64 protein-coding genes and 3 pseudogenes are annotated in these 83,140 nt (G+C 59.9%); 27 read left to right on the top strand and 40 right to left on the bottom strand.

All coding sequences use genetic code 11. The features are described 5' to 3' along the window. Positions 1-151: 151 nt before the first annotated feature. Positions 152-1,009: pseudogene (locus DYI20_RS07205) on the bottom strand (enolase C-terminal domain-like protein); the annotation flags it as partial. Between the two features lie 105 nt (positions 1,010-1,114). Here DYI20_RS07205 and DYI20_RS07200 point away from each other — a divergent pair. Beyond that, on the top strand, positions 1,115-1,843 hold the full coding sequence (locus DYI20_RS07200; protein WP_110101515.1) for an IclR family transcriptional regulator: 729 nt from the start codon (positions 1,115-1,117) through the stop codon (positions 1,841-1,843). Here DYI20_RS07200 and DYI20_RS07195 read toward each other — a convergent pair. Genes DYI20_RS07195 through DYI20_RS07185 form a run of 3 tightly spaced genes read right to left on the bottom strand, consistent with a single transcriptional unit; the run spans position 1,840 to position 4,783 of the window. Beyond that, on the bottom strand, positions 1,840-2,805 hold the full coding sequence (locus DYI20_RS07195) for an ArsA family ATPase (RefSeq protein ID WP_166769834.1): 966 nt from the start codon (positions 2,803-2,805) through the stop codon (positions 1,840-1,842). The two genes, DYI20_RS07200 and DYI20_RS07195, sit on opposite strands and share 4 nt — an antisense overlap. Continuing rightward, positions 2,796-3,077 carry a cory-CC-star protein gene (locus tag DYI20_RS07190; protein ID WP_122549204.1) on the bottom strand — a complete coding sequence of 94 codons (282 nt, stop codon included), beginning with the start codon at positions 3,075-3,077 and terminating at the stop codon, positions 2,796-2,798. The genes DYI20_RS07195 and DYI20_RS07190 overlap by 10 nt, the downstream gene beginning before the upstream one ends. Further along, positions 3,077-4,783: a carbon starvation CstA family protein gene (locus tag DYI20_RS07185; protein ID WP_122549203.1), complete on the bottom strand. Its 1,707-nt coding sequence runs from the start codon at positions 4,781-4,783 to the stop codon at positions 3,077-3,079. Before DYI20_RS07185 ends, DYI20_RS07190 begins: the two co-directional genes overlap by 1 nt. 102 nt (positions 4,784-4,885) lie before the next feature. Between DYI20_RS07185 and DYI20_RS07180 the strand changes: the two genes are divergently transcribed. Further along, positions 4,886-6,109, top strand: coding sequence for a methyltransferase domain-containing protein (locus DYI20_RS07180; RefSeq protein WP_341771011.1), 1,224 nt, complete (start codon positions 4,886-4,888; stop codon positions 6,107-6,109). Here DYI20_RS07180 and DYI20_RS07175 read toward each other — a convergent pair. The 4 genes from DYI20_RS07175 to DYI20_RS07160 all read right to left on the bottom strand — a co-directional run bounded on the left by DYI20_RS07175 (position 6,106) and on the right by DYI20_RS07160 (position 10,869). Continuing rightward, positions 6,106-6,939: a phosphosulfolactate synthase gene (locus DYI20_RS07175; protein WP_110099825.1), complete on the bottom strand. Its 834-nt coding sequence runs from the start codon at positions 6,937-6,939 to the stop codon at positions 6,106-6,108. The genes DYI20_RS07180 and DYI20_RS07175 overlap by 4 nt on opposite strands. An 18-nt stretch (positions 6,940-6,957) precedes the next feature. Next, positions 6,958-8,322, bottom strand: coding sequence for an MmgE/PrpD family protein (locus DYI20_RS07170; RefSeq protein WP_110101511.1), 1,365 nt, complete (start codon positions 8,320-8,322; stop codon positions 6,958-6,960). A gap of 91 nt (positions 8,323-8,413) precedes the next feature. Continuing rightward, positions 8,414-9,190: a carbon-nitrogen hydrolase family protein gene (locus tag DYI20_RS07165; RefSeq protein ID WP_122549202.1), complete on the bottom strand. Its 777-nt coding sequence runs from the start codon at positions 9,188-9,190 to the stop codon at positions 8,414-8,416. Further along, a complete protein-coding gene (locus DYI20_RS07160) occupies positions 9,187-10,869 on the bottom strand; it encodes a flavin monoamine oxidase family protein (protein WP_122549201.1) in 1,683 nt (560 codons plus the stop codon). Before DYI20_RS07160 ends, DYI20_RS07165 begins: the two co-directional genes overlap by 4 nt. A 67-nt stretch (positions 10,870-10,936) precedes the next feature. Between DYI20_RS07160 and DYI20_RS07155 the strand changes: the two genes are divergently transcribed. Continuing rightward, on the top strand, positions 10,937-11,656 hold the full coding sequence (locus DYI20_RS07155; protein ID WP_110123452.1) for an alpha/beta fold hydrolase: 720 nt from the start codon (positions 10,937-10,939) through the stop codon (positions 11,654-11,656). Here DYI20_RS07155 and DYI20_RS07150 read toward each other — a convergent pair. From DYI20_RS07150 to DYI20_RS07140, 3 genes are read right to left on the bottom strand one after another with little or no spacing between them, the layout of a single operon-like run. Next, positions 11,649-12,248, bottom strand: coding sequence for a GntR family transcriptional regulator (locus tag DYI20_RS07150; RefSeq protein ID WP_110110719.1), 600 nt, complete (start codon positions 12,246-12,248; stop codon positions 11,649-11,651). The genes DYI20_RS07155 and DYI20_RS07150 overlap by 8 nt on opposite strands. Next, complete coding sequence (locus DYI20_RS07145; protein WP_110110718.1) at positions 12,248-13,222, bottom strand: hydroxymethylglutaryl-CoA lyase-like TIM-barrel protein; 975 nt, start codon at positions 13,220-13,222, stop codon at positions 12,248-12,250. The genes DYI20_RS07150 and DYI20_RS07145 overlap by 1 nt, the downstream gene beginning before the upstream one ends. Beyond that, positions 13,222-14,448, bottom strand: coding sequence for a CaiB/BaiF CoA transferase family protein (locus tag DYI20_RS07140; protein WP_110123451.1), 1,227 nt, complete (start codon positions 14,446-14,448; stop codon positions 13,222-13,224). Before DYI20_RS07140 ends, DYI20_RS07145 begins: the two co-directional genes overlap by 1 nt. A gap of 249 nt (positions 14,449-14,697) precedes the next feature. On the opposite strand from DYI20_RS07140, the gene DYI20_RS07130 reads away from it, so the two are divergent. From DYI20_RS07130 to DYI20_RS12605, 4 genes and pseudogenes are all read left to right on the top strand, one after another. Next, entirely contained in the window at positions 14,698-15,699 is a 1,002-nt protein-coding gene (locus DYI20_RS07130; RefSeq protein WP_122549198.1) for an IS481 family transposase, read from the top strand. A 225-nt stretch (positions 15,700-15,924) separates the two neighbouring features. Continuing rightward, the gene (locus tag DYI20_RS07125; protein ID WP_110111061.1) at positions 15,925-16,272 is read left to right on the top strand and encodes a hypothetical protein; all 348 of its coding nucleotides are present in this window, start codon (positions 15,925-15,927) and stop codon (positions 16,270-16,272) included. An 88-nt stretch (positions 16,273-16,360) separates the two neighbouring features. Beyond that, positions 16,361-17,526, top strand: a protein-coding gene (locus DYI20_RS07120) for an IS3 family transposase (protein WP_122549200.1) whose coding sequence is annotated in 2 segments (ribosomal slippage) — positions 16,361-16,645 and positions 16,648-17,526 — 1,164 coding nt in all. Because the reading frame shifts where the segments join, the coding sequence is not laid out codon by codon here. A gap of 242 nt (positions 17,527-17,768) precedes the next feature. Further along, positions 17,769-17,969 (top strand): annotated as a pseudogene (locus DYI20_RS12605) (IS30 family transposase); the annotation flags it as partial. Between the two features lie 227 nt (positions 17,970-18,196). Here the strand turns inward: DYI20_RS12605 and DYI20_RS07110 are convergent. Then, positions 18,197-19,417, bottom strand: coding sequence for a chymotrypsin family serine protease (locus DYI20_RS07110; protein ID WP_122549199.1), 1,221 nt, complete (start codon positions 19,415-19,417; stop codon positions 18,197-18,199). 233 nt (positions 19,418-19,650) lie between these two features. Here DYI20_RS07110 and DYI20_RS07105 point away from each other — a divergent pair, with 233 nt between their 5' ends. Both DYI20_RS07105 and DYI20_RS07100 read left to right on the top strand, forming a co-directional pair. Then, positions 19,651-20,037 carry a hypothetical protein gene (locus DYI20_RS07105; RefSeq protein WP_110111057.1) on the top strand — a complete coding sequence of 129 codons (387 nt, stop codon included), beginning with the start codon at positions 19,651-19,653 and terminating at the stop codon, positions 20,035-20,037. A 1-nt stretch (position 20,038) separates the two neighbouring features. Continuing rightward, positions 20,039-20,329: a hypothetical protein gene (locus DYI20_RS07100; protein ID WP_110111056.1), complete on the top strand. Its 291-nt coding sequence runs from the start codon at positions 20,039-20,041 to the stop codon at positions 20,327-20,329. Between the two features lie 96 nt (positions 20,330-20,425). Here DYI20_RS07100 and DYI20_RS07095 read toward each other — a convergent pair whose 3' ends face one another. Both DYI20_RS07095 and DYI20_RS07090 read right to left on the bottom strand, forming a co-directional pair. Next, complete coding sequence (locus DYI20_RS07095) at positions 20,426-20,629, bottom strand: hypothetical protein (protein WP_136090268.1); 204 nt, start codon at positions 20,627-20,629, stop codon at positions 20,426-20,428. A gap of 146 nt (positions 20,630-20,775) precedes the next feature. After that, entirely contained in the window at positions 20,776-21,162 is a 387-nt protein-coding gene (locus DYI20_RS07090; RefSeq protein ID WP_110111054.1) for a helix-turn-helix domain-containing protein, read from the bottom strand. 190 nt (positions 21,163-21,352) lie between these two features. Between DYI20_RS07090 and DYI20_RS07080 the strand changes: the two genes are divergently transcribed. From DYI20_RS07080 to DYI20_RS07070, 3 genes are read left to right on the top strand one after another with little or no spacing between them, the layout of a single operon-like run. Beyond that, entirely contained in the window at positions 21,353-22,354 is a 1,002-nt protein-coding gene (locus DYI20_RS07080) for an IS481 family transposase (protein WP_122549198.1), read from the top strand. A 33-nt stretch (positions 22,355-22,387) separates the two neighbouring features. After that, the gene (locus DYI20_RS07075; protein WP_122549197.1) at positions 22,388-23,437 is read left to right on the top strand and encodes a baeRF3 domain-containing protein; all 1,050 of its coding nucleotides are present in this window, start codon (positions 22,388-22,390) and stop codon (positions 23,435-23,437) included. 2 nt (positions 23,438-23,439) lie between these two features. Next, positions 23,440-24,456 (top strand): alpha/beta hydrolase, encoded by a 1,017-nt coding sequence (locus DYI20_RS07070; protein ID WP_110110414.1) that lies wholly within the window; start codon positions 23,440-23,442, stop codon positions 24,454-24,456. A 48-nt stretch (positions 24,457-24,504) separates the two neighbouring features. Here the strand turns inward: DYI20_RS07070 and DYI20_RS07065 are convergent, their stop codons facing one another. From DYI20_RS07065 to DYI20_RS07050, 4 genes are all read right to left on the bottom strand, one after another. Continuing rightward, positions 24,505-26,682 (bottom strand): malate synthase G, encoded by a 2,178-nt coding sequence (locus tag DYI20_RS07065; protein ID WP_122549196.1) that lies wholly within the window; start codon positions 26,680-26,682, stop codon positions 24,505-24,507. A 2-nt stretch (positions 26,683-26,684) separates the two neighbouring features. Then, positions 26,685-28,073 (bottom strand): FAD-binding oxidoreductase, encoded by a 1,389-nt coding sequence (locus DYI20_RS07060; protein ID WP_122549195.1) that lies wholly within the window; start codon positions 28,071-28,073, stop codon positions 26,685-26,687. Positions 28,074-28,168: 95 nt separating this feature from the next. Then, positions 28,169-28,915, bottom strand: a complete 747-nt coding sequence (locus tag DYI20_RS07055) for an IclR family transcriptional regulator (RefSeq protein ID WP_122549194.1) — start codon at positions 28,913-28,915, stop codon at positions 28,169-28,171. 91 nt (positions 28,916-29,006) lie between these two features. After that, a complete protein-coding gene (locus DYI20_RS07050; RefSeq protein WP_122549193.1) occupies positions 29,007-30,083 on the bottom strand; it encodes a 2,3-butanediol dehydrogenase in 1,077 nt (358 codons plus the stop codon). 761 nt (positions 30,084-30,844) lie between these two features. Between DYI20_RS07050 and DYI20_RS07045 the strand changes: the two genes are divergently transcribed. Both DYI20_RS07045 and DYI20_RS07040 read left to right on the top strand, forming a co-directional pair. Further along, positions 30,845-32,347 (top strand): GntP family permease, encoded by a 1,503-nt coding sequence (locus DYI20_RS07045; protein ID WP_122549192.1) that lies wholly within the window; start codon positions 30,845-30,847, stop codon positions 32,345-32,347. Positions 32,348-32,391: 44 nt separating this feature from the next. Further along, positions 32,392-33,885 (top strand): CoA-acylating methylmalonate-semialdehyde dehydrogenase, encoded by a 1,494-nt coding sequence (locus tag DYI20_RS07040; protein WP_122549191.1) that lies wholly within the window; start codon positions 32,392-32,394, stop codon positions 33,883-33,885. Between the two features lie 32 nt (positions 33,886-33,917). On the opposite strand, the gene DYI20_RS07035 is transcribed toward DYI20_RS07040, so the two are convergent. Beyond that, positions 33,918-34,817: a LysR family transcriptional regulator gene (locus tag DYI20_RS07035; RefSeq protein WP_122549190.1), complete on the bottom strand. Its 900-nt coding sequence runs from the start codon at positions 34,815-34,817 to the stop codon at positions 33,918-33,920. A 167-nt stretch (positions 34,818-34,984) separates the two neighbouring features. Between DYI20_RS07035 and DYI20_RS07030 the strand changes: the two genes are divergently transcribed. From DYI20_RS07030 to DYI20_RS07020, 3 genes are all read left to right on the top strand, one after another. Beyond that, positions 34,985-35,896 carry an NAD(P)-dependent oxidoreductase gene (locus tag DYI20_RS07030; protein ID WP_122549189.1) on the top strand — a complete coding sequence of 304 codons (912 nt, stop codon included), beginning with the start codon at positions 34,985-34,987 and terminating at the stop codon, positions 35,894-35,896. Positions 35,897-35,923: 27 nt separating this feature from the next. After that, complete coding sequence (locus DYI20_RS07025) at positions 35,924-37,066, top strand: zinc-binding dehydrogenase (protein ID WP_122549188.1); 1,143 nt, start codon at positions 35,924-35,926, stop codon at positions 37,064-37,066. 92 nt (positions 37,067-37,158) lie between these two features. Further along, positions 37,159-38,487 (top strand): hypothetical protein, encoded by a 1,329-nt coding sequence (locus tag DYI20_RS07020; protein WP_110098972.1) that lies wholly within the window; start codon positions 37,159-37,161, stop codon positions 38,485-38,487. Here DYI20_RS07020 and DYI20_RS07015 read toward each other — a convergent pair. The 4 genes from DYI20_RS07015 to DYI20_RS07000 all read right to left on the bottom strand — a co-directional run bounded on the left by DYI20_RS07015 (position 38,484) and on the right by DYI20_RS07000 (position 49,806). Next, the gene (locus tag DYI20_RS07015; RefSeq protein ID WP_166769952.1) at positions 38,484-41,987 is read right to left on the bottom strand and encodes a lamin tail domain-containing protein; all 3,504 of its coding nucleotides are present in this window, start codon (positions 41,985-41,987) and stop codon (positions 38,484-38,486) included. The two genes, DYI20_RS07020 and DYI20_RS07015, sit on opposite strands and share 4 nt — an antisense overlap. 172 nt (positions 41,988-42,159) lie before the next feature. Continuing rightward, positions 42,160-45,054, bottom strand: coding sequence for an immunoglobulin-like domain-containing protein (locus tag DYI20_RS12800; protein WP_122549186.1), 2,895 nt, complete (start codon positions 45,052-45,054; stop codon positions 42,160-42,162). Positions 45,055-45,423: 369 nt separating this feature from the next. Further along, positions 45,424-48,549 carry an isopeptide-forming domain-containing fimbrial protein gene (locus DYI20_RS12340; RefSeq protein WP_183145608.1) on the bottom strand — a complete coding sequence of 1,042 codons (3,126 nt, stop codon included), beginning with the start codon at positions 48,547-48,549 and terminating at the stop codon, positions 45,424-45,426. Positions 48,550-48,696: 147 nt separating this feature from the next. Next, on the bottom strand, positions 48,697-49,806 hold the full coding sequence (locus DYI20_RS07000) for an alcohol dehydrogenase catalytic domain-containing protein (RefSeq protein WP_110098975.1): 1,110 nt from the start codon (positions 49,804-49,806) through the stop codon (positions 48,697-48,699). Between the two features lie 113 nt (positions 49,807-49,919). Between DYI20_RS07000 and DYI20_RS06995 the strand changes: the two genes are divergently transcribed. Further along, on the top strand, positions 49,920-50,765 hold the full coding sequence (locus DYI20_RS06995) for a CoA transferase (protein WP_110098976.1): 846 nt from the start codon (positions 49,920-49,922) through the stop codon (positions 50,763-50,765). 73 nt (positions 50,766-50,838) lie between these two features. Here the strand turns inward: DYI20_RS06995 and DYI20_RS06990 are convergent, their stop codons facing one another. Together DYI20_RS06990 and DYI20_RS06985 are read right to left on the bottom strand one after the other, a co-directional pair. Further along, complete coding sequence (locus DYI20_RS06990; protein ID WP_122549185.1) at positions 50,839-52,659, bottom strand: alkaline phosphatase; 1,821 nt, start codon at positions 52,657-52,659, stop codon at positions 50,839-50,841. Positions 52,660-52,807: 148 nt separating this feature from the next. After that, positions 52,808-54,223 carry an aldehyde dehydrogenase family protein gene (locus DYI20_RS06985; protein WP_122549207.1) on the bottom strand — a complete coding sequence of 472 codons (1,416 nt, stop codon included), beginning with the start codon at positions 54,221-54,223 and terminating at the stop codon, positions 52,808-52,810. A gap of 175 nt (positions 54,224-54,398) precedes the next feature. On the opposite strand from DYI20_RS06985, the gene DYI20_RS06980 reads away from it, so the two are divergent. Then, positions 54,399-55,868 carry an APC family permease gene (locus tag DYI20_RS06980; RefSeq protein ID WP_122549184.1) on the top strand — a complete coding sequence of 490 codons (1,470 nt, stop codon included), beginning with the start codon at positions 54,399-54,401 and terminating at the stop codon, positions 55,866-55,868. Further along, positions 55,861-57,195 carry a flavin monoamine oxidase family protein gene (locus DYI20_RS06975; RefSeq protein ID WP_122549183.1) on the top strand — a complete coding sequence of 445 codons (1,335 nt, stop codon included), beginning with the start codon at positions 55,861-55,863 and terminating at the stop codon, positions 57,193-57,195. The genes DYI20_RS06980 and DYI20_RS06975 overlap by 8 nt, the downstream gene beginning before the upstream one ends. Here DYI20_RS06975 and DYI20_RS06970 read toward each other — a convergent pair. The 13 genes from DYI20_RS06970 to DYI20_RS06910 form a co-directional block, all read right to left on the bottom strand. Then, positions 57,176-58,153 (bottom strand): AraC-like ligand-binding domain-containing protein, encoded by a 978-nt coding sequence (locus DYI20_RS06970; protein WP_244924669.1) that lies wholly within the window; start codon positions 58,151-58,153, stop codon positions 57,176-57,178. The genes DYI20_RS06975 and DYI20_RS06970 overlap by 20 nt on opposite strands. Beyond that, entirely contained in the window at positions 58,150-59,007 is an 858-nt protein-coding gene (locus DYI20_RS06965) for an HpcH/HpaI aldolase family protein (protein ID WP_122549182.1), read from the bottom strand. The genes DYI20_RS06970 and DYI20_RS06965 overlap by 4 nt, the downstream gene beginning before the upstream one ends. Next, on the bottom strand, positions 58,992-59,777 hold the full coding sequence (locus tag DYI20_RS06960; protein WP_122549181.1) for an FAA hydrolase family protein: 786 nt from the start codon (positions 59,775-59,777) through the stop codon (positions 58,992-58,994). The genes DYI20_RS06965 and DYI20_RS06960 overlap by 16 nt, the downstream gene beginning before the upstream one ends. Positions 59,778-59,786: 9 nt before the next feature. Continuing rightward, positions 59,787-61,196 carry an FAD-binding oxidoreductase gene (locus DYI20_RS06955; RefSeq protein ID WP_122549180.1) on the bottom strand — a complete coding sequence of 470 codons (1,410 nt, stop codon included), beginning with the start codon at positions 61,194-61,196 and terminating at the stop codon, positions 59,787-59,789. Between the two features lie 39 nt (positions 61,197-61,235). Next, complete coding sequence (hpaD, locus tag DYI20_RS06950) at positions 61,236-62,396, bottom strand: 3,4-dihydroxyphenylacetate 2,3-dioxygenase (protein WP_122549179.1); 1,161 nt, start codon at positions 62,394-62,396, stop codon at positions 61,236-61,238. A gap of 49 nt (positions 62,397-62,445) precedes the next feature. Further along, complete coding sequence (gene hpaE, locus DYI20_RS06945; protein WP_122549178.1) at positions 62,446-63,954, bottom strand: 5-carboxymethyl-2-hydroxymuconate semialdehyde dehydrogenase; 1,509 nt, start codon at positions 63,952-63,954, stop codon at positions 62,446-62,448. A 2-nt stretch (positions 63,955-63,956) separates the two neighbouring features. After that, on the bottom strand, positions 63,957-64,655 hold the full coding sequence (locus DYI20_RS06940) for a GntR family transcriptional regulator (protein WP_110123123.1): 699 nt from the start codon (positions 64,653-64,655) through the stop codon (positions 63,957-63,959). Further along, positions 64,655-66,148, bottom strand: a complete 1,494-nt coding sequence (locus DYI20_RS06935; RefSeq protein ID WP_122549177.1) for a fumarylacetoacetate hydrolase family protein — start codon at positions 66,146-66,148, stop codon at positions 64,655-64,657. Before DYI20_RS06935 ends, DYI20_RS06940 begins: the two co-directional genes overlap by 1 nt. Before the next feature lie 77 nt (positions 66,149-66,225). Further along, entirely contained in the window at positions 66,226-67,410 is a 1,185-nt protein-coding gene (locus DYI20_RS06930) for a TRAP transporter substrate-binding protein (protein ID WP_110123121.1), read from the bottom strand. A gap of 36 nt (positions 67,411-67,446) precedes the next feature. Next, the gene (locus tag DYI20_RS06925) at positions 67,447-68,820 is read right to left on the bottom strand and encodes a TRAP transporter large permease (protein ID WP_110123120.1); all 1,374 of its coding nucleotides are present in this window, start codon (positions 68,818-68,820) and stop codon (positions 67,447-67,449) included. Continuing rightward, entirely contained in the window at positions 68,817-69,404 is a 588-nt protein-coding gene (locus DYI20_RS06920) for a TRAP transporter small permease (protein WP_110098989.1), read from the bottom strand. Before DYI20_RS06920 ends, DYI20_RS06925 begins: the two co-directional genes overlap by 4 nt. Positions 69,405-69,569: 165 nt before the next feature. Further along, a complete protein-coding gene (locus tag DYI20_RS06915) occupies positions 69,570-71,216 on the bottom strand; it encodes a thiamine pyrophosphate-binding protein (protein ID WP_122549176.1) in 1,647 nt (548 codons plus the stop codon). Between the two features lie 140 nt (positions 71,217-71,356). After that, positions 71,357-72,082, bottom strand: a complete 726-nt coding sequence (locus DYI20_RS06910) for an IclR family transcriptional regulator (protein ID WP_166769950.1) — start codon at positions 72,080-72,082, stop codon at positions 71,357-71,359. A gap of 139 nt (positions 72,083-72,221) precedes the next feature. Between DYI20_RS06910 and DYI20_RS06905 the strand changes: the two genes are divergently transcribed. The 5 genes from DYI20_RS06905 (at position 72,222) to DYI20_RS06890 (ending at position 78,614) form a co-directional block, all read left to right on the top strand. After that, positions 72,222-74,111: an FAD-binding monooxygenase gene (locus tag DYI20_RS06905; protein ID WP_122549174.1), complete on the top strand. Its 1,890-nt coding sequence runs from the start codon at positions 72,222-72,224 to the stop codon at positions 74,109-74,111. Positions 74,112-74,249: 138 nt separating this feature from the next. Continuing rightward, complete coding sequence (locus DYI20_RS12335) at positions 74,250-74,411, top strand: hypothetical protein (RefSeq protein ID WP_183145607.1); 162 nt, start codon at positions 74,250-74,252, stop codon at positions 74,409-74,411. A 121-nt stretch (positions 74,412-74,532) separates the two neighbouring features. Next, positions 74,533-76,152: an AbgT family transporter gene (locus DYI20_RS06900; protein WP_122549173.1), complete on the top strand. Its 1,620-nt coding sequence runs from the start codon at positions 74,533-74,535 to the stop codon at positions 76,150-76,152. 218 nt (positions 76,153-76,370) lie between these two features. Beyond that, positions 76,371-77,180, top strand: coding sequence for an alpha/beta fold hydrolase (locus tag DYI20_RS06895; protein ID WP_110098994.1), 810 nt, complete (start codon positions 76,371-76,373; stop codon positions 77,178-77,180). Between the two features lie 177 nt (positions 77,181-77,357). Continuing rightward, on the top strand, positions 77,358-78,614 hold the full coding sequence (locus tag DYI20_RS06890) for a DUF418 domain-containing protein (protein ID WP_110098995.1): 1,257 nt from the start codon (positions 77,358-77,360) through the stop codon (positions 78,612-78,614). A 37-nt stretch (positions 78,615-78,651) separates the two neighbouring features. On the opposite strand, the gene DYI20_RS06885 is transcribed toward DYI20_RS06890, so the two are convergent. Further along, positions 78,652-80,565 (bottom strand): heavy metal translocating P-type ATPase, encoded by a 1,914-nt coding sequence (locus DYI20_RS06885; RefSeq protein ID WP_122549172.1) that lies wholly within the window; start codon positions 80,563-80,565, stop codon positions 78,652-78,654. A 191-nt stretch (positions 80,566-80,756) separates the two neighbouring features. Here DYI20_RS06885 and panD point away from each other — a divergent pair, with 191 nt between their 5' ends. Together panD and DYI20_RS06870 are read left to right on the top strand one after the other, a co-directional pair. Next, positions 80,757-81,167 carry an aspartate 1-decarboxylase gene (panD, locus tag DYI20_RS06880; RefSeq protein WP_110098997.1) on the top strand — a complete coding sequence of 137 codons (411 nt, stop codon included), beginning with the start codon at positions 80,757-80,759 and terminating at the stop codon, positions 81,165-81,167. Between the two features lie 316 nt (positions 81,168-81,483). Then, positions 81,484-82,977, top strand: a complete 1,494-nt coding sequence (locus tag DYI20_RS06870) for a restriction endonuclease (RefSeq protein WP_122549170.1) — start codon at positions 81,484-81,486, stop codon at positions 82,975-82,977. Here DYI20_RS06870 and DYI20_RS06865 read toward each other — a convergent pair. Continuing rightward, positions 82,947-83,140: pseudogene (locus DYI20_RS06865) on the bottom strand (IS256 family transposase); the annotation flags it as partial. The gene DYI20_RS06870 and the pseudogene DYI20_RS06865 sit on opposite strands and share 31 nt — an antisense overlap.

Below are 83,140 nucleotides of genomic sequence, written 5' to 3'. Positions count from 1 at the left end.
CGATCCGAGCGAAAAGCTCGTCCAAGGCGCCACTGGCCTTCAACTGCGCAACAACATCAGCCCCACCAGGCTGATCAACACGATCATCTGTCATGGTCATCATCATGTCCTCTCATCGATGACTCTGTACACAAACAATCTGACACCCTCTCGCACGATGCCCGAGAATATCGTCCGGGCTGGTCGGCTCTTCTACCCATGCTAAATCGTAATCTTGAAGCTGGTTGATCCACTCAATTGCTTCGGGAACATCCCAAACTTGGTTGGCATCGACCGCTAGTTTCACGTCCGGCCCCACAGCCTCACGAGCGAGAGCAAGTCGTCGCCAGTCATCTTCCACGCTGCCACCGACTTTGAGCTTAATCTGACCGAAACCGTGGTCCTTAACGGCCTCTTGACACAAGCCCACCATCTTCTCGTCTGAGTAGCCCAACCACCCCGGAGCTGTCGAGTATCCCGGGTAACCATTGGCTAAGAGGTCAGCTTTGCGCTCGGCACGAGTGGGCTCAGCACATCGCAGTATGTCGAGAGCTTCATTGCGAGTGATGGCATCTGATAAATAACGAAAGTCCACCAGATCGACGAGTTGCTCTGGTGTCATGTCCGCAAGCAATTCCCAGAGCGGTTTCTTCTCTCGCTTGGCTTTAAGGTCCCAGAGGGCGGTGAGCATCGCTCCAATGGCCATGTGCTCCACGCCTTTTTCCGGACCAAGCCAGCGGAGCTGAGAATCGTTTATAAACATTTGAGATGTCGCACCCATATCTGCCAGTAGCGCGTCCACCTCGGAGCCGACAACATAGTGTTTCAGCGAATCAATCGCTGCGACAACCACGTCGTTTCCGCGACCAATAGTGAACACAAACCCATGGCCGGTCTCCCCGGCGTCAGTTTCGACAGTGAGATAGGCCACCGAGTAATCCGGATCGGGGTTCATCGCGTCAGAACCATCGAGAAAATCGGAGGTTGGAAAACGCACGTCACTTGTGCGCGCTTGGGTAATCAGGCTCATGTCATACTCCCCATTGAGTTCCATCAGATGAAACTAAGTTTCATATTTTGTTTTGTACTATTGAGCCTAGTTTCACCGATCTCCCAGCACAAGGATTTGTCTCCTATGGAGCCTGTGACCGCCACCGACAAAACTCTGATGGTGCTACGTTCTGCTATCACTCATCGACGTTTCACCGATATCGTTGAAGATACTGGTCTAGCGAAAGCCACCGTGCATCGGATCCTGCAGAAACTACTGAGCTACGGTTTCTTAACCTTCGACGAGCAATATTTTCCAGGGCCAGCAATGTTATCGATGGCATCCGAAGCTTTTGACGCGATCGATATTTCCGCAGTAGCCACACCGGTTATCCATCGTCTAGCGCACGAGACCGGGTTTACGGTACATGTGGGAGCTCGTAACGATAATGAGGCCATATATGTGGCTATCGACAACGGTCGAATGCCCTACAGACTCCCTTCCCATGTTGGTGATCGCCTGTCGCTACATTCCACCTCGATCGGCAAGGTGCTACTGGCAACCTCCAGCCCAGAATATGTGGCTGATTACGCCGACCACCCAGGTCTAAACGCCAAGACTCCCCGGACAATTACAAACTTGACGGCGTTAACCAAAGAGCTGGATCGGGTGCGCGAACAGGGGTACGCCCTCGACGATGAAGAGAATGTGCCGGGCATTCGTTGCGTCGGGGCACCCGTGACCAACTACTTGGGACAAGTTTCTCATGCGGTTTCGGTGACCACCTTGGCCATGGAAAACGTCAACATGCATGGACTTGCCGATGAAGTCGTTAGGGCTGCGACAGAGATTTCCTATCGGCTTGGATCTTAGCCAGCATCGGTGGAGGCCAAGATCTGCTCCAGGTCGCCGTCGGTATAGAGCGGAACCTGGAAAACCGGGGAGAATGTCTCGGTGACGCGCTGAGCCCATACTGCTTCACGCTCCCGGCGCTCGGCAAAAACTCCCTCGGATCCGGCCGGCGTTCGGCGATTAATCATCACCGCGACGACAGGGATGCGACTGGATCGCAGTTGATCGGTCAGCTCCAGCGTTTCCTGAACCGGAAGTCGCTCAGCGGCGGTGACCGGGATGAAACCACACCGGGCAGAATCAGTCAGCAATCGATGAAAGTTCTCCAGCAATTCCTTGCGACGGTACAGCGCGGTACGGATTCTGGCATTGCGTTCATCGGTGGGCGTGGTGCCTTCGGGTTGGTCAGGACCGGGCAATGCATTTAGGGCCGCGACGTAGTTCTCGGATTTCCGGCGCCGCGACAGCATGGCTTCAGCCCAGGTCGTCATCGTCTCGGGCAGTTCCAGCAGCCGGAGCGTATGACCGGTCGGGGCGGTATCAAAAATCATCAGATCCCAGTCCGGGCTCAAGCTCAGCTGCGCCATATGCTCCAACAGCGCCGCCTCGTGAGCGCCCGGCGAGGCGGTGGCGGCCCGGAAATACCGGGTGACCTCGCCGTGCAAATGCGCGGGCATCATGCCTCGGACCGTCTCAGCCACGGTATCAAAATGCTCAGCGGCAACCCGCTGCGGATCAGCTTCGAGTACCCAAAGGTTGTCGTGTAACCGTTCGGGCTGATCCGAAAATTGCCGCTCAAACAGGTGCCCGAGGTTATGTGCAGGGTCGGTCGAGACCAACAGAAGACGCGCGTCAGGGCGAGCACGAGCCACGGCCAGGGCGGCGGTGGCAGACAACGTGGTTTTACCGACTCCACCTTTCCCACCAAAGAGCACGACGGATCGGTTGCCGATCACCTGGGTGAGGAACTGGTTTAGCAGCACCGTAGTCCTTCCACCGGTGAGCGTTCCATTCCCATGCGTCGGTGCCAGTCGTGGAAGTTCTCGTACAGCACGGGCATTAGCTCAGCCGTGTAGTAAGTGGCCGGATTGGGAATACCTAATGCTTCGGAGAAAACCATCATCATCAGCAGGTCATCCTCGTCGCGGGCGGAACGTGCAAAAGTCTGCCGGTAGGGTCCGGCGTAGAACTCATGGAGTCCTGCGGCGAGTGCGACAAATTTGTCCCGGACCCACCGCCAGCGTGCCGTAGCCATTAGACCTTGGCCTGCGCGTTGGCATCGAGATCATCATGCTCGGTATCAAGATCCAGCGGTTCGTTGCGGGTGGTGATGTAGGCCCGCACCGCGGTGATGATCACCAACAGCGAGGCGACCAGGATGATGATATCCAGCACCAGGAGCAACCAATTTTCCTCTCGGTAGAACTGGCCCAGCTGAATGATCAGCGCGTAGACCGAGACCACCAGCACAAAGACCAATGGGATCACCACCGGCCAGATGGGACGCTTCAGGCGTGCCAGGATGATGGTCAAGACCGACAGGGTGAGGGCAGCCATCAGCTGGTTGGTGGTACCGAACAGTGGCCAGATGATCATGCCACCTTCGCCATCCGCACCAGCCGAGAAAGCCAGCCCCATGGTCACCAGCATCACGATCAAGGTGGCCACGAGAGGATTGAGCTTCAGGCCCATAGTCTGACCAATTTCAGCAACCACGAAACGTTGCAACCGGACGCCGGTATCCATGGTGGTGGCTGCAAAAAGCACGGCCATGGTGGCCAGGATCGTGGCCGACAGCGACGGTGGGATGCCCAATCCCATGTTCAGAATGTTGCCACCGGCTTCCACAAAGGCTGGGGCACCACCGGCATTGAACTCCGAGTAGACCTCTTTCCAATCCGCCAAGGCTTGGAAACCTGAGGTGGTCGCGATGATGGTACCCAGGGCGAGCAAGCCTTCGCCCACCGCACCGAAGTAGCCCACGAACCGCGCATCGGATTCCTTATCGAGCTGTTTGGACGAGGTCCCCGAGGAGACGATGCCGTGGAAACCAGAGATCGCCCCACAGGCAATCGTGACGAACAACAACGGGAAGATTCCCGGAGTACCCTCGGGGAGGTCTTGGTTCACCGCGGGAGCAACCACGGTGGGGTTCGAGATCAAGATAGCGCCGTAGAGTAGGGCCAGACCGACGAAGAGCTGCAGGCCGTTGATGTAGTCACGTGGCTGCAACAGCATCCACACAGGAAGCACCGAGGCGATCCCGGCGTAGATGAACAGCACCACAATCCAGAACGCACTAGCGGACAGGCCCATGATGGTCTCGGGCAGTTCAACGGGGTACCGGTCGCCAAGGATCATCAAGCCGTAGAGGACGACCACACCGATCACCGATACGAGCGGCAGGTTCCACTTCCACTTATAGATGGCCTGACCGATCAGCAGCGCTACCACGATCGCACCCCAGGTGGGGATCACGGCGGTTGGGGTGGAGACCAGCAGTCCGGAGATCACCACGGCGAAAGCGGCGTTGACCATCAGCAACAGCAGGAAAATGACCACCAGGAAAAGATTTCGCCCGTGGGTGCCGATGTAACGGCCGGACAGGGTTCCGATGGAACGGCCTTTGTGCCGGCTGGAGGCCCACAGGGCGCCCAGGTCGTGCATGCCGGCGAAGAAGATGGTGCCGAGGGTCACCCAAAGGAAAGCCGGGGCCCAACCCCAGATCACCGCCACCGCGGGACCAACGATCGGGGCCGCACCGGCCACCGAGGTGAAGTGGTGGCCCCACAGCACATATTTATTGGTGGGAACGAAGTCCACCCCGTCACGGAACTGGTGAGCCGGCGTGAGGTAGGTGGAGGAAAGCTTGTAGACCTTTTGCGAGAGGAATTTCGAATAGAGAAAGTAGCCCAACAGGATCATGGCGACCCCGACCACGGCAAGGATGAGTGAGTTCATGATGTCCTCAGGTGTGAGATGGAATACTGCCGAAAGCGTACTACATCACAGCAGATTTTTACTTCTGAAGGCTAGTAGATGACGCCTGTGATCAACCGCTGTATGACACTGTTTAAAATTGAGGACATGCGCTGTGACTACTTCGACAAGGGGCTGTGCCGGTCGTGCACCTGGATGAATATCCCGTATACCGTGCAGTTGTCCGAAAAGGTCTCCACAGTGCGCTCCTACCTTGACCCGATCCTGGCCAGTCGGGATAGCAACCTCGACGACTTCTGGACGGCGCCGGTGTGCTCACCGGAGGAAGGGTTCCGCAATAAGGCCAAGATGGTCGTGACCGGATCTGCCCACGAACCGAATCTCGGAATTCTGGATCCGGATCAGCATCCGAAGCATCACGATGGCACCGGGGTAGATCTGTCCGAGTGCCCGCTATACGAGCCAGCGATCATAGCGAGTTTTGAGCCGATCCGCCGACTGATCATAGCCGCCGGGATCGAGCCGTATCAGATGCCCACGCGTCGCGGCGAGCTCAAGCACGTGATCATCACGGTTTCACCGCAACAACAGCTGATGATCCGGTTCGTGTTGCGCTCCACCGATCAACTCGCCCCGCTACGCGAGCATCTGCCAGCACTCCAAGACGAGCTGGCACGGCGCCAGGCCCCGGCCCGGGTGATCACCGCCAATATTTTGCCCCAGCATCAAGCGTTGCTGGAAGGCGACGAGGAGATCCACCTGGCCGGGGATCAGACGCTGACGATGTTGCTCAATGGGGTACCGTTGCGGTTACGCCCGCAAGGGTTTTTCCAAACCAACACCGTCATTGCTGCCGAGCTATATCACCGCGCGGCCACATGGATCGCTGAGTTGCCGGAGATCCGTGTGGTGTGGGATCTCTATGCCGGAGTGGGCGGTTTTGGGTTAACCCTGGCCGACACAGCGCGTCGGGCCGGCACCCCGTTGCGGGTGTGGGGCATGGAGAGCTCACCGCAAGCGATCACCGCTGGCAATCAGACGGTGGCCGATCTGGGGCTGGCGGACACCGTGCAGTTCCGGGCCGGGGATGCCACCAGACTGGCAACGGCGGAGGAACGGCCAGATCTGGTGGTGGTCAATCCGCCCCGACGCGGGATCGGAGCCGAGCTTGCCAGCTGGTTAAACACCCACACCGATCACGTGCTCTACTCCAGTTGTCACCCCAAGACCTTGGCGGCCGATCTGGAGTATCTGCCGGACTTCACGCCGGTACGGGGCACCGTGCTCGATATGTTCCCCCAAACCGCCCACTGCGAAACGCTGGTGTTACTGAGTCGTTGCGGTTAGCTCGGGTTGATGATGCGACCCCAGGAGCCCTTATTGCCCCAAATGTTCTGTCGCATTCCTTCCAGTTGCAGAATCTGGGAGTGGTCGACGAATAGGTTGACCTCGTTGCCGTAATTCTTCAGGTACCACTCGAACACCAGCGGGTCGGCGGCCTCGAACATCACGTTCTCCTGACCGAGACCGTTCATGATGGAAGCGGCCACCCCGGTATTCCATTCGGCGACGTTCTCGGTGATCCCTTCGGATTCGATCATGATGATCTCGGCGCCAGCCTCGAGGGCGGCCTTGCCGCGATCAATCAGGTCACCGACGTCTTTGGCACCTTCAGCAGCGAGTTCGGATTCGGCGGAGTCACCACCGGAACCGATCTGAATGCCCAGTTCGGGCTTGGGTTTCAGCCCAGCGTTCGCCACGCGTTCCACCAGTCGCTGCAACCCCGAGGTGGGGAGCATAATGAAGCCGGTGGAAATCTCGATGACGTCCATGCCGAGGTCCTTGGCCCGTTTCAGGTATTCGTCCACGGCCTCGTCGCCGTAACGCAAGACGGTCTCGATCCAGCCTCCCGAGGAGACGTAGGCGTCACCGTGGTGGGCGATCTCGTTGATGGCCTTGACTTGTTCGTCGGGAATCAGCGCGAAAGAACCACCGGCCCACTTAATGCCGTCAATCCACTGCCCGGCCACGTCGAAGACATCCTGCATATGCCGGGTGCCGTAGGTCGAGTAGTGTGGCGCTCGAATCTCGGTCATACCGATGGTGCGCGGCTTGGCGGGACGGTGAGCGCGCGGGACAAAGTTCATCGAGACATCGAAAGGAATCTCGTTCGACATCTGAACCTCTCTTTCTTCTTAGCGGTTCACCTGAGCCAGAAGCTCAGTCAGGTCTGCAATCGGGCGGTTGTCGAGATCGTAAATGACTTCCACCATGTGGTCGCGCCAGTCTTCGGTGGTGAAGGGGCTAACGAGCGCGTCGAACTTGGCGCGTTCGTCTTGCCAGTTCATCGGATCATCGTGAAAGCCCGGGTAAGACCGTTTTTCGGCGTTGAGCACCGTGCCGTCCTGTAGCGTGACGGTCAGCTCAGCGGGCATATGCTGTGGGAACTGCGCGGAGAACTCGGGATCTTCGGCAATCTCGACCTTGGTCATCAGCGATTGCACATCGTCAGCCACGATGCGCTCGGGGCTGTATTGTGCCGGAGTGAGCTCTCCATCGAGGAGCACGCAAGCCAGCATCCACGGCAGGGAGTGATCGGCTTCTTCCTTGGTGCGGATGGTGCGTTTATCGCCTTCTTCACCCCCACCGATAATGTTCCAGGCGACGTCGAAGGTCTTCAGCTTCACGCTGGCGATCGCTGTGGGGTCGAAATCGTGCTGGGCGCGCATATCTTGAGCGGCTTCCAGGGCCGACTGCGAGTGGATCTCGGCATTGTGTTTTTTGATGATGGTCTCTGTGACCTTCTCGAGATCTTCGGCGGACCAGGAGATCTGGAAATCTCCAGCGATGGAGTCCTTGAAGCCCTTATTGCCCTCAAAGACCTCGGCGGGTCCGGTAATGCCACGTTGGGCCAGCAAGGCCGCCCAGGTCGCTGCCTGTGCCACGTGGGCGTAGGCCAGGCCTTTCCAGTGCGATAAATCCCCGGTGCGGGTCACGCGCAATGCATTATTCGCAGTGCCGGCAATGGCCATCGCATGGGCGGCTTGATCGGCGGTGAGTCCCAAGGCCTTCGCGACGCCAGCGGCTGCGGCATAGCTACCCTGGGTGGTGTGGTCGAAGCCGCGATCGCGCACCGGAGCGACGTCGGAGAGTCGCGTGTGGACCTGAATCGCCACCGCGAAAGCGTCCAGGAAGGTTTTGCCACTGGCCCCGGCCAGTTCGGCGGCTGCCAGCACAGCCCCCATGTTGTCACTGGGGTGGTTGGTTTCCTTCGGCGCTAAGTAGGCATCCATGAAGTCCAAGTAGCGTGAGAGTGCCGAGTTGTAAAAGGCGGCTTTCTCGGCGGTGGTACGTCCGCCACCGATCAGCGTGGCCTGTTCGGAGCCACCCTGCTCGTCCACCAGCTCGCGGATCGCCACGAGGGGCTCGGCGTTCAAGGCACCAATAGCAACGGCAATGGTGTCCATGACACGAATCTTGAGTTGTTTCACAGCGTGTTCGGACATCGTGGCTGAATCGGCCGCGACCACAAATTCAGCCAAATCCTGAATCTCGGTCATGATGTCCCTCCTCTCCAAAACCGTTGACACTTTGGAGTGTAGGGCACGCCCACTAATTACGCAACACCTATGTGCGGTAATTGACATCAGTTTACCTAAGAGTAATGTCGAAACGTCGGTCGACCAGATACGAATGGCGCTGTCGACAGGCGGTCAGTCGGTCACGATCGATCTCCACCACCAGGATGGTGGGGTCCCGCGTTGCGGTGGCGACAACCTCCCCGGTTGGCGCCAGCACGCGGGACAGTCCGCCATACTCGTGCTGGGTATCGGACCCGCAATAGTTGGCGTAGGCCAGATACACCTGATTTTCCAGAGCGCGGGCCGGCAACAGCAGGTGTTGCACCTGGTCGTAGTCGATCATGTTCGCGGTGGGCACCACGATCAGATCCGCCCCGGCCACCGCGAGCGCGCGGGCAGTTTCGGGGAATTCGATGTCATAACAGATCGCCACCCCGATCTGCCAGCCCCGCCAGGAGACCACCTGAGGCGGCCGCCTGGGCGGAGGGTCGAACTGGTCGGCGTCGAGCTGGCCGAAGTAGTGGATCTTGCGCTGATCGAGCAACCGCGTCCCAGCCTGATCGAGAACCCCGACCGTGTTGAACACGGTCGCCCCGTTGCGTTCGGGGTAACCGTAAGCGATGGCCAGGTGGTAGCGGGTCGCCATCTCGGCGACCTCACGGTGATAGGACCCGGCCAGCTCGAGGATGCGCTGCCGGCCAATCACGTAGCCGGTGAGAAACATTTCGGGCAACACCAACAGCTCAGCTGAGCAGTCATGCGCCCGGCGAGCGAGCTGGTCCAGCCGGCGCAGATTGGCAGGCGGGTCCCCGTCGAGCGGTGGCACTTGGGCGATGGCGAGTCTCATGGCGCCAGCTCAAGGGGTCCGAATTGCTCGTACAGGTCACCGGGTCCGGGATTGGCCGGATCGGTGGTACCGCCGAAGTGGTGAAGTACACCCCAGACCGCGTTCAGCCCGGTCTGTACCGCGCCTTCGGCCCACGCGGGCGTAAAGGACACGCTGTCTCCGGCGAGGAAGATCCCGCGCTGACTAGCGGGCAGATCGTCCTGGACGAAGTGACCGTACATGCGGTGGTTGTACCGGTAGTGGCCCGGTAACGCCCCTTTGAACGCGCCCAAGAAGTAGGGGTTGGCTTCCCAGGAGACGGTCACCGGCTCGCCGATAATGTGACTGCGGATATCGACGGTGGGATAGATCTTCTCCAGGGCTCCTAGCGCCAGCTCGGCACGCTTCTCTGGGTCGTAGGGTAGCATTTTCAGCGCATCCGACATCCACGAGTAGGTCAAACAGATCACCCCGGGCTGATCGTCGCCGTGATCGAACAGGTAAGTCCCACGGGTGATGCGGTCGGTGAGCGTCATGCTCATCACATCCTGGCCGGTGGCGGGGTCCTGGTCTTTCCAGAAGGGGCGATCGACGGGCACGAAAGTTTTCGAGGACTGCATATACCGAGTCCGATCCAAGGCCATCCACATCTCTTGGGAGAACAGGTCTTCAGCGCAGTCGATCTCAGTGGTCAGGAGCCAGGATTGGCAGGTCACCACCACCGCGTCGTAATGCTGAGCGCTCCCGGTGGCTTCGGTGACCACAATCTGCTCGCCATCGCGGTAAAGCCCCGACACCGCACCCCGTGGCTGGCGGTTGTCGTGGAGCGCGGCCAGACTGGTGCCCTGAGACCAGTGCACCGGGTCGATCAGACCGCGTTCCCACAGACGCCGAGGCAGTTGTTCGGAGCCGCCGATCACCAGATGCTGATGTGAGTCGCATTCGGTGAGCACCACGCGCAGAATTTCGAGCATGGAGTTGGCGAAGTCCGAGTCCCAGCCCCCGGTCCCGAAGCCAACTTGACCGAAGACTTCTCGGTGCCGGTAGGACAGGCGGGAAAATTCCTCGGATTCGGTCACGAACTCGTAGAAGCTCTTATCGTCCCAGGCGGCCACGATCTGGTTCCACGCCGCTTTCAGCCCGGTGGCGTCTTGGCGCTTGATGGCCTCCTGCAGGCTCTTGAGCCCGAATTCTCGCTCCAGGGCGGCATCCCAGGCTTCGGCTACTTCGGCGAAGAACGGGGGGAGATCCTCCAGACTGCGCGCGTACCAGGTGTCACCACCCAAATCGATCACGGTACTACCGGCGGCCTCGGTGAGCGGGTTGGGGAAGGGCTTGGTCTCCAATCCGACCAGATTCAGATAGTGAAACAGCGTGGTGGAAGAGACCGGGAAGCGCATGCCACCCAGCTCGGCAATGATGGCGGAATGATCGCGCCCGGCGTGTTCTGCCGTGAAGGTGAAGGGCTCGGAACGTAGCCGTCCGCCGAGACGTTCGGCCTCGTAGACCACGGGTTTCAGTCCCAGTCGCATCAGCTCATAGGCGGCCACGAGCCCGGAGATGCCGGCGCCAATGACCGCAACCTCGGTGCCAAGTGCGTGATCGGGAAGGCGACCGATGTGTTGGCCTGCGGTGAGCCAGTGCCGGTAGTCGAAGGGGAAATCGGGGCCGAAGATGGTAACAGCGTGGGTGTGCGCCATTGATACTCCTTGAATAGCAACCAGTGTGACTCACCTTACATGAGCTTTCAGGCGCTACAGTAGAGGCATGGAACATGAGACAGTTTTCGTCCACGGACTAGGCCAATCGGCGACAAGTTGGGAGCCCGTGGTCGAGCACGTCACCGGCGCGGTGGCCTACGATGTGCGTGGCTTTGGACAGGCCCCTTTGGGTGAGGCCGAGGGAACCCTGGAGCAGTTGGGTCAAGACCTGGTGGAGGTCATGGAGCGCACCGAGGCCCGCACCGCGGTGGGCTTTTCACTCGGTGGGATGATTGTGTTGTGGGCGGCCGCCCATCGACCGGAGCTCTTTGATCGAATTGTGGTGATGGCGACCTCTTCGGTGGTGGGAGCCCGAGCCGCTGACTACTACCTGAAGCGGGCCGAACTTGTGGATCATCCCACACAGTTCTTCGAGATGCTCACGCAAGATACTCGGGATATGGTGTGTCACGACACCGTCGACGTGGAGAGCCTCACCGCCCAGCGAGTGGAGGACATCGGGCAGGGCGCAGGTTTTGCCAATGCTGCCCGGGCGCTGGCCGGGGTCAAGGACTCCCCGTTCCATCAGGATCTCGCCCAGATCACTGCCCAGGTGCATGTGATCAGTGCGGAGAACGATCAGCTCTGTTCCCCCAAAGCCACCCAGATCCTGCTGGAGGCGTTGCCGGAGGCTCATCACACCGTGGTCCACGATGCCGGCCACCTGATGTTGATCGACCAGCCCGAGGCCACGTTAGCCGCGATTGACCACGCCCTGTTCAGCTAGCGTGCTGTCGGTATTGGTTGAGCCCGAAGAGGATGTGGGTGCGCATCGCTGATTCCGCCCAGGCCCGGTCCCGGTGTTCCAAGGCGTCAATGATCTCCTCGTGTTGGCACATGCTCCGCTCGATGGCCGCAGGCCCATAGCTCGCCATGACTTGGTGCAGGAGCAAGGGGATCACCAGATTCTGGGCTGCCCCAACGAGGGGGTGGTCGGCGCGCACCGCAAGAATCGCCCGGTGAAACAGACCGTTCAGCCGAGCCCGCTCACCATCCTCGGCCACCCGCATCTGGTCGGAAAGCTCCCGGAGCTGCTCCAGCCGGGGTGGGTCGATGACCTCGGCGACCAGACCGGTGACGAAGGATTCGACCAGGGCCCGAGACTCGTAGATCTCGACCACGTCGTCAACGGTGTAGTGGCGGACTTGGGCCCCACGATTCGGGTGGAAGACCACCACCCCGGTACTGGCCAGTTTGGCGATGGCGTTACGTACCGGGGTGCGGGAAACTCCCAGCCGGGTGGCCAGATCGGTCTCACGCAACCACTCCCCCGGTCGGATTTCTCCGTCCAGGATCAGTTGCAGGATCTTCTCCTCCATCACTGCCACCTGGCTCCGGCAAGATCCTCCCGGGTGCCACCGCGGAGCACGAAAGAGCTGGACGGGAAACCGGTGAAGTCCACCAGGTCCGCGGCGATGGAGCGGATCTCAGTCAGGTTGATGCCGGTGGCAATGCCCATCGTCTCCAACAGGTGGATGAGGTCCTCGGTGGCCATATTGCCCAGAACCGCAGGATCACCGGGGAACCACAGATCTCCGCCAAGGGCAGCCACGCTGGTTTCCAGCCAACCGGCCCCGGCGGCCAAGGCCGCGAGCGCATTGGCGGTGGCAGCGCCATTGCGGTTGTGCACATGGGTTCCGAAGCTGACGTGGGGGTAGTGGGCCCGGGCCTGGGCTAGCCCGGAATAGACTTCGCCGGGGTGTTCTACTCCGGTGGTATTGGCCAGATAGATCTTGTCTACCCCGAGATCGACGGCGGCCTGGATGACACGATCGCGCATCGGCGCGGAGACCTCCCCGTAGCAGGGGGAGAAGTAGGCGCAGGCGACCGCTACGATGATCCGCTTGCCGGCCTGTTGGACCACGCGCACCATCTCGGGTAGGTGGTCGAGTAGCTGCTCGGTGGTGGCGGATTGGTTCTTCAGCGCCATCCCATCTTCGGCAGGAATCACCACCGCGATCTCGTCCAGCGAGGTCTCGACCGCCCGGCGGGCTCCGGTGAGGTTCGGCGCTAAGCCACGCAGCGTGACGGCATCACGCCAGGGTAGCCGGTCCAGTTCGGCCACGATTTCGGCGGCATCTGCCAGTTGGGGAAGCACTTTCGGATGGGCGAACGAGCAGACCTCCAGCTCGGTGCATCCGGCCGCCACCAGTCGATCAGCAATCTCAACTTTGCGAGAGGTGTCCAACGGTTCGGCCACCGCTTGCAACCCATCGCGGAGCCCCACGTCGACCACGGTGGTACTCGAGGGCAGGTTCCAGGCTTGGGCCAGGGAGGGCGCCGGTTCGGTCATCAGCGGATCACTCCTTCGGCGCGGAGTTGGTCCTGGCGTGTTGCATCATATCCGAGGTCCTCCAGCACCGCGCGGGTGTGTTGACCCAGGACGGGTCCCGACCACCGCACCCGGGTATCGGTGCGCGATAACCGGGGGAAGGCATTCTGCATGTGCACGGTGCCGTGCTGTTGCGAGTCCACGGTAATAATGGAGTCTCGTGCCAGGAACTGCGGGTCGGCGATCATGTCTTGGGGGCGGAAAATCTTCCCGACCGGCACCGAATGGGCGTTTAGGAGCTCGGTGAGTTCTGTCGAGGTTTTGGTCATCGAAAACTCCGCGATCAGCTCGTCGAGTTCGGCCTGGTGTTCTCCGCGGGCCTGGTGGTTGACATACCGTGGATCGTCGGCCAGTTCGGGCCGGCCCATGGCGGTAGCCAGTCGGGCGAAGATGGTGTCTTGGTTGGCGGCAATGATCATCCACTCCCCGGAGCCGGTGGGGTAGACATTGCTGGGAGCAATTTTGGGCAAAATGGATCCGGTGCGTTCACGCTGGACTCCGCCTTCGGTCCAGTCGGGGATGAGCGATTCCATCACACCCAGCACCGACTCGTAGATCGAGGCATCCACCACTTGGCCGCGTCCGGAGTTCTTGACCTCCAGTAGCGCCGCCAGCGTTCCGAGGGTAGCGAAGATCGCGGCCAAAGAGTCCCCGATAGAAATGCCCACCCGAGAAGGAGGAGTCGTAGGATCACCGACGATGTAGCGCAATCCGCCCATGGCTTCACCGATCGAGCCGTACCCGGGGTGTTTGGCTGACGGTCCGGTTTGCCCGTAGCCGGAAACTCGTGTCATCACCAGCTCCGGGTTTCGGGCGGAGAGAGTCTCGTAGTCCAGGTGCCATTTCTCCATCGAGCCGGGGCGGAAATTCTCGATCACCACATCGGCCGAGCCAATCAGCTCGCGAGCAATGTTCTGGCCAGCTTTTTCGCGCAGGTTCAGGGTCACGGACTTTTTATTCCGAGCCAGCACGGACCACCACAGCGAGTCGCCGGCCACCCGAGCCTGGCCCCACTGGCGCAAGGGGTCACCACGGACCGGGTCTTCAATCTTGATGACCTCGGCCCCTAAGTCCCCGAGTAGCTGGCCGCAAAACGGGCCGGCAATGAGCTGGCCCATCTCGATCACCCTGACCCCGGTCAGTGGGCCCCGAACAGATTCGTCAGTGTGTGAATGTCGTTCTGCCATTCAGTGTCCTTACCGCGTGCGTCGATAGTTCTATCCTATATTGTGTACGATATCTGGCTCTAATACCCCATAATAGAGATAGAAGCCCACCTGTTGTATCCAATAACGGTCGGCGTCACGGGCCGTCTCCATCATTGTCCGCAACACCTAGATGTAGTTCCTCGGGAGGTTGTGAACGGGATTTGAGGTCAGAGACGACCCCCGGTATCGAGGTGGGTAACGACACGCACCCTGACCCGGAGGTCTTCCATGACACACCGTAACGCCCCGATGACCATTGAGGGTAGGCGCCGGCTCGTCTCTCTTGTTGTCGATCACGGCTGGCCCCAGCGACGCGTTGCTGAACGCTTCCAGGTGTCCCCGGCAACGGTGTCTCGCTGGGTGAGCCGGCACCGGGCAGGGACCGGTTTGGCTGACCGCTCGAGCCGTCCGCACCACAGCCCGAACAGGCTCAGCGCACGTACCGAGCGACGCATCATCGCGCTGCGGTTCAACCGCCGATGGGGGCCGCACCGGATCGGCTACCACCTGCGCGTGCCACGCTCGACCGTCGGGCAGGTCCTGGCCCGCTACCGGATGCCTAACCTGGAATGCATCGATCAGGCCACCGGCCTGCCGGTCCGCCGGCCCGCACCCTGTCGCTACGAAGCCGAGCAGCCCGGCCAGCTGGTCCACGTTGATGTCAAGAAGCTTGGCCGCATCCCTAACGGTGGCGGATGGCGGGCTCATGGCCGCGGATCGGGCCAGGACCGGAAGGTCCAGTCCTCACGGGGCAAAGCCGCGCGTGCCGGGCAGCCTTCGTCGCGGGGGTATCGGTACCTGCATCACGCCGTCGATGACTACTCCCGGCTGGTCTACTCCGAGATCCTCAATGACGAGAAGAAACACACCGCAGCAGGCTTCTGGAAGCGGGCGAACAGGTTCTTCACCAGTATCAGTGTCGCGATCGAAGCAGTCATGACGGACAACGGGGCTTGTTACCGGTCCGCGGACTCCCAGCAAGCCCTCGGAGATGGGGTCAGGCACAAGCGGACGAGGCCTCGCCGTCCGCAGACGAATGGGAAAGTCGAGCGGTTCAACCGGACGCTGATGAACGAATGGGCCTACGCGAGACCGTATGCCAGTGACAGTGCTCGCGAAAACTCGTACGCAGCGTTCTTACATGACTACAATCACCACCGAGCCCACACCGCCATCGGGGGACTCTCACCAGCAGACCGCGTTCACAACCTCACGGGGAAGTACACCTAGGTGCTCACCACAGGGGCAGCGCCACTTCTCGTGGTCGCCCTTGCCCTGCTCAAGGGAGCATCCGAGCTTTTTGGTCCTTTGGCGAGATCGGGGTACTTCTGCGGCTTCGTCACAAAGATAGTTAATCCCCTCTATACAGTCAATGTCTAGGGGGGATAACGGAATCCGCCGAGAATCTCTTCCATCGCGGTAGGTCCAGTACGGCAAGACTTCCGAGGAGGTGTCATGAAGGTCTACCGACCGCTGGAGACCGGTCAGGTTCCGGATTACTCGCATACTGTCCCGGTGGTGATACCGGAAGCGCTAGAGAAGCTGGCTAGTCACCGAGATGGTGTCCTCGCTCTGCCGATCCGCTTGGACTGGACCCCGGCGAACTCGCATGACCTCTCGGATCGGCTTCGGGTACGAACTCTCTACGCCACAATGCTTCGTGAGGCCGCGACGGAGGATGGCTTGCACCGCTACCTCCACGCTCGCCGTGTCGTCCACGAGTGCGCGTGGCACAATGATGAGGTTTCCGGACACTCGCTAGTTGTGATGTCCAGGGACGTTGTTTCGGCGACACAGCCGTGAGGGGCTGAGAGGCGAGGGCGGGTCTGCCGCACCGGTAGGTGATATCTGAGTTGGGTTGCCCGGGAGGGTGCCCTGGAAGGATGTCATTGTGCCGAAGCCTTATCCGAGCGAGTTCCGGGACGACGTCGTGCGCGTTGCGCGGGGCCGTGAGCCTGGTGTGACCATCGAGCAGATCGCGACCGACTTCGGGGTTCACCCGATGACCCTCACGAAGTGGTTGCGGCGTGCCGCGGTCGAGGAGGGCGCGAAGCCGGGCGTGACGCGCTCCGAGGGAGCGGAGCTGCGGGAAGCGCGGAAGCGGATCCGGCTGCTCGAGCAAGAGGTCGAGGTGTTGCGGCGCGCGGCGGCGTATCTGTCGCAGGCGAATCTGCCGGGAAAAGGCTCTACCCGCTCGTGACCGAGCTCGCCGCTGGTGGGGTTCCCGTCGCGGTGACGTGCCGGGTGCTGAAGCTCGCTCGCCAGCCCTACTACCGGTGGCTGGCGGCTCCTATTACCGATGCTGAGCTCGTTGCGGCGTATCGCGCGAACGCGTTGTTCGATGCGCACCGCGACGACCCGGAGTTCGGTTACCGGTTCCTGCTCGACGAGGCCCGCGACGCGGGCGAAGTCATGGCGGAGCGGACGGCGTGGCGGATCTGCCGTGACAACGGATGGTGGTCTGCGTTCGGGAAACGCCGCCGAGGGAAGGGCCGACGCCCCGGCCCGCCCGTTCACGACGATCTCGTGCGTCGGGAGTTCACCGCCGATGCCCCGAACCGGCTCTGGCTCAGCGATATCACGGAACACAAGACCGGTGAGGGCAAGCTCGACCTCTGCGCGATCAAGGACGTGTTCTCGAACCGCATCGTGGGGTACTCGATCAGCGACCGGATGAAGGCTCGTCTCGCCGTCGACGCGGTCAACAGCGCCGTCGCACGGCGCGGGAACGTTGCCGGCTGCGTGGACCACACCGACCGAGGATCCCAATTTCGCGCGCGGAAGATGGTCCGCGCCCTCCACCACCACGGCATGGTCGGATCGATGGGCCGAGTCGGCGCGGCCGGCGATAACGCAGCGATGGAATCGTTCTTCAGCCTGCTGCAGAAGAACGTCCTCAACCGGCGCACCTGGGACACCCGGGACCAACTCCGCATCGCCATCGTCACCTGGATCGAACGCACCTACCACCGACGCCGGCGACAAAAGCGGCTGCACAGTTTGACGCCCATCGAGTACGAAGCAATCATGAACACCGACGTCGCCCTCGCGGCGTGACTACAACCCGTCACCTATCCGTGCGGCAGACCCAGCCATGAAGAAGGGGTAGTCGATGTTGGTGAACTTGGAGTCCATCAGCACATCCTTGGGGACGCCTCCCCAGTGTTGTGTGAGTTCGCTGACTGAATCGCGAACCGTGACGCTGGGAGTGAACCCAAGTGGACACACCAGGGTCTCTACCAGACCCGGGGCGTTTCACCCAGTACGGTTCACTGTTCACTGAGGCCATCAAGACCCCGGTGTACTTCGCTGACGCGAAGAGTCCGTGGCAGCGGGGCAGCAACGAACACCTCAATGGGCTGCGGCGGCAGTACTTCCCGAAAGGCACCGACCTCTCATGGTGGGGTGCCGCGGAGATTGCTGCGATAGCCACCGCGATGAATAATCGGCCTCGCGGGATCCTGGGTTGGAGGACACGTGGCGAAACTTTCGCGAATTAGCTAAGCTCAGCTCAACTGTCAACTGTTGCGACCACCGGTGGAATACGGCTTGCGACCCACGGTCCAAGTGAAGAATGCATCCGGCCACGTTGGCGGCCCCACGGCGGGCCACCGCGTTGTTGGTCCCTTCAAGTCCACCGTTCAGATCACCGTAGACGAGGAGTTCGAGGTCGTTGACACCGGCAACTGCGGACTCTGAGCCAGCCGGGACGTTAACGGCCCAAGTGTTAGTTGGAGCCGGTGTTGACCTCCACTCCGAGTACGTCTTCCGCATCCAAGATGTTGGAGAAGGTCGAGAGGTCCTCAGACTGACCGAAGTGAATGCCTAAGGCAGCGTTGCCGGAATACCACGGCCCTCCGCTGTCGCCCGCTTCAGTCAGTCCGGCCTCAGTCTGCACGGCATTCGACACTCTGACAATCTCCATCGCATCCGGATCGATCGCGTTGAACGAGTGGTTGGCGCTCCGTACCGTCGTGCAGTCAGAGCTCCCGCGCTCCTGTCCGAAGTTGCAGACCAAGGCCCCTTCAGGAGTTCTCGCGCGGGATGTGATCTCTCGAGTGGAGTCGCCCTCAGGGTCTAGGACAATGGCGTTGTCAATGGGGTCAGTTGTGGTGTGCACTCTGACATCTCCTTGTGGGCCGATGTGCCCGTCAACGAACGTGAGTTCTTCACTGCCTCCGGACGGAACGCCGGCGTCAGGTGGGCAGTGGTGAGCTCCGAGCAGCGCGTTCTCCCCGTCCCTGTATGCGGTGAACGCAGAGGTGCAGTGAGTGACCCCAACCCCGCCAAGCACCGCTTCAGGCTCGATTCCCAGGTCTTCTGTGGTTGAAATAGCTACCTCCACGGGCGCATCCCGTTCCACTTCTTCAATCAGAGGCTCGACCTCATCTTCGTCTGAAGGGTCGACCTCCACCTGTATCTCGAGTTCCCCATCTTCAGTAAAATGCCCCGACACAGCGTCGACCTGTGCGGGTGCGTAGAGCTCCGCTAACGCCTCAGACCGCGCTTCCTCCATGTCTTCCTCGCTGACTTCAGCGTCGTAGCGCAGCTCTACCGAGGTAGGAAGCTCTGTAAAAGCCTCCCGCACTTCATCTTCGACGGGCTCTGTAAAAGCCACCCATGCTCCGTACCCCTCATCTTCTTGACGGTCAGGGGTCCAGCCCGCCGAGTAGAACAGGTCGGGATGGGTCTCGTAAGCCAACGTCAAGACTGTGAGGAACTGTTCTTGGCCGGCATAGGAGGCATGAACCTGCTCAGGGTCAGTCTCACTGCGCTCAGCAAGCCTCTCGATGTCATCAGCGAAGTCTTCAGATACTTCTGCTTCCGCTTCGCCTCCGACGATTTCCCGCCCATTGTCTTCCACGCTGTCTGCACTTGCGGCAGACAGCCAGACAACCACCGCGTAGGCAACGCCGAGGACGGTTAGTGGGATTCTCTTCAAATTCATACGACTTCTCCAAGGCGTTCTCATTTACTGATGGCGGCCATCAACCATCGACGAGGCAGCGTTCCGGTCGGACTGTACTCAAGATACTCACACAGGCACTGAGCTTTTGTGTAGTAGGGGTTGACCTCAACCTAAGGAATGTAGTGAGGTGGGACACGCGGGCCAAAAGCGAGTACTTTCTTCGGCCTGTTCCTGTTTCCCCGAACAGAGCGAAGTATGGAGGGTAAGTACTGATGCGAATCATCAAGATGGGAGCTTCCGCCCTGGCGGCTGCGGCGCTGACCGTTGGGTTAGTAGCGCCTGGAGCTAACGCTTCGGAAGTCGAAGAGCAGTCCGTGGACTTGGCAGCTGTTGAATCAGTCAGCGAGGTGAAAACCGCCTACGAGATCACTCTGGACGACGCCGAGGCAGCGTCTGAGGAGTCTCCGCTCTCTGACGAAGAGGCTGAGGAGATTGCTGATGCCGAGATTCCGGCCGCAATCGTCTACGCCGCGCGCCATTGCCTGACTGGCATTGGGCTGAACAGCACTCAGATCACCCGCATGGCTGAGCTGGGCAGCACCACAGACATACTGCAGGCCTTCGGCTTTGCCGCCGTCCGCTGCGTGATGGGGCGATAAGATGTTCGGCTCATACAAGAACCCCAACGAGATTCGCAAGGAACTTCACGAGGTAACACAACAGATCTCCGAGCACCCGCTGGCTGCTGAGCAGCTGAAGCAAGCCCAGGAACTGGTCGAGCGCCGTAAGGCCGAGCAGGTCGATCCGGCGGAGATCAACAGAGAACTGACCGAGCAGGGGTTGCCCTCCCTGGAAGAGCAGGGCAAGGCAACTACTGCTGGGGCGCGGAGCTACTACAAGCTGCACCGTAAGAAGAGGAAGCTCGAGCGGAAGCTTGAAGCCGCGTCCTGACCCCTTTGAGTCAAGAAGGTGGGGTGCGGTGAGCATCGCTCACTCCACCCCACCTTCTTGCTGTACCTGGCGACCCTCATAAGCGAGATGAGGGCCTCAGAGTCCTGTTGAGGTGTCCTCCTCGCCAGAAGAGGGCTCTTCGCCCCTTGCTTGGTAGACCAAGAGAAGTCCCGTCCCCATCGTCACCAACGCCAGAACCCACAGCACCACAGAATGCTCGGCAAGGTTCGCGTTATACGTCAGCGCAACGAACAGCGGTGCAGCCATGACCAGCAACACTCCGAAGTTCAAGCCGCTCATTGCTCTCCTTTGCCTCAGCTCGTAGTCCATCCGTAATATTTCCTCCGGGTGACCGACTCAGCCCTGCCTGATGCCCGTGATGCTAATGACCGCCGGTCGCGTGTCCGCTGCAAAGGGGCTGGGGGCGTTTCAGCGGCTGGGCTGGGTCAGGCCGCGGCCTTTTCCTCGTGCGGGCCAGTGGTGAGCTGGGAGACTCGACCGCGTGAGACTCCCAGGATGGCGGCGATATCAGTCACAGATAGTCCCTGGGAGCGCAGCTCGGCTACGGCGCCTCGGATCTCTGAGGCGGCTCGGGCTTGCGCTTCGGCTGCATCCTGAGAGAGTTTGCGAGCCTGGACGACCTTGCTTCCGAGCTCCCCGAGGTCAGGAGTGACGGTCACTGCCACGGGTGCTTCCCCGGTGAGGGTCTCGATGTAGTCGGCAGCTTGCTGTTCTGCGGCGGCGAGGGTGCGGGCCTGGGTGACACCGAGGTCGGTGACGTGGATTTCCCAACCTCCGGACCAGCGGCGGGCTATGGTGGTGTAGGCGCTCATAGGTTCCATCCTTTCGGCAGGCAAGCCAGCTTCTTCTCGGTGTCGCGTACAACTCCAGGGGAGATTTCGCGGGTCTGGGTGATCACGGCTAGATGTAGTTCCTCGGGAGGTTGTGAACGGGATTTGAGGTCAGAGACGACCCCCGGTATCGAGGTGGGTAACGACACGCACCCTGACCCGGAGGTCTTCCATGACACACCGTAACGCCCCGATGACCATTGAGGGTAGGCGCCGGCTCGTCTCTCTTGTTGTCGATCACGGCTGGCCCCAGCGACGCGTTGCTGAACGCTTCCAGGTGTCCCCGGCAACGGTGTCTCGCTGGGTGAGCCGGCACCGGGCAGGGACCGGTTTGGCTGACCGCTCGAGCCGTCCGCACCACAGCCCGAACAGGCTCAGCGCACGTACCGAGCGACGCATCATCGCGCTGCGGTTCAACCGCCGATGGGGGCCGCACCGGATCGGCTACCACCTGCGCGTGCCACGCTCGACCGTCGGGCAGGTCCTGGCCCGCTACCGGATGCCTAACCTGGAATGCATCGATCAGGCCACCGGCCTGCCGGTCCGCCGGCCCGCACCCTGTCGCTACGAAGCCGAGCAGCCCGGCCAGCTGGTCCACGTTGATGTCAAGAAGCTTGGCCGCATCCCTAACGGTGGCGGATGGCGGGCTCATGGCCGCGGATCGGGCCAGGACCGGAAGGTCCAGTCCTCACGGGGCAAAGCCGCGCGTGCCGGGCAGCCTTCGTCGCGGGGGTATCGGTACCTGCATCACGCCGTCGATGACTACTCCCGGCTGGTCTACTCCGAGATCCTCAATGACGAGAAGAAACACACCGCAGCAGGCTTCTGGAAGCGGGCGAACAGGTTCTTCACCAGTATCAGTGTCGCGATCGAAGCAGTCATGACGGACAACGGGGCTTGTTACCGGTCCGCGGACTCCCAGCAAGCCCTCGGAGATGGGGTCAGGCACAAGCGGACGAGGCCTCGCCGTCCGCAGACGAATGGGAAAGTCGAGCGGTTCAACCGGACGCTGATGAACGAATGGGCCTACGCGAGACCGTATGCCAGTGACAGTGCTCGCGAAAACTCGTACGCAGCGTTCTTACATGACTACAATCACCACCGAGCCCACACCGCCATCGGGGGACTCTCACCAGCAGACCGCGTTCACAACCTCACGGGGAAGTACACCTAGACGTGACTTCGGTCTCCTCGGTAGTGTGAACTCATGGGACTACACGGACAGTTTGATCAGATCACCGCAGAAGACCTGAAAGCCATGGCTACCGCCGAGGGGTTGAAGGTCTCGATATTCCTTCCCACCAATCCGATCCACCACAGCTCCTCGGAGACGGCGACCCGGATTAAATCCGCGCTGAATGAGGCGAAAAAGCAGGCTTCCGACCCCGACGCCATTAACCAGATCGTGGCGCCGCTGGAGGAGCTAGTCTCCGACCCGGGTTTTGTGCGTGACCAGTCTGAGACCCTGGCACTCTTTGCTGCCGATGGTTTTTGGCGGGCCTACCGGCTCGGTGTTCCGGTCACCGAATACGTTCACGTCAATCAGCACTTCGTGTTGCGACCGATTGCCGAGGCCCTCACCGAGTCCTCAGCGTTTTACATTCTGGCTCTGGCTCAAAATAAAGTGCGGCTTTTTGATGCCACCAAAGATACCGTCACCGAGCTGGAGCTCAACCACGTTCCGGAATCCCGTGAAGAATGGGAGTCGGATGATCGTAGTTCCGGTTATACCCCGGGCGTGCGCGGCAATGGGAACAGCAATTTCGAAGTCGAACAGCAAAAGTTCTTACACGATGTGGGGGCCTCGCTGGGTGATGAACTCGGCCGGGCGCGCTCGCAGCCACTGGTGGTAGCCTCCGTGTCCGAACTCGTCCCAGAGGTCCGAGGCTATTCGTCGTATCCGGTAGTGACCGAGGAATTCTTGGCCGGTAACCCGGAGACTAAATCCGGTGCTGAGTTGCGCGATGAGGTCTGGGAGCAGATCATCCGCCCGCGATTCGCTGCCGCCGATGATGCCGAGTATGAGCGCTTCGCCAATGTGGCTGGCACCGGCTTGGGCGAGACCCAACCCGATGTGATCCGCGATGGAGCGGTCGAAGGCCGGGTGGACCGACTCTTTATCAACCCCGCACTGTCCGCCTCAGATGGCACCGGTCAGGTGAACACCGCCATTCTGCATACGCTGTTGAACTCTGGTCGGGTCATCATCATTTCCGATGGTCGCGTCGAGAATGTTGCTGCCTTGATGCGGTATTAACCATGTCTAGCCTCACGCTGGCGGCTCGAGCCCTCGACCGGATCCCTGATACTGTACTGGACCGAGTTGTCCCTGCTCTGACGAATCGCTCGGGGGACCGGATGGACTCCGATGTTCGTCTTTCTCTGGCAGTTCTCAACCTCGCCACGAAAGACTTCTCCGATCTCCCGGTAGATCAGGCCCGCAGCGAGATCGAGAAGGAAGCGGCCGCCGGCAACCCAGGAAGTCCGGCCGTTTTAGCTGTCACCACCCAGTATGTGGGCGGAGTACTCGCGCGGGTCTACTATCCGATTGGAGCTCAGATCCCTCGTCCCGCTGTGCTCTACGCTCATGGGGGTGGCTGGACCCTGGGATCGACGCGCAGTCACGATTCGACCGCCCGGTTCTTGTGCCATCGTGCCGAGGTCATCGTGATTAGCCTGGAGTACCCGCTCGCCCCGGAACACCCTCATCCGACGGCGCTGTTGGCCGTGAACGACGCCCTGGATGCCGTCCTGGAAGGCCAGGTTCCCGGGGTGGATCCGCATAAGGTGATCATTGCCGGCGATTCGGCCGGTGGGCACCTAAGTGCGGCGGTATCTTTGCTCAGAGCGGATTCAGGTAGCTCACAGCCAGTGGCACAGATGCTCTTTGTGCCGGTAACTAACCTGAGCCGGCTGGATACGGTCTCATACGACGAATTCGCACGCGGGTACTTCCTCACGCGCAAGCACATGCGATGGTATCGCAACCACTATCTGGGTTCTGAACTGGAGTTGGCCACCGACTGGCGCGTTTCTCCATTGTTGGCGCCACCTGAGTTGCTGGCACGCACCGCACCGGCCTACGTGTCAGTGGCCGGATTTGATCCACTGCGCGACGAAGGTCTCGCCTATGCTCAGGCTCTACGTGAGGCCGGAGTGGAGACCACACTGCGGGTGAATTCCGGACTCTTGCACCCCTTCGTCAATTCCTTGGGCGTCTGGCGTGGCGCACGTGAGGCAATGCACCACGCCGTCAGGTTCATGCGCGACCTTTAACGCCTCGGCACCGTCCCGATTCAGAACGGTGCCGATTGCGTGTGAGAATTAGCCGCGCTGTTCCTGCTTCTTGGCCCGACGGTAGCGGTGCAACAACGGTTCGGTGTAGCCGTTGGGCTGGGCGGCCCCCTCAACGATCAGCGCACGAGCGGCCTGGAAGGCGATTCCGCCCTGACCGTTGGGCATCAACACCTCGTAGTTCGGGTCGCCAGCGTTTTGTTCATCGACCACAGCAGACAGGCGAGCCAGAGATTCATCCACCTTCTCCTGAGTGATGACGCCGTGTTCGAGCCAGTTGGCCAGTAGCTGAGAGGAAATCCGCAGGGTGGCGCGGTCTTCCATCAGAGCCACGTCGTGAATATCGGGTACCTTCGAGCAACCCACGCCCTGGTCGATCCAGCGCACCACATAGCCCAAGATGGATTGGACGTTTTCGTCCACCTCGGCCAGGCGCTGCTCATCGCTGAGCTTCTCGGGCTCACCCAGTGGGGGCTGGAGCAACGGCTCGAGGGACTGGGCCTGACGCTGAGCGATCTCGGACTGGACCTGGAAGGCATCTTCCAGATGGTAGTGCAGGGCATGTAATGTGGCCGCGGTCGGTGAGGGCACCCAGGCGGCGGTGGCCCCGGAGCGGACGTGACCGATCTTCTCCTCGAGCATATCGGCCATCAAATCCGGCTTGGCCCACATGCCCTTACCAATTTGGGCAGTACCGCGGAAGCCGGCCGCCAAGCCAATGTCGACGTTGGAGTTTTCGTAGGCCTTCAGGAAGGGCTGAGCCTTCATATCTGCCTTGCGCACCACGGCACCGGCGTGCATCGAGGTGTGGATTTCATCTCCGGTGCGGTCCAGGAATCCGGTGTTGATGAAGAATACCCGATCGCTGGCTTCGTTGATCGCGGCAGCCAGGTTGACCGAAGTGCGACGCTCCTCGTCCATAATGCCGATCTTCAGGCTGGTTGCGGGCAATCCGAGCAGCTGCTCGACCCGGCCCAGGGTCTCCACGGCGAAAGCAACTTCGGTCGGACCGTGCATCTTCGGTTTGACGATATATAACGATCCGGTCGAAGAGTTCCCTTTCCCGGAGCGCAGGTTCGGCACGGCCACCAGCGAGGTGATAATCGCGTCCAAAATACCCTCGGGCACCTCATTGCCCTCGGCATCCAGCACCGCATCGGTGGTCATCAGATGGCCCACGTTGCGCACCAACAAGAGCGATCGGCCCTTCAGCGAGATGGTATCGGTGCCATTGGCGGCGGTGTAGTGGCGGTCATCTGCCAGCACGCGAGTGAAGGTCCTGCCGTTTTTGGTCACCTCTTCACTCAGCGTGCCGTTGACCAGCCCGGACCAGTTGGAGTAGCACAGGGTTTTATCTTCGGCGTCTACCGCAGCCACCGAGTCTTCCAGGTCGATGATCGAGGTCACGGCCGATTCCAGCATGATGTCCTGGATCCCGGCACCATCGGTGGAGCCAATGGTGCCCGAGGTGTCAAAGTCGATCTCCAGGTGCAGGCCGTTATGGCGCAACAACACCGTCTCGGGCTGTTCGGGGGATCCGGTGTAGCCGATGAAGCCCTCTGGATCAGCCAGCTCAGTCTCGGTCCCGTTCGACAACGTGACCTTCAGGGCGCCCTCAACCACCCGGTAGCCGGTGGAGTCAGCGTGAGAGCCAGCGGTCAACGGGGCTGCGAGATCCAGCAGTTCGCGACCCTTAGCGATCACCGCAGCACCGCGAACCGGGTTGTAGTCTCCCACCGGTTCTTTCCCATCGGACTGATCGATCGCATCGGTGCCGTAGTAGGCATCGTAGAGCGAACCCCACCGGGCATTGGCGGCGTTGATGGCAAAGCGGGCGTTGCTCACCGGGACCACCAACTGCGGGCCGGCCTGGTGGGTGATCTCCACATCCAGGTTGGTCGTGGTGGCCTTGACCTCCTCGGGGGCCGGCAACAGGTAGCCGATCTCTTCCAAAAATGCGCGATACCTCGCAGCGTCGCCGACGCCGTTGTGCTCGCGGTAGTAGGTGTCCAGCTGCTGCTGTAGCTCATCACGGGTGGCTAACAGCGCCTGGTTCTTCGGGGTCAAATCGGCGAAGATCTCAGCCACCCCGGACCAGAAGCTCTCGGCATCCTGCTCAGCAGCCGGTAGCGCGTGGGTTTCCACGAACTCCAGCAACTCATCGGCCACCTGCAGTCCAGCACGTTCGGCGTAGTTCGGTTGAGTCACGGTCAGTTCTCCTTATCTGTCGCGTCAAAGATGGCGCCGGGGTTCATAATGCCCAGCGGGTCCAGGGCGTCCTTAATGCGTTGGTTGAGTTCCATGATGTCCTCGCCAAGATAGTCCTGCAACCAGGGTCGCTTCAGCCGACCCACTCCGTGTTCGCCGGTGATGGTCCCGCCCAAACCGATAGCCAGGTCCATAATCTCTCCGTAGGCCTGGTGCGCTCGGGCCTGTTGCTCCGGATCGGTGGGATCCAAAACCACCAACGGGTGAGTATTGCCGTCCCCGGCGTGAGCCATGGTCGGGATGCTCACCTGGTGCCGGGTCGCGATCTGGTTGATCCCCACCACCAACTCGCTAAGTTTCGGCAGAGGCACGCCGACGTCTTCTAGCAACACCGCACCCATCCGTTCAATAGAGGGGATCGCGACTCGGCGGGCGGTGACAAAAGCCTCGCCTTCCTCAGGATCATCGGTGCAGAAGGCCTCGGTGGCACCCTGCTCGGTACAGATCGCTTCCATCCGCTGGATTTCTTCCACCGCCGAGGCAGTCGATTCATCGGATTGGGCAATCAGCAACGCTGCAGCCTGATCGTCCAGTCCCATGCCGGTGGCGGCGTTGACGGCCTGGATGGTGGCGTGATCCATGAATTCCAGCATTGAGGGGCGCATTGTCCGGGTGATCTGTTGCACCGCCTGGGTCGCCGACTCCAGCGACGGGAAGGTGGCCACCATCGTGGTGGGTTGTTTTTGGCGCGGGATCAGGCGCAGGTGGACTTCGGTGATCACGCCGAGGGTGCCTTCCGACCCCACGAACAGCTTGGTCAACGACAGCCCGGCCACATCTTTGATGCAGGGGCCACCGAGCGTGATGATCTTGCCATCGGCGAGCACCACGGTCATCCCCAACACGTAATCGGTGGTGACCCCGTATTTCACACAGCACAAGCCTCCGGCATTGGTAGCCACATTGCCACCAATGGAGCAGATTTCGAAGGAGGAGGGATCTGGTGGGTACCACAAGCCGTGTTCTGCCGCGGCGACCTTGACCTCGGCATTCAGCGCCCCGGGGCCGGCGGTGACCGAACGTGTCTGCGGGTGAACCTCGATGGAATTCATCCGTTCCAGCGAGAGCACAATACCGTTGTCCACGGCGGTAGAACCACCCGACAGGCTGGTTCCGGCACCCCGGGGTACCAGGGCAATGCGGTACTTGGCGGCGATGGTCACGATCTGTTGGACCTGCTCGGTGCTGGTCGGACGCACCACAACCAGAGGGGTACCGGCCTCAGGGTCATTCGCCCGGTCCCAGCGGTACGACTCGATGGTGGCGGGATTGGTCACCAGCACGTCAGCAGGGAGTTGCTGCTGGAGCTCTTCAAGCGCAAGACGTTCCATCGGTCCCCCTGAGATGGAGTTCACGGGCAGGTGTGACGAAATGTACTCTAGCCCACCTCGCGTATTTGTGAAAGTTCTTTTCCGTATCGTGGATATTAGCCACGCGTTGCGGCGACACGTGCGATGCGCCAGGCGACTCGTTGGAGTAAGGGCACGGCTCGTTCTTTGAACGCAGCATCCACCCGGGTCACCGGACCCGAGACAGAAATGGCCGCCGGGGTCGGCAAGTCCGGGACGGGGACGGCAAAACAGCGCACGCCGAGTTCTTGTTCTTCGTCGTCGGTGGCGTATCCGCGAGCGCGGACGGCGCGAATTTCGTCGAGCAGTTCGGCGACTGTGGCAGGACCCCGTCCGGTGGGCTGGTGGATCCCCGCACGGACGACCAATTGTTCGATCTGCTCGTCTGGTAGCTGAGAGAGCATGGCTTTTCCAACACCGGAGCAATTGGTGTGGACGCGCCGACCGATTTCGGTGAACATGCGCATGCTTTGAGCGGAGGGAACCTGGGCGACATAGGTCGCCATATCGCCGTCCAGCACGGCCATATTGGTGGATTCCTGAACGGCATTGGTGACTTCGGCGAGGTAGGGTCGCGCCCAGGACCCCAACTGTTGTGAAGCGAGGTCACCGAGCCGGATCAGGCGCGGTCCCAGCCCATAGTGCTTATTCGGCAAGTGCCGAACGTAGCCACTGTGGGCCAGGGTCTTCAACAGCCGATGAATCGTCGGCAGCGGGAGTGCGGTCTGCTCGGCTAGCTCGGACAGCGAGATCTCACCGCCGGCACCGGCAATGTGCTCCAGAAGGAGGAAAGCCCGCTCCACCGATTGGACGCCGTTAACCATTCGCGCTCCCTTCCAGTCAGTCCGCGGAACTATAAGTCCATATTGCGGAAACTCTACCGGAAGGGAGCGCGATGTGAGCGAGAACGCAGTCTTACTTGTCCTGAGCGTTGACCTCGACGAGGATCTTCACTTCCTCATCAGCGTGGTCACGCAACTGGTTGAAACCCTTTTCCACGATATCTTCGGGCTTGATCACTGAGGAGATGAACTGCTCGAGGTTCACCTTGCCGGACTTCACGAGCTCAATAGCTTCTTCGTGGTCACCGGCGTATCCGAAAGAAGCACCCACCGAGTGCTCCGAGAGGGTCAGCTTGTTGGTGATATCCAGGTCAACGGCCTTGGTGTGCACAGCGACGACCTCGAGATGGCCGCCTGCGCCCAGGGAGTCCAGCATTTGTTCGAAGACCACCTGAGCACCGGCGCAGTCGAAGGCCACGGCGGCACCGGCGTTGTCGGTCTTGTCCTTGACGTAGTCGACAAGGTCCTCTTCGGTCGGATCGATCACGGCGTCGACGTAGCCGGCCTTCTTGGCGAATTCCTTCCGCTTGGCCGACACCTCGGAGGCGATCACATGTACGCCACGCGCCTTCAGCACGGCGGCGACCAGCTGGCCCACCGGGCCCATACCGCCAACCACCGCGGTCTGACCGGACTCCACGCCGGACTTCTTCACAGCGTGCAACGCTACAGACAGCGGCTCGATCAGCGCAGCCTGGTCCAGGGGCAGGTCACCGACCGGGTGAACCCACTGCTTGTCCACGACGAGCTGTTCAGCCAAGCCACCGCCGTTACCGGAGATACCGTGGCAACCGGCCTTAGTGCACAGGTTGTACTGCCCAGACTGGCAGGGGAAGCATTCGCCACAGACGATGACCGGTTCAACAGCAACGTGATCGCCGGGGCTGATGCCTTCCACATCGTCAGCAACCTCGGTAACGACGCCGGAAAATTCGTGGCCGAAGACGATCGGCAGGGTGTCTCCGGTCAGGGGGTGCTTTTCGTCTGCGGTCGGTGCCGGCGGTACCGGACCGTTGAAGTACAAGCTCAAGTCCGAGCCGCAGATACCGTTGTATGCCGGGGCAATTTTCACGGTACCGGGAACCAGCTCTGGCTCATCGATTTCTTCGTTGCGTAGATCTTCTTTGCCGTAGTACAGTACTGCCTTCATCACTTTGCTCCCTTTGTCGTATTTGTGAGTTGTGACGTGGACTCGCTTTCAGCGTACTGACGCCCGTCCGGTAAGTCATACGGGGGTAACCGCCGGTAACGTGATCTACCTCACTACTGTGTTAAGCTAGGGAAACCCGGTCAGCGCGGGACTTTCCAGAGCCTCTTATAAACATATGCGTAAATGTGCATGTCAGAGCCGAATGGGAAATTCTGCGACTCGGCCACAGCGAGCGAAAACTCCGCAGATTCTCGGTCTGAGGTGCGTTTTGACAGCTCAAACCGACCTCGCGAGTTCCGCTCTTTGCTAAGACTGTTGATTTTTGAGATACCTGCGTGGATCTCGTCATGTTGGTGAAAGATTCAGCTCCAGCACGCACTCCCCCAAACTTCACCAACGAAACACAATAGAAGCGATAGATACTTGCGTGGCCCATAAGGAGTGGCCACATTGCAAGATCCTCAAACCCCGGGAGGGCCTATTCAAAAGGAATCTGCCACCGCTGAAGTCGCAAGAACTCAAGGACGGCTACCCGACCATAGAGAGCGATTGAGGGAAAACACACCTTCTTAAAAAGCGAGCTCAAGAGCCCTCGCCACGGCACCCGTGCACGCACGCACAGCCGGCCCTAAAAATCTTCCACCCCCAGGACATTGAGCCAACACCACGGCCACCGTAATGTGACATGAAACACAATACCGTCGATTCGTGAAGAGCATCGGCTCGTACACCATTGTTCACATTCACACGAAGGGCAAAAAATGGCCATAGGGCTCATTGGCATTATCGCGTCGTTGATCTTACTGATCACGTTAGCTTACCGAGGCGTCCCTGTTATTGTGGCGGCACCTATCTCTGCATTTGTTGCGATGTTGCTCTCGGGAGTCCCGCTACTACCAACTTTCACAGAGATATTCATGCCGGGCGTTGCAGGTTTCATCAGCAACTATTTCCTTATTTTCCTCACAGGGGCCATCTTTGGCGCGCTTATGCTCGCCTCTGGTTACGCAACGGCACTAGCGCAAGTCATCACGAAATGGTTGGGACCCAAGCGCGCAGTCTTCGCCACCGTACTCACGTCAGCGCTGATGACCTACGGCGGTATCAGCGTATTTGTCGCTGCCTTTGTCATGTTTCCTCTCGCTCGCGAACTGTTTAAAGCAGCGAATCTACCGCGTCGCCTGGTACCCAGCACCATCGCTCTAGGGATACTGACATTCACAATGACCGCAATTCCAGGTGCTCCGCAGATCCAGAATATTATTCCTGGCCAGTTCTTCGGTACCAGTACATTCGCCGCACCTTTAATCGGGATTGTGGCCGGAATATTGATGTTTGTGCTGGGTATGGTCTGGCTCGAGTACAGATCCCGGGCACTTGTCCGAAAGGGTGAAAGCTTCGGCGATACGACAATTTTGGAGTCTAAGTTCGGGCGAGGAGCTGACCTCGGCTTGAGTCAGCCCGAGTCAGACCAAGAAGAAACGCGGGAAGGTGTTCGAAACGTTGCCAGCCCACCACGTGCCTCCGAAGATTCTCCAGACGCAGAAGGCAAAGCACCACGGACGCTTGTTCCACCAAATAACATTGTGCCATTTATCCCCTTCCTCTTGGTTTTTATCGTCAACTTCGGATGCACCATGTTCGTCTTCCCCGCATTGGACTGGTCAGTGCTTGAAGATGAAAAGTTTGGGGGGATCACGCTTGCCGATCGTTCCGCCACCTGGGCCGTCCTTCTAGCGCTACTTGCGGCGATCCTCAGCGTCTTGCTCTTCAATATTCGTCGCATTAGAAACCTCTGGGCGTCACTTATCGATGGAGCCAAGAACTCGCTCCAACCGATTTTCAATACCGCTTCTGAGGTTGGATACGGTGCCGTAATCGCGTCCCTAGGTGCGTTCACCATTATTCGTGACGGAATCTTCGGGGTCAGCAGCAACGCTCTTATCACTTCTGCTGTATCCACCTCAGTCATCTCAGGTGTGACAGGATCCGCTTCTGGAGGTATGACCATTGCGCTCAATGCCTTCGGACCTGATTTTGCCGAAATGGCAGAAGAACAGGGCATCTCTATGGAAGCACTTCACCGCATCACCTCAATGGCATCTGGTGGCTTGGACTCTATGCCCCACAACGGTGCAGTCATTACGCTTCTGCTGGTCTGCGGTATGTCTCATAAAGAGTCTTATAAAGACGTTTGTGTCATTACCTTGCTAATCCCCGTCGTCGTCACAGCGATCATGATCCCGTTCGCAATGATCCTTTAATACGGTCGCACAACACACCCCAAACACGAGATAAAGGAGCAAGCATGAAACGCATCATTCAGCACTGGATTAATAACGAGTACACAAACGGCGTGGAGCAAGAAACCTCGCCGGTCACAAACCCGGCAACTGGCGCAGTCAGCGGTGAAGTCATAATGGGCGGTAGCCAAACAGTAGACCAAGCGGTCAATGCCGCTAAAAGGGCATTCCCGAACTGGCGAGATACCTCTCTGAGTAAACGCGTTGGCATCGTGTTCAAGTACCGCGAACTTCTCAATCAACGCAAAGAGGAATTGGCGTCAATCATTACTGCCGAACACGGCAAAGTTCTAGACGATGCACTCGGTGAAGTAATGCGCGGGCTGGAAGTTGTGGAGTTCGCTTGTGGCATCCCCCACCTCCTCAAAGGTAGCTACACCGAAAATGCCTCTACCCGTGTCGATGTACATTCCAAACGGCAACCTTTAGGACCCGTTGCCATCATCTCACCCTTCAACTTCCCAGCAATGGTTCCGATGTGGTTCTTTCCTATCGCTATTGCCACGGGTAACACCGTAGTCATCAAGCCTTCCGAGAAGGATCCAAGCGCCGTTAATTGGGAAGCTGAACTATGGAAAGAGGCCGGACTACCAGACGGTGTATTCAACGTCGTACACGGCGGAAAGGATGCTGTCGATCGTTTACTGACGCACGAGGATATAGAATCGGTTTCGTTTGTTGGCTCAACGCCAATTGCCCAGTACGTGTACAAAACGGCAACCGCGCACGGTAAACGGGTTCAAGCTCTCGGTGGCGCCAAAAACCACATGGTTGTGCTACCCGACGCTGACCTTGATCTCGCTGCAGACAATGCTATTAATGCCGGCTTCGGATCTGCAGGTGAACGCTGTATGGCGATTTCTGTCCTCTTAGCCGTTGGAGACATTGCCGAGGAGCTCGTCGACAAGATCGCTAAACGCGCTCAGGCACTTCGCACTGGTGATGGAAACCGCGGTACTGATATGGGGCCGTTAGTAACTTCTGCCCACCGCGATAAAGTCTCGGGATATATCGACGCCGGCGAAAGAGAAGGGGCAACGATTGTCGTAGATGGTCGACAGGGAGACTTCGATTCCGAGGGCGCAGGCTTCTTTCTAGGCCCGACGCTCTTTGATCACGTGACACCCGAGATGTCCATTTATACCGAGGAGATCTTTGGTCCTGTACTATCGGTCGTTCGCGTCGAATCCTATAAAGAAGCTATAGAACTGATTAATGCCAATCCTTACGGAAACGGAACGGCTATTTTCACCCATGACGGTGGAGTAGCTCGAAAATTCGAAAACGAGGTCCAAGTAGGAATGATTGGCATCAACGTACCTATTCCGGTGCCAATAGCGTACTACTCTTTTGGAGGTTGGAAGAACTCTTTGTTCGGCGACACACATGCACACGGCACAGAAGGGATTCACTTCTTCACCCGCGGGAAGGTCATCACCACCCGCTGGCCAGACCCATCACACGGGGGCATCAATCTCGGGTTCCCAAAGAATGAGTAGCGCCACCCGATAACGGGCCGCGTTTCGCACGCTTAGCGCCAGCCAGCGGAAAAAGACTGACACACATTCCTAACAACGGCGCAAGTAGCAGTTACCGCCGGCCTACGCAGAGCGCCATCGCGAATTATCGCCCAATACTCTACAGGGAAGCGATATTCTCCTTCTAAGACTGGAATGAGAAGCTGGTCTTGGGAGCCTAAAAAGTCTGGCAAGAGACCGATGCCTGTGCCGTGACGAGTAGCTTCCAGGTGCACAAATACATTATTTGACGCAATCCCCGTCTTCATTGCAGGAAGGATGGCTTTGGCGTCCAAGAGCGCTCTCACCACGATCCCGGACTCCGTGTAGTAGTTGAGCCTATGCTTTTCAAGATCTCTAATAGTGCGCGGTGTGCCATAGTTCGCGAGGTAGCGACCTGAAGCATAGAGAGAGAACCCATATTCCAGTAGCGGGATCTTTTCTCCATGTACTTTTCGAGGTTCGCCCACGACAATTTCTAAATCCAGCGCCGCACTATTTTGTGTGGGATTCCTAGTCGAGCTAAACACCTCTACTGAAAGCGCTGGATGCCGAGTTCTTAATTGCGCCAACGCTGGCGTTAACGCCACCACTGCGAACGCATCCGGGGCGCCTACCCTGATCGTGCCAGAAACGGCCCCTGCTTGGTCAGACTGCGCTAAGTTCGCTAGCGAAGCTTCAATCTCTTCGGCAACCCTGCGTACCCGCAGGCCCTCTTCTGTAGGATGCCAGCCATCTTCGCCGCTGACAAGTAGCCGGGTGCCAAGAATTGCCTCTAAGCCTGCAATACGCCTAGAAACCGTTGCGTGATTGATCCCCAGTTGCTCTGCCGCTGCAGAATACGTCCCGTTTCGTGACACGCTCAAAAAGGTCATAAGCGACGGTAAGTGCGAATAGAGCTTTTCCCAATCCATAAAGTCATACTCAGTAGATTTGCAACGATACTTCCTTGGGTTTCCTTACCAAATCCCCTATTGTGATTCACTGCACAGCACGGTTGCATTACTTGACTCCGTGTGCGCATTGAGCTCGGCAAGCATGCACCATAAAGTGATCTATACCACTCTATCAGGAGGCTTGGATGGTTACGTACGCATGGGTCGGGCTCGGAAACATGGGATCCCGAATGGCACAGAAGCTGGTCGAGGCAAACCATATAGTTTACGGATTCGACATCAATAAGGTCGCTCGGGACCAAGCGAGCCGGCATGGCGTTCGAGCCGTGGAATCCCTCCCCGAGGCGGTTAAAGATGCGGACGCGGTCTTTACCATGTTGCCGAACGGGGAACACGTGCGCCGTGTTTTCGCAAGCAAAGACGGTATCTGGGCGCACGCGCCACAAAACGCGATCCTTATAGACTCCTCGACTGTTGATATTGGCACCTCTCGGTTTTGCCACCGCGAATCCGGACAAAGAGGTTTTAGCTTCGTTGATGCACCTGTTTCTGGTGGCATTTCCGGCGCAGCGGCCGGAACCCTGACTTTCATGATTGGCGGAGATCTGTCCGTGGCAAGAAGGGCTCAAAGGCTCGTTGAACCAATGGCGAATAACGTCTTTTTGGCCGGTACGGGAACAAAGGGCATTGCGACCAAACTCGTAAACAACATGATGGTTCATATCAACCTAATAGCCAATTCAGAGGGATCTCAATTGGCTGAAGCTCTTGGTCTGGACGCTAAGGTTTTCTGGGATATTATTTCGGCTTCATCTGGAATGTCTTGGACACAACAGACTTGGTATCCCGTTCCTGGCGTAGTTGAAACATCTGCCGCTAATAACAATTTTGAGGCCGGTTTTGCGGCGAATTTGTCGCTCAAAGATGTGACCCTGGCTCTGCAAGCCGGAGAGCACGCTGGCCTAAATCTGCCCGGAGCCGAACTTGCTCAATCACAACTGAAACGTCTCGTCGACGAAGGTCTCGGGTTTAAAGACTGCACGCTCATTGTCAAATATGTCCAGCAACATGGACGCGTCCACGGATACAACGATTAAATCGCTTCTACCAACACGGAGATTGCCATGACCGCTACCCCACCGGCATCTGCACGAACTTTCGTCCTCCAGGACCGTGAACCTCGTTTGCATCCCGAAGTGCTGTCACTGGATGCACCCCGAGCTGATGAGGTGCTGGTCGAGGTGGCCGCTTGCGGTGTTTGCCATACCGATTTGCACGTGCTCAAAGACGAGGTGGCATTCCCTCGCCCGGCGGTGTTAGGACACGAGATTTCCGGGGTGGTCCTGCAGGTGGGAGACCGGGTGACTCGCGTGAAACCTGGGGACCGGGTCGCCTGTAGCTTCATCATGCCGTGTGGCCGGTGCCGACACTGCGAGCGCGGCATCTCCGAACTCTGCGAGGTGTTCTTCACACAGAACCGACTCAACGGTCGCCTCCTGGATGGGACCACCCGGCTCCACCGCCCCGACGGCTCTCAGGTGGCCATGTATTCCATGTCGGGTCATGCCGACCGCGCGGTGGTGCCGGTCAATGCGGTCTTCCCGCTCCCGGATGAGGTGTCACTTCCCGACGCCGCGATCCTCGGGTGCAGCATCTTCACCGGCTACGGTGCGGTCTACCACGTCGGCGAGGTGGGACCCGGCGATGACGTGGTAGTGGTTGCTGCCGGTGGGATCGGTTTGAGCATTATTCATCTTGCCCGGGTGGCCGGGGCGACCAACATCATTGCTGTGGATATTGACGACGAGAAGCTTGCTCTCGCTCGACAGCTGGGTGCCACTGCGACTATCAATTCCACCGTAGCTGATCCAGCCACCGTGGTGGCCCAGTTGCTGGGACACGGCGCCACGGTGGTGTTTGAGGCGCTGGGTTCGACCGCCACCACCAAGCAGGCCGTGGATCTGGTGGATGACGGCGGTCGCGTGGTGTTAGCAGGTATTGCCCCGGCCGGTCATCTCTTGGAGGTCGAAATCACCAAGCTGGTCCGTCGCAAGATCCAGATTCGTGGCTGCTTCGGCGCTCCTCCGGCCCAGACGATGCCGAAGGTCATCGAGCTGGCGGCTACCGGCGCACTTGAGTTCTCGAAACTGATCACCAACCGTTACCGCTTTGACCAGATCGATCAGGCGTATCAGGACCTGGCGAACCGGAAGATTCGAGGTCGTGGCGTGGTGCAGATCGGCGGTGAACACACCAGGGCGATGTGACAGTTCGTGACAACACCCTTCTGCCATGGTGTATCCGTCGTTACGATACAGGCATCACTGACCGGACCTGCTGACACACTCAAAGGAGCACCATGACGGTTTTTGATAATGGCCTGCAGTCGATTTCCTTATCCGATCACGAACGCACGGCTCTGGCCGAACTTGCGGAGTTCCCGCTGTATGAGGCGATCATCGGTCGCCGATCTCGGCGGTTTCCGGTCGGCGGTGAGATCCCGGACGGGGTATTAGCCTACACCTCCTCGCAGGCGTCTCGTCCCCTGACCAATCTCCAACGGGCGTTGGTTTTAGCCACCGTAACCGGTCAAACCGGTTGGCACTTCGGCATTACTCGACACCCCGGCTACCAGCCCCAGTTTCCCAACTACAGTGGCTCGGCTATCGGCCGAACTTTCCCCTCAGCAGCCGGGTTTCACACCACCCAGTTCTTCTTCACCGATGACTCCGGCACCTACTATCTGCCCACCCGCGATCAGCCGCTGGAGCACAGCTGGGAAGGCGCGAGCCCCGCCGAGACCGACCAGGTCGAAGCGACACTCAACGCGGTGTTAGCTCGGGCGGTCAAGCTCAACGACGAGCGACTGTATTTACCTCGCAAACAACCCTATTTCGAGGGGCATAACACCTGGATTGGCAACTGGCCGGGCTCACTGTTGGTGATTCCGGTCGCGGACTTAGCCCAACAGACGCTACTGAACATCGCCTTCTTCTCCCAGAACGGATACGTGCTCTTCGACGACATCAACGATCGTCCGATTCCCGGATTGGAGAAATTCGAGCACCGGCTGGACCACTTCGACGACCCACAACCGCTGAGCTTCGTCGAGCAGTACTCACTGGCTGAAGCCAGTGCCGAGCTGATGACATCCAGTTATGTTGGACATCTGGCATTGGGGGCCATCGGACTCGGCGGGTGGAGCTTTGACGGGATCGACCGGCTCTCGGTGCTGGGTGCATCCGGTGAAGCAGAGGTGCCGGGACTGAGCTTCCGCTACGACCAGGATGAGCGCTGGGCGATCCCGAACCCCACCGGACGTGAGGGTGTATTCGAGTCCTTCACCCGCCCGCATTTCGGCTCGATGACTCAGGCCGTGCATGCTCTGGCGGAGCGGAAGTTTGGGGTCGGCGGACCATTCCACCCGGACACACCGGGGCCCTGGAAGGACACGCCACGCGTGCGTTCAGCAGCAGCACCGTTCGACGAGGAGTTTATCGAGTTGATCTCGATCCAGGCCGAATATATCGACGAGACCTTCGGGAAATTCCCCGGCACGGTTCCGTCAGTGTGGATTATGAACTATCTCCAGGCTCAGCACCTGGATACTGACTTCTACGACGAGAAGTTTTCTCCAGGTGCCTACCTTGAGACCCACGCGCGCGAGCAGCAGCGCTGGGAGAGTTAGTTCAGCATCCGGCGGTTCTGTCGAATCGCCATGAATGCGCCCAGCAGGAGCAAGACGATACCGACAACCCCGAGCGGAATACCCACCGCACCGGTCGCAGCCAGACCATCCTGAGAGCTACCGTCCTCTCCATCCTGGCCTGCGGCCGGGACGCTGTCGTCGCCCTCCGGTTGCTTTTGACCGGGCTGGTCAGACTCAGTCGGTTCGTCCGTCGGCTCTTCAGTTGGATCGTCCGTCGGACCACCGGTCGGGTTCTCAGTCGGTTCGTCCGTCGGCTCCTCAGTCGGATCGTCCGTCGGACCACCGGTCGGGTTCTCAGTCGGTTCGTCCGTCGGCTCCTCAGTTGGTTCTTCCGTCGGTTCGTCCGTCGGACCACCGGTCGGGTTCTCAGTCGGTTCGTCCGTCGGCTCCTCAGTTGGTTCGTCATCCGGGGCACCGCACTTCAGGGTGCCAGCGCGCAATGAACCGGACTCGAACCCATCGGCGAACCACCAGACCGGACGTTCACCGTCAACGCAGTAGTCCATGGTGGAGATGGCGAAGCCCTCGTTGTTGAGGTTCTCCATACCAGCCGGACGCTGGACGTGAACCACCTCCGGAGTGTCGGTGCCATTGAAGGTCACCTTGGCGTGAGTGCCTTGGTATCCGTCATCAGCAGCAACCCACAGCGTATCGGTATCCACGTCGTAGTGCAGTCCCATCGCGCCACCGATCTGAGGATCAATGACCGTCACCAAAGTAGCCTTGCCTTCCGGTTCCAGAACGAAAGCATACAGCTTGCCGTCGTTCTCCAAAGCGGTGAAGAACAGCCCGTTGGCGATAGCGTTCGGGTGGTTTGCCGGATCGTAGAGCACCGATCCGTCTTCAGCCTGGGAGAGATCAACGATCTTGTCCTTCACAGCGTCGTTGGAGATCCATTCGACAGCTTCAATGCCCAGGTTGGCATTGACACTGGGCAACAGGTCGGTCAGATCCCACTGAGCACTGGCGACCACATCGGGGCCGGGCTCGTTGGGATCAACCTGCAGGATGGTGTTGTAGTTGGTCCCTTTATCGCTATTGTCACGCTCGGAGGCAATGTAAACCATGCCGTCGCCGTCAACGGTGATGCCTTCCGCATCTGGGCCAGCGGCCTCCGGGTTGTCAGCATCCTGGATAAACCGGGCACGCTTGCCGTTTTCCCATCCTTCGGCGTATTCCACGGAGCCGTCCTGGTGGGCAACCAGCTTCCAGAAGATGCCGGTGCCGTTATCTACGGCCCACAGGTGACCATCAGCAAAATCCAGACCGGAGGAGTCGGTCAAGAACATCGGTTCCTCATCAATCACACGCGGATTCGGGTCGCCGGGCCATTCAATGACATTCGGGATGCCGTGGCACTGGTTGACCGCGCCGGGGGTGGGCTTCTGAGTGTTGGCGAATTCACCGGTAGCATCCGGGCAGCGACCCCAGGTCTGCTCAGCGTGAGAGCTCCAGCTGGTCGACTGAATCAACCGCTCGCCGTCAAAGATGCGCACCTCGTCATCGCCACCGAGACCGAAGTCCAGGTTGTCGATCACCAGGTAGCTCTCGGGCTCGATAATGGTGCCCTCGGCGATGGTGTAGTCACGCTCTTTGTCGTCCATCACGCCCAGGCCGGAGACATCCAGCTTCTCAGCCGTGGGGTTGTAGAGTTCGATCCAGTCTTCGCCACCATCGGCGTCGGAGGATTCAACTTCGTTGAGCACCACGGGGTTACCGCAGGCGTTGGGCTGACCCTTGGTGGAAACCGGGACGTCGATCAGTTCACCATCGCAACGGGCCAGTACGCCCTCGGCGTGCTGGGTCCAAGAGTGCTCGTCGACGGTGTTGCCGGCGGCATCGCGGATGGTTGCGGTGTCGTCGGAGCCCAGGCCGAAGTCGAAGTGCTCACCCTGGTCGAAGACGAACAGCTCACCGGGAGCCAGCGTGGTGCCCTCGGGCAGTGGCGTGGTGTCGTTGGCGTGACCGATGGGGTCGTTATCCATCAGCGTCCAGCCGGAGATGTTGACCTCGGACTCGGAGACGTTGCTGACCTCCACCCAGTCGGTGGCGTCACCATTGGATTCAATTTCGTTGATCACCACGGCCGGCTGAGCGCATTTGTTGGCTTCACCCGGGGTGGCATAACCCAGCCCGAAGGGTCCGGTCGCATTGGGGCACCGTGCCCAGGTGGCAGCTTGTTCATCGCCATCAATGGCCGGGTGGTTACTCCAGCTGTATTCGGTCGTCAGTTCACCTGTCTCGGCATCGTAGACGCGGATGCTGTCTCCGGATCCAATACCGATCGCTGCCTCAAAGGTGCCCTCTTCCCAGATATCGGCAGTATCGTTGTAGACCTCACCGGTGGTCTTGCTGTCGACGATCAGGTATTCACCCGCGCCCAACGTGGTGTCCTGCGGGAAGCGGAAGCGGTGGTCATCGGAGTTGTCTCGAATTTCCACACCGGAAATGTCGATCTCTTCATCACCGGGATTCAAGAATTCCAGCCAGTCAGCCGGGGAGGAATCAATCTCGTTGAGCACCAGCTCGCCTGGGGTCGGAATCTCGGCAACTGGTTCGCAATTATTGGGTGCACCCAGCGTGGTCTTGGTACCGTGCTGGAACTCGCCAGTGCCGTCCGGGCACCGAGAGAAGTTAGCAATCGGGCTGGTGGCCTCGTAGTCGAGGCGATCAATTTCGGCGTCAGACGCATCACGGAGGGAAACCGAGTCGCCCTTCCCCAGACCGAAGGAAAAGTCCTTGTCTTTGGTGAGCACCAGGAACTCGCCGGGGGCCAAGGAACCTTTCAAGTCACCTTCGCCGGGACGATCTTTGTCGTCGTGGACACTGTAGCCGGTCAGGTCCACCTCGGTCTCGGACGTGTTGTAGAGCTCGATGGAGTCTTCGTAACCTTCGATGTCGTCGTAAACGACTTCGTTGATCACCACAGACCGGTCGTTTCCAGGAGCGGTATCCTCGGAACCGAAGTCGTTAGCAGCGCCCTTGGTGGGGTTGGCGGTTTCGACCACGTCACCGTCAGCGTTGCGACTATAGCTACCATTGGCGTGGGTATCCCAGGACACCGAATCCACCAGGGTGGTGCCATCGGGTGCGAACAGGCGTACCTGATCTTTTCCGCCGAGCCCGAAATCAAATCCTGGGTTATCAGCGGTTTTCTCGTCGATGACCAGGTATCCCCCAGCCGGAATCACCGTGTTCTCCGGGAAGACATAGGAGTGGCTGTCGTCATCGTCTTTCAGAACGTAGCCCGACAGATCGACATCCTCAGTACCGTAGTTGTAGAACTCCACCCAGTCGCCAGGGTCTCCACCCTTCGACACGACTTCATTAATCACCACCGTGACCTCGGACTGGGCCACCTCGGCGGATGGTTGTTCAAGAGTTTCAGCGGTGGCTGTGAAGGGAGCTAGCACCAAGCCGGCACCGGTCAGAGGCGCCAGCAAGATGGTCGCCAGGACACGCTTGCGCGCAGAGAACATCGGCAGATTTCCTCTCATGAGTGATGAAGTGACCACCAGTAGTAGAGCAGATACACGAGAACCGCCGGTGACCCCAAGATTAACACCGTCGAAACCTCCACCGGAACGCAATTCGGTGGCGAACCCGTCAGTGAGTTCGCCACCGAACTGTTGTGGTTATGTCGGTCAACTCTTAGCTGTGACGCTTCCGTCGGGTGATGGTCAGCAGTAGACCCAGAGCAATCAGCACAGCAGCTGCCACGCCGATAGCCAAGGCCATCGTACCGGTGCTGGCCAGATCACCATCACGGTCTTGCTGACCGGGTTGCTCGGCGTCCTGACCAGCTTCGCTGGACTCAGGCTCTGTCGACTCTGTCGCAGAAGCATCCTCGCTGGCCTTCTGACTAGTGTCGTCGGTCGGCTCCTCAGTTGCACCCTCAGTGGGCTCCTGGGTGCTACCTTCCGTCGGCTCCTCAGTTGCGCCCTCAGTAGGCTCCTGGGTACCTTCCGTCGGCTCCTCAGTTGCACCCTCAGTAGGCTCCTGGGTACCTTCCGTCGGCTCCTCAGTTGCACCCTCAGTAGGCTCCTGGGTACCTTCCGTCGGCTCCTCAGTTGCACCCTCAGTAGGCTCCTGGGTACCTTCCGTCGGCTCCTCAGTTGCACCCTCAGTAGGCTCCTGGGTACCTTCCGTCGGCTCCTCAGTTGCACCCTCAGTAGGCTCCTGGGTACCTTCCGTCGGCTCCTCAGTTGCACCCTCAGTAGGCTCCTGGGTACCTTCCGTCGGCTCCTCACTTGGCTCGTCCGTCGGAACCTCAGTTGGATCCTCCGTGGGAACCTCAGTCGGACCATCCGTCGGAACCTCAGTCGGAACCTCAGTCGGGTCTTCGCCTGGGGCTTGACCTTCAATTACGGTCACGGTACGAGTCACGGCCCGTTCGTTCCCGGAAGCATCCACAAGGGTGTAGGTCAGCTCGTATTCTCCGGGTACGGCGGTATCGACTTCACCGGTGACGGTGACGTCTTCAACGGCAACGGCATCGCAACCGTCGGAAACCTCAACGCCGGCCAGCGGATCGAAGTCAGCCCCGACCTGAATCGAGGTGTCACCGGGATGAACTATCTCCGGAGCCAGTTTGTCCTTGACCAGCTCGACCTTATCGACCTGCTCACCCGTGTTAGTGAGCGTGGTCATGGTCAGCGAGCACTCCTTGACGTCCACGTTGGTGAACTGTGGAGTGTAGTTCTGGTTATTGGTGTGCTTCCACGGGGTCCAGCTAGACGGTACAAGGCTGTAGTACTTTGAACCGGAGGACGAGTTCGCGGTGATGTACAGCACCTGACCATCTTGAGGGTAGACAACGTCGTGGTCGACGTTCGGGTCATTGACGGGGGTCGCTGCGAACGTCTCAGCGTTAGCCTCGGCGTCCTCGGGGACGATCGGGGTGGTACCGTCCATCAGGTGAGTACGGGTGTAGCTGTGGTCATGACCAGCCAGCACCAGGTCGATATCAAGGTCCTTGACGATCGGGGAGATGCCTTCACGGAGGCGCCGGGTGGTGATCGTCTGCGAGTGGGTAGCTCCGGAGGAGTAGATCGAGCGGTGGAAGGTCAGCACGGTCCAGTGAGTGTCGTGAGACTCTTCAGCAATGACATTCTGCAGATAAGCCCGCAAGGCATCGTAGCTACCATCATTCAGCGGATATTCGGTGCTGATGTTCAGATGCAATACGCCGTTGTACTTGAACCAGTAGGTGCCCTCGGTCGGGTCGCCTTCCCACAGGTTGGGCTGGTGGAAGTGCTCACCGTAGAGCTTCTGAATCTGGTTGCGGTTGAAGTCGTGGTTACCCAGAGTCTGCGCAGAAACCTGAGTACGCATCTGCTTCGGAGCCAGATAAGACCGGTACTCGGCCGAATCCCCAGCGTAGGTCTGCACCTGGTCACCGGCCGAGTACATGAATTGGGCCTCGGGGAACATTTCGTTGGCAGCATCCAAGGTGGTCTGCCAACCAATGCCATCCCTTTCAATATTGCCAGACGCTCCGATCTGAGCGTCGCCCATGAAGGTGAACTGGTGCTCCAAGGTGTCCTCGTAGACGCGGAACTGCTCAATATCAGTCCAGCCACCTTCCTCGGAACCAACACGATAGGAATAAACACCCGGGGTCAGACCGGTCAGGGTAGCGTGAACAAAATCTTCACCCTCAACAGCACTCGTCCCGCGCGTGACTGCCTGAACTGTCTGGGCCTCACTCGGCATCTCAGCGTGCTCACCAGCTGCGATCTGCACGACTTCATGAACACCAGTGGCGGTGAACCAGGAGATGTAGCGCTCACTGGGGTCGGAGCCGACGCCCAGGAGCAAGGAATGCTTGGCCTGATTCGGTGAGTCCTGGCCCCCACCAGTGAGGCTCAGCTTGGTCATATCCAAGTAAATATCAGAGCTGGCGGCCCGCCCCTGGTGCAATTGAACCGCAATAGTGTTCTCCCCGGGCTTGAGGATATCTGCATCGACCTCGATCTGGCCGGTCTTCGGAGCACCAGCGTTAGAGCCACCATAAACCAGGTTGCGTCCTTCGCCATCAGCCGCATACTGAATGCCAGCATCGTCGAAACCAGCAACTTTTTCTCCGTTAACGAAGACAGTTGCCGCGTCATCGTAGATCACTTCACCGGCCAGCTGCTTATCGCCTTCCAGCTCAGCAGCGTCAACATCGATGGTGGTACGGAAGAAAAACGCTTCATGGTTCTCTCCGGTACCCTCTTTGTACTGGTTCAGCAGGTTATCCGGAGTATACCCACCAGACAGCTCTGCTTTCTCGCCTTTCTTCGCACCAAAACTCCCGGCGCCGGTCTTCCACTGACTGTCATCAAACTCAGCCAGAGTCCAATCGGTGCGACCAGGCAGACCATCAGCAGGATCAGTGCCGTCATCAAGATAACGCCATTCAGTCGTTCCACTAGTAATAAGTTGATCTTCAGGGGCCCCAACAGCTGGAACAACAGCTGTGGCGATACCGCCCCCAACCAAAGCCAGCGTCAACAATCCACCGACCGCGCGGAAGGAAAACAGTTTCTTCAAAGCTCTCATCTCAATTCAAAGTGTGAGTTAACAGGTCTACGAGCATAAGAAAGCGCGCAATAGAAACGCACCGATTCGATTATGGATAGCAGGATCGAACTCTGTGTGAACTCCGGATTTAATTTGAATGCACTTTGAGTAGAGGCTGAAAAAACACTGAACACTAGTGTTAGACACCATATACGTATTTGACACCAGGCGACGCCACCAGCTGAAACAACACGTAGAGCCGGTCTTACCGACGCCTCCTGTTGTCAGCTCGTTGACCGTTGCGGAGAATGCGAGAGGCAAGTAGCTGGAATAGCGTGCTGAAACGCAGAACGGCGACGAACCCGCGGTGGAGTTCGCCGCCGTGCGACTAACCAGTCAGTCAGCTAGTTAGCTATGACGTTGCCGTCGAACGACCGTAAGCACAAGGCCCAGACCAATCAACGCCACAGCACCCATAACAATACTCAGCGCTGCACTACCAGTGCTGGCCAAATCACCATCCTCATCAGAGCCACCGCCCGGCTGGTCTGGCGACGAACCAGGCTGACCAGGAACTGTAGATTCTGACCCGCCCGGCGTCGAGGTCGAGTCGCTGGGCTCAGTAGGCGTCGGCTCAGACGGCGTCGGCTCAGACGGAGTCGGCTCAGTAGGCGTCGGCTCAGACGGAGTCGGCTCCGTAGGCGAAGGCTCACTCGGAGACGGCTCAGACGGTTCCGTAGGAGTGGGCTCCGTAGGAGAAGGCTCACTTGGCGACGGCTCAGTCGGCTCACTTGGCGACGGCGAGGGCTCCTCAGCACCAATGAACGTCACAGGCGAGGACGTACGCATCCGCAACTGGGTACTCTCGGCACGTCCAACTGCTTTATTCACCAGAATATCGCCATTCTTACCACCGATCACCGAAAGGTTGACCCGGAAGGACAGCGTCTTTCCAGGTGCCAGCTCACCGGTAATCACACGCACAGCCGTGGCATCCTCAGTAAACTCAGTGGACCAAATATCCGACGGAGTACCAGCACCACCGTTGACCTCAGCTCCCGGATCTTCGTCCAGCTCAGCGGGATCAACCGTCGTGTAGTAAACAGTCGCACCCTGGGGAGCGTCTACCGAAGCCAACTTCAACTGGGCATCGGTTGAGGTCCCCCTACCATCACCGTCATACGGCAATGAGTCGATGACGTCCACAAACGAGGAGGTGTTCGGGTCTTCGGAAGTGACCTTTACATCCCACCAGGCGGTGACGTCCTGATCCGGGTCATCAGCCTTCGGCAGGTCCAAGGTGGCCTGCTCGGTGTCCTTCACAATCGAGGTGTGTCCAGAGCGCGGGACCACGAACTGCACGCTATCGTCAACCGTGACTTCCTGGGACGTGGCTGTGGCTTTATTCACGAAAACCGCACCCGGTTCGGCATCGTCAGGCACCGTGGCCTCAAAGACTATCTCACCCAGTTCGTCGTTGGGTAGCACGTTATCGATGGTCCAGGTCAGTACCTGCTGGCCATCGTCATTCGTACTCACCTCCGGCTCGCCCACCGCAGCTCCAGTCCTCGCTTGCGCGGTCCCGGGGACGTATTCCATGCCCTTCGCCAAGGTGTTTTTCACCACGACCTGGTCAGTGTCCGGTTCAGCCAAGTTGGATTCCAAACCATAACGCACCGTGTACTTCGCAGCGTCACCTGGTTTGTATTCGGTATTCTCAATGAGGTTCTCCACCAACGGGAACGACCCGACGACCAGAAGAGCATCACGTCCTGGCCCGGAGTACGGGTAGCGCCAGCCCTCCGGCGTCAAGGTGTTGTGTGGCTCTGCGAGATCAGGATTCATCGAGCGGTCATAATAATCAAGATTGTTCTGGATCCGATCGGCTCGCCACTCGTTACGACCTTGTTCCAGAGAGTAAGCCCAGGTATAAACGTCTTGACCGGGCTTCGCACTCGGTTTCAGCTTTAGCTCCGAAACCAGGTAGACCACTGATCTCTCGTGTGTTGTTTCGGCCAAGAGTTCTGGGCGAAGTTCAACCTTCACGGCCTTGACCGTGGAGAGGTCATCGGGCTTCTCAGTTGACCAGCCTGGCGGGTTGCCGTGAGCAGGATCGCTCCTCTTGGCCTCGGTACCACAGTTGAAGAAATTGGGATCTACCGGCTCCCCGGTCCAGGCGTCAACCATGTCACCGGTGTAGTACCAAATATCTCCCTCGTACGAGTCATCATAAATATAGGTAGGTTGCGCCTCCCGTTTCAATGACACACGTGCGTCTTGAAACTCTACATACTCAGTGTCGAAAGTCGTGCAGACCCAATTGTGCGCTTTTGAATTCTGGCTCGTGGTTGGCGTGGTGGCCGCGACCGAGGTCACGGTAGCGCCGGCTGGTACGCGGTACGTATTTGTCCAGGGAGAGCCTGGGTAAGCGTTGGGGCGCTGGGCACCGAGAACCCACCCTCCGGTAAACGCACCGCGCACGACCGGAATGGCGTTGGTCTTATTATCTAAGGTGTCCTCGTAGGTTTCTCCCTCAACCGAGGTGTAGGTCTGGGGCTCTGCTTTGAGCCGCACCGTACCGCCCCGTGCCTGCTGGTTATATGGCACCTGAAGGTGAATATTACCGGCGGCGATCACATCCCAACCGACCGGGAGAGGCTGACCGTTGGAGTCCAAACGAGGCCCGTTGTCGTAGTTCAGGTCGCTGAGGGTGAGCTCGAAGGTGGTGTCCCCGGTTTTTCTCAGGGTGCAGTCGGGAAAATGCGTGGACTGGTTTTCGGCGTGCTGACCATCCGAGAACGGGTAACCGGACTGGATACGGTCATTGGCCGAACAGCTCGTCTGGCGAGGATCGACAGTAGCGACCATTCTCCCATTCTGGTCGACGTAGCGAATGTCTAGCCTGTAGGTCACCGAGTCCGGGCCGTTGGCGGTCTGCTGAGCGTGAGAGATCGAGAAGGGGAAGTTGATGTTCTGATACCTGGTATTGGTGGCAATCAGCGACTGTGGGTGACCACCATCGAATTTTGCGGTCATACCGAAGTTTTTGATAATCGGGATCTCGGGGAGCTTGACCTCGTGGCCCCGGAACGTACCGGTCGCAGTCACAAAGGAACCGGCCGGGCCATCAGCCAGCACACCGGTGAAAGCAACCTCGGCGGTACCCTGAGCGCGTTCACCCAGATCACACGTCACGGAGCGGCGATCCTCCGACAACTCCGCTGACTCGCAGGTCTCCGGCGTATCGGTAAACACCGCGTTCTCCAGGGTCACTTCAAGAACGTTGCCATCAACATTGGCATTACCCGGAGCAGCGGCCGAGTCGTTGATATCGAGTCGCCACTGGGCCCCGACAACCCCAACCCCGGACTCCAAAGCCTCCGGCTGGTCAATCCAGTTTCCGGTAAATTCATAGGCCTTAGTCTGACCGGTCTCAGCCTCAGCCGGGAGGGCCGAGGGAAGAACCAGCCCGGCAACCAGGGCAAGGGCAGTCAAAAATATCGCGCTGAAGCGCAGGCGTAAGCGGATGGGCACAGGCGTTCCTTCGATAAGCCCCTGACCAGGGGTGATGAGCGATGATCGTTTATATACTAGCGAGTAAGTGCGCGCGTGGCTACTGAATATACACGACGCACCACCGAACACCTGTGAGGTTAATTACTACCCTTCTGAGCCGGCAAGTCAGCCTGAGAAATCGATGATCTGACGCACCGCAGCTCCGTCAGCGAGCTGATCCATCGCATCATTGATCTCGTCAAGGCGAATATGGCGGGTGATGAGCTTTTCAACGGGAAGTTTTCCCTCCCGCCACAGCTTTTCGAACCGCGGAATGTCTCGGGATGGCACCGAAGATCCCAGGTAGGAGCCCATCACGGTACGTACTTCGCTGGTCAAAGTCAGCGGGGTGATGGTGGAGGTGGCATCCGGGGAGGGGAGCCCTGCGGTCACCGTCCGACCGCCGGGGTTGGTGGCAGAGAATGCGAGTTCGAAGGCGCTGGGGTGACCGGCGCATTCCAGGGTATGGTCTGCGGTGATGCCTTGGTCTTTGACTTCTTCGGAAGTGTAGGTCTCGTGGGCGCCCAGCTGGCGGGCCTGCTCGAGCTTTTCTTCGGACATATCGACAGCGATAATGCGGTCAATTCCTTCGGCTACTGCAGTCAACAGTGCTGCCATGCCGACCCCGCCCAGCCCGACGATCATCACCGACTCGCCGGCCTCGGGGGCAACAGCGTTGAGCAGGGCGCCACCACCGGTCAGCACGGCGCATCCAAAGACCGCTGCGATTTCGGCCGGAACGTCATCACCCACCGGTACGACTGAGCGGCGGTCCACCACGGCGTGGGTGGCAAATCCGGAGACACCTAGATGGTGCTCGACCGTCTGACCATCGCGCGAGAGATGGCGCTGTCCGGAGATGAGGGTTCCGTCATTATTGGTTGCTGACCCTACCGAACAGGGCAATTTTCCGTCAGTCTGACAGTTCTTGCACTCTCCGCACCGGGGCAGGAAAGTCATCACCACGCGCTGACCGACCTCGATATCGGTCACCTCGTCTCCGACTTTCTCCACGATGCCGGCAGCCTCGTGGCCTAAGAGCATCGGCACCGGTCGGACGCGAGACCCATTGACCACGGATAGATCAGAGTGGCAGACCCCGGCTGCTTCCATACGCACCAATAGTTCAGACCCTCCGGGCTCGGACAGCTCGAGTTCTTGCACCACAATGGGTTGGGACTCGCCATAGGGCCGGTCCCGACCAATCTCTTCCAAAACTGCACCGGTGATCTGCACGAACTGCCTCCTCAATAGTGGTTGTGCCCTCAGTCAAGCAGAGCGAACCACCGGCGACAAGAGTCCGCGGACAGCCATTTTCGGTGACGCTCAGATCCATTAGAGTACTGAGTGTGACACAGACCTCACTCAAGCCACTCGACAACATCACGGTTGTCTCCACAGCCATCAATCTGCCTGGGCCCTTGGCGGCAGCTCGACTCCGAGACCTGGGCGCAACCGTCATTAAACTGGAGAATCCAGCCGGTGATCCGTTGCGCCAGTTCGTTCCCGACTACTACGCCGAGCTCACCGCGGGGATGCAGATCGTCCAAGCTGATCTGAAGACCGACGCGGGCCGGGGTCAGCTGCTCGAGATCGCGGCCACCGCGCAGGTGTTGATCACCTCGATTCGGCCGGCTGCCGTGGCCAAATTGGGCTTGGACCAGGTGGTACGACAGTTTAATCTGGTGCACGTGGAGATCGTGGGTTTCGACGGTGACCGAGAGAATGAGCCCGGCCATGATCTCACCTATCAGGCCCGGCACGGCTCGCTCGTACCACCAGCCATGCCACAGATTCTGGGTGGCGATTTACTCGGTGGCGAACGCGGCGCGACGGCGGCTTTAGCTGGCCTGAACTTGTTGCGAAATCATCCGGAGATCACCGAGGGCACGGTGCAACGGGTGGTGCTGGACCAGGCTGCCGAGTGGGCAGCCGCTCCGGCCCGCTACGGGATGACCACCCCGGGCGCACCGTTGGGAGGTGGCAATCCGTTCTATCGGATGTATGACACCGCTGACGGTGTGTTGGCGGTGGCGAGTCTGGAACCACATTTCGCCCAACGCACCGCCGAGCTCTTGGGATCAACAGCCGAAGAGTTGGCCACTCAGTTCGCCTCACGCACCAACGCCGAGTGGGTGGCTTTTGCTCGCGAGCACGATCTGCCGTTTGAACCGGTGGTTAGCACCGATCATTAATCACTCACCATCAACACGACTCAGGGGCCTACCTGGCGGGTAGGCCCCTGAAAGGTTGGTGAGCTTGTGACGCTTAGGCGGTCTTCTTCCGCAGCACCATCAGGGTCACACCAGCAACCAGCAAAGCACCAGCAATCAGCAGGGCAATGATGGCCACGCTGGTACCTGTGTCAGCCAGGCTACCGGACTGCTCGGAGTCACCAGCGGCAACATCGTCGCCGGAGCCGGCAACGCCGTCTTCGGTACCGGCGCCAGCGGTGCCCTCTTCGTCCTCATCGGAACCGGCGGTGCCGTCTTCGTCGTCAGACCCGGGGGTCTGAGCGTCGTCGTCATCGGAGCCAGGGGCTTCTTCGTCATCGTCGCCAGCACCGGGACCGGGGGCGGCTTCGCCGGAGAGCAGGTCGAAGCTGAGCTTAGCCACATCGGTGTTGTCGATGTACTGACCGCGAACCGGGTCTTCACCCTGAACGTAGTTCAGCACGGAGTCAGCGCCAGCACCCTGAGCGAAGAACGGCACCAGAGCCTGAGTGTGGTCACCGGAGTACCAGCCGTCAACGGGAAGCTGGCCAGCTTCACCGGTGATCTGAGTCCAGGCGGTACCTGCACCGGGGCCGGAGAGGAAGCCGGTCTCGTGGTCAGCGGTCACCATCACCAGGGTCTCATCCCAGCTGGAGTTTTCCTCAACCCAGTTCACGACGGTATCCACAGCGTCGTTGAATTCGATCTGCTCTTCGAGGTTACCGGTGGTGGCGTTAGCGTGACCGGCCCAGTCAATAGCGCCACCCTCGATCATGGTGAAGAAGCCCTCGTCGTTCTGCTCCAGAACGTTCAGGGCAGCGTCGGTCAGTTCAGCCAGGGTCGGCACGTCGTTCTTAGCGATTTCACCGGGCAGCGGGGACTGACCCTCTTCCAGGGGAACGCCGTCCACACGGCCGTTGTCACGACGAGGCTCAGCCTCAGCCAGGGCGGTGCGGTCAAACTGCAGGGTTTCTGCCACCGGCACCAGGCCGAACAGGGACTCCGGAACGTTGTTACCGTTGGCCACGTCCTTCAGCTCAGCGGTGGTCTCCAGGAAGGTGAAGTCGGTGTTGCCCTCCTGCAGGTCGGTGTACTGTTCCTCGGTCAGCCACTTCCAGTTGGCCTCGCGCTCCTGACCGTCCACATCGTAGAGCGGGTGACCGGCACCGATGATGACGTCCAGCTCACCGTTGATCATCTGCTCGGCGATGGCGTGGTTTTCACCACGATCGGCAACGTGTGCACCCCAGGAGGCCGGGGTGGCGTGGCCGAAGGGAACCGAGGAGACCACACCGGTGGCCAGACCCTTCTCAGCAGCGTACTCAGCGAAGTTCTCGACTGGTTCGCCGTCAGCATCAACGCCCAGGGAGCCGTTGTGGGTCTTGTGACCGGACGCCAGAGCGGTACCGGAGGCAGCGGAGTCGGTCGGGTTGTTCTTCACCCAGTCAAAGTCAGCCCAGGCGGCTTCGGGATCGTAGACCGGTGAATCCAGCGAGTGGTGGGACATGCCAATCTGCAGGTCGAACTCTTCGTACGACTGCTGGGGGTTGTCACCGTAGTCTGACTGGTGTTGTTGCTGATCGTTCTCGGGATCAACCGAGATCTGCCAGTTCGACTCACCATTTTCAAACAAGCTGGCGGAGTCGACGTGGTTATAACCCATACCATCACCGATGAGCAGGATGATGTTCTTCGGGGCCTGGGCAGCCTCGGGGGCGTTAGCGGTTTCTTGCGCCGTGGCGGAGGGGGCTACCAGCGATGCGGTTGCCACCGTTGCAGCAGCACCCAAGGCGATGCGGCCGCACGTGGAGCGGAAAATACGCATTATTAACGAGTCCTCTTCGTCGTGGTTGAGAAAAACGGTACCGAACAGCATTCGGCACTGCGCTCCACGCTACGAAGGCCACAAAGATATATCGTTAATCTCTTTTTCAAGGTTTATAACGATTCAGTAAACATACAGCAAACAGGGCCGGGACCTGGGGAGATCGATGATCGCGGCCCGGCGTCAGAGGGCCACAGATTTAGTATTTCGTAACCTTTGGCACCGCGACGTGCTTGAGGCCTTCCACCCCAAACTCGAGGCCGAATCCAGATTTCTTAATGCCACCGAATGGCACCCGCGGATCTATCGCACCGTGCTGATTGATCCAGGTGGTACCGGCCTGAAGCCGATCGGCAACCGTCAGTGCCCGCTGTCGATCACTACTCCAGACCGAGGAACCCAGACCGACGTTGAGCTCATTAGCCCACGCAATGGCCTGATCTAGGTCCGTGTAGCGGATGATCGGCAACACCGGGCCGAACTGTTCTTCTTGTACCAGCGGATTGGACTGATCGATATCGGCCACAATAGTTGCGGGATAGAAGTACCCCGCCTGGTCGGGATCGGGGTTCCCGCCGGTCACCATCCGGGCACCGCCCTCGCGGGCTTTGTTGACCAGATCAGCGACGATGTCGTACTGCTGTTGGTTCTGCAATGGGCCCAGCACGTTATGCTCCTCCAGACCCACGCCCATAGCAGCGTTGCTGGCTTGTTGGGCTAGCTCGTCGACAACCTGGTCGTACAAGGCCTCAGGAACATAGAGCCGCTTCATGGCCGCACACGTCTGTCCGGTGTTAATGAAGGCACCCCAGAACAATTCTTCAGCCAGCGCCTTCGGATCGGCGTCGTCCAACATGATGCCGGCGTCATTACCGCCCAGCTCCAGGGTCAGGCGCTTCAGGTCCGTCGCGGCCGAGCGCATAATGGCCTGGCCGGTGCGGGTCGAACCGGTAAACATCACCTTGTCCACGTCCTGGTGGCCGGTCAGTGCCGCACCGATCTCGCTGCCCCCGGCCACCACCTGGAGCACCGCCTCAGGTAGGACCTGGTTGACCACGGCCACCAATGCCTGGACGGATAACGGAGTGTATTCGGAGGGCTTGAGAACCACAGTGTTGCCCATTTTGAGTGCGGCGCCGAACTGCCAGGTGGAGATCATCATCGGCCAGTTCCAGGGGCCCACCGCACCCACCACACCGACGGGTCGATAGCTCAGCACTGCGGTGCCGGACTCATCGTCCACGAGCACCTCGTCATTGAGTTCGAAGGACGCGGTGGCACGGAGCCATCCCGCAACCGCCCCCACTTCGAAACGAGCGTTCGGACCGTTCAACGGCTTGCCCACCTCACGGCTGAGCAATTCGGCCAGCGCCTCAGCGCTGGCTTCGACCGCATCGGCGACACGGTTGAGATATTCGGACCGCTTGTCACGACCCAGCGCAGCCCATGCTGGCTGAGCCCGCTTGGCGCGCTGTACCGCGGCGTCAACGTCATCGACGCTCGCCTGTCCGGTCGAGCCGATCACCTCGGCGGTGGCCGGGTCTTTAACCTCCACGCCACCATCGACGGTGACAGCTTCTAGCAATCCTTGATATGTGGTGAGATCGGCAGTCATCTCTTGTCCCTTCATCAGAGTGTTGTTACTCCACACCCTAACCCCGGCAAGTGGGACGTAAGTCACACTCAATACTGCATTGCACTGGCGTCCAAGCGTTGTGCAGGAATCGACAAGACACTTCAAGTGATCTGGCTCACACTAGAGAGACCTAGTTTCCAGTGAAGGACAGATCATGACAACCACGACCCACACCACCCCCGCGCCCCGACGGATCGGTACCGTGTCCCTGGTCTTGGTGATCATTGCCGCCTCCGCCCCACTGACGGTGATGGCTGGCGGGATCCCAACTAACTACGCGGTCTCCGGCATGCTGGGTGTGCCACAAACCTATATCGTGCTCGGATTGCTGCTGGTCGTCTTTGCGGTGGGATTCGCCGCGATGAGCCGGCACCTGCACAATGCCGGAGCGTTTTATGCCTATGTCTCAGCCGGGCTGGGGCTCCGCCAAGGTATTGCATCCGCCATTCTGGCCCTGGTCTCCTACAACATGATGCAAATCGGGCTCTACGGTCTGGTAGGGTTTGCTTCCTCCAATCTGCTACAAGAACTCACCGGCCTGGAGGTGTCCTGGTGGCTGATGGCCCTGCTCTGTTGGGCTCTGGTCGCAATTCTGGGCATCAACTCCATCGATCTATCCGCCAAGGTGCTGGGCGTGGTCGTCGCGTTGGAGTTCCTGGTCGTGATCATCGTCGATGTGCTGGCACTTGCGGTGGCACCTGAGGGAGCCGCCGCTGATGCCTTTGCGCCCGATCAGTTCTTTGCCCCCGGTATCGGCGTGCTGTTGGCCTTTGGGATTGCGGCCTTTATGGGCTTTGAGTCTGGTGCGATCTACTCCGAAGAGGTCACCGACCCCCGTCGCACCGTGGCCCGAGCCACCTACATTGCACTGATCACCATCGCGATCTTCTACGCGTTCTCCGCGTGGGCCTTCGGTATTGGTATTGGCCCCTCGCAGGTGGTCGAGCGTTCTGCCGAGCTCGGCCCCGATCTGGTCTTCGTGTGGCTCAGCGAGACCAGCCCCGTGCTGGGCCAATTCGCCTCGATCCTGTTCGTCACCAGCCTGATTGCCGTACTGTTGGCCTTTCATAATGCCGCCGCCCGCTACTTTTTCTCCCTCGGCCGCTCCGGGGTACTACCTCGTCAGCTGGCAGCCACCACCGGCACCGGCGCCCCGCTGGCCGGATCTCTCACCCAGTCAGTCCTGGCCGTGGTGGTCGTGATCGGCTTCGCCATCGCCGGCACCGGCCACGAACTCGGCCCGCTGTTTCCGGTCATCACGCTATTCACCTGGCTGACCAATGCCGCAGCTTTCGGGCTCGTCTTCCTCTTAGCGGTCACCTCCGTGGCGATCATGGCCTGGTTTATCCGCCACCCCCACGGCTACGGGCTCTGGGTGCGCATCATCGCCCCGGCCCTAGCGGCCCTCGGGCTGGCGGTGGTGTTCATCCTGATCTTGGCCAATTTCGATGTGATGATCGACGCTGAGGAGGGCTCCTCGCTGATCTTCATCATGCCCGGCATCATTCTCGGCTCCGGAGTGCTCGGGTTGCTCTGGGGCGAGGTGCTACGACGTCGCGAACCCGAGGACGTGCCGGGCGCACCAGCCGAACTTGTCACCGTCGGAAAGGAACACCATGACTGAACCACACGTTGTGATTATTGGGGCCGGTTTCGCCGGATTGCGTGCCGCCCGCGAATTAGAGTCCGCCGGGATCTCGTGCGAGATCGTCGAGGCCCGCGACCGGGTCGGTGGACGAGCCTGGACCGATGAGCGCATGGGGCGCGCGATTGAGCTCGGCGCGACGTGGGTGCACTGGTTCCAAACTCATGTTTGGCAGGAAATCACCCGCTACCAACAACCGCTCGTCGCCTCCCCGGAACCCGAGCAGGTGTACTGGAATTCGCAAGACACCACGCATCAGGGCACCCTACAGGATCTGGATCGGACGATTCAGCCCCTGATGGCCGAGATCTTTGCCCGCTCGGAGCAGTACTTCCCTCACCCCTATGACCCCCTCTGGATCCTCTCCGAGCAGTTCGACGGGCCCGCATCGTTGCGCGAGCAGTTCCTGGCCGACGACCAAGCCTCGGTGTTGGACGCGGTGCGAGCCAGCGGAACTTTCACTCAGGAGCAAATCGATCTGGTCGATGCCTACTGGTCGGCCGGGTACGTGGGCTCGCCCCACACCGGGTCGGCGCTGATGGCCAAACACTGGGTCGCGCTCTCGGATCACCGGCTTCGTCTGTTGGATGACATCACCCTGAAGTACAAACTGGTCAATGGAATGAAGGCCCTCTACGAGCCGATGGCGGCCGAGCTGAACTGCCCGATTCGCCTCAATACCCCGGTCACTGCCGTCGACCACGACGGGCACAGCGCCCGGGTAACGCTGGCCACCGGTGAGGTGCGCGAGGCCAGCGCGGTGATCGTCACCGTCCCGGCGGGTGCGTTGCGCACCATCCGTTTCACCCCTGAGCTACCCGAGACGATCACCGCGACCATCGAGCAGGGGTGGAACACCTCGGGGGCGAAAATCTGGTTCAAGGTCAAGGACCGGCACAAGCTACTGGCCTATGCGCCCTACCCGGCGCCGATGGCCTGTATCCGCTCGGAATACTTCACCCCCGAAGGCGATACCATCCTGGTCGGCTTCGGCCCGGAGGCCTCGGCCGTGGATCTGGAGTCCACCGCTGATGCCCAGCGGATTCTCGACTACTGGCGGGATGACCTCGAGGTGGTGGAGTCTACCGGTCACGACTGGCAGAACGACCCATGGTCGGGCCAAGCCTGGGGCACGTTACGCACCGGGCAGTTCACCGATGCCTGGCACCACTTCGAACGGCTCGAGCCCCCGGTGGTCTTTGCCGGCTCTGAGTTTGCTCGTGGCTGGCGCGGGGTGTGCGTGGACGGGGCCCTGGAGTCGGGACTGACCACCGCCCGGAAGCTGATCACGCACCTGGGTTCTTAACCCGGGCCCGGTAGGCCGAGGGCGATTCGCCAAAGGCCTGTTTGAACAGCTTGGAGACCTGCGAGGCGTCGTGAATCCCGTAGCGGGTACTGATCTGTTGCACGGTCTCGGAGGCATGCACCGGATCGGCGAGATCGTCGCGGATCCGGTGCAACCGCAGGTCGCGAATCATGGTGCTGACCGTGGTGCCGTGCTCGGCGAAGCGGGCATAGAGCTGGCGGACGGAGACGTAGAAGTGCTCGGCAATGCGTTGTGGCCCCAGCTCCGCATCGCCCAGGTGGTCTTCGATATAGGCGGTCGCGAGATGAAACAGCGGATTCTCACTGGTGTCACGTCCTTGGGCCTTGGACGCCTCCAACAGGATGGTGACCAGCATCTGCAAGGATGAACGCACCAGCGACAGCGCGCTGGGGGTATGCAGGATCTGCAAGTTGTTCACCAGGTTTTCAAATAGTGGCACCACCACCCGACCCAGTCCGTGTTCGCGACTGACCGGTGTGGCGGTGACCAGAGAGACTTGTTCTTGCACCAGGTGCAGATACTCTTGGGGGAACTGCATCACCAGCGAGCGCTGGGGCCGGTTGAAGACCAGCTCGTAGGGCCGGTGGGTGACGTACAGGGCCAAATCCCCGGGGGCCAGCACTGTGGTCCGGCAGTCCTGGGTCAGCTGGGATTGTCCCTCGATCTGCAACGAAAGCTTACACATGGCCGGTTGGGTGTTCTCGGGCACAACGTGCGGCTGGCACACCCGGTGGGCGTCGGTGGCCATATCCACCAGCAGGATCTCTCCCAGTAGCGCCTGCCGGCGCCCGGCCCGAAACGCCTGCGGGTCGTCTGCGGTGATGGTCAGGTTGTGGAAGCTGTGGGAGATGGCCTCGGTCCACTGGGCCAGGCTCAAGTGCTTGTGTGGCCCCGGATGCTGACAGGCGCCGAACCGGTGATCAGGTGCGACAGTCACGGCGCTTCCTGTTCGATCCCCCACTCTGCCACCAGCTTCTCGGTTCCGCGGGCCAGGATCGCCACATCGGCGGAGACGTTGACGAAGTCGGCCCCGGCGGCCACGTAGTCGCGAGCCTGATCGGCGTGGAACGCGTTGACCCCCACGATCTTGCCGACCGCATTCGCTTCGGCCATGACGTGCTTGACGGCGGCAACCACGTCCGGGTGGGTTTGGCGGCCCAGCAGCCCCATCGAGGCGGAGAGATCCGAGGGGCCGATGAAGACTCCGTCAACACCGTCGGTGGCCAGAATCTCAGCGGCGTGGTTGACCGCGGTGTGGGATTCGATCTGGACCAACAGGGTCAGGGTGTGGCGGGCCCGCGCCAAGTAGTCGGGGATCCTGGACCAGCGACCTGAGCGGGCCAGGGCCGAGCCGAGGCCGCGGACCCCGTCCGGCGGGTAGGCCACCGCCGAAGCAGCCGCCCGGGCTTGGTCGGGGGTGTCGACCATGGGCACAATCAGTGATTGCACGCCCAGATCCAGGTATTGCTTGATCAACACCGGGTCGTTATGCGGCACCCGAACCACCGAGAGCACCGGGTAACCGGCGATGGCGCGCAGCTGGGACTGGATGGATTCTAGACTCAGCGGAGAGTGCTCGCCGTCGATGAGCAGGTAATCGAATCCGGCCCCGGCACAGATTTCGGCAACCCCGGCGTCACCGGAAGAGACGAAGATCCCGACGATGAGGCCGTGCTGGTCGGGTTTGCCGCTCTGGGCGGGGAACAGATCCCGCAGGCTGGGTAGCGCCCCGGGCAATAGGCCACTGGTGGCAGGGTCTTGGGCGAGGAGTTGTTTTACGCGAAGTGACATGTCACGACTCCCAATGCACCGTAATCGGCATAGACCGTGTCGTTCTGGTAGACCCACATCGGACGGGTGAAGGACCCGGCGAGAACGATTTCTCCGGCAACCAGGTGGTCGCCATGACCGGCGATCCGATTGGCCAGCCAGTGCACGCCATTGCCGGGGTGGTTCAACACTCCCGAGGAGACCCCGGTTTCAATAATCTCTTGGTTACGCCACAGCGCACCGGCCACCCAGCGTAGGTCCACCGCATCCGGGGAGACCGGCCGGCCGCCGATGACCATCGAACCCAGTGCGGCGTTATCGGAGATGGTGTCGATAATCGTACGGCCCTGCATCTCGATCCGAGAGTCGAGCACTTCCAGAGCCGGCACCACGTATTCGGTGGCCCGTAGCACATCAAAGAGGGTCACGCCGGGGCCTTCGAGGTCCTGGTGGAGCACGAAGGCCAATTCCATTTCAATGCGCGGGTGGGTGTAGTTCTCCCACTGGTAGACATGGCCGGAGTCGAAGACCTGGTCATCGAAGATCACCCCGTAGTCGGGCTCGTCGATGCCGGTGGCGTCCTGCATGGCCTTGGAGGTCAGCCCGATCTTGTGTCCGACCGGGTGGCGGCCGGCTTCGACCTGGCGTTCGGCCCAGATTTTTTGAATGGCGTAGGAGTCTTCAATCACCATGTCCGGGTATCGGGCGGTCAGGAGCGGGACCGGGGTGCGGTCTCGGTTGGCCCGGTGGAGTTCATCGGCGATCGCAGTGTGGGTCTGGTGATCCAACATGGGCTGTCCTTAGGCGGTGGGTGCCGGGCGAAAGACTTTACCCGGGTTCATCAGGTTGTGGGGGTCGAAGGCGGCTTTGATGTTCTGTTGCAGCCGGTACTGCACGTCACCCAGCTCGTCGGGCAGCCACCGGGATTTCAGCACGCCCACCCCGTGTTCACCGGTGAGGGTGCCACCCAATTCCAGGGCCATGGTAAAGACCTGTCCGGCTACGTCCCAGATGGCCTCGGGCACCTCGCGGTTCTGGCCGTGGTCTTGACCTTCGACGACAAATACCGGGTGCAGGTTGCCGTCTCCGGCGTGGCAGGCGGTGGGGATTTTGATCCCGGAGGATTGTTCGAGGTCGCGAATTCGGGCGAAGGCTTCGGCCATTGTGGACCGGGGCACGGCAATATCTTCGACCAGTAGCTGTCCTTTGGCCTCCAGAGAGGGGAAGACACTGCGACGGATACCGACCAGGCGCTGGGATTCTTCCGGGTCGTTGGTGATGGTCAGCTCGGCCTGGTGGTCGGTGAGGATCGCCCCAATCTCTTCGGCTTCGGTTGCGGCAGCCGGCCCGTCGGTTTGGATTAGCAGGAAGGAGTTGCCGGAGCCGAAGTTTTCGCCGGTGTGTTCTGTCACCAACGCCACGGTGAGGTCATCGAGTAGCTCCATCATCGCCGGGGTGTGGCCGTGGCGGGTGACCGCTGAGGCGGCCTCTGCCGCATCGGTCACGGTCGGGAACGAGGCGCCGAGAGTCACGGTGCTACCCGGGGTGAGGGGCCGGATTTTCAGGGTGGCCTCGACGATGATGCCCAGGGTGCCTTCGGATCCGATCAGCAGCGCGCACAAGTCGTAGCCGGTGACGCCTTTGACGGTCTGGTGTCCGACGGTGATCAGTGACCCGTCGGCGAGCACGACCTGCAGCGACAGCACCGCTTCACGGGTGACCCCATATTTGGCGCAGAGCAACCCTCCGGCATTCATGGAGATATTGCCACCCACGGTGGAGATGTCTTTGGAGGCCGGGTCCGGTGGCCACCAGAAGCCCTGGGTGGCCAGGTAGGTGTTGAGTTCTCCGTTGAGGATGCCCGGCTGGACGGTGACCAAACGGTTTTCGGGTTGCAGTTGCAGGATCTGGTTCATCCGGTCGGTGCAGACCATGATCTCGCCACTGCTGCCGATGGCCGAGCCGGCCAGCCCGGTCCCCGCGCCACGAGGCACCATCGGGATCCGATGGTGGAAGCACACCCGTGCGATGTGCTGAACCTCCTCGACGGTGCGGGGGAAGACCGCAGCTGAGGGCACAGTGTCGCTGAGATGTCCGGAACGATCGTATTGATACACACTCAACGCCCGGGGATCGTCCACCACCGCATCGGCAGGTAGCTGGTCGCGCAACTCGGCCAGAACGGTGGAGAAATTCTCGGTGGTGCTCATACGATGATTCCTTCCAGCGTGGGGGGACTGTCTTTCAGTCTAGAGCTGGTTGCCCAGCTTATATTCGCCTTTCTTCCAGTCGGGCATTTCTTCACCGGATTCGCGGGTATAGGAGAAGCCGTCGGCGCCGATGGTGACCTCCATTTCGGAGTCTTCTTCTCGGCTGGTCAACGGCTGCGGATTGCCGTCCAAGTCCAGGACCAGGGAACCGTCGGTGTACCAGGAGGGTACAACCGGGTTGCCCCAGAAGTCACGTCGCTGGTTGTCGTGCACATCCCAGGTGACCACCGGGTTGTCCGGGTCGCCGGTGTAGTAGTCCTGGGTGTAGATCTCCACGCGGTGGCCATCCGGGTCACGCAGGTAGAGGTAGAAGGCATTGGAGACACCGTGCCGTCCCGGGCCACGCTCAATGCGGTCGGAGATGCGTAAGGCCCCCATCTTGTCGCAGATGGCCAGAATGTTGTGCTTCTCGTGGGTGGAAAAGGCCACGTGGTGCATCCGCGGGCCGTCACCGCCGGTCATGGCGGTGTCGTGCACGGTGGGTTTGCGTCGCATCCAGGCGGCATAGACCACGCCGTGTTCGTCCTGAATATCCTCGGTGACGCGGAAGCCTAGATCCTGCATGTAGCGGGCTGCCCGGGGGACATCGGGGGTGATCTGGTTGAAGTGGTCCAGACGCACCAGGGCCCCGGGGCTGTAGAGGTCGTAGCGCCAGGCCAGACGCTCGACGTGCTCGACCTCGTGGAAGAACTCATAGGGGAAGCCCAGTGGGTCTTCCACGCGCACCGAGTCACCCAGGCCCTTGACGAACCCGTCCTTTTTGCGTTCGACCCGGCAGCCGAGTTCTTCGTAGAAGGCCACGGCTTTGTCGAGGTCCTCCGGGGTGCGCACGCGGTAGGAAAATGCCGCCACCGCGGGCACCTGGCCGGCGCGCAGGATCAGGTTGTGGTGGATGAACTCTTCCATCGACCGTAGGTAGATGGTGTGCTCATCTTCATCGGTGACCACCAAACCGAGCACGTCCACGTAGAACTCGCGAGAGGCGGCCAGGTCGGTGACGACCAGTTCCATCGAGGCGCACCGCAATACATCGGGTGCTTCCACGCTCGGGCTGGGGATGGGGTTATCGGTCTGAATCGGGGTCTCCTGGGAGACGTAGAATCCCGAGGAGGTCAGCGTGCGATCCTTCATATCAGTCATGGTCTCTGTTCTTTCTGTGCTCACGACGGGTCAGCGGCCTGGGGTGCACTTAGTCCTGCTTGCCGAAGACCGGGTTGTGGACTTCGCCGAGGTTGATGTGCACGGCCTGCTGGTCGGTGTAGAAGTCGATGGAGCGGTAACCGCCCTCTTGGCCCAGGCCGGAGGCCTTGACCCCGCCAAAGGGGGTACGCAGGTCGCGGACGTTATTAGAGTTCAACCACACCATGCCGGCCTCAACGTGTTGGGCAAAATTGTGGGCGCGCTTCAGATCGTTGGTCCAGATGTAGGCGGCCAGACCGTACTTGGTGTTATTGGCCAGCTGAAGGGCTTCTTCTTCGGTGTCGAAGGGCGTAATGGCCACCACGGGGCCGAAGATTTCTTCCTGGAAGATCCGGGCGTCCGGGGAGACATCGGCGAAAACGGTGGGCTGAACGAAATTGCCGTCGGGGAACTGCTCGGGACGGGAGCCACCGGCGACCAGGTTGGCTTCGTTCTTGCCGATCTCCACATAGGACATGACTTTCTCGAAGTGCTCGGGGTGGACCAGGGCGCCGACCTCGGTGGTCTTCTCTGAGGGCACACCCACCGTGACCCGCTTGGCCTGGGCGGCGTAGCGCTGAACGAACTCATCGTAGATCCCGCGCTGCACCAGGATGCGGGAGCCGGCCGTGCAGCGTTCACCGTTCAGGGAGAACACCCCGAAAATGGTCGCGTCAATTGCGGTCTGCAGATCGGCATCGTCGAAGACCACGGCCGGGGATTTACCGCCCAGCTCCATGGACAGACCCTTCAGATAGGGGGCGGCGTTGGCGTAGATGATCTCACCGGTCTTCGATTCACCAGTGAAGGAGATCAGCGGAACGTCGGGATGCTTGACCAGCGAGTCACCGGCGAAACCTTCTTCACCGAAACCCTGGACCATGTTGAACACACCGGTCGGTAGTCCGGCCTCTTCAAAGATGCCCGGCCACAGCGACGCTGACAGCGGGGTGAATTCGGCCGGCTTGAGCACCACGGTATTCCCGGTGGCAATGGCCGGGCCGAGCTTCCAGGATTCCAGCATGAACGGGGTATTCCACGGGGTGATCAGCCCGGCCACACCGATCGGCTTGCGGTTGACGTAGTTGGCCTGGCGGCCCGGCACCTTGAAGGCGTTATCGTGCTGGGCGACAATTAGGTCGGCGAAGAACCGGAAGTTCTCGGCGGCACGACGGGCCTGGCCCAGAGCCTGGGTAATCGGTAGACCGGTGTCGAAACATTCCATGGCGGCCAGCTCGTCACCGCGGGATTCGACCACATCGGCGATCTTGTGTAACACGCGGGAGCGTTCGCGTGGCAGCATAGTCGGCCAGGGGCCGTTGGTGAAAGCGTCCTTGGCGGTAGCCACGGCACGGTCGATATCTGCTTTCTTCCCGGAGGAAGCCTTAATGTAGGTCTCGTTGGTGACCGGGTCGAGCACCTCGAACGTGTCGCCGTCGAGGGAATCAACGAACTCGCCACCGATGTAGTGACGGATCTGATCGGGCAGGTTGGCGGGGCGTTGGGAGGTGGCAGTCACAGTCAGTACTCTCCTAGGGTCGATCGGTTCTGGTGTTCGGGGCTGTTCAGGTAGCTGGTCAGCGTGGCGTTGCGGTGGTCTCGGGCGGCTTGTTCAATCTCGATCGCGGACGCATGGCCGGCAATGAGGTCCAGAATGTGGGCGTGTTCGGCCACCGATTCGGTGGCGCGTCCGGGTACGAAGGAGAAGGTGGATTCCCGCAGGTGGTTCAGCCGGTCCCATTCGGCATAGACCAGATCGGTCAGTCGCTGGTTCGGGCACCGAGCGAAGAGCACCTGGTGGAAGGCCTGGTTGGTTTTGGTGAAGCTGGCCGGGTCGAAATGTGACAGCGAGCGCTGCATCTGCGCATTCAGCGCCCGGGCTTCGGCCAGATCATCTGCGCTCACATGCGGGGCAGCCGCGGCGGTTGCGGCCCCTTCGAGAATGCCCACGGTCTGCATCGAGTTGATGTACTGGGATTCATCCACCATCGACACGTGTGCGCCCACATTGCGCTGATAGGTCACCAGTCCTTCGGCTTCCAACTGGCGGATGGCCTCCCGCACCGGTACCACCGACATATTCAGGGCATCACCGATGGTGGCCAGCACCAGCCGGTAGCCGGGGCTGAATTCTTGGGTGAAGATCCGTTGCCGAATCCACCGGTAAGCAATCTGGGCTTTGGACAATTGCTCGGTCTCGGTTGTGGTCGGTGGGGTCATCAGTTCTGTTCCCCGCTTTCGGCGACGTAGCGCTCATAGGCCTCTTTCTGTTCGCCAGTGGGCGGGAAGGTGCCCTTGATCGGTGCGCCGGCTCGAACCTGGTTGGCCACCCACTCATCCTGGTGCTCTTTGGCCAGAGCGGCCTCGACAACTTCGTCGGCGAGATCGCGCGGGATCACAAGCACCCCGTCGTCGTCACCAACGATCACGTCGCCGGGGAGCACCGTGGCGTTGCCACAACTAACGGCCACATCGACCTCCCAGGGCACGTGCTTACGCCCCAACACGGCCGGGTGCGCGGTCTGGGTGAAGACCGGTAGGCCGATACGCTGAACCTCGGCGTAGTCGCGGACTCCCCCGTCGGTGACCACACCGGCGGCTCCGTTGTACTGGGCGCGGAGGGCGAGAATATCGCCCAGGGTGCCAGAGCCGGCTTCACCGCGAGCTTCAATGACAATGACTTCGCCCGGTCGGACGGCATCAAAGCACTGTTTTTGGGCGTTGTAGCCACCGCCGTGGCTGCCGAAGAGGTCCTCACGGTTGGGCACAAAACGCAGGGTCTTGGCCACCCCGACCATCTTGGTGCCCGCGGTTTGGGGCTTCACGCCTTCGATGACGACGTTGTTCAGACCGCGGGAACGCAATTGGGCCGATAGTCCGGCGGTGGGCGCTACCTTCAGCTTGGTCCGCAACTCATCAGGGAGCGCCGCGGTGGGATCTGCAACCGGTGGCAGACCGGCGGCTTCACGGGATCCCCAAGCGTCTTCGGCTTGCTTTTCATCGACAGCCGGCAACATCCCAAGCGCCGGGTCGAAGTCGCCGGGGCCCTCCGTAATGTGGGTGATCAGCCGACCCGAGGTGGGTGCGCCCGTGGCGGTGGGGGCATCGACCTCGACCTCCACGGTGTCGCCGGGGGCCACCACTGACGAGCCGGCCGGGGTACCGGTCAGGATCACGTCACCGGTTTCCAGGGTCATGTGCTGCGACAGGTCGGCCACGAACTGAGCCAGCGGGAAGATCAGCTGGTCCTCGGAGGTGCCATCCTCCTGGACCAGCTCACCGTTGACCCAGGTGCGCAACCGGAGTGCGGTCGGATCAATGCTTTGGGCGTCAATCACGGTCGGGCCCAGGGGCGTGTAACCGTCCCGGCCCTTGGAGCGGAGGTTAGAGCCCTTATCTGCCGGGCGGTAGTCGTAGATGCCCAGGTCGTTTGCGGCGGTCACCCCAGCCACATGCTTCCAGGCGTCTTCGAGGCAGACCCGGCGGGCCGGTTCCCCGATGATCAGGGCGATTTCGCCCTCAAAAGCCATCAACTCGGTCCCGGCGGGGCGTGCTACGTCGGCACCGGAGCCCGATAAGGAGCTCGTGGGCTTAAGGAAATAAGACGGGGTGGCCGGGCGCCGACCGCGCTGGGCGGCGCGAGACTCAAAGGCCACGTGCACCGCAATAATCTTGCCCGGGGTGACGGGAACGTCGTGGAGAGGGTTCGGCATGCAGGCCTCCTGCTCAGCAGATCTGAGAGTATTCGAAATCGTATATCATTCTATGCGATGGGGTCAGGGTGTCACAATCACTTATTTGCTGCATCGCCGTGACGTTCTTGCCAGCGCTGAGCGCAGGCGATACCGGCATCGTCTGGGTTTTCCGGAGATTTCAGGGACTCGTACTTCTCGTTGTAGACCCGCAGGTATTCTTCCGCGTTCTCGAAATCCAACGAGTCCATCACATCCAACCAGGTTTCCTCGGCCCCCTCGGCAGCGATGTCTTTCCATTTCTGAGTTTCCTCATCGGACCAAGTGTCGAAATCTTCCACGTCCGGGGAGTCGAGCATCTCATCACAGATATTTTCCAGCTCACCGTTGGCAACGTCAATGGTCTTGCCCTCATTGAATTCCTTCGTTACGTCATCCACGGTGGCCTGCAGGTCCTCAGGCAAGGACTCGTAGGAGTCTTTATTCCACCACATGCCGTAGGCGGTGTATTGGTCAAAACCAGGGTCGACCCAATAAGGAAGTTGTTCGGTGATGGCAAAGTTCACGCCGAAGTCCAGCGAGGAGGCCACCGAGTCAATTACTCCGCGCTGTAGTGCCTCATAGGTTTCTCCGGCGGTGATGGCGCTGACATTCATCCCGGCATCTTCCAGCGAGCGCTGAGTGACCGGACCGGCTGCGCGAGCCTGAAGCCCATCGAGATCTTCAAACCCATCAATCGGGGTCTTCGCCCCGATGAGCAACGCGCCTACCGGCCACGTTGAAACGTGTTCCAGGTTAGCCTTCTCCATAACCTCTTTGGCTGGCTCGTACTCGCGGTGGAGTTCGTAAAGCGCCTGGGTAGCTGCTTGAATGTCATCGGTTTTGAACGAGATGGATAGTACCGAGGTGGTGGGTAGCAGGTGTGGGGTGTAATCGGTGACGGTTAGTCCGAAGTCGGCACGGCCGTCGCGTATACAGTCTGCGACATCGGCCATATCGCAGATGGCTTGGAAGGGGGTGCGTTCAAAGGCGATACGCCCATCGGAAGCTTCTTCGACCGCGTCCATATAGGCTTCGGCAACCAGCTCGTGCTGGGTCCCCACGCTGGCGCCGTTGGCTTGGGTGAAGATGTATTCGGCATCGGTCTGATCTGCTCGTTCCCAGTCGACCACGCCTTCTTCACAGGCAGTCAACGTCAGCGAGCCAGCCACGATACCGGCGACCGCCAGCAAGCCACGGGTCGAGGTTCGTGCGCGACGGGCAGTTTTTGTCGTCCAACTCATGAGTTCACTTCTTTCTGCGCCAGGGCTCACCCAGGGCTAGTTCTGTACTAATCCGGGCAAAAACAGGATCAGATCCGGGGTGAAGAAGAAGATCAGGATCAAGATCATGTCGATAACAAAGAACGGAATGATACCGCGGAAGACGGTCTCGGATTTCACGCCGGTGGCGCCAGAGACGACGAAGGCGTTGATGCCCACCGGCGGAGTAACCATGCCAATTTCGATGAATTTCACGATCAGAATGCCCAACCAGATTGGGTCGAAGCCGAATTCTAGGGCGACCGGCAGGATCAGCGGAACCGAGATCATCAGCAGGGACAACGATTCCAGCACCATCCCCATCGGTACCAGGCACAACAGTAGAATCAGCATGATCCAGGTCGGTGACAGGCTCCAGCTACTCACTGCGGCGGTGACCATTCCCGGCACGCCAGCGGAGACGAAGAAGGCTGAGAGGATTCCGGAACCGATGATGATAAAGAAGACCATCGCGGTGGTCCCCGCCGTGGATTCCAGGGCGCCTTTAATACCCTGCCAAATGCCCTTGGCGCCTTGTTTACGCAATTCCCAGATCAGAATCAGCACCGCGGCAATCGCGCCGAATGCAGCGGACTCGGTGGCGGTGAAGATCCCGGAGTACATCCCGCCCAGCACGATGGCGAACAGCAGAAGAATGTAGCCCAGACCGCGCCACGGCAGAGAGGACAACGGGGCGTGGCGACGGTTTTCCGCCTGGATGGCTTTGGCTTGGCTCAGGGCATCTTGGACGTTGTCTGCGTCTGCGACAACCTGGCCACGACGGCGGAGCTGCCAGCCGGCAAAGCCGATCCAGATGGCATAGGCCAACGCAGAGAGCGCGCCGGGGACAATACCGGCGGCCAGCATTTCTCCTACCGATTGCTGAGAGAGGATGGCGTAAAGGACGAGGAAAGTCGAGGGCGGAATCATCGATCCCAGGGTTCCGGCGACCGCAACCAAGGCGGTGGCCATGTGAGCCGGGTACCCGGATTTCCGCATTTCTCCCACGGCTAGGCGCGCCATCGTGGCCGCGGTACCGATCGAGGAACCGGAGACTGCAGAGAAACCGGCCGAGGCGACCACAGTGGCGACACCAAGCCCGCCGGGAAAACGGCTCAACACGCGGTCGGCGATGGCGAAGACGTATTCGGCCACATGGGCTCGTACTGCGAACATGCCCATGAGCACGAACATCGGCACGATGGTCAATGAGAAGGATGCGATCTGGGAGAACGGGTCAGCACCGAGTTCCAGGGTGGCATGGTTAAATCCATGCAAAAGCACCAGGCCGATGGCACCGGCCAGACCCAAGGAGACGGCCACGGGGACTCGGAGCAGTAGCAGTGCCAGCATCAGCACCAGCACGAGGATCACGACAGCGCCGAGACTCATGATGCACGGCCTCCTTCGGCGGTAGACGTTGCGATGCTGGCGGATGTTTTGGAGACGACATCCGGCTGGTCGGCCAGAGCGGCTTGGACCTCATCGGCGTGGCCGGTGGGTTCTTGGCCACGCAATGTGCGCACCAGGTTAAGGACGGCTACCAACAACAAAGAGAGCAGGCCGATCGCCAGGATCCAGCGCATCGGGTACATCGGCCACTGCACGATGCCAAAGCGGGTTTCACGGAAGATGAAGGAATCGATGGCGCGCATGATGTTGGCATAGGAGAGCCAGCCGGTGTAGAGAGTCACCAGGGCCCAGACGAAGACATTGGTAGCTCTGGTCAATCCGGGGCCAAAACGGTCGGTCACCAGGGAAACCGCGACGTGTTCGCCGTTCAGTCCGGCCCAGGCCAGACCGAAGGCTACGGCGGTCACCATGGCTGTTTCGGCGATTTCGATCATGCCCGGTAACGATGCACCAGTGATATTGCGTGCAAAGACATCGATGGCGATGGCGATGACCATCACGACGACTGCGATTGCTGAGAGCACTGCGAGAAAACGAACCGCAATGCGTATTAGTTTCTCCATGGTCCACTGCTACTTTCTCAGGGTGGGAGTGTGATGCGAGAGGGCGCTTCGACCGCTGCGTAGTGGTCTAGGTCATACCCGCCGAGCTCAGACTATATACGATTTGAGATCTCATGTCATATAGACCACATGACATCATTCACAGTGGCAGGGCGGTATACAGCGTTAAATCCCAGCGATCTCTTGCATATACGGGGCGACGATGCTCCCGTCGACGCGACAGTCCAATACGAAGGTGCCGTGTGCGCCGTCGGCAACCCACTGGGTGAAGTCCTTCAAATCGTTGAAACTGCGGATCACGGAGGCGCGAGCGCCCAGGCTGGTGGCCAGCCCGGCGAAGTCGATCTCGCCGACGCGCATGGGTTCTTCGGCCAATCCCTTACTGCCGTATTGGAAGACCTCAGCCCCATAGGCGGCGTCGTTGAAGACGATGACCACGGCGCTCTTGGCAGTACGGATCAGGGATTCAGCGTCAGCGAAGGCCATCATGCCACCCCCGTCACCGGTGACCAGCACAGTGGTTTTCTCCGGGGCAGCGTGAGCAACTCCGACAGAGGCGGAGAAACCCAGCCCAATAGTTTGGAAGGCTGTGCCCAGCAAGATCATGTGGTCGATCTCGGACACGTCGAAGAACATATTAGGCCAGCCGATGAAGTGGCCACCATCGGTGATGTAGATCCGGTCTGGTGGCAGCAGCTCGTTCAACCGGGTGCTCAGCGCGCGGGGGTCGAGCCCACCGGCGGGGCCGAATTCGGTGCCGGTCTCATAGGCGCGGAGCTCGCGAGCGGTGTCTTCGGTGTTGTCAGTCTTCGCCCGCGACTCGGTCGCAGAGGTGGTGGCTTTATACGCATCCAGTAGCGCGGGGACGGCGGTAGCGGAATCAGCGCTGAGGAACTGGTTGACGCGGGCGTGGGTGGCCTGTGGTTCGCTGTCAATCTGGATGACGTGCGCCTCGGGGCCGAAGGCTTCACCAAAGGCCATGGTGAATTGGTTCAGCCCGGCTCCGACTACCAGGACAACATCGGCTTCACGTATGCGCTGGGCGGAGCCCGGGGCGGCGAATCCTCCGCACACGCCCAAATCGGTGAATCCGTCGGTGCCATCGGTGTAGAACAGCCCGCGCCCGGGTGCGGAGGTAGCCACATCGGCGCCGAGCAGGCCGGCCAGTTCACGCAAGGCCACAGCACAGTGACGGGCACCGCGACCACCCAGAATGAGTGGCTGGGAAGCCTCCCGCAAGGCAGTGGCCATGTTGTGGATGGTCTCGGTATCAACTACCGGGCTCGGCGCCTTAGGGGTGAGCTCAGGGATGACGGCACCATCGGCGCTGACCTCAGCGGTGGCCAAGTCATTGGGAATCGCGAGGACCACGGGGCGTTGTAGCGACACGGCTTGTTCGACAGCAGAGATGGCTACGGTGCCGGCGTTGGAGGGCTCAACGGTCAGTGTCGGCACGTCCATGGAGGCCGCTGTGGCAACTTGGTCGATATCCCAGGGGCGACGCCCCGGAGTGGGCTGGTCTCCGACCACCAGGATCAGCGGGATCTGCGCCAGCGAGGCTTCAGCGAGCGCGGTCAGCGTATTGGTAAAGCCCGGCCCATAGGTCGTGGTGGCCACCGCGAGTTCTTGGCACACCCGGTAGTAGGCATCGGCGGAGGCTACCGTGGCGACTTCGTGGCGGACCGGCACGATGTCGGTGCCGAGCTGATGTAGCGCGTCAATGAAATAGGCATTGCCATTGCCCATCAGTCCAAAGAAGGCGGAGGCGTGGCGGTGCAGGGCATCGGCAAGAACAGCAGCAACAGTTGGCATATGAAACGCTCCCAACAGACAGATATGTCGATCGATTCCATATATGTCTGGCTCTTCACCGAAGAGTTAGCGTTTCTTTTTCAAACGCCAGGCCGAGAAGGCATCACAGTTGGTTCAGCCCACTATGACCTTCGACACCCCTACCTTAAGGTACCCACGCCAGCTTCGACAAGCCCGGTCTCAACTGTGCGCAGGCCTTCCAAGACACGGTTGAGATGCTCGCCCGTGGCGTGGAAAAGGCTCAATGCTCCAACCGATCCCAGCCGGCCGTCCTCGAAGCGCACTGGGATCGCGACGCCGTACAGTCCGGGGATGACCTGGCTGTAGGACTCCGCCCAACCGCACCGCCTGATCTCGTGGACATTGGCTCGCACCTCGTCGCTGATGCCCTCTGGCCAAGAAGCCTCATCCATGATCGCCAAGATCGCTCTTCCGGTGGCCCCGTCCTGGATGGGATGGCGCGCGCCGGGGCGCTGGGCGATGACGGTTTCTTGGTGGGGAGGTTCCACGCTGGTGACCGTCAAGCATTCCCCGCGGTCTTCGATGGCCAGAAAGCAGGTCATGGCTAACCGTTGAGCGGCCAGGGTCAATAAGGGCAGGGCAGTGGCACGCATATCTCGCTCGACCGAGGCGCCCAAGGCCACGAGTCGTACACCTAGCGCGAGTTTCCCCAGCTGATCACGCACCACCAGCCCGTGGTCTTCCAGGGTGCGCACCAGCCGGTAACACACCGAGCGGTGTAGCCCCAAAGCGTGAGCGACCTGGTCGATGCTCATCGCAGACGGGGAATTAGCGAGCACTTCCAGTACTCGAAGACCGCGACTGAGGGTTTGTGATCCTGCGGACCGAGTAACCGGGTCTGCCACGACACACCTCCTTGTAAGCCAGCTCATATTTCCTCTATGATCTGACTCATAAATTCGATAATAGAGTTTAGTGTTCGATTATAGAACACGCTCTACGGCACGATCTACTCTGTCTTTTCCGACAAGGAGTGAACCACCGATGCATTTCCACGAACACGGCTATGTCTCCGAAGACCCCCGAATTCGTCCTGCTGCTGGCTACGGCCTCAATCGCAGCGACGAACTCCCCGACGAAATGGACGTTCTGATTGTCGGAACCGGTCCGGCCGGTATGCTGGCCGCCGCTCAGCTGTCCTACTACCCCGAAGTCAATACACGCATTATTGAACGCCGTGAGGGACGTCTGGAGATCGGCCAGGCCGACGGTATTCAGGCCCGCTCGGTGGAGACCTTCCAAGCCTTTGGCTTCGCTAGCGAAATTATCGACGAGGCCTTCTGGCTCACCGAGATGTGTTTTTGGAAGCCGGACCCCACCAACCCCGAGAACATCATTCGTACCGCCCGGACTCCCGATGACCCTTCCGGCATCTCCGAGTTCCCACACCTGATCGTCAACCAGGCACGCGTATTGGATGGCTACGCCGAAGCTGCACGGCGGGCCCCGGGTCGGATTACCCCGGATTATGGGATTAAGTTCCTCGGACTGAGTGTGGACCGCGAGCAGGACTACCCGGTCGAGGTCCAGGTGGAGTACGTAGCCGGCCCCCGGAAGGGCGAACAACGCACCGTGCGTGCCAAGTACGTCGTGGGTTGCGATGGCGCCCACTCTCGCGTCCGCGATTCCATCGGGCGGGTGATGAGTGGCGATGTCGCCAACCACGCCTGGGGTGTCATGGACGTGCTGGCTAACACCGACTTTCCGGATATCCGCACCAAGTGCGCCATCAACTCCAAGCACGGCCAGATTCTGCACATCCCTCGCGAGGGTGGACACCTGTTCCGCATGTACGTGGACTTGGGTGAAGTGCCTCTAGATGATGACCACAAGGTGCGCGACACCCCGATTGAGGAGATCATCCGCAAGGCCAACGACATCATCACCCCCTACACCCTGGATGTGAAGTCGGTGGCCTGGAACTCGGTTTACGAGGTAGGACACCGGTTGACCGATCACTTCGACGATGTCGACACCGAAGACCGCGACCGGTTGACCCCGCGCGTGTTCATCACCGGCGATGCCTGTCACACGCACTCGGCCAAGGCCGGTCAGGGTATGAACGTGTCAATGCAGGACGGTTTCAATATCTCTTGGAAGCTGGGCCAGGTGCTGTCGGGGCGCAGCCCCGAGACCCTGTTGCACACCTACTCGGATGAGCGCCAAGAGGTGGCCAAGAACCTCATCGACTTCGATAAGGAATGGTCGACCCTGATGGCCACCCCGACCGAAGAGTTGCCAGATCCGACATACCTGGAGGACTTCTACGTCAAGACCGCCGAGTTCCCGGCCGGCTTCTTGACTGAATACCGTCCCTCCATGGTCACCGGCGGCACCGAGCACCAGGAGTTGGCCGCCGGGTTCCCCGTGGGTAAGCGTTTCAAGTCGGCTAAGGCCATGCGCGTCTGCGACGCCAACCCCTTGCACATCGGCCACCAGGCGGTGGCGGATGGTCGCTGGCGACTGTACGCCTTTGCGGACCGCCCGGCCTGTGGCGAGCACGATTCCAAGCTCTCAAAGTTGGCCGAGTGGTTGGAGACCTCCGCGGACTCACCGTTCGTGAAATACCGTCGCGAAGGCGACGACATCGACGCTCAGATTGAGCCGAATGTCATCTACCAGCAAGACACCGCGAGCTTCGACTGCGTGGATGCCCCAGCCATCTTCCGCCCCAAGGTCGGGAAGTTCGGCCTGGAGTACTGGGAGAAGATTTACGCCACTATACCGGACGAGGACATCTTTGAGGCTCGTGAACTTTCTCGCGACGGTGTGGTTGTGATTGTCCGTCCGGACCAGTATGTGGCCGCTGTGTTACCACTGGATGATGTGGACGGTATTGCCGCCTACTTCGATGCGGTGTTGACCACCAACTAGGCGTGCTACAAGCGTGGCAAAGACACTGGCGGGCCGGTGCCTTCATCAATCGAGGTGACCGGCCCGCCATCCTGTCGTGAAGGATGTCAACAAGTCCGACTAGACCGCTGTGGTAACGGGAGCTGCCTCGCGTTCGGGGTGCAGGTCGGGTTTCTCCACCCAGGCACGGGCATCGCTACCCGCCGGATCTTCGAAGACGCTATTGGCATTCTCAAGGTCGACGGTGAAGAAGAGGCCCTGCGGATGGCTAACTACACCGATTTTAAGAGTGACGTTTTTGAAATCACCCCAAAACGTTAGCTATGATTTACCTCACCTCAAAGGTCTTATTTCTCCCCACAGGAAAAATAAGACCATTCCGGCGTGCTACACCACCAGCTCGCTGGCTATCTCATCACATAACCGTTACTAGAGGACCTCTATGAGCATCCACCACAACGACTCGGGAGCAGCAACGACCGACAACACCGTCACCGATGATGCCCCGTCAAAAACCTTGGAAAGTGGAAAGCGGAAGGGCTTTTTCCAACGCTTCTTGGACGTCATCGAGTGGGGTGGCAATAAGCTTCCGCACCCCGTCACTCTCTTCGGGATTTTGGCCCTGCTGGTCATCCTGCTGTCATGGGTTCTCTCCCAGGCCGGGCTGAGTGTCGAAGATCCAGTTGAAGGCGAAACGGTGGAAGTGTTCAACCTGCTTTCCGCCGAAGGTGTTGAGTGGATCTTCTCGTCAGCGGTCGATAACTTCATCAACTTCGCCCCACTCGGCGTGGTGCTCGCTACCATGATCGGTATCGGTATGGCCGAATCCACCGGACTGATCGGTACCGCACTACGTGGTTTTATCCTCTCCATCCCCCGCACGCTGGTCACCTTCGCCATTGTCTTTGCCGGTGTGATGTCCTCGGTAGCTTCCGACGCCGGCTACGTGGTACTACCTCCCCTGGCAGCCATCCTGTTCGTCGCCCTCGGACGACACCCGCTGGCCGGAATTGCTGCCGCCTTCGCCGGCGTCTCGGCAGGGTTTAGTGCTAACCTTCTGCTCTCCGGAACAGACGTGGTGCTCGGCGAGCTCACCATTGAAGCCGCCGCCACCATCGACCCTGCCTACGCCGACCAGATGAACCTGGCGATGAACTACTGGTTCATCATCGCTTCGACCTTTATCCTGGCCATCGTCGGTACGCTGGTCAGCCAGTTCATCGTGGAACCCCGGCTGGGTAAGTGGACCGGTGAAGGGGCCATCGAGGGCGAGGATGAGGAACAGCTGAAGGTCACCCCGTTGCAGAAAAAGGGCCTGATCTGGGCCGGCATTTCGCTGGTGATCACCATTGGGTTGTTGCTTCTGCTCATTGTTCCGCCGAATGCTCCGATGCGTGGTGAAGACGGTGCTGTTATCCAGTCGCCGTTCATGAGCTCGCTGGCCATTATTCTCGTCGTTGTCTTCTTCATTCCCGGCCTGGTCTACGGCATCGTGACCAATGTGGTGAAAAACGACACCGATGCCGTGAACCACATCTCCAAATACATTTCCGGGATGGCCATGTTCCTGGTCTTGTCTTTCACCGCAGGTCAGTTCATCGCCTACTTTGAACAAACCAACCTGGGTCTGATTCTCTCGGTCCTCTGCGCCGAAGCGCTAGACTCGATCAACCTCACCGGAATTCCTCTGGTGTTGCTCTTCATGCTCTTCACCGGCCTGGTAAACCTATTCATCGGTTCGGCCTCCGCAAAATGGGCGATGCTGGCACCCATCATGGTGCCCATCATGATGCAGCTGGGCATCTCCCCGGAGTTCACCCAGGCCGCCTACCGCGTTTCGGATTCAGCCACCAACATCCTCAGTCCGCTGATGACCTACTTTGCGCTGATCATCGTGGTGGCCCAACGCTACGACAAGAAGATCGGCATCGGCTCATTGGTCTCGGTAATGTTGCCCTACTCGCTAGCATTCTGGGCCGTCTGGACGTTGATGACCATCGGTTGGATGGGACTCGACTTGCCACTAGGACCCAACGCTCCGGTCTTCTACGAATCACCCTAGTTTCACAGCCCACGACCGCCTCCCGATGCCTAGATGCACTCCCTGCAGAGTGTATCTAGGCATCTTTGTCTGAAGTGTCCTGTCGAAGTTGCCAGGCTATCGTGAAACGCGAGAAGCACAGGGCGCTACGTCTGCTGTATGCCTGGTCTCTGGTCGTGCAACCCAGGTAGTCTCAGTCACAGAGATAAGAACGACTCGACGCCAGAAAGAAGCCTCACATGCCACACGTGCAGATCTCGACCGGCATCAATGTTCACTACGAAGAGCAAGGCTCGGGCGAACCTCTGATTCTGATCATGGGCACCTCGGGAGCTATTGGTACCTGGGCCGAGTTTGAAGACCGATTTGCTCAGAATTACCGTGTCATCACCTTCGATAACCGGGGGATCGGCGAGACTGACCGTGGCGATGGTGATATTTCAGTCCGCTCAATGGCTCAGGATGTGGCGGCCCTGATGGACGCACTGCAGATTCCTCAAGCGCACATTCTGGGGTGGTCCCTTGGCTCCGCTGTCGCACAAGAGCTCGCAATCAACTATCCGGACCACGTCAAGTCCCTGATCCTCTACTCCACGTGGGGTCGCTGCGACGGGTTCCAAGCCGCAGTGATTACTTCCCTCCGGTACCCGTACGCTCAAGGTGACTTAGACGTTGCCGCCACCGCCACCGGTCTTGCCTTCTCTCCCGAAACGTTGGACCGTGCTGATCTCCCGGAATTTCTCGCCCCCGTTCTGCGCGGGTTGCCGCAGAGTGAGGTGCAGATCCAAACCACCGTCGAGCAGTGGGACGCCGACTTGGCTCATGACACCCTCGACCGATTGGCCCAGATCAAAACACCGACCCTAGTGGTAGTCGGAGAACAGGACCTCCTCACTCCACCGTGGCAGTCGAAGAAAGTTGCCGACGCCATCCCCGGCGCGGAATTCCATCTCCTCGAAGGCAGTAACACCCCTCACTTCCTCCATTTTGAACAACCTGAAGTCCTCGCCAACCTGATGCTGACGTTCCTGACCAAGCAACGAGGCTAAGGTGCCCATCCTCTAGGTCGCCATCATTTTCGGTGCTTTCTCGGCACCAGTGAAAGAGTCCTGGGTCTTTGTGTTGATCATCGCGCTGATTCCCACACGACGGCCACCACTATTGCAACAAGGTCTCAACAGTGTGTCGCATTTGCTCTCCAGAAGAGCATGAGATAAATACATGTTGTGCTTTCCTTTCGTTCAGCGCGCACGCTGATAACACCGCCCCGCGTTCCGGGCCTCGACGTCGCCCGGGCTCTGGCCATTATTGGCATGATTTTCGCCCATATGGCGTTAATTCCTGAGCTCGAAATTTCCGAACCGTCGACCTGGCCGGGAATTGTGCACGGCTTTTCCTCGTTGTTATTCGCGCTATTGGCCGGGATCTCGCTGGCGATGATGACCGGAGGCACCCGGCGTCCCGATATCGAGGCATTGCCTTTCTTGCGTCTTCGTTTGCTAGGGCGCGCGGCCACCATTTTCGGCATCGGTCTTGCCCTCGAGGCGTTGGGCACTCCCATCTCGGTCATCTTGCCGATTTTCGGAATGCTCTATATTGCCATGATGCCGTTTATGCGGTTGCGTCGTCGCTGGCTGTTGGTCTGGGCAGCAGGATTCGCCATCATCGGCCCGGTCCTGTTGGAGATGCTTAATGCCCTCTCTTCCTTTGATGGCGCACTGGCATTTCTCTTCTTCAGCCCCTACCCGCTCACCGCCTGGCTCGCACTAGCCCTGACCGGTATGGCTATTGGTCGTTCCAATTTGCGCAGTATCCGACTGGCTACGGTGCTAGCGCTAGGCGGTCTGGTGGTGGCCGCGCTGGGCTTTTTCCTGGCCTCGCTGACTGAAGACGGCGCCGGAACCTCCCTGGATGAGGGGAGCTACTCTTCCTACGGGAGTATTTACGACAGCGAAGACTCCTACGGCTACCTCGAGGACGGGAGTTTCTACCCCTACGACACAGACGATTCTTCGTCGTGGAAACCAGGGGACGTTGTTCCGGAAGAAGAACCCGTCGACCCCGTGGAATGGCTGAGATTGGGTCTAACCTCGAGCCGCCCACACACCGGTGGCAGTCTGGAAATCATGCTGGGCCTCGGCGTCGGTGCCACGGTCCTTGGAGCGTGCCTGCTGATATGTCGCGGTCCGGTACGTTGGGTCACCTACCCGCTATCGGCGATGGGAGCCATGCCCCTGACCGTTTATGCGGCCCATGCGGTGGTCACGCTGATCGTCTATGGCAACATCAACCTCGGAGACTGGATCGGGCCAGCTGAAGAGGACCTCACCGCTTTGTTCATGGTCATCGGCGCCCTGATCGTCTGCCCCCTCTGGATGGCGGTCACCGGACGTGGACCGCTCGAGGCTCTGACTCGCCATGTTGGTCGCCTGGCCTCCGGCGAATTACATCGCCATGAAACAGGTCGCCACGCCATCCCATAAGAAAAGCCAGGTGGACCCAGAGCCCCGGGAGCACGCGTCAGCTACGCGAAACTTCCGTGACGTCGGAGGGCTGGGCCTCGTCATGACGGTCCGCGCCCCGGTTTTTGTTTTTGCCCTTGATCCCACCGGTCAGTGCCCTCAGGGCGTAGAGGATAGCGGCCAGGTCGACGAGTTCTTGGGTTAGCGCGCCCCACACAGCGGGGATGTAGCCGAAGGCGGCCACCAGCATCAGCCCGATCGAGAGGATGATGCCAATCCATATCGCTTCCAGCGCGATCCGGAAGGTGTGCTTACCGATGCGCACCGCCAAGCCCACCCGGCTGATGTCGTCGCGGACAATCACCGCGTCGGCGGACTCGCTGGCAGCGGTGGCTCCGCGAGCGCCCATGGCGATTCCGACATCGGCGGCGGTGAGCACCGGGGCATCATTGACGCCATCGCCGACCATCATCACCGGACTGGGCAGAGTCTTGATGATCTCCACCTTATCGTGGGGCAACAGTTCGGCGTGGACCGTATCAATGCCAGCTTGTTCAGCCAGTGAGGTGGCAGTGTCCTGATTATCGCCGGTGAGCATCGCGATCGTGTCGATGCCTTGGTCGTGCAACTCTCGGACGGTGGTCGAGGAGTTGTCGCGCAGCGAGTCAGCGAGCAATAAACTACCGGCAAACCTGCCATCGATCGCCACCGCCACCGAGGTTTGTCCCGGCTCCAACGGAACACGCGTTGCCTCCGGGTCGGTCTCTTGAACGAAAGCCAGCTTACCCACCACCACATGGCGACCGTCGATGACCGCAGTGACACCGTTGGTCGCAATTTCGTTCGCATCCTCGGTGGTGGTCAGCCTCAGTCCACGCTCATAAGCTGCAGAGATCACGCCTTCGGCGAGCACGTGGGAGGAGTACTGCTCAGCTGAGGCCGCCAAGGTGAGCAACTCGTCGGCATCCACCCCGTCGGCGGGGATCACCTCAACCAGTTCGGGCTGGCCGTAGGAGAGGGTACCGGTCTTATCGAAGGCCACTGAACTCGCCCGCGCCAATGCCTCGAGAGTGGCTCCACCTTTGACGATAATGCCGTTGCGGGTACTGGAACTCATCCCGCCCATGAATGCCACCGGGGCAGCAATTAACAACGGGCACGGGGTAGCCAGCACCAGTACTTCGGCGAAACGGACCGGGTCGCCCGACAGCCACCAAGCCAGACCGGCGATGGCCAACGAGACGAGCGTGAACGGGACCGCAAACCGGTCGGCCACCCGCACGGTGGGGGCTTTGGCTTGCTCGGCTTCTGCTACCAGCGCAATAATCTTCTGATACTGGGAGGAGTTGGAGTCTGCCGTGGCACGGATCCGCACCGCCCGCTGACCGTTGATGGAACCCGACAGCACCGCGTGACCGCGTTCGTATTGGACCGGCAGACTCTCACCGGTCAGCGAGGACTCGTCGAAGTCGCCATAATCGCTGATCAGCTCACCGTCGACGGGAACCACTTCGGCAGGCTTGACCAGTAATAGATCGCCCTCGGCGACCTCGGTGACGTCAATGTCATCGGCGGTGGCGTCCGGGTCATCGCTGCGCAACCGGTGCGCGGTATTTGGCGCCATCTTCAACAACGCGTCGAGGTCTTTGGTCGCTCGTTGGGCGGCGTAGTCTTCAATCGCTTCACCACCCGAGAGCATGAGCACGATAATCATCGCTGCGATATATTCACCCACCGCAATGGAGGCAATCATCGCCACCAACGCAAGGATGTCGAGGCCAAAGTGGCCACGCAGAATATCGCGAATCGTGTCGAAGGCGGTCAAGGCAATAATGACAATGACATACCCGGTGGCAATCCACTGCGCCGCAGTGGTGGCACCGGAGAACTCGCAGGCGAGCACGACGACAAGCAACACCAAGGTAATGGCCACAATGGGATACTGCCGAATGAAAGTCGCGATCTTTTTCATGGCTCAAGTATCTCGCTGACGCTGTCGAGCTTCCAGCAATCCTAGGCAAGGCTAAATGGGTATATAGCCCTGCTGTAGTCTGCTATCCCTCACCGTGGTGAGGGTCCCCTTCCGGGCTACGTGGCGACCATCGACGTTGGCTCGGTCACTGAAGGTCACGGTCTGTCCCCAAGCCCCCTAGACTAGGAGGCATGCTCCGTACCATGTTTCACGCGAAAATCCATCGCGCCACGGTGACTGAAGCCAACCTGAACTACGTTGGTTCGGTGACCATCGACCAGGACCTGCTTGATGCTGCCGGAATTCTGCCCGGTGAGTTGGTCTCGATTGTCGATATCACCAATGGCGCTCGCCTGGAGACCTACACTATCGCCGGACAGCGAGGCACTCGGGTCCTGGGCATCAACGGGGCGGCCGCGCACCTGGTCCACCCCGGGGACCTCGTCATCTTGATTGCCTACGCGCAAATGGACGACGAAGAAGCCCGCACCTACGAACCCACCGTGGTGCACGTCGATGAGCAGAACAACATCCTGCGCCTGGGTAACGACCCGGCTGAGCCACCCACCGATAACGCCCAGCGCCCGCCACTGGCGCAGTAGTCCTACCGCACCATAGGAGTCACCCCGCAAGTCGGCTCGAGGTCACAACGCCTCGTGATAGATGCTGGCCCACCCAACTGAGGTGCCACTAGCCGTCGGTTCAAATCACCGGTATGAATGTGCGCAACATAAAATCCGGGAAGAACCCCTGCTGCACAACCAGCCGATGCGATCCAATCAACTGAATCTTCCCGCCGGTGGCAAGGATGGCCCCATCAATCGGCGTGAGACCGACCAGGGTGTAGATGCGGTAATCAATGAACCGCGTCTGTGACGCAGACCGCGACAGAGCACACTATTGGGGGATAATGTTTTCATGTCTTCGTTTGCTCAGGTGTTGGATCAGTTGCGGGAGAATCAGCCTGTGGGTAGGTATGGTTCCGCGTTCGAGAAGTTGATGGTTAATTACTTCCGCGAGGATCCGGTGATGGCCAACGAGTACGACGAGGTCTACCGTTGGGTGGATTGGCGTTATAACGGTGGGCGTGCTGATACCGGGATTGATCTTGTCGCTCGCAGGCGAGAGGACGGCCGGTGGGCGGCTATCCAGTGCAAGTTCTATAAACCCACCACCTATTTGCAAAAGGGACATCTCGATTCCTTTTTTGAGGCCTCTGGGCATAGTTTTGACACCGAAGACGGCGCGCAGACCTTTGCTAACCGGATTGTCATCTCCACGACAGATAGGTGGTCGGCTAACGCGGAAAAGGCGTTGGAAAAACAGATCATTCCCACTAGTCGCATTGGCCTGGCAGATATTGCGCATTCCCCCATTGACTGGGATGTGGCTTTCCCTGGTTCAGAGGTTCAGGTCAACCTCTCGCGCAAGGAGACGTTTTCCCCGCGCCCGCACCAGCAGGCCGCGATCGAGGAAACCCTGGAGGGTTTTAAATCTTGTGATCGTGGCAAGCTGATTATGGCTTGTGGTACCGGGAAGACGTTCACCGCGTTGCGCCTGGCCGAAAAAGTCGCAGAAGCCGGTAACGGTGCAGCCCGTGTACTGTTCCTGGTTCCCTCGATCTCGCTGTTGTCTCAAACGTTGAAGGAATGGACCGCGCAAGCACGGCTTGATCTGCGCTCGGTGGCGGTGTGCTCGGATACGAAGGTGTCGAAGAAGGCTGAGGACATTGCGTCCTATGATCTGGAGGTACCGGTCTCCACGAACGGGGCTGAGATCGCGCGGCGCATGAGTTCCGGCAGACGCGGACGCGGGTTGCATGTTGTTTTTTCCACCTATCAGTCGTTGCCGGCTATCCACGACGCCCAGGCTCAGGGACTCGACGCCTTCGATATGGTGATTTGTGATGAGGCGCACCGCACCACTGGTGTCACCCTGGCTGGTGAAGAGGCCTCGAACTTCACCCGGGTTCACGACGCCACCTACATCAAGGCCGCTAAACGCCTGTATATGACCGCAACCCCACGGCTTTTTGACGACGCCGTGAAAGGCAAGGCGGCAGAGCATTTCGCCGAGGTTGCGTCCATGGATGATGAGGCCATTTTCGGCCCGGAGTTCTATCGTCTTGGTTTTGGCGAGGCGGTCGAGGCTGGCCTGTTGACCGACTACAGGGTGCTGGTCATGACAGTTGACGAGGACGTTGTAGCAGGGACGCTGTCCCGCGGTGACCAAGAGATTAACCTGTCGCTGGCCTCGGCGATGATCGGTGCGTGGAACGGTCTGGCTAAACGCTCCGGCAAGGAACAAGGCACCAAGTCTGGTTTCGACCACGGGGCCACGCCCATGGAGGTTGTCAATTCTGTTGTGTACGGGGGTTGGGTTTACAGGTATGGGTTCATTCGGTCGGGGTAGGCTGCCGCGAGTTGGGCTAGTGCCTGTTTCCAGTTCGTGGTGACTTGTCCTTCGACGAGTCTGCCGGCGGCTTTGCGCTGGCTGGCGGGTTTGCCGCGTTCCTTGGCTCGTTGGCGTGCGCGTTTGTCCTCGATCGTGCAGATCGCTAGCCACAAGAGTTTCA

It is taken from the genome of Auritidibacter ignavus (genome assembly GCF_003703835.1).
Classification (GTDB): Bacteria; Actinomycetota; Actinomycetes; order Actinomycetales; family Micrococcaceae; genus Auritidibacter; species Auritidibacter ignavus.
This window is presented reverse-complemented; position numbering and strand designations above follow the sequence as displayed.

Bases quoted from the DNA above. Each gene is read 5' to 3' on its own strand.
- DYI20_RS07190 (WP_122549204.1), bottom strand. From the start codon at position 3,077: ATGGCTACGGCACGCTGGCGGTGGGTCCGGGACAAATTTGTCGCACTC.
- DYI20_RS07170 (WP_110101511.1), bottom strand. From the start codon at position 8,322: ATGACCGAGATTCAGGATTTGGCTGAATTTGTGGTCGCGGCCGATTCA.
- DYI20_RS07045 (WP_122549192.1), top strand. From the start codon at position 30,845: ATGGCCATAGGGCTCATTGGCATTATCGCGTCGTTGATCTTACTGATC.
- DYI20_RS07070 (WP_110110414.1), top strand. From the start codon at position 23,440: ATGTCTAGCCTCACGCTGGCGGCTCGAGCCCTCGACCGGATCCCTGAT.
- DYI20_RS07130 (WP_122549198.1), top strand. From the start codon at position 14,698: ATGACACACCGTAACGCCCCGATGACCATTGAGGGTAGGCGCCGGCTC.
- DYI20_RS07175 (WP_110099825.1), bottom strand. From the start codon at position 6,939: ATGTCGAACGAGATTCCTTTCGATGTCTCGATGAACTTTGTCCCGCGC.
- DYI20_RS07025 (WP_122549188.1), top strand. From the start codon at position 35,924: ATGACCGCTACCCCACCGGCATCTGCACGAACTTTCGTCCTCCAGGAC.
- DYI20_RS06955 (WP_122549180.1), bottom strand. From the start codon at position 61,196: ATGAGCACCACCGAGAATTTCTCCACCGTTCTGGCCGAGTTGCGCGAC.
- DYI20_RS07030 (WP_122549189.1), top strand. From the start codon at position 34,985: ATGGTTACGTACGCATGGGTCGGGCTCGGAAACATGGGATCCCGAATG.
- DYI20_RS07075 (WP_122549197.1), top strand. From the start codon at position 22,388: ATGGGACTACACGGACAGTTTGATCAGATCACCGCAGAAGACCTGAAA.
- DYI20_RS06870 (WP_122549170.1), top strand. From the start codon at position 81,484: ATGTCTTCGTTTGCTCAGGTGTTGGATCAGTTGCGGGAGAATCAGCCT.
- DYI20_RS07035 (WP_122549190.1), bottom strand. From the start codon at position 34,817: ATGGATTGGGAAAAGCTCTATTCGCACTTACCGTCGCTTATGACCTTT.
- DYI20_RS07125 (WP_110111061.1), top strand. From the start codon at position 15,925: ATGAAGGTCTACCGACCGCTGGAGACCGGTCAGGTTCCGGATTACTCG.
- DYI20_RS07160 (WP_122549201.1), bottom strand. From the start codon at position 10,869: ATGGCGCACACCCACGCTGTTACCATCTTCGGCCCCGATTTCCCCTTC.
- DYI20_RS06960 (WP_122549181.1), bottom strand. From the start codon at position 59,777: ATGTTGGATCACCAGACCCACACTGCGATCGCCGATGAACTCCACCGG.
- DYI20_RS06965 (WP_122549182.1), bottom strand. From the start codon at position 59,007: ATGTCACTTCGCGTAAAACAACTCCTCGCCCAAGACCCTGCCACCAGT.
- DYI20_RS07015 (WP_166769952.1), bottom strand. From the start codon at position 41,987: ATGTTCTCTGCGCGCAAGCGTGTCCTGGCGACCATCTTGCTGGCGCCT.
- DYI20_RS07165 (WP_122549202.1), bottom strand. From the start codon at position 9,190: ATGAGACTCGCCATCGCCCAAGTGCCACCGCTCGACGGGGACCCGCCT.
- hpaD (WP_122549179.1), bottom strand. From the start codon at position 62,396: ATGACTGATATGAAGGATCGCACGCTGACCTCCTCGGGATTCTACGTC.
- DYI20_RS06985 (WP_122549207.1), bottom strand. From the start codon at position 54,223: ATGACTGCCGATCTCACCACATATCAAGGATTGCTAGAAGCTGTCACC.
- DYI20_RS07185 (WP_122549203.1), bottom strand. From the start codon at position 4,783: ATGAACTCACTCATCCTTGCCGTGGTCGGGGTCGCCATGATCCTGTTG.
- DYI20_RS06900 (WP_122549173.1), top strand. From the start codon at position 74,533: ATGAGCATCCACCACAACGACTCGGGAGCAGCAACGACCGACAACACC.
- DYI20_RS06895 (WP_110098994.1), top strand. From the start codon at position 76,371: ATGCCACACGTGCAGATCTCGACCGGCATCAATGTTCACTACGAAGAG.
- DYI20_RS06905 (WP_122549174.1), top strand. From the start codon at position 72,222: ATGCATTTCCACGAACACGGCTATGTCTCCGAAGACCCCCGAATTCGT.
- DYI20_RS06920 (WP_110098989.1), bottom strand. From the start codon at position 69,404: ATGGAGAAACTAATACGCATTGCGGTTCGTTTTCTCGCAGTGCTCTCA.
- DYI20_RS07110 (WP_122549199.1), bottom strand. From the start codon at position 19,417: ATGAATTTGAAGAGAATCCCACTAACCGTCCTCGGCGTTGCCTACGCG.
- DYI20_RS07150 (WP_110110719.1), bottom strand. From the start codon at position 12,248: ATGGAGGAGAAGATCCTGCAACTGATCCTGGACGGAGAAATCCGACCG.
- DYI20_RS07040 (WP_122549191.1), top strand. From the start codon at position 32,392: ATGAAACGCATCATTCAGCACTGGATTAATAACGAGTACACAAACGGC.
- DYI20_RS06885 (WP_122549172.1), bottom strand. From the start codon at position 80,565: ATGAAAAAGATCGCGACTTTCATTCGGCAGTATCCCATTGTGGCCATT.
- DYI20_RS06935 (WP_122549177.1), bottom strand. From the start codon at position 66,148: ATGCCGAACCCTCTCCACGACGTTCCCGTCACCCCGGGCAAGATTATT.
- DYI20_RS07055 (WP_122549194.1), bottom strand. From the start codon at position 28,915: ATGGTTAACGGCGTCCAATCGGTGGAGCGGGCTTTCCTCCTTCTGGAG.
- DYI20_RS07020 (WP_110098972.1), top strand. From the start codon at position 37,159: ATGACGGTTTTTGATAATGGCCTGCAGTCGATTTCCTTATCCGATCAC.
- DYI20_RS06975 (WP_122549183.1), top strand. From the start codon at position 55,861: ATGACTGAACCACACGTTGTGATTATTGGGGCCGGTTTCGCCGGATTG.
- DYI20_RS06980 (WP_122549184.1), top strand. From the start codon at position 54,399: ATGACAACCACGACCCACACCACCCCCGCGCCCCGACGGATCGGTACC.
- DYI20_RS07145 (WP_110110718.1), bottom strand. From the start codon at position 13,222: ATGACCGAACCGGCGCCCTCCCTGGCCCAAGCCTGGAACCTGCCCTCG.
- DYI20_RS06925 (WP_110123120.1), bottom strand. From the start codon at position 68,820: ATGAGTCTCGGCGCTGTCGTGATCCTCGTGCTGGTGCTGATGCTGGCA.
- DYI20_RS07050 (WP_122549193.1), bottom strand. From the start codon at position 30,083: ATGAAGGCAGTACTGTACTACGGCAAAGAAGATCTACGCAACGAAGAA.
- panD (WP_110098997.1), top strand. From the start codon at position 80,757: ATGCTCCGTACCATGTTTCACGCGAAAATCCATCGCGCCACGGTGACT.
- DYI20_RS07200 (WP_110101515.1), top strand. From the start codon at position 1,115: ATGGAGCCTGTGACCGCCACCGACAAAACTCTGATGGTGCTACGTTCT.
- DYI20_RS12800 (WP_122549186.1), bottom strand. From the start codon at position 45,054: ATGAGAGCTTTGAAGAAACTGTTTTCCTTCCGCGCGGTCGGTGGATTG.
- DYI20_RS07180 (WP_341771011.1), top strand. From the start codon at position 4,886: ATGACACTGTTTAAAATTGAGGACATGCGCTGTGACTACTTCGACAAG.
- DYI20_RS07140 (WP_110123451.1), bottom strand. From the start codon at position 14,448: ATGGCAGAACGACATTCACACACTGACGAATCTGTTCGGGGCCCACTG.
- DYI20_RS07100 (WP_110111056.1), top strand. From the start codon at position 20,039: ATGTTCGGCTCATACAAGAACCCCAACGAGATTCGCAAGGAACTTCAC.
- DYI20_RS07060 (WP_122549195.1), bottom strand. From the start codon at position 28,073: ATGGAACGTCTTGCGCTTGAAGAGCTCCAGCAGCAACTCCCTGCTGAC.
- DYI20_RS07105 (WP_110111057.1), top strand. From the start codon at position 19,651: ATGCGAATCATCAAGATGGGAGCTTCCGCCCTGGCGGCTGCGGCGCTG.
- DYI20_RS06930 (WP_110123121.1), bottom strand. From the start codon at position 67,410: ATGAGTTGGACGACAAAAACTGCCCGTCGCGCACGAACCTCGACCCGT.
- DYI20_RS06915 (WP_122549176.1), bottom strand. From the start codon at position 71,216: ATGCCAACTGTTGCTGCTGTTCTTGCCGATGCCCTGCACCGCCACGCC.
- DYI20_RS07080 (WP_122549198.1), top strand. From the start codon at position 21,353: ATGACACACCGTAACGCCCCGATGACCATTGAGGGTAGGCGCCGGCTC.
- DYI20_RS06940 (WP_110123123.1), bottom strand. From the start codon at position 64,655: ATGACCCCACCGACCACAACCGAGACCGAGCAATTGTCCAAAGCCCAG.
- DYI20_RS07090 (WP_110111054.1), bottom strand. From the start codon at position 21,162: ATGAGCGCCTACACCACCATAGCCCGCCGCTGGTCCGGAGGTTGGGAA.
- DYI20_RS07095 (WP_136090268.1), bottom strand. From the start codon at position 20,629: ATGAGCGGCTTGAACTTCGGAGTGTTGCTGGTCATGGCTGCACCGCTG.
- DYI20_RS06990 (WP_122549185.1), bottom strand. From the start codon at position 52,659: ATGCTGTTCGGTACCGTTTTTCTCAACCACGACGAAGAGGACTCGTTA.
- DYI20_RS07155 (WP_110123452.1), top strand. From the start codon at position 10,937: ATGGAACATGAGACAGTTTTCGTCCACGGACTAGGCCAATCGGCGACA.